This is a genomic window from Pelagirhabdus alkalitolerans (genome assembly GCF_900096905.1).
In the GTDB taxonomy this organism is placed as follows: Bacteria; Bacillota; Bacilli; order Bacillales; family Amphibacillaceae; genus Pelagirhabdus; species Pelagirhabdus alkalitolerans.
In genome coordinates, this window is the sequence record NZ_FMYI01000005.1 from 1 (window position 1) to 115,343 (window position 115,343).

Here is a 115,343-nt window from a genome sequence, read left to right on the forward strand (position 1 = left end):
TTAAGTTTATCTAAACTCGGTTCAAAAGCACTAGCTTTTGTCTTACTTCATTTCTTAACGTACTGGTTGTTTCGTTCAGTTTTCAAAGATCAATAATGGTGGGCCTAAGTGGACTCGAACCACCGACCTCACGCTTATCAGGCGTGCGCTCTAACCAGCTGAGCTATAGGCCCAAAAAATGGAGCGGGTGAAGGGAATCGAACCCTCGTCATCAGCTTGGAAGGCTGAGGTTTTACCACTAAACTACACCCGCATCAATCTATTATATAAATGGCGCGCCCGAGAGGAGTCGAACCCCTAACCTCTTGATCCGTAGTCAAACGCTCTATCCAATTGAGCTACGGGCGCTAATGAAGCGACATCTATTAATATATCATGGTGATTTTTTATTGTCAATCATTTTTTGGTGCGGTCGAGAGGACTTGAACCTCCACGGGTTATACACCCACTAGGCCCTCAACCTAGCGCGTCTGCCATTCCGCCACGACCGCAACACAATGAATAGCAATTAAATAAATGGTGAGCCATGAAGGATTCGAACCTTCGACCCTCTGATTAAAAGTCAGATGCTCTACCAACTGAGCTAATGGCTCTATCTTTAAAATACGTGTTTCAATAGAAAATCCTTCAAAACACAAGGTTTTAAAGGGTTGATATCAAAACTATAAAAGCTTTAATAAACAAAAAAATAAATGGCTGGGCTAGCTGGATTCGAACCAGCGCATGACGGTACCAAAAACCGTTGCCTTACCGCTTGGCTATAGCCCAAACATAAATGGCGGTCCGGACGGGACTCGAACCCGCGACCTCCTGCGTGACAGGCAGGCATTCTAACCAACTGAACTACCGGACCTAATTCTCAATAAAATAAATGGTGACCCGTACGGGATTCGAACCCGTGTTACCGCCGTGAAAGGGCGGTGTCTTAACCACTTGACCAACGGGCCATGTTCTATAAAAAACAATGGCGGAGAAGGAGGGATTTGAACCCTCGCGCCGCTTACACGGCCTACACCCTTAGCAGGGGCGCCTCTTCAGCCACTTGAGTACTTCTCCGTAATGGCTCCACAGGTAGGATTCGAACCTACGACCGATCGGTTAACAGCCGATTGCTCTACCACTGAGCTACTGTGGAATAATTACTGATCTCAAATCAGCGACGATTAATAATATACTATATATTCAATTAAGTGTCAACAACTTTTTGAAATTACGAAAACCTTTTTTTATTTCGGTTCTTTATGTAGAGAATAATCAAGTCTCGGATCATAAAAGTGTGTGTCGACTTAAAATAAATTATCACGAACGAACACATTCGTCAATAGTTATTCGAAAGATCATGTAATTTTCCTTTACATTTTCCGCATCGGTACTTTAATACATCCATTCGTTTTTTCCTTTTATAAATGCAGTGGCAGTTCGAGCATTCATAAACATACACCTTCTTGTTTTGTCTCTTAATAGAAGGAAGTACTTGGCAATGCCTAGGTGCCCCAGTTTCTTTTAATAAAGATTTAAATGACACATCGCCATGTTTATAACCTTTTCCTTCAATATGAAGGTGATAATGAACAAGCTCATGCTTTATAATACCTACTACTTCATCCATCCCTAATTCATTTAAGTATTTAGGATTGATTTCAATAACACGTTCATCCGGCAAGTAGCGACCGCCTGTCGTTCTTAACCTGCTATTAAATCGAGCTGTATCTAAATAAGGTTTATGAAAAAATTGTTCTGATAATTGGTTGACTAGCATTTGCAAACTTTTATCGTCCAATGTAGCATATCCCTCTCTCTATAATCTTATCCTCGTTTTTACAAATTTCTATAAAAACTCAGATAAACCCAGGACAGATCAAATTTGATTTGTCCTGGTCTCTCGTTATTTTAGCCTTCTTTAATCATCGTTAATGCAATTCGTTCTTTTTTCATATCAACTTCTTGAACCCAAACTGTCACGACATCTCCAACGGATACTACATCCATTGGGTGTTTAACAAAACGTTTGGCAAGTTTGGATATGTGTACTAAACCATCTTGTTTCACACCTATATCAACAAACACGCCGAAGTCTACAACGTTTCGAACAGTCCCTTGTAATTCTAACCCCGGCTTTAGATCTTCCATTGATAAAACATTTTTCTTTAACAATGGTTTAGGTAAATCATCGCGCGGGTCACGTTCTGGGCGTGAAAGAGATTGGATAATATCTTGTAAAGTTAACTGACCGATATCAAATTCTTCAGATACACTCCGAACTTCAAGTTCAGCTAGCGCTGTTTGTAAAGCATTTGTCCCTAAATCATCTGTTGTGCATGATACTTTTTTAAGAAGTTGTTTAACGACAGTATAACTTTCCGGGTGAATAGGCGTGCGGTCTAATGGATCCTTTCCATCTAATATGCGTAAAAAACCAATACTTTGTTCATATGTTTTTGCGCCAAGACGCGGAATTGATTTTAATTCTTTTCTTGATGTAAATTTCCCTTTTTCTTCTCGTTCTTTAACAACATTATTCGCAACTGTTTTACTCAAACCGGACACATAACCTAAAAGTGAAGCTGATGCTGTGTTCACATTTACTCCCACTTGGTTAACTGCTGTTTCAACGACAAAGGTTAACGACTCATTTAAACGTTTTTGACTAACATCGTGTTGATACTGACCAACACCAATTGATTTAGGGTCGATTTTGACAAGTTCAGCTAACGGATCTTGAACGCGTCGAGCAATCGACACGGCACTTCTTTCTTCCACTTGTAAATCTGGAAACTCTTCACGCGCTAACTTGGATGCTGAATACACACTTGCACCCGCTTCGTTAACAATTAAATATGGAGTATCGAGATTGTTCTGTTCAATAAGCTCAGAAATAAATTGTTCTGTTTCACGTGATGCTGTTCCATTACCAATCGCAATTAATTCAATACCGAAACGTTTAATAATTGACAATACTTTTTTCGTAGCACCGTCAATGTCTTTTTTTGGTGCCGTTGGATAAATCACATCAACTTCATTCATTCGACCCGTTTCATCTACGACTGCCAGTTTACACCCTGTACGAAACGCTGGGTCAATCCCTAGGGTCATTTGGCCTTTTAATGGTGGTTGCAATAATAGATTTTTTAAGTTTTCAGAAAAAATCGTGATCGCTTTGTCTTCAGCCACTTCTGTCAATTGCGTTCTAATTTCACGCTCGACAGATGGTTGGATTAATCGCTTATAGCTATCCGAGATCGTTTCTTTCAAATATTGTTGCACTTCTTCAACCGTTTTTTCCTTTATGACTTTTCGTTCAATATAAGATTGAATAGTATCAACTGGTGTTAACAGGCTTACTCTTAACACACCTTCCTTTTCCCCTCTATTCATTGCTAACACTCGGTGGCTTGCCATCGTTTTAACAGATTCTGTGTAATCGTAATACATCTCATATACATTTTTCTCATCTTTATCTTCAGATTTAGCTACCGTCATTAGTTGCCCTCGGTTATATGTTTCTTTTCTTATGTATGACCTGTAACTCGGCTCATCTGCGATCCATTCCGCGATAATATCACTAGCACCCACTAATGCATCTTCTATAGTATTGATCTCATTCTCTTCACACAGATACGCATTCGCTTCTTCTTTTAAGGAGCGGATGTTTTGGGTGAAGATGAGTTTAGCCAATGGTTCTAAACCTTTTTCTTTAGCAATGGTTGCTTTCGTTCGACGCTTTTGTTTATATGGACGATACAGATCTTCTACACGTTGTAATTTTTCTGCATTTGTTATGTCTTGCTTTAATTCAGGCGTTAACTTTCCTTGCTCATCAATTAGGCGAATGACTTCCTCTTTCCTTTGAGCAAGTTGAACGCCATACTCCCATTGATCACTAACCTCTTTGATTTGAACTTCATCTAACCCACCTGTCGCTTCTTTTCGATAGCGCGCAATAAAAGGTACTGTATTTCCATCTTCCAACAAGTCAATAACCTGTTTGACAACAGCTTTTTTTAAGGTTGTTTGTTTTGCAACTTGTTCTATAATCGTTTCTTGATTTATCATTTTATCCATTCGTACAGCCTCCTTCATATCATTTACATTTTAACAGACTCGCTCCATTTTCTCTAATACGCTTTAAAATGATGCTTATTTAACCCTTGTCACAAATAAAATAGGCCCCTTGGTTTTATCCAAAGGACCTTCCGTTTAATATTTAATAACAATCAACGTCGTATCATCATCTCGTTTTTGAACCATTTGCTCTTTAAACGCATCTGTAATATCGTCTACATGACTCTTTTTAAAGAGATCATGTGATAAATCACGTGACACGACACCATCAGAGAACAGGGCAAAAATTGTCCCTTCCTTTAATGGCTCACTTTCTTCTTTCATTTGACGAGAGTAACCACCTAAGTAACCAGATACTGGTATATTACGCGTTTTGACGGTATCGCTATTGATCATCATTAAACCAATGTTTCCAATTGAAGCATATGTATACCGTTGTGATCGATAATCCAGTTTTAACACACCTAATACAACGCCACGTTTTTTGACAAGGGCTTCATTGCTAGCTTTAACCATTTCTTTGGTCGACATATAAGGGTTTTCCTTAAACGTATCCATCACAGCTTTTGATGAAGCATGCGCCATTTCTCCACTGCCTAAACCATCGGCTAATGCGCAAATGAAAAAATCCTCATCTTCATAGTAATAATAACTATCACCGCAGTAATAGTTCCCAGCTTTCGCCTTTTGATAAACAGATACCTCGACATGTTTAGGTGTTTGCATTAGTCATTGACCCCAATACCATCAGCTTGAAGCGCTTCTCTTAATTTTAATAGCGCACGTCTTTGAATACGCGATACATGCATTTGGGAAATATCCAATAGCTCTCCCGTTTCTTTTTGACTACGGTTCTCAAAATACGTGTATTGTAAAATTTGTTGTTCACGCTCTGATAAGATCGGCAACACTTTTTCTAAGAGAAGTCTTAAGTCAGTTCGTTCAAACTCTTCATCTTGATTTCCAATTAAGTCAAGGATCGACACTGTACTGCCATCAGAATCTGCTTCGATCTTTTTATCCACAGACAATGCTTTATAGCTTTGCCCCATCTCCATTGTTTCCAAGACTTCCTCTTCAGACACTTCTAAATAGTCCGCAATATCTTTAACTGACGGAGAACGTTGTTGATCTGTTGTAAGCTGTTCAGTTGCTTTTTTTATTTTAGGGCCTAATTCTTTAATTCGACGAGGGACATGTACACTCCATGTTTTATCTCGAATAAATCGCTTAATCTCTCCAATGATGGTAGGGATCGCGAATGATTCGAATGATTTACCTAATGTCGGATCATACCGTCTAATAGCAGCCAATAATCCTAGCATCCCCACTTGAACAAGATCCTCATGAATTGAATTATTCTTCGCATACTTACGCGCGATTGAATGAACAAGGTCTTGATAGGTTAAGACGATTTTTTCTTGAATTTCTTCATCTTGTGGATTGTTCTGTAGGTGCTCTATCCATTGGTAAATCTCATCCCCACGTTTATTGTGTGGTTGAGATCTGGTCGTCATCTATGTCCACCTCATTTATTGGAAGATTTTTGGTCATGAGGACAATCACGCCATAGTCATTTCTTATTTCTACCTTGTCCATTAAAGCGTCAATTAAAAATAACCCAAAGCCTCCTTCTCGAAGGTTTTCAATTTGTTCTGATTGCTGATAAGGCCCGATACCTTCTTTAATCTCTTTAAGACTAAAGCTTCCACCATGGTCAGCTACCATCACTTCTAGGCGATCTTCATACACACCGAAACCAATCGTCACTTCACCCTCTTCAGAAGCTTCATAAGCATGTTCAGTTGCATTCGTCATTGCTTCAGATATTGCAACTTTTAAATCTTCAATATCTTCGTATGTAAATCCCATTCGATTCGCAATGCCTGAGACACTTAATCGAATCACACCTACATATTCAGGTTTGGCTGGTAGTTTCATTTCAATAAAATCAAAGCGTTCCATTTAATTCCCACCTCGTACTGTTGTATCGATCGTTATAATACTATCTAAACTTGTAATCTTAAATAAACGGTGTACACGATCTTGTAAATGGACTAATTTAAGCGAAGATGAATACTCTTTAGATGATTTCAGCGCACTAATAAATACACCAAGTCCTGTACTATCCATATAATTTACTTTCTCTAAATCTACAATGATCTCCGCACCTTCTTGTTGTGTTAACGGCAAGAGTGACTCTTTTAATATAGGTGCTGTATAGGCATCAATTTCTCCTGACAGAACAAGCTTCGTTGCCTCTTCTTGTTCTACCAACTCTACATCTAGATTGATATTCATTCGTTTATTCCCTCCACTTTGTCAATTAGTTTATGTAATTCCCTAGTCAATACAACTTAAACTTCTTTTTTAAGAATGATTAACGTGAAATCATCTTTAAGGTGAAAATCCTGTAAGCGCTCAAAGTATCGATAAACATATTCAACCGCTTCTTGAGCTGGTAAGTGTAAATAATGCTTAATCACTTCCAACACTTCATCACGTTCAATAAACCGATCACCTATTCGACATTCAGTAACACCGTCAGTTAATAAAATAATGCAATCATCTTTTTCGATTTTACTCACCGATTGCTCATAATTGACATGTTCTTGGACACCTAATACTAAACCTGATGCTTCAATTTCTTCAAACCGATCTTCTTTAGCATGATAATAAAATCCTGGTTCATGACCTGCCGAAGCATATGAGAAAGTTTCACTTTTAGGATCGTACAAGCCATAAAACATCGTAATAAACATACCTGGATCAACGTTACGTTCAACAACACGATTTAAATTCTCTAAAATAGCACTCGGTTGGCGTTGGTTTTCTGGGAAACTGTCCATTGAATATTTGATCATCGACATGGATAAAGCAGCAGGTATCCCTTTGCCTATAACGTCCGCAATCGCAACACCTAGTGTGTCGTCTGTATCGGCAACAAAGTGATAATAATCACCGCTCATGTGACTTGCCGGCACACTGATTGCTCCTATATCAATCCCTTTAATAGTTGGTTTTACGGTTGATAATAAGGTTTTCTGCATATTAGCTGCTATTGAAATTTCTGATTCTAACTCAGATTGACGCTCTCTTAAATGTTGATATTCCTGTAATGCTAGACCATATGAAATCATAGCTTCTAGTAAAAAATTAAGTGAATCATTTATTTCTCTTGGAATCATACCAGGGTATAATTCTTTTAGCGCCTCGATGTGCACATGGATAATTTCTTCTGGAGAAATATTGTGCTGTACAGACAATTTACTGAATTGCTCGGCTTGATAGAGAGCTGTTTCATCGTTAGTTAATAAATATTCTTTTAGTAGTTTACGGTAATTTTCTAAATCGAGTTCTACCGATTCCATCAGCACACCCCCACTCCATTATCTAACCCATTTTATTGCTTCGATTTCGGTTCCTTCACCATTCTCTGAACGAATGTCAAAGTAATCCATTAATCGTTTAACGCCTGGGAGTCCGGCGCCTAAACCACCGGAAGTTGAATAGCCGTCTTGCATAACTTCTCCTACATCTCGTATGCCCGGCCCTTCATCAGCCGCTACAATCTTTAAACCTTTACGGTCAAATTGATCGATAATTTCAAACTCGACCTTTCCAGTTCCTGCATACAAATAAATATTTCTAGCTAGTTCTGAGATCGCAGTCGCAATACGGGCTTGGTCTACCGTGCCAAAACCAAGTTCTTTAGCTTTTTCACGCCCGAGTTGCCTTGCTCCTACAATATCCCATTCTTGTCGTATGTTTACGCAGGGCTTTAGTTCCATCACTACCCCTCCAGTTCCTGGCGAAGTTTAACCAATCCTTGTTCTAAGTCTAGCGCTGTCTGTACATCTTGCATGTGAATACCAAGTTCAATTAACGTCATCGCTACAGCCGGTTGAATCCCTGTTAAAACAACTCGAGCACCCATTAAGTCAGACATTGTTACAACATCACCAAGAACTTTTGCAATAAAAGAGTCAATAATATCAACCGATGTTAAATCAATCACGACACCCGTTGCCCCACTCTTATAAATTTTATTTAATAAATCCTCTTGAAATTGGATTGCCGTTTGATCATCTAAATCAATTTGAATTGAAATGAGTAAATAGTTTTGTAGTTTTAGTATTGGGATGCGCATGTGCTCACTCCTTTTCTAGAGATTCCATAATATCTTCAATCATTTGATTACGATCTTCGTGTCTTACGATTTCTCGATCCGTCAATTCAAGTGCCTTTTCAAAACCTTTTCGAAGTGAAGATTTGGTTGGGAATTTACCAAGATCAATACCTAAATTCACAATTGTTTGAGCGATTTCCGGTCGAATACCGACCAAGATACAAGTCGCACCAATTAGACGCACTGCTTCAGCGGCCTGAATGATATGGTGAGCGACCATCGTATCAACGACAGGAACGCCTGTTATATCAATTAAAACGACTTCTGCATTATGTTTAATCACACCATCTAATAAGTTTTCCATAATTAACTTTGCACGTTCAGTATCAATTGTCCCAATCAGTGGCATGATCGTAATGTCTCGCATAACCGGAATCAGTGGTGCTGATAATTCTTGAAGTGCTACACGTTGAAGTGAAACGGTATGTTCCCAGCTCCCTGAGTATTCATTAACTAATTTATTAATAATCGGATCTACCCAGCTATCAACTTTATCTAAAATGCGCGAGAAATAATCGGTATCAATTTGCTCACCTTGACTTAAAATAAAATCAATCGCAACACGTCGAAACGTTTGTAATCCATCCGTTAAGTAAGACAGTGGCCAGCCTAAGTTAACTAGTCGTTCTGAGAAGTCTTCAAGTTCTTTTGTTAACCCTTCTTGGTCAAGGCTCTTAAAAATAACATTTACAAATTCACGATTAGTACTTTGAAATAACTCTTCTGATATGGAAGACGTATAATCATTTTTTCTTTTTTCAGATACAATTTCCAACCAATTTTTTATGATGACGTCACTATTCTCCATCATAATTGTATTTATACGACTCGACACCGTTATGACCACCTTTATGTAATTAAATTTTTATACAACTTTTTTCATCTCTTACATACTAATCTATCATTTATGGCGATTGAATACCAGTTATAGCTTAACTTAACAGATAAGAGGTACAAAAAAAGCACTTGTCCAGAATTCATTGACAAGCGCTCCTCTTTTTTAATGACGAACTAGATGTTCGTAAGACCTAGACTAATTTCTAATCCAGCATCAATTTTTTCCATCATGGTATCATCAAGTTGTGTAATTTTGTCCGTTAACCTTTGTTTATCGATCGTTCGAATTTGTTCAAGTAAAATAACTGAATCACGTTCGAAGCCATATTCTAAAGCTTCAATTTCTACATGGGTGGGCAATTTTGCTTTCTCAATTTGAGCTGTAATAGCTGCAACGATCACCGTTGGACTGAAGCGGTTACCAATATTATTTTGAATGACCAATACCGGGCGCACCCCTCCTTGTTCTGAGCCAACAACTGGAGAAAGATCAGCGAAATAGACTTCGCCTCTTTTTACTTTCAAGACATCACACCCCGCTCACTAAGCGCTCTAGGGTTGTTTCTGCCTCCTCTTCAGCTAAAAAAGATTCCGAAGCAATGTTTAAATTAATTTTAGCCATTTCCATGTAACCTTGTTGCATGGATTCGCGAATGTGCTTTTCCTTCTGGTTCTTCACATAAACCTTAGTTGCTTCAACGATCAACTCATTTAAATCAAGCTCATCATCACCGACCAAACCTTCTATATCCGAAAGAAGGTTTTTAGGCATTTGTACCACAACATCTTCTACGTTACTCGACAAAACAGACACCTCCACCAAAGTTACAGTCCTATAATTAATGTCCCCTCTATCATATCATTGTCAAAACCAGTTGCAAAGGAGTTTTTCGAATATTTTATAAATAGTGCCCAAATAAATGTGAGCGTTCTCTTATTTTTAACTTTCGATAAAATATCTTGGTAATCGAGTCGTTAATAAACACGCGACTTCATAATTGATTGTCCCTAAATGATTAGCTATTTCTTCCATTGTGATCTCTTCATTCCTTTGTTTGCCAATTAAACATACTTCTGTCCCTAGAGGATAATGCTGATCAAGTCGAACCATACATTGATCCATACACACACGCCCCACGATTTCCATCCGCTTTCCATTAATCAGTACATGACTACCTTGAAAACGCCTTTGAATACCATCAGCATAACCGACTGGAATCGTCCCTATCCATTCTTCTTTTTCTGTTTTATACGTTGCACCATAGCTGATCGCTTCATTCGGTTCCATTTTTTTAACGTGTGTCAAAGCTGTCGTTAATGACAAAGCTGGCTTTAGATGAAAAGGGCGATGCTCATTCAAATAATTAGAAGGATACAAGCCATACATCCCGATACCAAAACGCACACCATCGTATAAGTGACCAATATCACGCATGCCAGCAGCACTGTTTCCAACATGTGTGTATGGTCGCGTATCAAATCGTTGATCAACAATTTCTAACATAGATAAAAAGCGTTCTTGTTGAAGGTTATAATAGTCTAGTGAGTCTTCATCCGCTGTTGCAAAATGTGTATATAATCCGGTTATATGCACTTTTTCAGGATCAACTGAATCTAGAAAGGCGTTTAACTCATTCGCTGTTCTGATCCCTAACCTCCCCATACCTGTATCGAATTTAACGTGGAGCCCAACACGTCCTTCTAAGTCTAGTTGATTAAATTCATCTAGCCATTCTTTTTGAAAGACCGTCAAGGTTAAATCATACTTTAGAGCAATTGGCGCATGTTCAGCACCTACCCAGCCCATAACTAAAATTGGTGCAGTGATGCCTTGTTCTCTCAACTCGACCCCTTCTTCTAATAAAGCAACAGCTAACTGAGTCGCCCCAGAAGAAAGAGCTTTATTCGCCACTTCATAAGCACCATGACCATATCCGTCTGCTTTGACGACGGCTATCACATCAATACTTTGATTCATTTTAGATTTTAAGTTTTTTATGTTCGTTTCAATAGCATTTAAATTGACAGTAACCTTAGCATCTCGAAAATGTCGTTGGTTCATTGTTTTTCCTCCGTTATTTCTATCCGTTTATCTACTTATTATCAAAGGTTCACGGCTACCTGTCAATTAAAAGTCGAAAGCGATTTTCTATTAGGGAAAATAAAAAAAGTAGAAGCGTTAAGCTCTACTTTATTTTTGCATCGATGGTTGCATCGATTCGACGACTTGTACCATTTCGATAGGGTTAAGGGTTTCACTTGATAAATAATAATCAACGCCTGAATTTGAAAACGTCAACGATTGATCAGTTAAAACACCTTCTTGATTTTCTAAGAAAACAACATCACCTGAAGATGCCATAACATGAGAGGTGTTCGCATCAGGTTCTTTTAGCTCTTGGACTAATGTAAAATCATTGGCTCCGCTGTATCTTAACATAACACGATGACGATCTTCATCGTCAAACCATGTTTCTTCAATTAACTCAGCTCCGAGTGTATTCATTGGGTAATGGACATCAATCTCACCTAAGGACTCCTCTGCCTGATCAGAATCATGCATATCCAATGATTCATCTAGCTCTCTTTCAAAATAATCAGCTTCAAACTCAATGCCTTCACTAAATGAATTAAACGTTACATTAACCACTTCTTGATCTGTTTTATCATAAACATGTACTGATAACGGGGCTAATGTTTTTTTATCAAAATAAATATCTTGAGAAGCTAATTGATCATTTTGTTTATAGTTTGTTTGAACGGAGAACCGGAAACGGTCTTCTTCATTTTCAAACACTGCCTGCTCATCAGTTAAAACATCTTCAATTAAAGAAGCATACAAATAAGGTTGGCTAAAGTTATCTGGCCAATCACTTTGAAAACGAAATTGTTTATCAAGAGCTGGGGTTAAAACAAAGACACCCTCTTCATTTTTTAAAATCACTTGATCTTCTTCTGATTGATCGTTTTTCATAACGACTCGATAAAAATCATCAACCATATAAGATAAGTCAATATCATATACTTGTGCATTCTCGCCAGTTGATATTTCCATCATCACCTCTGCATGATAACTCCTTAACTCTTGTTGTTTTTGATCGAGGTCTTCTATTACATCTTCTTTTGTCGGTTCTTGACATGCTTGAAGCACGAACATGACAAAGCAAAGAACTATTAAAGCATACAATCGTTTCATCATTTCAACTCCTCCAAATCGACTTCAGAGAAGAGGGATGAAGACGCGCCTCACGGATTTGAACATTCACGAAAAGCTATAGGTAAATAATCAACCACATCACTAGCTAACAAATCTGTTTTTGAATGGTGATCACGAACAGATAAATCAGCAGCTCGTCCATGAAGAAAACAAGCATTGGCTAAACTCGTTAGAAGTGCTCCCCCTTGTAATACTCGTCCTAAAATAATACCAGCTAAAGCATCTCCACTACCACCCTTTGCAAGCCCAGCATTACCAGTGGTGTTAATTGTTTGATTGCCATCTGGATCAGTCACAATTGTATAAACACCTTTTAAAACAAGGTAAACACCATAGGTTTTCGCAAATTCTCTACATATTTCAAATGGACGTTTTTTAATCGATTCAATTGTTTGATTTAAAAGTTGAGCCATTTCTCCTGGATGAGGGGTTAAAACGGTTGGTGCTGATCGTTCTTTTAATTCTATTAAATACTTTTTTAAGCTAAATAAGCCATCTGCATCAATGACAATAGGCAGATTGGATGCTAATGCTGCAGAAATTAATTGATCTGTATGCTGCGTGCGACCGAGTCCCATTCCAATTAAAAGAGCATCATATTGACTGAAAGCACTCGTTAATTGTTCATGTGTATAATTAGAAGACATGATAGACGGTGAGTATGTTGCTTCTGTTATATGCTGTGCCACAATAGGCACTACGGATTCATATGTTGCAACTGTTAATAATCCTACACCTGACCTTAACGCACCTTTTGCAGCAAGCGTAACTGACCCAGGCATATCAACGGAGCCTCCAATAATAATCCCTCTACCATTACTTCCTTTGTGACTTAAACGATCGCGACCCTTTAATGTTTCGGTGACATCTTCCATTCTCCAAACGCGTGTGGGGTATTGTTTTAATTCGTTTTGAGGCAGTCCAATCTTAACAACCGTCCAATTCCCATAATAGTTAGTATAGGCTTCAATAAAAACACTCGGCTTTGGCGCTTCGATACACAAAGTCAGATCGGCTTGAACAGCACAAATTCCTTCTTCAACTTGTGAGTTAGCTGGAACACCACTTGGTAGATCGATTGATATAACTTCAGCTGTTGAGGCATTAACCTCTTCAATAATCGTCCGGTAAGGTTCCCTAAGCTCGCCCTTAAAACCAATCCCTAACATAGCATCGATGATTGTATCAGCTTGGTTAATTTGCCGAAGATGTTTATCCGGTAAATAAGATGCAATGGGAGCACCAAATGATTCGAGCATCTTCTTTTGAAGACGCGATTCATCTGACAGGGATGTATCATTGGCCACTTGAACCACACGGACTTGGTAACCTTGGTTAATCAAATGTTTCGCGATTACAAAACCATCGCCACCATTATTGCCGCCTCCAACAAGAATCAGGATCGATTGATGTTTCTTTACGCATTTGATGACTTCGTTTGTCATTGCCACACCTGCATTTTCCATTAGAACGACACCCGGGATGTGATAAACGTCGATAGCCTTTCGATCTAATTCATACATTTCTTGTGCGGTCACGCAATTCATTAAAACTCCCTCCTACCCGCGTTACACTATATGATAGAAAAATCATGTTTATGATTGTTCCAATACAACTTGTGCAACAGCATAAGATTCACTATGTGAAATAGAAACATGGGTTACGTATGTCTGATCATGACTATAATGAATTTCTGGCTGACCAGTCCCTGTTGATAATACCTCAATGTCTTTAAAGCTTACTTTACCAATTCCACTTCCAATCGCTTTACTAAACGCTTCTTTGGCCGCAAAACGTCCTGATAAAAACTCACACTTGGAACGCTGATTCTTTTTCAAAAGATAAAGTTCTTTTTCTCTTTCAGATAATAGCTTATCTACTGTCCGAGGTTGCCTTAACAGCAACGCATTAATTCGATCAATTTCAATAATATCAATACCAATTCCTTTAATCATTCGATCACCTTCTTAGCATTAGTATAGTATAATTGGGATACAAATGATATGATTTGTCAAGACGAACAAAGATACAGTATGATTTGAGTATCATCACTACAAAGGAGCTAACCTATGTTTTTTCGAAATGAATCATTTCAAGATTTTATAAAATTTTACCCTATAGTGTCTTCTATTATCGCGATACAAGTCATCGTGTGGTTATTGATGTTTTTACAAACATCGATCGGGATCACAGCCTATAATTTAGGAATTGGATCTAATTTCGCCATTAGTCAAGGGGAGTATTGGCGTTTTGTCACACCTATCTTCTTACATGATTGGCAAGGAATCGGTCACCTACTGTTTAATTCATTTGCGTTAATTTTATTCGGACCCGCTTTAGAGCATATGCTTGGAAAATTAAAATTTATTATGGTCTATCTCGGTAGTGGGATTGCGGGTAATATCTTCACTTATCTAGTGGATACAGAGCTTACTCAATTTCACCTCGGGGCATCTGGTGCGATTTACGGCTTACTCGGACTTCTCATTTATATGGTTTACTTTACACCAAAGTGGGTCGATCCAGCTAGTCGCCAGATTATCTTTGTTTTTGTCGTGATTGGATTGATTATGACATTTTTACGGCCAGGCATTAATGAAGCTGCCCATTTATTTGGATTTATTGGAGGATTTGCATTCGGGCCACTCGTTACCATGAATATGACGCCATATTATATTAGGCGATCAGTAAGAAAACCACGAAAAACTGCTGGCGGTGTCCAATTTGATCCAAATCGTTGGAACAAAAAACGTTTCCGCGTTAGTCGTAATACATCCTCAATTATATGGTGGATTATTTTAATCCTTGCCGTTTTAGGTATATTAAGCGGTATTGTATTATAAAGCAAAAAGCAAGCTCAGTTTTCAGTCTGAGCTTGCTTTTTTATGTCGTTATTCTGATTTAGAACCACGTTTATTTTGGAATTTACGATTACGACCTGATGGCTTATTACCTTTTGGATTATAATGACGTTTCTTATCATTTTTACCTCGGTAATTATTACGTTTATCATTTCTGCCTTTTCCTTTTGATGAGCGCTTCACACTCACTGGTTGAACAGATGATAAAGTAACAGGCGCTTGACGACGTTCTTTTGTCATCATTTTTAATGCTGCCGCAACTAGTGAAACAGAGTCTTGTTCATTTAACAATTCCATCGCCATTTCACGATAATCTTCTAAGTTCCCGCTTTTAACAGCTGAATTTAATTGATCTACAGCGATGCGTTGTTGACCACGACGCGCTTCATCATAACTTGGAACTTTCATACGATTCATCTTACTCTTCGTCATTTTTTCAATAGACTGTAAATGCGGCATTTCTCTTGGTGTAATAAATGAAATCGCAACACCTGTCTTACCCGCACGTCCTGTACGTCCAATTCGGTGAACATAACTTTCAGGATCTTGTGGGATATCAAAGTTATAAACGTGTGAAACGCCTGAAATATCAAGACCACGAGCAGCTACATCAGTCGCTACAAGAATTTCAATACGTCCATTTTTAAATTGCTTTAAGACACTTGTACGTTTACCTTGTGTGAGATCACCATGGATTCCTTCAGCACGGAAACCACGCGCTTGAAGTCCTTCTGTTAATTCGTCAACACGTTTTTTTGTACGACCAAATATAATCGCAAGTTCTGGAATATGAATATCTAAAAGATTTGTTAATGCATCAAACTTTTGTTTTTCTTGAAGTTCGACGAAGTTTTGATCAATGTTTGATACAGTCATCGCTTTCGATTTCACTTTTACTTCTTCAGGTGATTGCATCAACGTCTGTGCAATATTACGAATTTCTTTAGGCATTGTTGCAGAGAACAGTAAGGTTTGACGCTCTGTCGGTATCGCCTTTAAGATGTCACGAATATCATCAATAAAGCCCATATTAAGCATTTCGTCTGCTTCATCTAAAACGGCTGTATGAACTTGATCGATACGAATCGTTTTTCTTCTAATGTGGTCAAGCAAACGCCCTGGTGTTGCGACAACAATGTGAGGTCCATCTTTTAATGCTTTAATCTGACGCTCCATATGTTGTCCACCATAAACAGGTAATGTTCTAACACCTTTCATTTTACCTAATCGGTGCAATTCTTCTGATACTTGAATAGCAAGTTCCCGCGTAGGTGCTACAACGAGCCCTTGTATCTTTCTTTGTTTTTTGTCAATCTTTTCAAGCATCGGGATACCAAAAGCAGCTGTTTTACCAGTACCAGTCTGCGCTTGACCGATAACATCTTTACCTTCTAGTCCTAGTGGAATCGTCTGCTCTTGAATCGGGGTTGCTTCTTCAAACCCCATTTGGTTTAATGCTTTCATGATTGGTTCTGAAATACTTAGTGATTGAAATGTTGTCAATGTTTTCTCATACTCCTTTTTCTTTCGGTTCTCATCGTGCGCACGTTACGACACGTTAACAATCTGACCTATTATGAGCTTGTTTCGCCTCATATTCTCATCCATAAAAGTGAAGTGTTGCTTTCTATTTTTATATCGTTAGTTATTCTTTTTAATATGGATTTATCCCGCAATCATTCATACCGTTAGTATGAATCGCTTTGTAGATTTTATCATTAAATCTTTTCGTTTATCTAACTTTTTCATTTGAGTCCGTTATTAACGTGAAAAAAGCCTTCCTCCAGATACACACATGGAAGAGGCCTATTTACGAGCATTCAATGGATGTTTACATTCTAACATACCAAAGACATTTATACTAGCTAACTGGCTCATTTGTTTTCATGATAAGAAATTGAAAACGGCATCAATAACGACGTGTTGGTCATCACCTAAACAAATTAAATGTTTTGAATCTGCATAATAAATCACATCGACTGGCCCACTAATTTCTTCATCTAAATAATGAGTAGAACGATAAGGGACAAGTCCATCTTGAATCCCCTGCAACACAAGTGTCGGACAAGTAACGTCACTTAAATACTTTTTTGTCTCATTCATACATTTTATAAATTCAACATAAGAACGAACTGGAATTAAACCTTGTTTATGTTTATAATTTTGATACGTAAAGTTATCTTCAATTTCACCCATAATTCGATCTTTGATCAATTGACTAACTTCCACCGACATCTTTGAAAGGCTCAAATATTTTCGGGAAGGGGATAGCATAACAAGCCGATCCGCACCGTATTTAGCCGCAAGATACGCACTGATCATACCTCCCATGGAAAAACCAATTAAGTAAATAACATCTACTTGTTCTCTCAGTTCTGAATAGGCTTTTTCTGCAGTTTCTAACCACGCTTCATAATTAACATTATCAAGATCGAGCTCGATGCCGTGTCCTGGTAATGTTGGAATACGCATCATCCAATTTGTCTTCTTTTTTAAATGCTCGGTTAATGGCTCAATCTCATAAGGAGCGCCTGTAAAACCATGTATACACAAACAACCGATCACGTTCGCTCCTCCTAATCATTTGTTTTTTATGTTTTTTTAATCAATGACTGTATCTCTTTTACAAGTGGTGTGAATTGTTGCGCTGTTTCAGCCACTTGAGAAATCGTTTGAATCACTTTTTCAACATCGAGCTGTCCGTTATGATTTTGAAAATAGGCAGGAATCGTCTCATTGGGCTGATTCATCTCATCATACATCCACTCATTATGTGAATAGGGCGGTTTCTCTTGACTAAAATTTTTCATAAACATACACTCCTGTCTCGATCCTTTTCAAGAGTAGTGTATGAACAAAACCGTTAAACGTGATTAACGACTCATCCGATCAACCAAGTTCTTAATTTTTGATTCTTGATACCCTAAAATCGTTCGATCTTCTGTCATTACAACAGGTGTTGCAAAAATACTTAACGCTTGCAACTCTTTTAAATAAGTCCGATTTTCACTGATGTTTTTTTCTTGGTACGAAGCACCTAGTTGATTCAACAAATCGGTTACTCGATCACAGTCTCTACACTGTTCACTGATATAGACCGTTAATGTTTCCTTCGACATAAACCTCATTCCCCTTTGCATATATAATGACTGACTAAGATGTTTAATATAAATAAAAATCCATACATGTAAGCTAATACCCCTATACCCGCAACACTCACGAGTAAACATCATGTAGCATCTTTCTTTACTTTTTTATACTCTTCGTTTAAAAAATATTAAAAAAACGTCCGATTCTCTAATTGAGAACCGAACGCACGCTTATTTTAGCTCATCCGCATATTGACCTAATTTCTTCAATAATTGGATCGCTTCACTTTTTTCATTATCTGTTAATCCGGCTGTAATTTGCTCAATTTGCTTCCAATGATCCGGGAACAAGTCATTAAGTAACGCTTGTCCTTCTTCTGTGATCGAAGCGTAGGTGATCCTTCTATCCTCAGAACATTGCCTCCGACTGATGTAACCTTTTTTCTCTAACTTATCAATTACATAGGTGATACTCCCGCTTGCTAATAAAATTTTATCACCAATCTTTTGCAAAGGTTGTTCGCCCGAATGATAAAGTAGCTCTAGCACACCAAAATCTGTTGTATTCAAACCTTTTTCACGAATGTCTTGTGCAACTTGATCACTTACAGACCGATAAGCTTTAGATAAGACAACAAATAATTTTAATGATGGATCTTGTTTTTTTTCATTGTATAACTTTCTTTGTTCATCCATTATAGCGTCTCCTTTTTAATAAAGTGGATCCTGATAAATTTCTTTTTCGTAATAGTGAAGCATAATATCTGCATTAGGATCTTCTCTTTTTTCAACGAATTTAAATTTTCGCCTTTTGAATAATAGGTTAGCGTAAGTATTATCCGCAAATGTATCTGCTAATAAAAAGCGCTTCTCTTTTTGTCGCACCAATTCTTCAGCATAGTCAAGGAAATCATCAGCAATGCCCTTACCAGTGAAATGTGGATCAATCGCTAATCGTTTAATCGTTAGACCCGCTTCTAAATCTGTCCAATTAATTGTTCCATACTCTTCATGCCCTTTTTCTGCAATCGTGCAGACTCCATAGATTCCATCATTTTTTTCATATAAATAAAGCTCTTGTGACTCATAATCTGATAGGAAGTCTTCCTTTAATGGATACTGTTCATCCCATTGAAAATTACCTTGTGCATTCATTTTGCCCTTCACACGATCAATTAAAACCATGACTGCTGCTAAATCATTCTTCGTTGCTTGTCTGATCATCTAAGTTCCCTCACTTGCATGATTTATGATTCAATGACTTCTTTATATTCCATCTTTCCTAATATAAAGGCTACTAAAAGACCTAAACTAAAACCAAAGACACTCAATGCTAAGTCGTTATAACTGACTGGCAAACCGGGGTAAATAACGTAAATTGAACCTATAACTAAACCAATAACAACCCCGTAAGTTGCATACGTGTAATGCATTAAGAAATATTTAATAATTTTACTCATGGTTAAAACCCCTATGACGATCCCGATTCCAACTGTAATCAAAATATTGAAATGCCACTCATTCACAGCATGAATGATCGTTCCATAAGCACCCATAATCAAAAGAATCAACGAACCACTAATACCAGGTAAGACCATGGCCGTACTCGCAATGAATCCTGAAAAGAACAAAAACACATATGTTAAAAAATCAATTTCTGTAATAATGAACTCTTCGCTACCTTGAAAGAAACTAAGTGATGCTGCTAAAACCGCTCCGATCACTAACAAAAAGTAGTGATACCACACAAACTCATATTTTACTTCAGCTTTTTTAAATAAAAACGGTAACACACCTAAAATTAACCCTAAGAAACCAAATTGAGTAGGTCTTGGATAATGATCAAATAACCATTCGATTAAACCTGACAAAAGGATAATAGCACCTACAATCCCCACTCCTAGTGGGATCAGAAAGCCAAGTTGCTTTTTCCAACTCTTACTCATTAAATTATTAATTGATAAGATAAGTTGATCATAAATTCCTAATACAAGGGCGATCGTACCACCACTGACTCCCGGAACTATATCACTCGCCCCCATCATCATGCCTCTATATAAATTTTTCCATTCCATTCTATCTGTTCTCCTTTTACGACCTTTGTATTTATACACGTTTGCATTATACCAAAATCCACCACTACTTTATATTATTTTTTAGTTATGACATAATGATTGCTTCCCCATCTTTTTTATCAGTTACTTCTATTTTCACTTTTAAATTTATCCATTCAATTTGTCAATCTCAAAAATAAAAGTATTCTTGCTTTCTAAAGCTTATGATAAACAGTATAATATAAATAGAATAATTTATCATTGAAGATCTCAAGATCAATAAGGGGGAATGACCCATGATTAGAAATCAAATAATGCGCGCGATTACTTATGCAACAACTAAACATGACAAACAAGTAAGAAAAGTTGAAGAAACACCCTACATTGCTCATCCATATCGAGTTGCTATGTTATTGAAAGAACACGGTTGTGATAGTGATACCGTTATTGCAGGTTTACTACATGATATTGTTGAAGATACAGATGGAACATTGGATGAAATTAAAAGCCTATTCGGTGAAACTGTTACTGAATACGTCAGATTTTTAACTGAAGATCAACAAAATGAAGAGTGGGAAGCACGTAAACAAAAGAGCATTGAAACCATTAGATCAGCACCCCTTCCTGTGAAATTAATTGCCTGTGCTGACAAAATTGATAACCTCCAGTCTATGATCGATAGTGAAATGATACATGGCGAAGGGATGTGGCAAGCATTCGAACGTCAAAAATACAAACAACAATGGTATTATCAAGAAATGTATGATAGCGTAATCCAAGGAATTGATACCGACTCACATCATCCACTTATGTATTTATACAAAGGATTATTGGACAAATTTTTGGAAGCAGAAGCGACATATGATGGCAACTAACTTAACGTTGGTTGCTTTTATTTTTTCCTTTTTTTGTTAAACGCGACCATTTTTTAAGCATACTAGCGTATTCATGACTATAACAGATCATTTAGAGGTATCTAAACGCTGATTTAAATCATTAACTTATTTTAGGGTTAAATACGATTTATTAAGTACTCAACTCGTTTGAACAACACTTCAAATACCGCTATCATTATATACATCCATGTAAAACCTTAACAATTAAGGTTTAAAAAAACATGGTGGTGGTATAAAGATAAAGAAACCACTAGAGATATTACTAAAGAAAACATTCATTTGTTTTCTAAATAAATTAGGAGGGTTTTTAACTTGAAAAAACTAGTTAAAGCTTTATTGTTTGCTGCACTTGTCATGGTACTAGCAGCATGTGGAAATGGAGATAATGGTGAAGGTGAAGGTGAAAATGGCGAAGGTCGATTAGCAGAACTTCAAGAAGAAGGCACAGTAACTGTCGGTTTCGCTAACGAAGCACCCTATGCATATGAAGAAGATGGTGAACTACGAGGAGCAGCGTTCGATATCGCTAATGCTGTTTTCAATGAAATTGGCATAGACAATGTTGAAGGCGAACTTGCTGATTGGGGTCAACTTGTACCAGGCGTACAGGCTGGACAATTCGATGCTGTTACGGCAGGTATGGCAATCACACCTGATCGTGCTGAAAACGTACTGTTTGGTGAACCTGAAATGATGTATGGTGAGGGATTAGTAGCAGAAGCAGGTAACCCACACGATATTTACAGTTTCGAAGACATTGCAAACAACCCTGATATTACAGTTATCGTTATGGAAGGTGCAACAGGCGTTGATTTCTTACGTGAATCAGGTGTTGATGATGATCAAATTGAATTCGCATCAAGTATCCCTGATACTTTTGCAGCTGTTCAAGCGGGGCGTGCAGATGTAACAACAGGTACAGAAATGACAATGCGTATGGCATTTGAATCAGCAGATACAGATGACCTTGAAATTGTAGAAGATTTCGAACAACCTGATGTTGAAGGTGTACCAAGTTATGGTGCTGCTGCATTCAGCTTAGAAGATGAAGAATTACGTGACGCTTATAACGAAGCACTTCAAGAATTAAAAGAAGATGGAACCGTACAAGATCTACTTGAAGAAAACGGATTCCACCCAGAAACAAACTTCCCACCTGAGGAAGTCACAACTGATAGTGTTATCAGTGGCGAACATTATTAATTCACAAGATTAAAACTGTATATTCAGACAGAGAAAACCATCGGGTCCAGTTCCTAAACCCAGGGACTGGACTTTCTTTTTCTGTCTACTAATAATAACAAAGGAGTGAATCCAGTGGACGATATTATAAACATTAGTTCACAACTGGGGCGTGGACTCGGTATTACGATCACAATATTAATTGCTTCAGCTTTATTCGCTTATTTAATGGGTTTTATTGCTGGCTTAAGCCGTCTTTCAAAAAATGTTTTTCTTCGCAAGTTTACAGGTCTTTATATCGAAATATTCCGTGGGACATCTTTAATTGTTCAACTATTCTGGCTATATTATGCGATCCCAATGCTTTTCGGTATAGACTTAGGATCTAACTGGGTAATTGGTGTTATTGCGATCGGATTGAACTATGGCGCTTACCTTTCTGAGGTTGTACGTGGTTCTATTATTTCAGTAGCACCCGGTCAATATGAAGCCGCAACCGCGCTTAACATGTCAAGCACCCAAAGAATGCGTCTCATTATTTTCCCACAGGCAGTCCGAATGATGTTGCCAGAATTCGGAAACTATACGATTCAAATGCTAAAAGGGACAGCGCTCGTCTCACTTATTGGGCTTAACGACATTTTATATTATGGTGATATTTTAAGAAGTTCAAATCTATCTCAAGCACCTTTAATTTATATTGTTGTTTTAGGTTTTTACTTCTTATTAGCATTACCACTAATCTTTGCAACCCGAAAAGCAGAAGAGATTTCCAAGAAGGGAGTGGCTAGCTAATGAATTATTGGAGTTGGGAACGATTTTCAGACGCACTTCCTTATGTATTAAGCGGGCTAGGCACAACCGTTATGGTTACATTAAGTTCATTCTTATTTGCGCTACTTTTCGGTCTTGTTTGGACCTTTTTAAGACGTATACCAAATAGAGGATTTAATTGGACAATTACTTGGATTATGGAGTTCATTCGTTCAACGCCTCCGCTTGTTCAATTATTCTTCATTTATTATGCTTGGCCAGTCATTCCAGTAGTTGGTATGACCTTAAGCCCATTTGCTAGTGCGGTCATAGGCTTGGGCGTTCACTTCAGTACTTATATTGGTGAGATTTACCGATCAGGAATTGAAAGTGTTGGTCAAGGTCAATGGGAAGCAGCAAAAGCGCTTAACTTCTCATTAATTGATAAGTGGCGACGAATTATTTTACCACAAGCATTCCCACCAACCGTTCCGATGCTTGGGAATTACTTTATCATTATGTTTAAAGAAGTACCTTTAGCTTCAACTATTGGGGTTACAGGCATCTTACACATGGCAAACAGCTTTGGTTCACAGCACTTTAACTTAATCGAAGCATTAACTATTGTAGGTATTATCTTCTTAGCATTAAGCTATCCATCAGCTTACTTAATTAAAAAACTTGAATTAAAACTTAACAACCGATACTAATAAAGGAGTTGTAAACTATGAGTGAACCGATTGTTCAATATAAAGATGTTCATAAATCATTCGGTGATGTCAAAGTTTTAAAAGGTATAGACTTAGACATCCATCCAGCTGAAAAAGTTGCAGTGATCGGACCTAGTGGTTCTGGTAAAACAACGATTATTCGTATGTTGATGACATTAGAAGAACCAACATCTGGTGATATTATCGTCGATGGAACAAATTTATGGAAAATGGAGAAAAACGGTGCAATGGTCGATGCAAATGAAAAGCATCTTCGCCAAGTACGCGGGGATATTGGGATGGTCTTCCAACACTTTAACCTGTTTCCTCACATGACGATTTTAGAAAACTGCATGACAGCACCGATTAACGTTAAAGGTGAAGATAAAAAAGAAGTCGAACAACGTTCAATGGAAATGCTTGAACGTGTTGGGTTAGGTGATAAATTCGATAACTACCCATCTCAACTGTCAGGTGGTCAGAAACAACGTGTTGCAATGGCTCGTGCACTCGTCATGCGACCTAAGGTTATGTTATTTGATGAGGTAACATCTGCACTTGATCCTGAATTAGTTGGAGAAGTACTCGAAGTTATTCGTGATATCGCTAAAAATGATGATATGGCGATGGTTCTCGTTACACACGAGATGGATTTCGCACTCGATATTGCTGATAAAGTCCTTTTCTTAGACGAAGGAGTTATAGCAGAACAAGGATCCGCAGCTGATGTTATTGAACATTCAGAGAATCCGCGTCTTCGAGAGTTCTTAAGCCGCTTCCGTAACTAATAGACAAAGAAAGAAGACGCATTCGTTTTTAACAGCGAATGCGTCTTCTTTAATTTTTATTGGTATAATTTTGAGTAGTAATCGTCTAACATACGTTTGATCGCATAATATTCTTTCGTACTATTAATACTCGCCTCCATCATTTCGACCCATTTCTCATGGTTTTCATAATATGTTGGCAATACTTCTTCCTTGAGGACTTTGTACAATGCTTTTAAATCATGACGATCTAGTTCAGCTTCATCATCCGATTCAAAACCATCTCCAAATTGCCATCCGTTCACGCCATGCTCACATGCTTCAGGCCACCAACCATCTAGTGTTGAGAAATTTAGTACGCCATTCATAGCTGCTTTCATTCCTGACGTACCACTCGCTTCTTTAGGTCGTCTAGGATTATTGAGCCAAACATCCGATCCTCGTGTTAACATCTTACCAATGGTCATATCGTAATTCTCTAAAAAGATAACAGACTCAGGATATTGTTTCGCCATCTTCACTAATGATTTGACGATTTTCTTGCCATTATCATCAAGTGGGTGTGCTTTTCCTGAGAAAACAATTTGGATTGTTTTCGATTCTAATAGCGGCGCGATCACTTCTTCATCTGTAAAAATAAAGTCACTTCGTTTATAAGGTGCTGCCCTTCTAGAAAAGCCAATGATCATTTTGTCTTCATCCAACCTAATCCCGTTGCGATCTTCGATGAAGTCGATTAAATCACGCTTATTCTTCATATGCTCTTGCCAAAGGTCACCTTCTCCTTCAGCAGCTTTTAACATTTTCTCATCGACCCACGTTGGTCTGTGTATACAGTTTGTAATGGGGATTATTTCACTACGCCCTTCAACGTGCGACCACATATCATTAGCTGTTTCGCTATGCAACTCTGCCACAGCATTTGATTTCTTCGATAAACGAAGAGCACCTACTGTCATGTTAAACGGAGCACCACCAAGCTCAACCAGTTGTTCAACGGTCAACCCATTGTTTGCACCCATATACATAAGTCGCTCAATTGGGTGTGATTCGTTCCCTTGCAGGACAGGGGTATGCGTTGTAAAGACCGTTTCTTTTTTCGTCTCTTCCCAGGCACTTTCAAAAGATGCACCTTGATCCATTTTCTCTTTCATTAACTCAAAACCTGCAAATAGCGCATGTCCTTCATTAAAGTGATAGATATCAGTATCTATACCTAAAGCACGAAGCGCTTTCACACCCCCTATACCTAACACAATTTCTTGCGCAATCCGTTCTTCGCCGAACCATCCATACAACTGTCCTGTAATCCACGTCTCTGGGTTTTCTGGTAAATCTGTGTCTAATAAATAAAGTGGGACGTTTCCAAACTGATCAACTTTCCAAACCTTACAAACAATATCTTGTCTTCTAATTGTCACCGTAACTTTAACACCCGTATCTTCTAGAAAATCATAATCATAATTATGATAAGCATCATACGGTTTGCCCTCGTCATCAATTCGCTGATCTGTGTAACCTTGCTTCCACTTAATTCCTATACCAACCATCGGAAAATCATGATCTTTAGCGCCTTTTAAATAATCTCCCGCTAAAATCCCTAATCCTCCTGCATACGTTTTCATTTTTGTATCCAGACCGTACTCCATACAAAAATAAGCGACACGTTGCTCTTTTTTTACCATTGAAAATTCCTCCTCAGCATTAGTAGAATGAATGTTTCAGCAGGGTTTTTATATAGAATTCTCTGCTTTATATAAAAACCCTTTCATTGTCTAGTCTACTAGATTTTTCATTAAATTACCACACTTAAATGAAAACGATTGCATTATTTTCAGTAAAAAATAAGTGATACTTTTAAAATTAAGTATCACTCACAATTTAGTTCATTATTTATTTTTAGCTGCTTTTTCACGTTCGTTTTTATTTAAGATTTTTTTACGTAAACGAATCGATTCAGGTGTTACTTCACAGTATTCATCATCATCCAAGTATTCAATCGCTTCTTCTAACGACATTTGACGTGTCTTTCGGATCGTTGATGTCTGATCTTTATTAGCTGATCGCACGTTTGTTAAGTGTTTTTCTTTCGTAATATTAACAGTCAAATCATTATCACGATTATGCTCGCCAACGATCATACCAGAATACACTTCTGTTCCAGGCTCTACAAAAATAGTTCCGCGATCTTCAAGGTTCATAATACCATACGTTGAAGCTTTACCTTGTTCAAGTGCGACTAAAACACCTTGTCTACGCCCACCGACAGTGCCTTCAATTAAAGGCGCATAGCTATCAAACGTATGATTGATAATACCATAACCGCGAGTTTGTGTCATAAATTCTGTTGAATAACCAATTAAGCCACGTGAAGGGACTTTAAACTCAAGGCGAACTTGGCCATTTCCTTGATTGACCATATCAAGCATTTCACCTTTACGTTCACCTAAGGATTCCATAACTGCTCCTGTATAATCTTCTGGTACATCAATTTGAACACGTTCCATCGGCTCACATTGAACGCCGTCAATTTCTTTAATAATAACTTGCGGTTTAGAAAGCTGAAGTTCATAGCCTTCACGTCGCATGTTTTCTACTAAGATAGACAAGTGCAATTCACCGCGTCCTGATACAACCCACGCATCTGGTGAAGCTGTCTGTTCAACACGTAAACTAACATCTGTTTCTAATTGCATCATTAAACGTTCTTCAATACGTCTTGATGTGATATAGTTTCCTTCTTTTCCGGCAAATGGTGAGTTATTCACAACAAATGTCATTTGTAGTGTCGGCTCATCAATGTGTAATAAAGGTAAGGCATCAATATGATCAACTGGGCAGACGGTCTCACCTACGTTAATATCTTCTAAGCCAGCTAGGGCAATGATGTCACCTGCTTGCGCTTCATTAATCTCTACTTTTTTCAAGCCTAAAAAGCCAAACATCTTACTCACTCGGAAATTCTTCGTTTTGCCGTCTTTTTTAACAAGCGCAACTTGCTGACCCACTTTAATCGATCCTCTTGATACTCGTCCAACACCAATCCGTCCAAGATAGTCATTATAATCTAACAACGTAATTTGGAACTGAAGTGGTTCTGTACTTTGATCAACTGGAGATGGAATTTTATCCATAATAATTTTAAAGACAGATTCCATTGACTCTTCTTGTTCTTCTGGTTCATCACCAGACGTTCCATTAATCGCTGATGCATACACAACAGGGAATTCTAATTGATCGTCATCTGCACCTAGTTCGATGAATAAATCGAGCACTTCATCTACAACTTCTTGAGGTCGAGAATTGGGACGGTCAATTTTGTTTAATACAACGACAGGTGTTAACTTTTGTTCAAGCGCTTTTTTAAGCACAAAGCGCGTCTGAGGCATACAGCCTTCATAAGCATCAACAACAAGCAATACACCATCTACCATCTCTAAAATACGTTCAACTTCACCACCAAAGTCAGCGTGCCCAGGGGTGTCTAAAATATTGATACGCGTATCATTATAATTAATCGCTGTATTTTTTGCTAAAATCGTAATACCGCGCTCTTTTTCTATATCATTCGAATCCATCGCACGTTCGTCAACTTGTTCATTGTCTCTAAAGGTACCTGAATAACGAAGTAATTGATCGACTAATGTGGTTTTCCCATGATCAACGTGGGCAATAATAGCAATGTTTCGAATATCTTCTCTTAATTGCATGTTTTACATCTCCTCTTTTATAGCAAACGCTCATTAACACTGTAACTGGACTAGTATAGCATACATAGACAGGTTAAGTATATGTTTTTTTGTCAATTTTACTCGAAACCTAGATAAAAAGACCCGAGTATTCACTCGGATCTTCACTTTTTATAAGATAATGATAAATCGAGCACCACCCATTGGTGAATCTTCGACAAAAATATGACCGTTTGATTTCTCTACAATGGCTCTTGAGATCGCAAGTCCCAATCCTGTTTCTCCACCTTTACCTTTAATAAATCGTTCGAATAATTGAGGCATCAAGGACTCATCAATACCATCACCATCGTCATCAATGGTGATTTGAATCCTACCATTTTTCGGCATGACTTCAACAAAAACCTGCTTCTCGGCGTGTCGAATCGCATTTGTCACAATATTCATCATCGCTCTAAGCATTTTTTCTTGATCGACCCGAATCAAACTGTCTTCAACGACATTATGATTGAGCGCAATTTGATAATCTGTAGCAAAAGGAATTGCTCGGTCTACTGTTGATTGAACCAGTTCACTTACATAAAGTGATTCTTCTTCATAAATTGAATCGTCACTATCTAACTTAGCTAATAAAATCATCTCGTTAATAATCGTCTTCAAGCGACTGATTTCTGCTACCATGACCTCAAGTCCTCTTTCTTGGTCCTCTGATTCAAACACACCATCTCGAATCCCTTCAGCATAACCTTGAATCGTCATCAGTGGCGTTTTCAACTCATGACTTGCATTTTGGAAAAATTGCTGCTGTGATTTCATATAACGCTCAAGCTCGGTCGCCATATCTACGACACTTTTTTCGACTTCTTTAATCTCACCTGTTGCTTTTACACGTTTAATTTGATCAAATTGACGTCTCTCAATTTTTTTCAATTGATGCTTTAATTGCGTGAGTGGCGTCACTAAGCGACTCGTTAAATAATGGGTTAATGCAATGATGACTAATAAGCCAATCAAAAATACAATCATTAAGCGATTAAAGAACGTCTGTTGTACTTGTTGAATATCATCTAACGGTGTAATCAATACAAGTTCGCGGTTTAATACACCTGGAGCCATCGGCAAAATCGATACAACATAATGCGTATCATTGTCTGTCCATAAAGGCTGATCATCTTGCGTTAGATCATACATATTGACCCAATCTTCAATAACCTCAACATCAAGTGCTGTCGAGTATAACATGAGTTGACTCATTGAACGATCATAAACAAACATGTGCAAATCTTCATCCGTTAACCACTCTGATAATTGACCAGGCGCATACTCATCAAACAAAAACTGCGTTAAAATTTCGCCTTTTTCTTGCAGCTGTTCTTCTTCATTTTGAATTAAAACATTTAAGAGCAGCGAATGGATCGTAATCGCTACAATCGACATCGTAATAACAAGAAGGGTTGTAAATGCTAACGTTAATTGCGTTTGTAACTTCATGTACCGCCCTCAGCTTCTGTCCTTAATCTATAACCATAGCCCCATACCGTCTCGATTGGAACACCTTCCATTTTCTTTCTCAGTCGTTTTACCAAATCATCAACAGCTCGATCACTTCCGAAATAATCATCTCCCCATATAAGCGTCAACAATTCTTCACGTGAAAAAGCTCGGTTTTGGCTTTGAATTAAATGAAATAATAAATCATACTCTTTAGATGTCACTTCAATTTCATCATCGTCAAAGAAAACACGGCGATCATCCGGTTTTAAAATTAATGTATCGACTTGATATATATTATCTCTAGGCGTTGATTTCACTTCAATTGCTTCTACTCTTTTAAATAAACGTTTAACCCTTGCTAATAGTTCCCTAGGGCTAAATGGCTTCGTTAAATAATCATCACTACCTAATTCTAATCCTAAAATTTTATCAACCTCTTCATCTTTGGCTGAAATGATAATAATCGGAACATCACTCTCATCTCTAATTTTCTTACACAATTCATATCCATCCATGCCTGGAAGCATAATATCTAGAATCCACATATCAGGTTGGTTTAATCGCGTCTGTTGCCACGCCTCTTCTGCATTATCGACAAGTGACACAATATAGCCTTCTTTTTTTAAATACGCTGATACGATATCACGTATATTCGGATCATCCTCTACAATAAAAATATGATACGCCATTCTTTATTACCTCCTCATCCTATCTTTATTTTCTCACAAAAGCGATCAATGTTTCCACTCATTTTTCTTTCATACTTTTTATACAATTATACCGAATTAATGCCATTTTTGCGCGTTATACTTGAAGATATAAGGGTATAACAATTAATATCTCACCTGTTTATATAGAAAGGAGCGATTAACATGAATGAATTTCATGACCCATCGCAAGATGAAAAGCAAGAAGAAAACTCAAATTACGAAAGTCACAATCCCATAGAGACAAAACAAAAAAATAACCCCTGGTCGATTTGGTTAAGCGGGATTACAGGCGGAATAACCGTAGCAATTATTGGATTTCTCCTTTTATTTACAGGTTTTATTCCCCTTCACACACCAGAGCAAACAGAAGAAGATTTACAAACCGATTCAACTGATCATCAATTAATTCAAACAACAACAGGTGATGATGGTGTTTCTGAAGAAGTATTAAGCAATGTTTCCGGAGCTGTCGTTGGGGTTGCGAATATTCAAGCAACCGATCTATGGTCAGATGCTGGGGAAAGTGGTCAAGGATCTGGTGTTATTTATAAAATTGAAAATGACAGAGCTTTTGTTGTTACAAATCACCATGTCATTGAAGGAGCTAATGAAGTTGAGGTTATTTTACAAGATGAAGAACGCGTCGAAGCACAGTTACATGGTTCAGATGATTTAACCGATTTAGCTGTCTTATCGATCGATGCAGAACATGCATCAACTGTGGCCGAATTCGGTAGTTCTTCTGATTTAACTGTTGGCCAATCAGCGATTGCGATCGGTAACCCACTTGGAACTGAATTTGCCGGAACCGTGACAAAAGGTATTATTAGTGGCCTCGACCGTTCATTAGAAGTTGACCTTAGTAATGATGGTACCGCCGATTGGGTCGTTGATGTTATCCAAACAGATGCAGCGATCAACCCTGGTAATAGTGGTGGTGCGTTAATTAATAGTTCAGGAGAAGTTATTGGAATCAATTCCATGAAAATCGCATTAGGTACTGTTGAGGGCATTGGGTTTGCTATCCCAATTGATGAAGCAGAACCAGTCATTGAACAGTTGGAAACTGAAGGTAGTGTGACAAGACCATTTATGGGGATCAGCGCAATTGATTTCAGTTCCGTTCCACCCCAGCATATTGATCAAACATTGAACTTAGATCCAAATGAAATCACATCTGGTATTGTTGTAGCTGAAGTGCAACCTGATTCATCTGCTGCTGATGCTGGCCTTGCTGTGTATGATGTGATTACAGATATTGATGGTGAGCCTATTCACGACATGATGGATTTACGTCAATATTTATATAGCGAAACGGAAGTAGGCGAAACCATTACAATTACGTATTACCGTGATGGCGCACAGGAACAAACCGATGTCACATTAGAAGGTGAATAAAGTTTATTGAAAACCTTAGATTATGGCTATCAAAAAAAGACCTTTTCTCAGCTACTTTTTGAGAAAAGGTCTTTTACTTTTTATTCTATTTCTCCTAATGCATCTGTGATTACAGAAACATTATGCTCCATAAAATCAATATATGACGTTACACCTGATGCCTCATCTCCTAACGCATCCGTATATAAAGGTTCATCATAAATTGGAATACCAGCATTATCAGAGACTGTCTCCATGTAATTCGGATTCACCGTTGACTCCACAAAGACATAAGGCAGATCGCGATCTGTGAGCATATCAACAAAATCAGATATTTGTTGAGGTGTACCCTCCTCATGTGCATTCAAAGGCCAAATACCGGCTACATCAAAATCATATGCTGCACCAAAATAAACAAGAGCATTCTCACTAGTCGCTATCAGTCGATTTCCTTCAGGAACACTTTCTAATTCTTCTCTTATCCATTCATCTAGTTGATCTAGTTCAGCATGGAAATTTTCTGCGTTATCTCGGTATACCGATTCACCCTCTGGGTCAAGTTCAATTAAATGCTCAAGTGCATTATCAGCATATGTCTTTACCAATGATGGATCAAACCAAGCATGTGGATCATAGACCTCTTGATCACCTTCGAGTGTAATCGGGTCAATTCCCTCTGTTAATTCAGTGTATGGCGTGTCAGTCGCATTATCCATAAGAGAAGTTAACCACGGCTCTATACCTAATCCATTAATAAAAAGAAGGTTCGCATCCGTGACTTTTTCAAAATCACTTGGGACAGGTTCATATTCTTCAGGTTCTTCACCTATTGGAACAATATACTCTACCTCAACTCGATCGCCACCTACCTGCTCGACAATGTCAGATATAACGGATAACGTCACAACGACTTCCAAATGTTCTTCTTCATGATTAATTTCTGATTCATCCGCACCACAACCCATTAATACAAATAATATCGCTAAAAAACTTAAATTGATTAACATAAATTGTTTCTTCATACTTTTCGTTCTCCTTTATGATTAATACATCTTTAGACTTTTCCTGTTGATAAACGTCGAAACCACTGAATGGCTACACCTTGTTTCGGTGAAAAGAAAAAAACGAACGTAAATATAGCCATCGCAACAACAACGATAGAAGCACCTGTCGCTACATCATAAATATATGATAAGTACACACCAACAACTGCTGAGATAACACCAAACGTGGATGAAAGTACAAGCATAATCGGTAGTCGATCCGTCAATAAATAAGCAGTTGATGCAGGTGTTATAAGCATAGCTACCACTAAAATAACACCTACGGTATTAAGCGAAACGACTGTTACGAGTGATAATACGATCATTAAGATATAATGAATCCATTTTGTCGGTAACCCAATCGCTTTTGCCATCGTCGGGTCAAATGTACTTAATATAAGTTGTTTGTAAAAGACGAGCACCGATAAGATGACAACAATGGTAATCACAAATGTAATCCATAGATCTGTGCGCGAAACAGCCAATACATTGCCAAATAAAATATGCCAAACATCAACATTTGTACCACCTAAGGACGTTACCATTACAATACCAATTGCAAACATACCTGTAAGTAAAATACCAATCGCTGAGTCGTCTTTAATTTTACTATTCTCCGTAATGTAGCCAATCCCTAAGGCCGCTATTGTTCCAGTTAATACAGCTCCGGCAAAAAATCCTGTTGCGCCGAGTATATAGGATAACACCACACCAGGAAGAACAGCGTGTGAAATGGCTTCTCCCATTAATGCCATACCTCGTAAAATGATAAAAGTGCCCACAACACCACATAAAACACCAACTAGGACACCAGCTAAAACAGCGTTTTGTAAGAATGGATAACGGCTTAACGCATCAACAAACGTCGTCATCTGTTCTATCATCCAATCACCACCTGATTCTGATTACCCGATAGACGTGCCACATTACCATCATACGTCTCACTCACACGATCCGGTGTGAACACTTCATTAGTCTTTCCATAACCGATTAACGTGCGGTTTAACATCATTAACGTATCGAAATAAGTTTCCACTTTACTTAGATCATGATGCACGACAAAGATCGTCTTTCCTTCAGCTTTCAATTGCCGCAAAAGATGAATAATGATCTCTTCAGAAGTCACATCAATACCAGCAAATGGTTCATCTAAAAATAACACGTCACTTTCTTGAGCAAGCGCTCGCGCCAAAAACACACGTTGTTGTTGACCACCTGAAAGTTCACCAATTTGCCGCTTCCCGTAATCCTCCATACCAACTGCTCTTAGTGAATCACTCGCTTTTTCTCTATCTTTCTTACTCGGACGTTGCCACCATTTCAAATGTGGATAGCGTCCCATTACAACAACATCTTCAACCAATACGGGGAAATCAAAATCAATCATGCTGCGTTGTGGAACATAAGCAATTTGCTTTCTAACCTGGTCGACACGATTACCTAATACACGTACATTACCTTGATTAGTTGGGATCATTCCCATAATTGCTTTAATCATCGTTGACTTACCTGCCCCATTCGGACCGATAATACCGATTAATTGAGCCGTTTCAGCTTCAAATGACACATCATCTAATACAGTCTTTCCATAATAAGAAACAGATAGATGGTCAACTTCAATCGCTTGAGTCATGGTATAAAGCCTCCCTTGTTACCGCATTATATTTACTATAGACAATTAAGTTGCGTTAGTGCAACTTTTTCGTAAAAAAATTTCTATCTTACTAATAATCATTAAAGTTTCGATTAGTTAATAAAGTTTTCCCAGACCAACTTTTTCGAATAAAAAAACGATAGCTTTCGACTAATGCTATACTATGCTTCAGTATAAAAACATTCTCCTGTCTTTGTCAACATTTTTATTAAATTAAAGGATAGAATTTTAAAATTCTATCCTTTCGTTTTTTGAAAAATCGTATCAATCTCCTTTTACTAAGCTTTTTGCCGAATCATATCCACGTGCCATATCCCATCTTCTAAATAGTGCTCAGTCACTTCTTTAAAACCAAACGATCGATAAAAGGCTAATAAGTATACTTGCGCATGAACCTTTTGATAACGGTTAGGAAATTTCGATTCAACCACTTCGATCGATTGTTTGACGAGTTCAATGCCGTATCTTTTCTGACGATGTTCTGGATGAACAACAATTCGTCCAATGGATACATGGTCAGCTTCTTCACCTGTAATCAAGCGTGAATAGGCTACAATTTTCTCTCCTTCTGTCGCAAATAGATGAAGACATTCAACATCAACACCATCGACCTCAGGATAAGCACAATTTTGCTCCACAACAAACACATCGACTCTTAACTTTAAAATTGTATAGAGCTCTTGTAAATTCAATTGATTAAACGTTTTAAGATGCCATTTCATCGTCTAGTCCTCCCTTCGCTTTAAAAGCATGTCTACATGCTCGATATCGCAATCAAAATACTTCTCTGATACGCTCTCAAACCCAAACGTTCCATAAAATTTCTCTAAATAAGCTTCTGCTTGGATTTTTATACTAGGTTCATTCATTTTCTTAAACATATGTAGAATGCTTTGTTCCATTAACGCTTTTGCATAGCCATTCCCGCGTTCAGAAGATTTAACAATCACTCGCCCAATCGATGCTTCATCATAAAAGTAGCTATTAGGAATTAATCGCGCATAAGCCACAACATCATCATTTTTCATTAAAAAAATGTGATCACTGACTTGATCACACGAATCAAATTCATGATATGCAGAATCCTGCTCAACAATAAATGTATCAGATCTTAATGTCGCTATTTTATACCATTCTATTGGCAGTAATTGATCGAACGATTTAATTATCCAGTTTTCCATTGCTATCCCCCCGCCTTTCATTTTTCTATTTTAATCTGCGCAACTTCAAACGCTAAATCATCATTTCCATAAGCTTGTAATACGTCTAACAATAATTCTCTATCTATATCATCCGCTTCCTTTTTCGGAACCGTTTGATCTAATGCTTCTAACAAACGAGTTGATATCGGTTGATTAGGATAAGCCTTTTGATAAATTTCTGTTGGGTTAAGGTCATAATTCACACACCACTGCGCAAACAATAAGATCATGACATTTTCCTGTTGTTTATATTGTTCAATAATATACTGATCTTTTTCATTCATAACACGTCACACCCTTCATTTGAAAAATATATCAGCTTCGCTTCTAAATCGCAACTTAATAAGCAGATTCAATTTTTAGATAATAAACTAAAAGATTGAAAAAATACCTTGACTCACTTATAATATTGACTTGCAAGAGACTATCGTGTACCCCTACAACCGTATCTTGCAAATACGATGAATTAGGTGGTTATTAAAATGGAAAATTATCAAGTATTATTGTACTATCATTATGTGAAAATGGAGGATCCTGACGCATTCGTTAAGGAACATAAAGAACTTTGTGAATCACTGGGATTACGCGGGCGTATTCTTGTTTCACATGAAGGGATTAACGGCACAGCTTCAGGTCCAGTTGAGGCGACCGAAAAGTATATGGCAATCATGCATGACGATCCTCGCTTTAGCGATATGCCCTTCAAAGTCGATCCAGCTGATCAGCACGCTTTTAAGAAATTGAAGGTCAAACATCGTCCAGAGCTTGTCACATTACGCTTAGGTGCTGAAGACATTGATCCTAACGAAGTTACAGGGAACTACTTAGAACCAGAAGAATTCTATGAGAAGATGCAAGATGAGAATACGATTGTGATTGATGCCAGAAATGATTATGAATATGATCTCGGTCATTTCCGAGGGGCTATTCGTCCAGATATTCGTACCTTCAGAGAGTTACCTGACTGGATTGAAGAACACAAGAAAAAGTTTGAAGGCAAAGAGATTTTAACTTACTGTACAGGCGGTATTCGTTGTGAGAAATTCTCAGGTTGGTTACTTGAAAAAGGTTTTGAAAATGTTAACCAATTGCACGGAGGCATTGCAACATACGCTAAACACCCGAAAACAAAAGGACAACTGTGGGATGGTAAAATGTATGTATTCGATGAACGTATCAGCGTCCCTATCAATCAAGTTGAACATGTTGTTGTCGGTCGCGATTATTTCGATGATACACCATGTGAACGTTATGTGAATTGTGGCAACCCTGAATGCAACGAACAAATCATTTGTTCAGAAGAAAATGAACATAAATATTTACGTGGTTGCACGCACGAATGTCGAGTTCATGAGAGAAACCGTTATGTTGAAGAACACGGTTTAACAGATAAACAAGTACAAGAACGACTAGAAGCTTTAAAAGACGAATCTGTCGGAAAAGCTGTATAAATATGAAAAGATGCCAGACAATATTGAATATTGCCTGGCATCTTTCGTTTGTCCACCTACCATTGCATATACTTTGACTTTCATAGAGCAGGTTGCTATCGTTAACAAAAAGGAGGCTTTTTCATGGGCGTATACGACTTTAATGTCACAACGATCAACCAAGAAAAACAGTCATTACGCGATTACGAAGGTGATGTTCTTCTAATCGTTAACACAGCAACTAAATGTGGCCTTAAAAATCAATTTAACGGTTTACAACAGTTGCATGATACGTATAAAGATCAAGGTTTCACGGTGCTTGGTTTTCCGAGTAATCAATTTTTAAATCAAGAACCAGGAACAGATGAAGATATTAACCAAACATGCCAAATGAATTTTGGTGTTACTTTCCCTCTCTTTAGCAAAATAAATGTTAATGGAAAAAATGCACATCCTTTATTCACTTATTTAACACAAGAGGCACCTGGTGTAATGGGCGGAAAAATTAAGTGGAATTTCACTAAATTCTTAATTAATCGCCAAGGTGAGGTTGTTGAACGTTTTGCACCTAAAACCGAACCAGAAAAGATTGAAGAATTTATTAAAGAACAGCTAGAAAAAAGTTAATCTATAAAACAAAAAACAGCTAAGCAGTCATTTTCTTGTCTGATTAGCTGTTTTTATTATGCAATCTCTCTTCATTATTTACTCAAATCACGAATTAAATTCGCCATTTCAATTGCGGATACAGCAGCATCTGCACCTTTATTACCCGCTTTTGTTCCAGCTCTTTCAATCGCTTGCTCGATCGTTTCAGTTGTTAATACACCGAAAATAACAGGAACACCTGAATTTAACGATACATTCGATACACCTTTAGCCACTTCGCTACATACATAATCAAAGTGTGGAGTTGAACCGCGAATAACTGTCCCTAACGTAATAACAGCATCATATTCGTTTGAGTCTGCTAGCTTTTTCGCGACAAGTGGAATTTCAAACGCACCCGGTACCCATGTAACTGTGATATCATCTTCTTTTACACCATGTCTTTTCAATGTGCCTTCAGCACCACTTAACAATTCACTTGTAATAAAATCGTTAAAACGTCCCACCACAATTGCTACTTTTAAATTCGTTCCTACTAATTGACCTTCAATTTTTTTACTCATATTTTTTCCTCCTAGCCTTTTAATAAATGACCTAATTTAGATTTTTTTGTATTTAAATAATGTTCATTGGATTTATTGGATGGAATTTGAATCGCTTTACGTTCAACGACATCAATCCCATAAGATGTCATACCATCCATTTTCCGAGGGTTGTTTGTAAGAAGCGTTATTTTTAAAGCCCCTACATCTCTTAAGATCTGTGCGCTCACGGCATAATCTCGCAAATCATCTTCAAAACCTAGTTGGTGATTCGCTTCAACCGTGTCATAACCAATTTCCTGAAGCTTATAAGCTTTCAATTTATTAATGAGTCCAATGCCTCGACCTTCTTGACGCATATAGACAAGTACGCCTGCTTTTGCTTCTTCAATTTCTTTTAATGCTTGCTCTAACTGAGGGCCACAATCACAACGATGCGAACCAAACACATCACCCGTCAAGCATTCCGAGTGAATGCGAACAAGTGGTGCTTCTTCATTTTCAATATCACCTTTAATTAAAGCGACGTGTTCCTTTCCACTCGTCTTCTCTGTGTAGGCTGCTAATCGAAAGTCACCGTATTCAGTCGGTAGTTGGATTTCAACCTCTTTATCGATCAACTGATCGTGCTTTTTTCGATATTGAATTAAATCTTCAATCGAAATCATTTTCATTTGTTTTTCTTTAGCCAGTTGTTCAAGAGCTGGCATTCTTGCCATCGTACCATCTTCATTCATAATTTCACATATAACGCCTGCTTTCACCGATCCAGCTAAATGAGCCAAGTCAACTGCCGCCTCAGTATGTCCCGGTCTTACGAGAACACCTGCGTCCTCTGCTATTAGGGGAAATACATGACCAGGTCGCTTAAAATCCGCAGCCGTTGCATCTTCTTCTAACATCGCTAAAATGGTTTCCGAACGTTCATATGCACTAATCCCTGTATGAGCGGTATGATGATCAATACTCACTGTAAAAGCTGTACCGTGGGGGTCGGTATTTTGATCAACCATCGCCATTAGCCCTAAACGATTCGCAATAGCTTTTGAAATAGGCGTACAAATAAGTCCTCGCCCATCTGTTGCCATTTGATTAATCGCATCTGGTGTTGCATGCTCAGCAAGCATGACAAAATCGCCTTCGTTCTCACGATTTTCATCATCGACAACAATAATCATCTCACCACTTTTTAATGCCTCTATTGCTTCTTTAACTGTGTTCATTTGCTATTCGCCTCACTTTAAAAATCCAAATTGATCAAGTTTTTCTTTCGTTACATCATCACCTGATGCATCATGCGTGATCAAACGCTCGATATATTTTGCTAATAGATCAAATTCTAAATTGACAGGATCGCCAACTTCCTTACCCCCTAAAATGGTGGCTGATTGGGTTTCAGGAATCAACGAGATCATAAAAGCATCTTCTTTACGGTCAAATACCGTTAGCGATGTTCCATCGACTGTTACCGAGCCTTTATCGATAAAATAGCGACCATCTTCTGTTTCAAATGAAATAAGCATATATTTCGCATTAGCTTCTTCCCACATATCTTTAATATACCCAACTCGATCGACATGACCTGAAACAAAATGCCCACCGAAACGCGCGTTAGCTGCCATCGCTCTTTCTAAATTCACATGTTTGCCAACTTCTAATTGCTTTAATGATGTCGCTCGAAACGTTTCTGGCATCACATCAACTGTAAATCCGTTATCCGTAAAATCTGTCACTGTTAAGCAAACACCATTAACAGCAATACTGTCGCCAATCTTAACATCTGACATAATCAATTGTGCCTTAATCGATAAGACCAAACTTGTTGACTCTTGTTCAATAGCTTCAATTAAACCTTTTTCTTCAACAATACCTGTAAACATGGTAGGTTACGCCTCCTTTTTTTGTCGTGCTGTTATTTTTAAATCAGGACCTATTTTTTCAACATCTTCAAATTCAAGGTCAATCGCTTCCTTCATCCACTCAGGTGACTGACCACCAACGGCTGTTAGTGCGTCTATCCCTGTTAACATTTTCGGTGCAATATACCACTGTATTCGATGAAAGGCTTTTGCTTTTATAAAACTCGCATGAACCATGCGTCCCCCTTCAACATACAAGGATTGAATACCTCCTTCACCCAATACATCAAGGACAGCATTAATCTCAACTGTATCTGTGTTTAATTGAATGACTTCAATGTGTTCTGGAACTGTTTGAATGCGTTGTTCACTTACATGCTTCGTCGTGATTAGCCATGTTTTAGCAGCATGATCAAAAACACGTTCTGAAAAGCTAAAATCTAAATCGGTTGATAAAACAATTCGAATAGGGGACGTCCCTACAGCTGGTTCTCTAACCGTTAACTGAGGGTCATCGGCTTTTACCGTTTGACTACCCACTAAAATCGCATCATGTTTCGCACGGTCTAAGTGAACATCAATCCGTGCATCTTTTGATGTAATCCACTTACTATCTCCCGTTTTTGTCGCAATTTTACCATCTAATGTTGTCGCTGCTTTTAATGTGACAAAAGGTTTTTTATAGTGCATGTAATGAAAGAAAAAACGATTCAGTTCAAGTGCTTCGTTTTCTTTTAGACCGACTTCAACATCAATGCCTGCTTCTTCTAATATCTGAATACCTTTCCCTTGTACATTCGGATTTGGATCAACGGATGCGATGACAACACGTTTTACTTGTTTTTCGACTAACAAGCGAGCGCAGGGTGGTGTTTTACCATAATGCGCACACGGTTCTAACGTGACATAAACGGTTGAATCCACTGCGTGATCTTTTGCTTGCTCAAGCGCAATAACCTCAGCATGTGCTTCACCTGGCTTCAAGTGACTTCCCATTCCAACAATTCGTCCGTCTTTAACAACAACGGCACCAACTGATGGATTGGGACTCGTTTGACCTACGGTTGCTTTCGCTAATGACAAGGCTAATTCCATATAATCAGCTGCTTTCATAACGTCCCCTCCTTCGATCAGATTTTATTCATTAAAAAAAAGCCCCAGATACATACCTGGGGCTTTGGCTTGTTCAGTCATTAACAAACGATCCTTTCGCTAAAATACGTCAAGCAAAACGGTTCAAAAAACAAACCTTATACTTGTAGTAAGACGAAATGTTGATCGTTTTAACCATTCTTTTTCTCATCCAGACTCTAACTGTCGGTTTTGGCCTCTCACCAAATCCACCTTCGCAACGTCAGCTGCTCCGGGTCACGGACTTAAGATGATTCGATCATCTCATACCGTCGGTCGGGAATTACACCCTGCCCCAAAAGAATTTTAATTATTTAATTGATCATAGTTTAACACACTTTTTTTTCGATTGCACCTATTTACTCTTCACCTATAATACGAACTTCTCTTTCGAGTTCGACATTATACTTTTCCTTCACTTCTTTTTGAACCATTTCAATGACATCGATATAATCTTTTGCTGTAGCATGATTTTTATTAACAATGAAACCGGCATGTTTAGTCGATACTTCTGCACCACCAATACCTTTTCCTTGTAAATTCGCATCTTGAATTAATTTTCCAGCAAAATAGCCTGGCGGTCGTTTAAACACACTTCCACAAGACGGATACTCCAACGGTTGTTTTGATTCACGACGCTCGGTTAAATCATCCATTTCGTCTTTAATCATGGATTGCTCTTTTGATTTCAACTGAAAACGTGCTTCTAATACAATATATTTCCGATCAGGAATGTTGCTTGTGCGATACCCTAACGCTAACTCATCAGCCGAGAGCGTTAACCGTTCGCCTTCTTGATTCAGTACGACCGCTTCTTTCAAACAATCTTTAATTTCACCACCGTAAGCTCCTGCATTCATATACAGTGCCCCGCCAACAGTTCCTGGAATACCACAAGCAAACTCAAGTCCAGAAAGCGACTGTTCAAGCGCATAATAGGACACATCAATAATCCTAGCCCCACTACGTGCGATGACAAGATCATTTTCATGTGTTATTTCATTCAAATATTTCAGTGACATCACAATGCCACGAATACCACCGTCACGTACAATTAAATTCGATCCATTTCCAAGCAATGTAAAGTCTGTCTTAATTGTGTTTGCATATTTCACAACAGCTTGTGCTGCTTCTATAGTTGTGGGTGTAACAAAATAATCTGCCTTTCCACCCAATTGTGTATACATATGGTGTTTAAGAGGTTCATCTACAAATAGATAATCCTTTCCTACACATTCAGTTAAGGCAACTTCGATTGAATGACGTTCAGCCATTGTCCTCATCCTCTAATCTTAATTTTTAAAAATTCATCTTTGCACAAACTCAATTATAACAGGGTGAGTAAACTTATGCCATCTTCTTTCATGACTGTTTTATGTCATATTTTACATTTTTAAGACAATTAAGCACATCAATTTACACGGAATAAAGGTTATGTGAAACTAAAACTTAAGTAAACATTCAAGGAGGCGTTTTAATGAGAGTCGGAATTATTGGTGCAACAGGTAAGGCAGGGACCCTTATTGCTGAGGAGGCACAAAATAGAGGAATCGATGTCACAGCGATTATTCGTAATCAAGCCAAGTTTAAGCACCAACAAATACAAGTCTTAGAAAAAGATTTATTTAATTTAACAACAAATGATTTAGAAGGTTTCGATGTCGTCGTCAACGCTTTTAACGCTCCAGCTGGAGAAGAACATTTACATGTCACATCTCACCAACATCTAATTGATCAATTAGCTGGAACAAACACCCGATTAATTGTCGTCGGAGGTGCTGGTAGTTTATATGTTGATGAACAAAAAAAGACGCACCTTTATGAAACGCCTGATTTCCCAGATTTCATTTATCCCACAGCATCAAATATGACAAAAGCTCTAAAGTTACTCCAAGCAACACCTGATGTGAACTGGACTCACATTAGTCCAGCTATTCAGTTTGATTATGAAGGCGAAAGAACGGGTGATTATAAAGTAGGAAAAGATCACGTCATAGTAAATAGTAATGGAGATAGCTATATTAGCTATCATGATTATGCCATTGCCCTTGTTGATGAGATAGAACAGCCTAAACATAAGAATACACGCTTTACAGTTGTCGGTGTTTAGCACCAAAAAACATCCCCTTAATCACTTAATAAACAAGTGTTTAGGGGATGTTTTATTTCTAGAGAGACTAATCACCCATTAGCGCAACCATTAATGCTTTTTGAGCGTGAAGACGATTTTCCGCTTCTTGAAACACAACAGAGTGATCACCGTCAATAATATCAGCTGTCACTTCCTCACCTCTATGAGCAGGCAAGCAGTGCATAAATAAATAATCGTCTTTGGCGTGTGTTAATAATTCTTTGTTCACTTGATAATCGGCGAATAATGTTTCGCGTTTTTTTTGTTCACTTTCTTGACCCATGCTTGCCCAAACATCTGTATAGACAATATCAGCATCTTTAATCGCTTCAACTGGATCTGTCGTTACATTAATATCAACCTTTTGTTCATCAGCAATTTTTTGAGCCTTTTCTGTGATGGATTGTTTGGGTAAATACTCAGCTGGTGCTGCCGTCGCAAAATGCATCCCCATCTTAACCGCTCCTACCATAATCGAATGAGCCATATTATTCCCATCACCAATATAAGCAATTTTCAAACCTTGTAACTTTCCTTTCTCTTCTTCAATCGTTTGAAGATCAGCAAGTACTTGACATGGATGAAAATCATCCGTTAGACCATTTATAACAGGAATCGACGCATCACTGGCGAGTGCTTCAACATCAGCTTGTGAAAAGGTACGAATCATAATCCCATCTAAATAACCACTTAACACTTTTGCTGTATCAGATATTAACTCTCCCCGACCTAATTGGAGGTCATTTGAACTTAAAAATAATCCTGTTCCACCTAGCTGATAGATACCCGACTCAAACGACACACGTGTACGGGTTGATGATTTTTCAAAGATCATACCTAGCACTTTACCTTTTAGGGGCTGATAAATTTGATTCGCTTTTTGTTTTACTTTAATATCTTTTGCTAATTGTAAAAGATACGTTAATTGTTCAGGTGTATAATCAAATAACGTTAAACAATCTTTTCCTTTTAGTTCTTGACTTACATCTGCAAACATCTCTACACCTCGACTTTTGTTTGATTAATAGTTGGCATGTGTGCACGATAATCTTTCAATCGTTCAACATCATAATGTTTAGAATTTAATGCGTTCAAGTATGCAATCGTTGTTTCGAGACGACTTAAAATGACAGCACCAATTTTTAACCCTTTGGTCAACATCTCATTTGACTGATCATCTGCGACAACTGATACTTTATCGTCATCAAATAACGCTTGTTTCTCTTGTTCATTCAATGAAATAGCCTGAGTAAATCCATACGTTTTTAATTGCTCATCAGTTTCTTTAGATGTGTAAATCGGTCCATTCAGTGTGTTTAACGCATCAACCAATGCTTGATTGACATTCGATAATGAGAGATACAACCCTTTTTCTTCATGAATCGGTAAAAAGTATTCATTCTTCCATCCGAAAGCTTTTCTTAAGGCTTCTTCAACTGTATACCCTAATCCGATCGCCTCTCCTGTTGATTTCATTTCGGGAGTTAGAATCGGATCTACACCAGGTAATTTATTAGCTGAAAATACAGGCATTTTCACAGCATAAAACGGAATCTCTTGATGCAAACCAAGGTTCCATCCCTGATCCTTAAGTCGCTGCCCCATTTGTATACGTGTCGCTAAATCAATTAATTGAACGCCTGTTACTTTACTTGCGATTGGAACAGTACGAGATGCCCGCGGATTAACTTCTAGTAAATAAACCGTCTTTCGATCTTGACTAATCACAAATTGAATATTAAGCATGCCTTTAACATTCAAGGCTGATGCAATTTTTTCAGTAAAGAGTGTGATTTGGGATTTTTCTTCGTTTGTCAAATTAGGTGATGGGAAAATGGCGACACTATCACCTGAGTGAACACCCGCTTTTTCAACATGTTCAAAGATACCGGGTATAATTACATCACCACCATCACACACCGCATCAATTTCAACTTCCATTCCGGTAATAAATTGATCAATTAATAAAGGGAAAATCCGATAATGAGGGGTCTCATCCATTAAATCTTTTAAGTAAACCGCTAACTCAGACTCATTATTCACAACGACCATGCCTTGACCACCGATCACATAAGAAGGGCGCATTAAAACAGGGTAACCAATCTTCTCCGCCGTTTCTTTTGCTTGTTCAACTGAATCAACCGTATCTCCAGGAATATGTGGGATATCAAGGTCATTTAATAATTGATAAAATTGCTTTCTGTCTTCACACGCCTCAATCATACTTAAATCAGTTCCAATGACATCAACACCGGCTTTTGATAAACCATCCGCTAAGTTAATCGCTGTCTGTCCACCAAATTGAACAAGAACCCCATCTGCCTTTTCTTTTTTAACAACTTGCAGGACATCTTCTTCTGACAATGGTTCAAAATATAAATGATCAGCCGTACTATAATCGGTACTAACTGTTTCAGGGTTATTATTAATCACGACTGAATCGATCCCTTGTTCTCTTAACGACATCGCTGCGTGAACTGAACAATAATCAAATTCTACTCCTTGACCAATTCGAATAGGACCTGAACCTAAAACAACCATTCGACGTTTTCCATCCATCGCTTCAACTTCATCAAATTCATTCCAAGAACTATAAAAATAAGGCGTATCCGCTGTAAATTCGGCTGCGCACGTATCCACCATTTTATAACTAGCTTGTAAACCGAGCTCATCATAATGTTTTTCAATTTCTGCTGTCGTCACACCAAATTGTTTAGCTAAATATGAATTTGACACACTATATGTCTTTAATAATTGCCACTCATCAACCGTGATCACTGAGAAAGATTTTGACGTTATATCACGAACAATTGAAATCATCGATTCGATTTCATTTAAAAAATAGTGTGTGATACCCGTGATTTTATATAGCGATTCAACTGAATAACCTCTTTTAAATGCCTCAGCCAGTAAAAATAATCGGTTGTCGGTAACGTCAACTAATCCTTTTTCTAATTCATCATTTGTTAAAGAAGATGTCTGATTCAATTCGATCGAATCAAGACCAATTTCAAGAGAGCGAATCGCCTTATTAAGTGCAGCAGGGAAGTTTCGTGCTAGAGCCATTACTTCTCCAGTTGCTTTCATCTGTGTCCCAAGCGTACGATCCGCTTGATAGAACTTATCAAATGGCCAACGCGGGATTTTTAATGCAACATAATCAATAGATGGTTCGAAACTTGCATATGTATCCCCCGTAATTGGGTTTAACACTTCATCTAAATGATAATTAAGTGCTAATTTCGCTGCGATACGTGCAATTGGATACCCTGTCGCTTTTGAAGCAAGTGCACTCGAGCGACTAACACGAGGATTTACTTCAATAATGATATAATCATCTGTCTCTGGATGAAGAGCAAATTGCACGTTACAGCCACCAATAACACCGAGTTCTTGAATTACTTTAACGGCTGAAGTTCTTAACATTTGGTGCTGCGAATCGGTTAACGTCTGGGTGGGCGCTACGACAATACTATCACCTGTATGAACCCCCACTGGATCCAAGTTTTCCATATTACAAACGATCATACACGCATCATTCGCATCACGCATCACTTCGTATTCAACTTCTTTATAACCTTTCACACTTTGTTCAATCAACACTTGATTGATCGGGCTTTGATACAGACCATTTTTTACAATCGTTTTTAATTCTTCTTCGTCATTAGCGATCCCGCCACCAGCACCACCTAGTGTATAAGCAGGACGAACAATTAAAGGATACTTCGTCGCATTGGCAAACTTAATCGCTTCTTCAATCGATTCAACCGATAGACTATCAGCCACCGGTTCATCAATCTTTTTCATGAGTGCTTTAAATAAATCACGATCTTCACCATTTTGAATCGTTTCAAGTGGGGTTCCTAATAAGGTCACACCATAGTCACTCAAAACATTTGCTTCAGTCAATTCGGTTGCTAAATTGAGTCCTGTTTGCCCGCCTAGTGTTGGTAATAAACCATCTGGACGTTCTTTTTTTATAATATTCGTAACGGCTTCTAACGTTAAAGGCTCAAGATAAATAGCATCTGCTATATTTTCATCTGTCATGATCGTCGCTGGATTATTATTGACTAATACGACTTCAACGCCTTCTTCTTTTAGTGCTAAGCAAGCTTGGGTTCCAGCATAATCAAATTCAGCTGCTTGACCAATGACAATAGGGCCTGATCCAATAACAAGTACTTTTTTTATTGCTTGATCTTTAGGCATGCTGCTTCGCCCCTTCGTTTTCTAATTGCTTCACAAATTGATTAAATAAATAATGTGTATCCACAGGACCCGGATGTGCTTCTGGGTGGAACTGTACAGTTTGAATTAAATGGTGCTCGTGATTAAGGCCTTCAACAGATTGATCATTGACATTGACATGTGTCACATTCAACTCTGTTGCCTCAAGACCCTGGGCATCAACGACGTAACCATGATTTTGACTTGTCACCATAACCTTACCTGTCTGTAAATCTTTCACTGGATGATTGCTCCCTCTATGACCATACGGGAGACGTTTGGTATTGGCGCCAAAAGCGAGTGCCACGAGTTGATGTCCTAAACAGATCCCAAGCGAAGGATAAGATTTTGCAATTTGTTTAATCGTGTTTAATTGATGACTTAAATGTTTTGGATCACCAGGTCCATTAGAGAAGACCACACCATCAGGATCGAGAGATTGAATCGTTTCATAAGTTGTATTAAAAGGAACAATTGTCACATCACAACCATCTTGAATTAACGCATCAACAATTGACTTTTTATAACCATAGTCAATAACAACACAATGCGCCTTTGCGCTTCCTTGCTCTTGTTTGAATGACTGAATGTTTGGCGTTGATACACGTTTAACAAGCTCTGAATGAACGGTACTCATTTGTACGGTGTCGTCTTTTGAGTCCGTTATTTTCCCGTATACTTCTCCGTGTTTTCGAATGATTTTTGTTAACGCACGTGTATCAACGTCATACAAAGTCGGTAATTGCACTTTTTCAACATATTCAACTAAACTATACATAGACTTAGCATGTTGTGGATTTATACACGGTGTTGCAATGATTAATCCAGCTAAACCAGCATCAACACTCTCAGAAACTTGATCATGACAGCCATAATTTCCGATCAATGGATAGGTTAATGTCACAATTTGACCCGCATATGATGGGTCTGTTATCACTTCTTGATACCCTGTCATTGCTGTATTAAAAACAAGTTCCCCTTCTTGTTTAATCACATCACCTAGATACTTACCCTCTAACACGTCACCTGTAGATAACACTAAATACCCCTTTTTGATCTCCATGTTTCTCCTCCTCTACCGATAAGTATATTTATACTTTTTTATAAATAATTATGCATTTGGTTCAGAAAAGAAAAGCTTGGTTATACGCAAGCTTTTCTTCTTATTTGTCTAATTCTTGTTTTTTTAATTGATTCTGCTTTTCATCAATCCACGATTGACTGGTGTTAAACATTTCAGATGCCTTCATAAATTGTTCTTCTACTCGAACTTTAGCCGTTCCACCTTCAACATCTCTCGCATTGACAACAGCAGATGGAGAAAGTGCATGATAAATATCGTCTGTGATTGATTCTGAAAACTGCTGGAACTCATCTAACGTAAAATCCATTAAATATTTATCATGTTCAATTCCATATAATACAACTTGACCGACAATCGCATGGGATTCTCTAAACGGAATGTCTTTGCCAACTAAATAATCTGCTAAATCCGTTGCATTGGAATAGTCTTTAGCTACCGCTTCATACATGACATCTTGATGAACAGTCATCGTTTCAATCATCGGCGCAAACAGCTTAAGCGCACCGATTAACGTTTCCACCGTATCAAACATACCCTCTTTATCCTCTTGCATATCTTTATTGTATGCTAAAGGTAGCCCCTTTAACGTTGTCAACATGCCCGTTAAGTGACCAAACACACGACCTGTCTTCCCACGTACTAATTCCGGAATATCCGGATTCTTTTTCTGCGGCATCATACTGCTTCCTGTACAAAATGCATCATCTAGTTCAATAAAGTTAAATTCTGCACTTGAATATTGAACTAATTCTTCAGACAATCTCGATAAATGCATAATGATGAGTGACGCATCTGACAAAAATTCAACGACAAAATCCCTGTCACTAACCGAATCCAAACTGTTTTCCGTCACACCATCAAAACCTAGTCTTTCACTGACACTCTCTCGATCAATCGCAAAAGATGTTCCAGCAAGTGCCCCGGCACCCAGTGGTGAACGATTGATTCGTTTATAACTATCTGTTAAACGCTCTAGATCCCGTTGGAACATAAATACATACGCCATGAGGTGATGGGCAAATAGAACAGGTTGAGCGCGTTGTAAATGAGTGTACCCAGGCAAAATCGTATCAATGTTTTCTTTTGCTTGTTTTAAGAGTGCTTGTTGTGTGTTTAACAACAAATCTGTTAATGTGACGACAGCCTCCCGTAAATAAAGACGCATATCGAGTGCTACTTGATCGTTTCGACTTCGTCCAGTGTGTAATTTACCACCCACTGGACCTATCTGATCAATTAATAGTTTTTCAATATTCATATGAATATCTTCATTTGCTACGGTTAATTCGGCTTCTCCACTTTCAATTTGAGCCGCCACTTCTTTCAAACCTTTAACAATCTGATCTTTATCTTCTGAGTCTATGATTTCACATTCAGCTAACATATTGACATGAGCGATGCTTCCTTGTATATCAAACTTCGCTAATTTATAGTCATAACCGATTGATGAGCCATATTCATCGACAAGTTCGTTCGTCGGTTTAGTGAATCTTCCACCCCAGAGTTTCATTGTTTAACCGCTTCTTTCACATCGAACGTCGTTTTTGTGATCGATGCTTTTTTATTTTGTTGAGCTTTAGTTACGGTTTCATGAACTTGAGTTGGTAAGCCCCATAATTTGATAAAGCCTAATGCCGCTTCGTGATCAAACGCATCCCCTTCAGAGTAAGTCGCTAAATCCATATCGTATAATGAATGATTTGATTTTCTACCGACAACTTGAGCAGATCCTTTGTATAATTTAACCTTCACTTCACCTGATACAAAGCTTTGCGTTTCCTTAATGAAAGCTTGCAACGCTTCTGTTAATGGTGAATACCAAAGACCATCATAAATAGTCTGTGCTAACTTCTGTTCAATGGTTGGTTTGAACGCTGAGACTTCTCTCGGTAATGTTAAAGCTTCTAACTCTTGGTGAGCTGCAATAATCGTAAGACCCGCCGGTGCTTCATAAATCTCTCTTGACTTAATCCCTACTAAACGGTTTTCAACGTGATCAATTCTACCAACACCATGTTTACCGGCAATCTGATTTAATTCTAGAATCAATGTATCTAAGTCCATCTTTTCACCATTAATCGCAACTGGTTTTCCTTGATCGAATGTTAATTGAATCGTTTCTGGCTCATCAGGTGCATCTACAGGGTCATTCGTTAAATCAAATGCATCCTTTGGTGCTTCTGCCCAAGGATTCTCTAGGATACCGCACTCATTACTTCTTCCCCAAAGATTCTCATCAATTGAATACGGGCTTTTCTTTCCTACTGGAACTGGAATACCATGCTCTTCTGCATAAGCAAGTTCCTCATCACGTGTCATCTTCCATTCTCTAACTGGTGCAACAATTTTTAAGTTTGGGTTAAGTGCTGTAAAGGCAACATCAAAACGAACTTGATCGTTTCCTTTTCCAGTACAACCATGCGCAACAGCGACCGCGCCTTCTTTTTCAGCGATATCCACTAATACTTTTGCGATAAGCGGTCTAGAAAGAGCTGAAATTAAAGGGTATTTCCCTTCATAAAGTAAATTCGCTTGTAAAGCTGGTAAAACGTAATCTTCAGCAAATAATGCTTTAGCATCTACCGAATACGATTTTATTGCACCTACATCGATTGCTTTTTTCTTAACAAACTCTAAATCATTTCCTTCACCTACATCTAAACCAACAGCAATGACATCATAATTATATTGATCCTGTAACCACTTAATTGCTACTGAAGTATCTAATCCACCTGAATATGCTAATACGACTTTTTCTTTTGCCATTTTGACGTCCCCCTAGTTTTATAATGATATAAAAAGTATCCGTTTTTGATCTTGTGTATTATTATGCATCAAAAAGAATAAAAATTCAACCGTAAATTCAAATTTTTTTACGTTTATTAAGAATGGATGACGCACATCGGTTAAGAATACTGTAAACACACGCTTCATAGACCTTACCTTTTTTATTCATTTACTATTCGTTTCATTTTTCTATCTATTATCGTTCTATAGATCTCGTATTCTTTATACACACGATTTTATATTTATACAAAAATAAACCTTTGCTCGACAGAGAACATGATTCCCTGTTGAACAAAGGTTTGGTTTATCGTTATTCAAACACTGCACTTTTTAGTTGTTGTTTGCGGTTAAAACGTTCAAATGCTAGCACAATCAAACGATCAATCAACTCAGGATAAGTCAAACCTGTAATCTCCCATAGTTTGGGATACATACTAATTTTCGTAAAGCCCGGAATGGTATTAACCTCATTAATGATTAAATCACCATTCTCCTTCATAAAGAAATCAACACGTGCCATCCCTTCACAGTCTAAAACATTAAACACATTTAAAGCGACTTGTTGAACACGTTTAGTTTCTTCCTCACTAAGTCGAGCTGGCGCTTGTAATTTCGCGCCTGATTCATTTATATATTTAGACTCATAAGAATAGAAGTCTGTTTGAGGCAAGATTTCACCAGGCAAAGAGGCTTTCGGATCTTCATTTCCTAAAATTGCACATTCAATTTCTCGCCCGTTTACCGTCTCTTCAATTAAAAGTTTATCATCATATTGAAAAGCTTCATCAATTGCTTGATAAAATTCAGCTTCTGAATTCACTTTGTTAACTCCAACCGATGAACCTTGGTTAACAGGTTTTACAAATAGCGGCGTACTCAGTTCCTTCACAATAGTTTCATACTTAATTAAAGAGTGTTGATGCTTCTTAAACACAAACCCATTCGCGACAGATAAACCAGCATCACGTAATAATCGTTTAGCAATATCTTTATCCATACTAACGGCTGACCCTAATAAATCAACGCCTACAAACGGAAGATTCAAAGTACGTAATAAACCTTGTAAACTCCCATCTTCGCCTAATGTTCCGTGTATAACCGGGAAGATACAATCAATTTCACCTACAGGTTTATGATTTTGAAGTTCAATGATTTGGGCAGATTCTTCACCCGGAACGACTGCTATTCGCTGATTTGTCTTATTCAACTGAATACGAGCCGGGTCATCTGCATGGTTTAAAAAGTCACTTTCATCACACAAATGCCAACGCCCTGATTTATCAACACCTATTAACACAATATTATATTTTGTACGATCCATTGCTTCCACTACATTTTTTGTAGATTGCAATGAAACTTCATGTTCACTAGACTTCCCACCAAAAACAATCCCTATTGTTAATTTCTCCATTTGTTTACTCCTTTAATAAAAAATCAAGCATCTCTCTTTACGATTATACTTCTTGTTTTGGCTTACGCAATAACCCCATTAAACCACTAATCACATAAAATACGCTGCCGAATATGGCAATACCAAATTGTAAGAAGCCTACTAGTCCACCTGTCATCAACAAAAGAATCGCAGCAGGTTTCGGTTGTTTATTCCCCTTAAATAAGAAGATTCCAAACCCACCAGCTAAAACAGCAATGACACCAATCACAATGACCATAACACCGTTTGTAAAGAGTGAATCAACAAACTCTTCATATATAGGTATTTCTTCTGCAGGCATTTCCACTTGAAATTCTTCATACATTTCTGTCGCTACCTCTGGATCATTATGGATCATGATCATACTAACACCTGACACCGCTAAAAAGGCAAAAAACACCATACCTAAAACAATTAGCGCAACCTCAACTTTACGTCTTATCATGACTGACAATCTCCTCTCACTCAAATCTCTTCCCTATTTTAGCACAAATCAGAATACGATTCCTTTTTCATTCTAATGGTTAGATAAGTTTAATTCAAAAACAATACATATTATTTCCATTAAAAACCTTGAATTATCTGAAAATTAGGTATATGATAATTTACATAACTTAAGATGTTAAGAAACCTTACATGGAGGGAGCGAGTTAAATGAAAAAGATTGAAGCGATTATTCGTCCAGAGAAATTTCAAACAGTACGAGATCGATTAATGGATGAAGGCATCAGTGGTATTACAGTCACAGAGGTGGCTGGAACAGGAAAGCAAAAAGGTCAAACAGGTGTATTTAGAGGAACAAGTTTCGAAATCAAAGTTGTACCTAAGATTAAAATCGAGCTTGTGATTAATGAAGAAGCACTCGATAAAATCATTGACCTCATTATTGAAACATGTAGTACAGATCAAATTGGAGACGGTAAGATTTTTGTTTATCCAGTTGAAGACGCGATCAGAATTAGAACAAAAGAACGCGGTCAAGAAGCAGTTATTTAAAAAAAGATTATATAATTTAAAGGAGACGATCTGATATGATTAAGAAAATTGCATTATTACTTTTATTCAGTTTATTCCTAACTACCCCTGCCTTTGCCGAAACAGAACCAGCTGTTTCCCAATCAACTGTTGATATGTTGTGGGTAATGCTCGCTGCATTCTTAGTATTCTTCATGCATGCAGGCTTTGCAATGGTTGAATCAGGGTTTACACGATCAAAAAACTCATTGAACATTATTATGAAAAACTTTTTAACGATTAGTATTGGCCCTATGCTATTCTATTTAATAGGATACGGTATTATGTTCGGTGAAACGTCAGGTACTTTATTTGGATCAGACAGCTTTTTATTAAGTGGTGTTGAAGATATTGGTTTCTTTGTTTTCCAAGCTATGTTTGTTGCAACATGTGCTACTATTATTTCAGGTGCTGTTGCTGAACGAATGAAACTTGGAATGTACGTCTTAATCGTTATTGCCATGACAGGTGTTATCTACCCCGTTGTTGGGCACTGGATTTGGGCTGACGGTTGGTTAGCAGAATTAGGATTTAGTGACTTTGCTGGTTCTACAGTTGTTCACTTAACAGGTGCAGCAGGTGCACTTACCGTTGTTTTATTCTTAGGACCTAGACTCGGTAAATATACTGGCAAAAAAGTAAATGTTATTCCAGGACACAACATTCCGATGGGTGCATTGGGCGTCTTTATTCTATGGTTAGGTTGGTTCGGCTTTAACGGCGGTAGTACATTAGAAGCAGATCCAGAACTTATTCCTATGGTTATTGCAACAACTCTAATGTCTAGTGCTGCCGGTCTTATTTCAACCGCACTATATTCACAGTTACGCTTTAAACAAATTGATGCTTCACTTGCTTTAAACGGTGTGTTAGCAGGTCTAGTAGGGATCACAGCAGGTACAGCAGAGGTATCGATTGTCGGTTCGATCGTTATCGGTTTAATTTCAGGTGTTCTATTAGTTGAAGGTATTACATTCTTTGATACGAAGTTAAAAATTGATGATCCAGTAGGCGCAACAACCGTTCACGGTCTATGTGGTGTTTGGGGTACGCTTGCTGTTGGGTTATTCTCGTTAGATACAGGTTTACTATACGGATTCGGAGCTAATCAGCTACTTGTTCAGGCAATTGGTGTTCTCGCTGTTATTCTTTGGACGATGATCACAGTTGGCGGTGTTACATTTGTTCTAACACGCTTCAGCTCAATCCGCGTATCTGAAGAAGAAGAAGAAATCGGCCTTGACCTTAGTGAGCACGGATCAAGAGCTTACGAATTTAAAGACACATTAGGTGGTCGAGAAAGCATTGACTCAAAAGGTGAATTAGGCCTTGCCGATCGCTTAAACAATTTAAATGAATCCAAAGCAACTTCTTAACAAATTATTTATATCCCCCCCCAAAATGTAAATAGATAATTTGTTTAGATATTGAAAAGCGGCACACTGCTTTATGCAATGTGCCGCTCTTTTTAATTAGTCTGCTAACTTATCGGAAATAGCTTTAACATAAGGTGGTAAATCAGGCGGTCTACGACTTGAAATAATATGTCCATCTTCAATAACCGCTTCATCAACCCATTCTGCACCAGCGTTCGTCATATCATCTTTAATTCCCGGCGTACTCGTTACCTTTACACCTTGTAAGATATCAGCTGAAATTAAAACCCAGCCGGCATGACAAATTTGGCCAATCACTTTTTTCTTTTCATCAAAATGACGGGTTATGTCGATGACTTCCGGATAGCGTCTTAATTTATCAGGTGCCCATCCACCAGGCACGAGTAACGCATCATAATCTGAAGGGTCTACTTCAGATAAAGTGACATCAACATCAGCCGGAACACCATATTTACCTGTATATGTTTTAGATTCTTTAGCTACTAACGTAACCTCAGCACCATCTTCTTGAAGTCTTAAAACAGGGTACCAAAGTTCAAGATCTTCAAAATCTTCTTCCACAAATGCTAATACTTTTTTATTTGATAATCGCATAGCGACCTCCTTTATGACATTTATTAGTTGTTTAACCTATTTGTCCATTTATTAAACCTCATTCTATTTGAACTGGTTACATAATTGCTGCGCACTTTCTTTAGGGTCATCAGAAGCACTGATCTCAGAAATAACAGACACACCATCAGCCCCCGCTTCTCTTAGCGGTAACACATCTTCTAATTGAATGCCTCCAATAGCGACTAATGGAAATGAGCCAATTTCATTCTTTAACGATTTAATGCCATCAATCCCGATCGGACTTTTAGCATCATGTTTAGTCGATGTTACATGAATGGGTCCCGCTCCAATATAATCCGCACCACCGTCAATCGCAGCTTGCGCTTCTTCTTTTGTTCTTGCTGATACACCAATAAACATGTTTAAATCAGCTAGCTTTTCTTTTACATCAGCTAGCGCCTGATCATCTTGACCGATATGAAGTCCATCAGCTTTCAAAGAAATAGCTAAATCAACATCATCATTTATAATAAATGGCACGTCATATGATTTGCATAACGTTTGCATCCGCTCTGCTAATTCAAACTTTTCTCGCCCCACGACCGCACCTTTTCCTTTTTCACGAAATTGAAAGGCGGTAATACCACCTTCAAGCGCTTGTTTTAATATTCCGATTGGGTCTTTGCCAGGGACGTTCTGACTTCCTAATATAAAATAAACAGAGAGTATATCCTTCGAAAATACCATTTAACTAAGACCTCTCCTCACGTATTATTTGAAGACGTTTTTGACAATCGTCTATACCAACTTCACTCAACGCGTCAAGAAATGCGACCTGAAATGAGCCAGGTGATGTCACTGTTTGCGCCGCCACTTCTGCAGCTATCGTGTAAAAGCTAACCGCTGCTACTAATCCATCAAGCGTTGTTTCGCTCACTGATAAAAATGCTGCCACGACTGCTGTTAGCAAGCAACCCGTTCCTGTCACTTGCGTCATAAGCGGTGTTCCGTTATTTAATTCTAAACATTTCTCTTCTGTTACAATTACATCTGTTTCGCCTGTCACAATAATCGGAATATCTAATTCACGTTGTGCTTTTTTAGCAACCTCTATACGATCAATCTCCCCCGTTGCATCAACACCTCGAACCTCAGCATCGATACCGGCCAATTGACTAATTTCACCGGCATTTCCCCTTATAGCTGTTAATTGAACAGTATCGATAATGCGCTTAGCCGCTTCTGTTCGAAAATGAGTTGCACCGACACCAACAGGATCTAAAACAACGGGTGTTCCTTTTTTATTAGCCGCTTGTCCAGCTAAAATCATTGAATCAACTAACTCACCGGTTAATGTTCCTATATTTAAAACGAGAGCATTCGCATTTGAAGCCATCTCTACAACTTCCTCACGCGCATGCGCCATTACAGGTTGTGCACCTATTGCATATAAACCATTCGCTGAGAAGTTCATTACGACTTGATTCGTTATATTATGCACTAAAGGTTTTTGATCTTTAACGGCTTGAATAAGTGTTAAATTATTCATTACATATCACTTCCTTTCTGATTTGGTAACCCTTTTAACCGGTACCCCCAATGGTTGGTAGGCCCATTACCTTTTCCGATTCCCAACGGATATTGAAGTGCTGCTGAGACAAATTCTTTCGCTAATTCCACTGCCTGTTTTAATTCAGTCCCTTTGGCCAGTTCTGCAGTGATTGCAGCCGCAAACGTACACCCCGTCCCATGTGTATGGTTGGTTTCATACCGTTCACCTGAAAGTAAGACCATCTCATGTCCATCATAAAAAACATCTGTTACATCTTCACCTAAATGCCCACCTTTTACAACAGCTGAAGTCGCACCTTTTCCATCGACAATCAGACGAGCCGCTCTTTTCATATCATCAATCGTCTCAATTTTTGAATTTATTAAAATTTCCGCTTCCGGTACATTTGGCGTAACCACTTTTGCAAGGGGTAACAGTTCATCTTTCAGTACTTCTCTAGATGCTTCCTCCATCAAGGCGTCTCCGCTTGTCGCCACCATAACCGGATCAAGGATATAAGGAACAGATGGTCGGTCTTTAATATATGTCGCAATGAGTTGCATCATATCAACCGAGGAGACCATCCCCGTCTTTATTGCATCTGGTACAATATCATCAAAAACACTTTTTAATTGTTCTTCTATAAATGCAATCGGCATATGCTCCACCGCTTGAACACCCATTGTATTCTGTGCGACAGCTGATGTAATCACGCTCATTCCGAACACTTCTCTTTCTTGAAACGTTTTTAAATCAGCATGAATACCAGCACCACCTGTCGGATCCGTTCCAGCTATCGTTAATGCACTTTTTATTTGATTCATCAGAAAAACCTCCTAAAAGATATTGAAAATACAAAAAACGCCCCGACAAGCGGAGCGTTTATCTATACGAATCAATACCTTTAGATAACGACTCCACTTCCCTACGCTGGTATTAACCAAATCAGGTTCAAAGGGACCAAAGATAGCTATCTTTATCTCAGCGACTAAGTCGCGCCCCTAGTGGACATTTCTTTTCTTTCACTATATACATTTCACATTCGTATTGTCAACTTTTACAATTCTGGATTTATCGTTCCTACGCCTTCAAGTGGCCAAATCCTAAAGATCACTTCCCCGATCACCGAATCTTTTTCTATAATCCCAAAATCTCGACTATCTCGGCTAATCGGCCGATTATCACCTAAAACAAAATAAAACCCCTCCGGCACCACTTGATAACCTTGGTCACGTTCTAAATCAAAGTCACGCGTGAAGAAGCCCTCTTCGATTAACGGCGCCTCCAAATCATCTAAGTATGCTTCTTCATAGGGCGTTCCATTTATATAAAGGATATCATCAATAATTTGCACCCGGTCTCCTGGCATACCTACGACACGCTTAACATAATTGTCATTCGTATCAGGTGACATAAAGGCAATTTCATCAAATCGATTAATCGTATGAAGTTTACTAATAATAATTCGATCACCATCGCTTAAATTCGGTAACATCGAATCACCTTTTACAATTGACGGTGTCATAACAAATTCCCTTACCACCAGTACAATGACAAGTGATATAACAATTGCTTTAATCCAAGATATGATTTCATTTACCATATTGTCTAAGCCTCTTCTTTTCTATAGTATTTAAACACATCTTTAAAACCACTAAAAGATTGTCACTTTTTACTATATTATACGCTCTCCATGCAAAAAAAGCTACCTTAGACCTCCGATTGATACGTATGATATACCGTTTTTACAAATTGCTTCAATCGATCCATTTCCTCATCAATCGTAAATAATTCAATCTTCAAGTAGTCCGGGTGAACCTTTGCGCCTACTGACTTGAATGTTTCACCTATTTCGTCAATAGCACCTCCATAAATCGGATAATCGGAATCACAGGAACCAAATAAGGCAACCGGCACATTTGTTAAATCTTCCTCACTTAATTCAAATGAAAAATCTTCAGCCTCAAATGGTAAATCACCTTGCCCTGCAGTATATGTTCCAAAAAACACAAGATCGGCACCGATCAAATCATAAGCTAATATATCATCTACACCTAATTGATAAAGGCTAACATCTTGGGTGTAAGATTGCATTTCTTCTTTTATTTCCTCAGCAATTTGAGCTGTTTGACCTGTTCGAGTCGAGTAAATAATAATTGTTTTCAATGTAACGCCCCCTTTCGATCATACTAATTGAAAAGTATTCCAACCGTCAAGCTTAGCAGCATCACTGATCTGCACGTTTATAGCACGCTTTTATGACTGAGTCCATCATTTGATCGAAGTGATAATCATCAAATACAGTCATTGCAGCTTCTGTTACACCACCAGGACTTGCCACTTCATTAATTAATTCCTCCGGTTTTCTATCATCTGATCGGAGCATTTCTGCTGATCCTTTAATCATTTGAGCCACCAATTCTGTAGCTACATCTTCTGAAACGCCTGAAGTTTTCGCTTTTTCAATTAACACTTCAGCCATGCGGTGAATAAAAGCCGGAGCGCTTCCCGTAATTGGGGTTAAAAGATGCACTTGATCTTCAGTTAACGTTTGATAGCTTCCGATATTCGACAGTAGCGTTTCTATTCTTTCTTGTTGTGAATCTCCTACAAATCGACCTGGCGCATATAGGGTCATTGATTCTGCAATGGACGCTGCAGTGTTTGGCATTATCCATGCAGCTGGTGTACCTTCTGGCAACCTTTCCTCTAGATACGAGACATCTACCCCTGCTGCGACTGTCACCACAAACTGCTGATCAATTTTTGGATACATCGATTCTAATATATGATCATGCTCTTCTTTCGGTATAGCAAGTACAATTAAATCGTATTCAGATAACGACGTTCGCCAATCATTTGTCGTCTTGAGCTGATATGTATTCGCTACCTTTTCAAGTCGCTCCTTATTTGTTTTATTCGCAATTGTAATCTGTTGATCATGCGATTTTTTTAACCCTTTCACAATTGCTTGCGCCATCCGTCCTGCACCTATAATTAATACATTATTTGTCGACATCATCATTCTCCTTTTCCTTTCATTTCCCTATTTACTATACGCCCATTAAATCATTATCACAATAGTTCTGCGGCTTAAGAAGAATTATTTTACACAACAAAAAAAGGCATCCAGTTTTTATCCCGAATGCCTTTTAATGATTTATTTTGCTGTTACATTCAACTCAACATCAATATTTCCTCGTGTCGCTTTAGAGTAAGGACAGAAATCATGAGCCAAGTGTGCTAAATGTTCTGCTTCACTTTGCGAGACACCTTTAATCTCGACATTCAACACAACACCTACTTTAAACCCACCATCTTCAGGATCTTTAACTAAACTAACATCTGCTCTAAGTGTTGAGTCGATTTCTTTTTTCTCTTTACTAGCCATTAAGTTAAGGGCTCCATCAAAACAAGCCGCATATCCTGCTGCAAATAACTGCTCCGGATTCGATCCTTCTTCATCACTATTTCCAGCTGGGTCAACTAAGTTTAAATCAATTAAACCATCATCCGATTGAACGTGACCTTCACGTCCACCCTCAGCTGTTGCGTGCGATGTAAATATAATATTACTCATTCTAATGACCACTCCTTTTAATTTATTGCCTTAATATACCATTACCTTCTTGAAGTCACTTTAAACACGAATTTGTTTAAAAAATTAATTTCACATACCAAAAAAAGCACATCACCTATTGGCAATGCGCTTTACTTTATGAGATGGGGATTGTTTTTTCACGATTTAAAATAGCTTCAGCATTTTCAACGCGTTCTTGAGTTGGAGGTTCTACACCCTCAAGCGGATACTTCAAACCTAGGTTTTCCCATTTATAAACACCGAGTTTATGATAAGGTAAAACATCGATTCGCTCAACATTAGAAAGGGTCGCAATAAAATCAGATAAGCGCTGTAACAACACATCATCATCACTTCCACCAGGTATTAATACGTGACGAACCCAAATCGGAATACCTTTTTCATCTAAATAACGCGCCATATCTAAAATGTGGTCATTTGACACACCCGTTAATTCTTTATGTTTCTCAGCGTCAATTTGCTTTAAATCATAAAGGATTAAATCTGTCACATCCATCAGTTTATCTAGCGTTTCCATGAATCTAGGAGCCCGACTAAAACATCCACCCGATGAATCGATACACGTATGAATCCCTAGTTTTTTCAATTCTGTAAATAACTCTAGTAAAAAATCCGCTTGAATCAACGGCTCTCCACCACTTACTGTTACACCACCACCAGACGATTCAAAGAAAGGTTGATAACTTTTAATATCTTCAACAAGTTCTTCAACCGACATTTCCTTGCCACCTGTCATCTTCCATGTGTCTGGATTGTGACAAAATTGACATCGTAATAAACAGCCTTGAGTAAAAATGATATAACGTAAACCAGGTCCATCAACGGTACCCATCGTTTCGATTGAGTGAATGCGTCCTTTCATCGTGCTACCTCCTGTCATGATGAAGATAGGGAGAACGATGAGCTCTCCCTATCTATTAAAACTTATAAACTTTCATGGAACGTACGGTTAATAACATCAATTTGTTGTTCTCTTGTTAATTTAACAAAGTTTACAGCGTAACCAGATACTCGAATCGTCAATTGTGGATACTCTTCTGGGTGCTCCATCGCATCCATTAGTGTTTCACGATCGAATACGTTAACGTTTAAGTGGTGACCCTCTTTCTTCACATAACCGTCAAGCATTGCTGCCAAGTTTTTCTTCCGTTCTTCTTCTGATTTTCCTAACGCTTTAGGAACGATTGAGAATGTATTTGAAATACCATCTTGTGCATACTCATATGGCATTTTAGCAACAGAGCTTAATGATGCAAGTGAACCGTTTTGGTCACGGCCGTGTAACGGGTTAGCACCTGGTGCAAACGGCTCGCCAGCACGGCGACCATCAGGTGTATTACCTGTTTTCTTACCGTAAACAACATTTGATGTGATCGTAAGCAATGACTGCGTATGAACTGAGTCACGATACGTTTTGTGTTGTTTAACTTTATTCATAAATGTTTTCACTAAGTCTGAAGCAATTTCATCAACACGGTCATCATTGTTACCGTATTTAGGGAAATCTCCTTCAACTTCATAATCCACTGCGATACCATCTTCGTCACGGATCACACGAACATCAGCATATTTAATCGCGCTTAATGAGTCAGCTACTACTGAAAGACCCGCAATACCACACGCCATTGTACGGAATACTTCACGGTCATGAAGTGCCATTTCAATACGTTCGTAGCTATATTTGTCATGCATGTAATGAATAATGTTTAGTGCGTTAACATAAGTTCCTGCTAACCATTCAAGAATGGTATCGTATTTTTCCATAACTTCATCATAATCTAAATACTCAGAAGTAATAGGTGCGTAACTTGGCGCAACTTGTGCTTTTGATTTCTCATCAACACCACCGTTGATCGAATAAAGAAGTGCCTTCGCTAAGTTAACACGTGCACCGAAGAATTGCATTTGCTTACCAATTCGCATAGCAGACACACAGCACGCAATACCATAGTCATCACCATAGTATGAACGCATTAAATCGTCATTCTCGTATTGGATCGAGCTAGATTTAATCGACATGTTTGCACAATATTTCTTATAGTTCTCTGGTAACTTCTCTGACCAAAGGACTGTTAAGTTTGGCTCTGGAGCAGGACCTAAGTTATCAAGCGTGTGCAAGAAACGATATGAACTCTTTGTAACAAGTGGACGACCATCTTCAGCAATTCCTGCTAACGATTCAGTTACCCATGTTGGATCTCCACTGAACAAGTCATTATACTCAGGCGTTCTAGCGAATTTCACAAGACGCAATTTCATAACGAAGTGATCCACTAATTCTTGAGCTTCTTCTTCTGTTAAAACCCCATTTTCTAGATCGCGTTCAATATAAATATCTAAGAATGTTGACACACGACCTAAACTCATTGCAGCACCGTTTTGCTCTTTAATAGCTGCTAAATAACCTAAATATAACCACTGGAAAGCTTCTTGTGCATTTTCTGCAGGTCTTGACAAGTCAAAACCATAAATGTCACCTAATTGCTTTAATTCTTGTAGGGCACGAATTTGCTCCATGTGTTCTTCACGGTCACGAATTACATCGTCACTCATAACACCATTTCCACCAATTAAGCTTAGATCAGCTTTTTTCTCTTCAATTAATTTATCTGTTCCGTATAAAGCAACACGACGATAATCACCAATGATACGACCACGGCCATATGCATCCGGAAGACCTGTTACGATACCTGCGCGGCGCGCGTCACGGATTTCAGGTGTATAAGCGTCAAACACACCTTGATTATGTGTTTTGCGATAATCTGTGAATATCTTCTCAACTTCTTCATCTAATTTATAACCATATGATTCAGCTGAGACACTCGCCATACGGATACCGCCGAATGGTTGTAAAGAACGTTTAAATGGTACATCTGTCTGTACACCAACGATTTTTTCTTTATTTTCATCTAAATAGCCAGCACCATGTGAAGTGATTGTTGATACAATTTTCGTATCTAAGTCATAAACACCACCGCGTTCACGCTCTTCTTTTGTTAAATCCATCACTTGATCCCATAACGCTTTTGTTGCTTCAGTTGCATCTGCTAAAAAATCTTCGTTTCCTTCATATAGAGTAAAGTTTTTAATAATAAAATCACGGACATCAATTTCTTTTTGCCAGTTACCTTCACGGAAGCCATTCCAAGGGTTGCTTTTTACAACTTCGTCTGCTGTTTTCATTTCCGTAACCTCCTAGTATTTATCAATCATTGTTTATCTTACATTAAGTATAACGCTTCACAAGTGAAAAAGTAAAGTGAAAAACATCACATTTTTGAACTGTTATACTAAAAGTTCATATTTTGTTCAAATTTTAGCAGAGTAAAGTATGCGGTCAATTCTACTTCAATAAAATCGCTTCAAATATTGTTATTATCGTTATTTTTAATATTTACACTGTGCATGAACAATCAAAATCACGTACTAATTTTTTATCTGTATCACCCTGTTGCAGTTAGGTTTACCGAATAATATAATACAGAAATCCCCTCAACATTGAACCTGTCCTTCTACACACAGTGCTTATCACTTTACTTCCTTTCAATCACCAGCCATTATTAAATGAAGGAGGCGATATTAATGAAGAATTTTGTATTTCATAACCCGACCAAGCTAATTTTTGGAAAAGGAACGCTCAATCATTTAACAGAAGAAATTCCTGTGAGTACTAAACGGGTTTTACTTGTATATGGTGGAGGGAGCATTAAACGAAATGGGATTTACGATAATGTTCACCATTTATTAAGTGAAATGAATATAGATGTGTTTGAATTGTCTGGTGTCGAACCAAACCCTCGTCTTAAAACGACACAAAAAGGCATCGACATCTGTAAAAATGAATCAATCGATTTTATTTTAGCAGTTGGAGGCGGTAGTACCATCGATTGTGCCAAAGCGATTGCAGCTGGAGCTAAAACAGATCATGACATATGGGATATTGTAACGAAAAAGCATCAAGTACATGATGCCCTACCTTTTGGTACCGTCTTAACCCTAGCAGCAACAGGATCTGAGATGAATGCTGGTTCAGTTATTACAAATTGGGAAACAAACGAAAAGTATGGGTGGGGTAGCCCAGCTACTTATCCAACTTTCTCCATCCTTGATCCAACACACACGTATAGTGTGCCTTATGATCAAACGGTATATGGCATCGTTGATATTATGTCCCATGCGCTTGAACATTATTTTCACCATGAAACAAATACCCCTTTTCAAGATCGCATGGTAGAAGGACTTTTAAAAACTGTGATTGAAACAGCACCTAAGCTTTTAAATGATCTCGAAAATTATGATCACCGCGCCACGATCTTGTATTGTGGAACGATGGCTTTAAATGGCATGGTGAATATGGGATACAATGGTGACTGGGCAACACATAACCTTGAACACGCTGTATCTGCCGTGCATGACATCCCCCACGGAGGTGGCCTAGCCATTTTATTCCCAAACTGGATGCATCATGTTCTAGATGAAAACGTTGATCGATTTAAACAACTAGCTACTCGTGTCTTTGATATTGACACTGACGGTAAAACAGATCGAGAAATAGCCAAAGAGGGTATTGAAGCGTTAAGAAGTTTTTGGAATTCAATTGATGCACCCCAACGATTGGCTGACTACAATATTAATGAAGAAACTGTCGAATTAATGGCGGACAAAACCGTCAAAGCAAACTCAACATTCGGAGGATTTAAAACATTAAACCGTGACGATTCTGTTGCTATTTACAAATCGAGTTTATAATTTAAGGTGAACTATAGAATCTGAGAAAAAAGTAAATAAGTCAATGTAATAGCCGGACAAAAATAGTATGTTAACTATTTTTGTCCGGCTATTTGTTTACATATCTGATAGCAATCTGAAATGGACGAGCCTCTTATAAGAAACAGAGGCAGTTCTTTTATTTCACTGAAGGCGTATGATGGGTGGTTCGCTTGCCGTGTGCACGGCTTCAGCTAACTGAGGCAAAAAGTGAGATTCCATCAGTGAACCTTCAGCCCGTGCTTTACCCACAGGCGTCTCTCCCCCATCACACGTTAAGCTAAAAAGAACACATGCACCCAAATTGCGATAAATTTCTCTCTACAACTCGACGCAAAACCCTTTTCTTCTGAATTAGACTTTGTCTTGCTTTCATTTTGATCCTAATAAAAAAATATTGGAATACTTGTTGCACATAACTTCATTTTGTTGATTTCATTCATTTAAACAAACTCTAACCAAAAGATGATCACGCACTTTTAATCAGCGTGTGATGACAACGAGACGCCTGCGGGAAAAGCGTCAGCCGAAAATCCACTTAGAAAAGTGTATTTCTTTTCTAAGTTAGTTGAGGCTACGCCCGCGGCAAGCGAGTAGTCGGACACACACATCTTTATAGCAAACCGCTAAGCGGAATCAAAATGTTTAGATTTCTGCTGAATAGCATGAGTCTGTTTCAGATTGCGATGATCTTTTGATCAAATCGTTTGTGTTTTAAGATCATCATTTTTGTTTTGTCCCAGACTCTTTTCTTATACATAAGTAATCGACGTATTATAATTGATAATTTCGTACATGCTAACTTAATCATTCTATATACAATAGAAAGAAACACGGATCTACACATGTCATTAAAACTAAGTTCTCTGAAGAAATGATAGCTGTTACATCTTATTTTTGACACAAAATAAAACAGTCAATTATAAAAATAATGGATTGTTCTACTACTATCCAATATATAAACACCCCCTAAACCCTTGTCACAAATGCATTCATCTAAATCGCCTCAAAATGAAAACGTTTTATGTGAATAATTTCACAAACCTGTCACAATTTTAATATTTTGTAAGCGCATACAGATGATATGATGAAATCAGAAAGAACGAGGGGGGTATAAAATGATAGTAACAGAGTGGAAAGACTTTGGAACCGACGCACAATTTTATACGCAAGATGGATTCGAAAAAGAAGTTGGCGACAAGTTTGAAGCCGCATGCTTTAATGAATCCAATGAGGTACCTAATTACATTTGGACCACAAAACATGTTGTCGTTATAAAAAATAACACACGCATGATCAACGATGTATCCTTTGTTAAGATTCCTCGTCACCCAATTGAAAAAAGTTGTTAATTTTTTTGAGTTTTAATGCTCAATATTTCACATATTAATAGGAGGGACTAATTATGGTCACAAAAGCAGACAAAAAACAAAACAATCAAGAACCTACTGTAGCAGAAGCAATCAATCAATTAACTGAGCGTGCTCAAACTGCACTAAAAGGAATGAAGGAATTAAATCAAGAACAAGTCAATCATATTGTTAAAGAAATGGCACTTGCTGGATTAGATAAACATATGTATCTAGCAAAAATGGCTGTTGAAGAAACAAACCGTGGTGTTTACGAAGATAAAATCATCAAGAATATTTTTGCAACTGAGTATGTTTACCATAATGTTAAGTATGACAAAACGGTCGGTGTTATCAGCGATAACGAACATGACGGCATGGTAGAAATTGCAGAGCCAATTGGTGTTGTAGCAGGTGTTACACCCGTAACAAACCCAACTTCAACAACAATGTTTAAAGCGATTATTTCAATCAAAACAGGAAATCCAATTATTTTCGCTTTCCACCCGTCAGCTCAAAAGTGTAGTTCTGAAGCTGCAAGAATTCTTTATGAAGCAGCCGTTAAAGCTGGTGCTCCTGAGCACTGTATACAGTGGGTCGAAAAACCATCTATCGAAGCAACACAAACATTAATGAAACACGATAATGTAGCAACCATTTTAGCAACAGGCGGCCCTGGAATGGTGAAATCAGCCTATAGCTCTGGTAAACCAGCACTTGGTGTAGGTGCCGGAAACGTACCTTGCTACATTGAAAAAACAGTTGATGTTAAACGTGCTGTCAATGATTTAATCATGTCTAAAACATTCGATAACGGTATGATTTGTGCATCAGAACAAGCCATGATCGTAGACGAAGCAATTTATGATGAAGTGAAGCAAGAAATGATCGACAATAAAGTTCATTTCTTAACGCCAGCAGAAAAAGCAAAAGTTGAAAAGTTAGTCATTGATGAGGATAAATGTGCGGTTAACCCTCAAATTGTCGGTATGAAGCCTGTAAAAATCGCTGAATTAGCAGGCGTTAAAGTACCCGAAGATACGAAAATATTAGTTGCTGAATTAACTGGGGTTGGACCTGATCACCCACTTTCTCGTGAAAAATTAAGCCCTGTCCTGGCAGCATATAAGGTTAAGAACTCAGATGAAGGACTAAAACGTTCTGAAGAGATGCTTGAATTTGGTGGGCTCGGACACTCAGCTGTTATCCACTCAAACGACCAAGCGATTATTGATGCATTTGGTGCTCGTATGAAAGCTGGACGTATCATTGTAAACGCACCATCTTCTCAAGGTGCAATTGGTGACATCTATAATGCTTACATGCCTTCACTTACATTAGGTTGCGGGTCATACGGCGGAAACTCTGTATCAACAAACGTAGGAGCGGTTCACTTGATTAACGTTAAGAAGATGGCTAGAAGAAATAACAATATGCAATGGTTTAAATTACCACCAAAAGTATACTTTGAGAAAAATTCAATTCAATACTTGCAAAAAATGCCTAAAATTTCAAAAGCATTTATCGTAACAGATCCAATGATGGTTGAGTTAGGTTATGTTGATAAAATTCTTTACTACCTACGTAAGCGTGCAGATTACGTTCACTGTGAAATCTTCTCAGACGTAGAGCCAGACCCATCAAAAGATACAGTAATGCGTGGTGCAGAAGCGATGGCTAGCTTTGATCCAGATGTTATTATCTCTCTTGGTGGCGGATCAGCAATGGATGCTGCTAAAGCGATGTGGTTATTCCATGAGCACCCAGAAACAGATTTTGATGGTATTAAGCAAAAATTCTTAGATATTCGTAAGCGCGTGTACAAGTACCCTGAATTAGGTAAAAAAGCTCAATTTGTTGCGATTCCGACAACATCAGGTACAGGTTCTGAAGTCACACCGTTCACGGTTATTACAGATAAAGAACACAATGTTAAATATCCATTAGCGGACTATGAATTAACACCAGACGTTGCAATTGTTGATCCTCAGTTTGTTATGTCTGTACCGAAAACCGTAACAGCTGATACAGGAATGGATGTTTTAACACATGCTATTGAAGCTTATGTATCAAACATGGCAAATGACTATACAGATGGTTTAGCAATCAAAGCAATCCAACTTGTATTTGAATACTTGCCACAAGCATACCGTGATGGTTCAAATGAATTAGCAAGAGAAAAAATGCACAATGCATCTGCTATTGCAGGTATGGCATTTGCGAATGCATTCTTAGGTATTAACCATAGTTTAGCTCACAAGTTAGGAGCGGAATTCCATATCGCTCACGGTCGAGCAAATGCTATTTTGATGCCGCATGTCATTCGTTACAATGCTCTAAAACCGACTAAATTTGCGTCATTCCCTAAATATGAGCACTTTATCGCTGACAAACGTTACGCAGAAATTGCAGATGCGCTTAACTTACCAGCTAAAACAACAGAAGAAGGTGTCGAAAGTTTAGTTAACGCGATCTATAAACTTGGAAAAGAACTGAACATTCCAATGAGCATTAAAGATAATGGCGTTGACAAGAAAGATTTCGAAGCTAAAGTGGACTACTTGGCTGACCGTGCATTTGAAGATCAATGTACAACAGCTAACCCTAAATTACCACTTGTCACTGAACTAGCTGAAGTTTATAGAAACGCATTTAAAGGTTAATAATCAATCTCTCCCTATTTTAAATAATATATTTTTCTCCCTTCTGATTAATCAGAAGGGAGCTTTTTTTATTTCTTCCTTATATATGGACGGTCATTTTGAAAAGTTAATTCAACCTGAAGATCAAAGAATTGAGATAATAACGATTCATTTAATATGTCACATCGTTCCCCTTTTTTATAAACACTTCCTTCTTTTAAAAGAAGTACATGACTAAAAGTAGGCAATATTTCATCAATATGATGGGTAACATATAAGATAGTGGGCGCTTCAGTTAAAGTACTAATCGCTTCAACCCGATCAAGTAATGCTTCTTTGGCAATAAAATCCAATCCATTTGTCGGTTCATCTAAAATCAATAATTTAGGATCGTTCATGAGTGCCCGAGCAATCATAACTCGTTGCCTCTCCCCTTGGGATAAGGTGTAAAACGAACGATTGGCATATTCAAATGCCCCCATCACTTTTAAAAGAGACTTCGCTTTTTCTCTCATTTCATCAGTTGGTGTTTCATATAACCCGATCGAAGCTAAACCACCACTCAATACAATTTGATACGCAGAATCTTCATTAAAGAACCGATCTTGAAGCGTTTGAGAGACAAGTCCAATATCCTGACGCAACTCATCTCCTAATACATCTCGACCGAACTTACGGCCTAACACTTCAACTTCTCCTCGAGCGGGGAAATGAAAGGCACTAAGCAAATGTAACAATGCACTTTTACCTGAACCATTTAGTCCGACAATCGCCCAATGTTCACCACGTTTCACTTGCCAATCAATTGAATCTAGGATCCACTTTCCATCTCTAATTAAGCCGACATTATCTAATTTAATCACCATATCTGTTCATCCTTTTACATCATCATTTTAATTTTATTATCTCTTAAATGAATTATTTTTTCGACTATTTCGATTATCTAAGTATTTTTCTGAGCAAATCTTCCAAGAATGAGAGTATGCTAAACAATTCCATAGAAATATTAAACTTAGCTCTTTCCAGTATCAATCAACCAGTTTTTTAATGATTAATTCGGAATTATCACACATTTTCTCATTTGAGCTTATTTAAGATTCGTATTAAGCTTATAGGCGTGTCAGTTTTTTATAATTACATGAATCGGAAAGGAGCAAAAGATGCGTAAAGAATCTATTCAATACGCCTCTCCACAACTTGAAGATGGTAAGAAAATGTGGCAACTTGCAAGTCACACAACACTTGATGATAACTCTGCTTATAAATATATAATGATGTGTCAGTACTTTAAAGAAACATGTGTTGTTGCAAAAGACAATCAAAACGTTTTAGGGTTTATCACCGGATTTATTCCACCAGAAAACCCAAACACCGTTTTTGTTTGGCAAATAAGTGTTGATCCAAACCATAGTGGAAAAGGTATCGCGTCAAAGCTTTTAAAACAATTAGTTTCACAAGTGAAATCAAAAGGTGTCAACTATGTAGAAGCAACGATTACACCATCTAATAAAGCATCACAAGCTTTGTTCAAAAAACTCGCAACATCATTTGATACAGACTATCAAGTCGAATCATTTCTAACTCAAGATTTATTTCCAGATGAGACATTTGAAGAAGAATTAAAATATAGAATAGGTCCATTATATTAAAGAAAAAAATCAAGGGGGATTATAAAATGAAAAACGATATGAAAGTGTTTGACAATTTAGAATCAGAGGTGCGTAGTTACGTCAGAAGTTTCCCGACGATCTTCACAAAAACTAAAGGCTATAAGATGTGGGATCATGAAGGCAAAGAGTATATCGACTTTTTCTCTGGTGCAGGTGCCCTTAATTATGGACACAACGACGAAAAGATGAAACAAAAATTAATTGATTATATTATGAGTGACCATATCACGCATTCATTAGATATGGCATCAGATGCTAAGGCAACATTCTTAAATACTTTCCATGAAACAATCCTAAAACCAAGAAATATGGATTATAAGATGATGTTCCCTGGCCCAACAGGAACGAACACTGTAGAAAGTGCACTTAAGCTTGCTCGTAAAGCGACAGGCCGTACGGATATCATTAGCTTCACTAATGGGTTCCACGGTATGACAATTGGTGCATTATCCGTTACAGGTAACTCAATGAAACGTAAGGGTGCAGGCATACCTTTACAAAACGTTGTCACAATGCCTTATGATAACTATGTAGACGATCAAGATGCGATTGACTATATTGATCGCTTCCTAGAAGACAACGGAAGTGGCGTTGCAATTCCAGCAGCGATGATTCTTGAAACCGTTCAAGGTGAAGGTGGTATTAACGCTGCAAGCTTTGAATGGATGAGAAAAATAGAAGCACTATGTAAACGTTGGGGCATCATACTCATTGTTGATGAGGTACAAGCTGGTGTTGGACGTACAGGTTCATTCTTCAGCTTTGAACCTGCTGGTATTAAACCCGATATTATTTGTATGTCAAAATCATTAAGCGGATATGGCCTTCCGTTTGCCATGACACTTGTTCGCCCTGAAATCGATCAATTCCAACCAGGTGAACATAATGGTACATTTAGAGGAAATAACCATGCTTTCGTAACCGCAACGGCTGCGCTTGATTATTGGAAAGATTCGAAATTAGAAGAAAACATCAAAGATAAAGCTGAAAAAACACATGCATTCTTGGAGCGACTCGTTAAAGAATACCCTGAATTAAAAGGAGAAGTTCGTGGTCGCGGACTTATGGTAGGTGTTGCTTGTGATGTTGAAGGACTTTCTAACGAAATTGCCGCTAAAGCATTTGAGCACGGTTTAATTATGGAAACAGCTGGGCCAAATGATGAAGTATTCAAGCTGTTCCCAGCCTTAACAATTGATGATGAAGGCCTTGAAAAAGGATTAAATATTATTGAGAAAAGTATTCAAGACGTATTAGAGAAAAAACCAGAGTTAGCATAAATAGGGGGAGAATATTATGAAAGTTGTATCTTTAGAAGATGTATTAGGTACAGAACATGAAGTTGATGGCGGTAACTGGGTCAGCAGACGCCTCATTATGAAAAAAGATAAAATGGGTTACTCTGTGAATGATACTATTATCAAAGCAGGAACTGAAACGCATATTTGGTATAAGAATCACCTTGAGAGTGTCTATTGTATAGAAGGTGAAGGTGAAGTCGTAACATTAAGTGATAATAAAGTTTGGCCGATTTCAGCTAATCAATTATATGCACTTGATGAGAATGATGAACACTTACTTCGTGCTAAAACAGACATGCGAATGATCTGTGTGTTTAATCCACCACTAACAGGAAACGAAGTCCATGATGAAAATGGCGTTTATCCTGTTGATGATAGCGAATAATTAAAGATAAATGCTAAAAAGCATCAGCGAGTTAAAATATCGCTGATGCTTTTTTAAATTATATTTCATTAAATGTCTTCACTAACCGATTCATACCTTCTTTTATCTCATCAATTGTTGCATTTGTGAAATTCAGTCGCATCGTTGACGTCTGATTGGCTTCGACATAAAATGGTTTACCCGGAACAAAAGCTACACCATTATCGACTGCTTTTTCAAGTAAAGCAGCTGGATCGATAGAATCTGGTAACGTAAGCCAAAAGAACATACCACCTTTAGGTATTTCATAAACTAAACCTTCTAAATCTAAATCATTTAAACAGTCTTTCATCACATTCATTCGTTCGTAATAAACAGTTGTAATACGTTTAATATGTTGGTCTAAGTCATAATCATTCAACAAATGACTCAGTGCATGCTGGCTAATTGAATTCGTATGTAAATCAGCCGCTTGTTTTGCCTGTGTAACCAATTGGATTACTTCTTTAGGTCCTGTGATCCAACCCAAACGCATGGCTGGAACAACCGTTTTAGAAATAGTGCTCGTATAAACAACATACTCCCCATCATGATCGAGTGATTGAATACTATTAGGGACTTGATCTGGTTCAAATTGAATTTCTCCATATGGATCATCTTCAAAGATAACCACTTGATATTTTTTAGCTAAGGCGATTAACATTTCACGGCGCTCTTTAGACCACACTTTACCATCTGGATTTGAAAATGTCGGGACAACATACACACATTTAGGTTGATGCTGCTCTAGTTTTTCTTCTAAATCTTCTTCTACCATCCCCTGGCGATCAGATTTAACCGGTACAATGTCGACCTCATATGATTGAAAAACTTGAATCGCAGCCAAATAAGTTGGATCTTCAGTAAGCACAACATCACCTGGATTAAACATAATACGAGAAAACAAATCAATGGCCTGTTGTGAACCAGATGTAATCAACATATTATCAGGTTGCGCATGCATCCCTTTTGAATGCATGCGCTCAGCTAATTGTTGTCTTAACTTGAAAAGCCCCTCTGTTTCAGCGTATTGAAGTGCTTTGTTACCTGAATTAATCGCTTTTGAAAAAGCTTGATCGACTGCTTCTACCGGAAACAGTGCCTCATCAGGTAGACCCCCTGCAAGTGAAATAACATTCCCTTTATTAACGACTTTTAAAATTTCTCGAACAGCTGATGCATCAAAATAACGAACGCGATCAGCGAATTGATAATTCATATACATTCACCTCTACTCTAAATCTTTTTTTGTTGCGATTGGTAATTCTGGATAGCTAATCCAATCGCTATAACTTCCCGGATATAACCTGATATTTTTATACCCGAGTGCTGTTAAAGCTAAATAATTCATAGATGTTGAAACACCTGAGCCACAAGATAAAATGATCTCTTTATCAGGATCTAGCTCTTCAAAGTAGGCACTTAATTCTTCTTTTGTCTTCCATTTACCTTCATCGTTTAAAACAAATGTCCAATCAAAACATTTGGCGCCTGGAATATGCCCCGCTTTATCATAAATCGGTTCATACTCACCATTAAATCGTTCAATCGATCGTGCATCCAGTAAAATCGTATCGTCTCGATCCTTCTTTTGTTTAACTTGTTCAATATCAACTGTCATTTCTTCAATGGGTTGGGCGGCATAAGATGTGCGAGACGGTCGTTTCACAACACGTGTCGTCGGAAATCCTTTAGATATCCAAGCCTTAAAACCACCATCTAAAATGAATTTCCGTTCGTGATTATAATAGTCAAGTAACCAAAACAATCGAGCAGCAAACATCGCATCACCCTGATCATAAATCACGATTGTCGAATCTTTGGTAACACCTGCTTTACTCAATTTAGTCAATAAATCATTTTGTTCAGGGAGAGGATGATACCCTCCATGTTTTTGTCTTTCTGATGATAAATCTTTATTTAAATCAAAATACACTGCCCCCGGAATATGACTTTGTCTATAAAGTTCATACCCTTTATCAGGATTCATTAATTCAAAGCGCACATCAATGATGACAACGTCTTCCATTCGATTGTAGAGCTCATCAGCATTTATCAAAAAATCCATCAGACCACCTCCTGTTTTCTAAATTTATTTAGCCAGACGACAAATAAAATTTCCGTAATTAGAAAGATAATAGTAGAGACTAGCACTAGCATAACAACAACCGGTGATGCTGTTGCCATTGCAATAAGTGCTCCTATATAAGACAGACTAAAAAAACCAATATAGGCTCTTTGTAAAAATAAAGTTGATTGATAAAGCGTTTGATCATTCTTTTCATGACTCAAATTTAATAAAAATCTGAATATATAGTAGACCATAACGAATTTAAACAACATAGCACTATTGTGTAATATCTGTGATTGTTCAAATAAAAATGGTGCTACAATATGGAACACAGCTAAACCTATAGCTATATATTGTGCGGTCTTGGCAGAAGCATCGCGGTATTTAAATGTGTTAAGGCCGATTCCAATTAAAATAAAACCCGATACTAGAAGAATCTGTATTTGATCTGTGCCTTCAAACTCTAAAATCGTCATTAAATAGCCAATCATTAGTATAACCCAAGTTTGGTACACGTTAACTCCCTCCATTTTCAATTAACTGGTGAATAGTCGATTCTGTTAAGTGCGTACGTTGTTGAATCGGAATACGATGCTCCTCCGTTTCCTTAGAAAAGTAGAGCGGAAAATCTACCACCATCAACCTGTTAGGATTAACGTGCGTATACACTTCAAAGAATGTATCCTCTTCAAATGTTTTAGGCAGTATTTGATCTTGGTAAGCCATCAGAGGAATCCCTCGAAATAAAGAATCATCACTTAACCAATCTGGTACATTAGTAATATCAATGGATTGACCGGATTGATAAGATTCAAACAAGAACACGATATCATCTTTTAGCTCAGATGAAAAAGAGTGATCGACTTGTTGAATCGTTAATTCTTCTTCAACAGCAATAATGGATTGTTGTTGTTCATGATCTCTGTATGAATGCACGTGAAATACATGTGCATCATGTTCAGGGGCCTTTGCGATATCAATTTTTCCAATCTGCGCGGATTGAACAACACCGTCATGATAATTTATTGTCATCGATTCGATTGATAAATCGTGATCAATATCTGGTATTTGTAACTGCAATCTGTGTAAGGCATAATGTTGAAACCTTTGATCAACACTTGCGTCAATTACATTCAATTCTATACCATGATCCGTTTCAATATTTTTAATATCTCGGTCTGCATCTTTATGATCGATGTAATATAGGTCAAATTTGGTCGGATCATCTTGTGTATAAACATAATCGTAATAATGCTCTATGTATAATGGCTCCTCTAACTTAAAAGATTGTAAGTATAGGTGTGCAAATAGCGTTAATATGACTAATACCGTAACAACACTAAAAAATCGGACGCGATTCATTAAAAAAACCCCCAGACTTCGCTCATTATATCATAAGCAAAGTCTAAGAGCATTTAAAGTTATGTTAAAACTACACGATCCGTTTGTTGAAGCGCCTCAATAGATGAGACACCTAGACCAAACATCGCCATTTTCAATTCTAATTCTCTTATTTGCATAATCTCACTCACTGCTTCTGCAGACGTTGTCGCTTCTTTTAGGATAGATCTTGCAAATCCTACTTGAGATGCACCTAAAGCAATCGTCTTACATGCATCGACACCCGTGTGCATACCACCACTCGCAAAGACCGATGCTCGAGATACATTTTCTTTTACAGAAAGTAAACTTTCAACTGTTGAAATACCCCAGTCGACAAAGGCCTCGGCAGCCTGTTTTTTAATACGATCTTGACTTCTTAACTTTTCAACTTGACTCCAAGATGTACCGCCTGCTCCGGCCACATCAATAAACTGAATACCAATATTATCTAAACGTTTTGCTGTCACACCATCTATACCCCAGCCAACTTCTTTAACGCCAACAGGAACATCTAACTCTTTCACTAAGCGTTCAATCTTTGGTAATAATTGATGGAAATTCGTGTCGCCATCTGTTTGGATGATTTCTTGAATGGAGTTTAAATGGAGCACAAGTGCGTCTGCTCCCGTAATATCAATGATTTGTTTACATTCAGAGACTGTAAACCCTTCGTTTAATTGCACAGCACCTAAGTTCGCCACAACGGGGATTGTGGGTGCATATTTTCGAATTCTGAACGATTCTCTGAACGATTCATTTTCAATCAAGGCACGTGTCGATCCTAAGGCAAACACCCAACCATGCTCCTCGGCTGCTGTAGCTAAATGCTGATTAATATCACCCGCAAGTTCAGCACCACCTGTCATTGAACTAATTAAAAACGGTGTTTTAATTGGCTTACCTAAAAATGTTGTTTCGAGTGATATATTATCAAAATCAATTTCAGGCAATGCATTATGAACCAATCTTACAGCGTCTAATCCCGAACTAATGCCTTCTCCAGTTACTTGATCTGTTAAACATAGTTTAATATGTTCAGCTTTACGTTTGTTAATATCACTTGCCATCGATCTAGCTCCTTTTATTACGATTTCGTCAATTGCATTAACAACCTACTTTTTCTACGGTTCGTTACAATTGCACGTTTAGTAAAGACTTGATAGTCATTTTCATTAATAACTTCTATAATTTCACGATAGTAGCTTGCAGCTAATCGCAATGTTAACTGACTCTTTTCAGGGTATTGATCAACATGGATAAGACCTTCTGTAAACCATTGATCTGCTTTTTTCGTTAAATAATGAATCACATTTTTCAAAGCTGAATTGATGACGCCTTGTTCCCATTCCTCTTCAGTATAACCGTATTCTTTCATGATTTCGAGTGGAATGTATCGTCTGTTTAGCTTCTTATCAGCACCAATATCTCTTAATATATTAACAATTTGCATCGCTTTTCCTAACGCAATACCCGCTTCAATCATCGCTTGATTTGGATTAGGTTGTAAAACAGGAATCAACATCTCCCCAACCGAACCCGCTACACGATAGCAATAATCCTCTAGCTCTTCAAATGTATCATATTTAGTTTTTGTATAATCCAAACGCTGACCACTCATCTGAATATAATAGGGCTCCTTTGATAGATTGTATTCAGCCATTACCCATCTTAGCGATGGCCATATAAAATGACCCTCTGCCTCATCTAGATTTGTAAAGAGCTCATCAATTTCTTCCAACGTATACGGTGAATTCTCTGGCTCATCAACTGCATCATCGATCATACGACAAAAAGAATAGATCACATGAACTGCTTCACGTTTTTGTTTCGGTAAAAATTTGAATGCTTGATAAAAGCTAGATGAGCCTTTTTTCATCATTTCTTTACAGGCAAGAGCCAATTCTGGATTTAATGACATGATGTGTTACTCCCCTTTTACAATTTCATTAACTAGTAACCTAGCACCTTGCATCACAATCGGAATACCTCCCCCTGGATGAACCGATGCACCAACAGCATACAAGCCTTTAATTGATGGGTGGGTGAGCTGTGGTCGAAATGCACCGAGCTGATTGAGATGTGGCGCTGCACCAAAACTCCCTCCCCCAAACAGCCCTTCACTTTCTGCATCTCTCGGTGTACGGATTGATTTCCATTCAATATGTTCCGTTAATCCTGGAAAAGCTTCTTTCTCAATCCATTTGATTTGTTGATCGACAAATTGTTCTAGGGTATTTTGGTCACAGTCAAGTTGAGATGAGACTGGTATTAAGAGGTACAGTGTGCTTTTATTAGATTTTGCTGATTCGGGATCAATCGTTACAGGATTAAAGACATAGCACGAAGGATCCTTGGGTAGTGTATTGGAGCTTGTGACTTGCTTCATATACTGCTCAAAATCACGGGATAAGAAAAATTGATGTGTTAATGTATTAAGATAACGCTTGTTCAAACCTAAATAAACCATAACACAACCGGAAGACGGTTTTAACTTCTTTTTTACGACTTTTTCAGTTTTGATTAAGTTTTCGATTAACGGATAGTCACCATTGAATACAATACGATCATACAGTACTTCTTTTTGTCCAGACGTAATAAGGCTTTTCACTTGTTTATCTTCAACCTTGATCTCACTAATCGGTGTGTTTTTATAGATCGTCACGCCTAAATCTTCTGCTAATGCTTCTAATTTAGGAATTAACTGGTAGTAACCACCTTTAACGTACCATATGCCAAATGCATGCTCACTGTAAGAGATGAGTCCATATAACGCAGGTACTTGGTGAGGTGCTCCGCCGATGTATAACGTTTGAAGTGCATAGGCTTGCCTTAATTTCAAATGGTGAAAGTGCCGCGACAAATACCGTGTAACTGTTTGATATGAACGAGAAGAAATAACAAATTTCAAATTTTCAAACGATAAAAATTCACGCTTTAGTGAAAAGGACTGTGAAAGAAAAGCTTTTGTACCAAAGTTATAAATACGCTCCATTTCAGATAAATAACGATTGAACCCTTCTTCATCTTCTGGAAAAAGCCGTTTAATCTCTTCTGCTTGCTTTTTAGGATCTTGATGTTTTCTGTATGTTGTTCCATCAGCATAATGAATATCATACAACGGATCACAACGAATCAATTCTACATCGTCTTGATTCAATCCGCATTCAGCTAGGATCTCACGTAATAAATTTGGCAAAAGCACAATCGTTGGCCCTTGGTCAATGACATGCTCACCATCTGTTTCATAAGTCATTCGACCCCCTAAACGATCTTCTTTCTCATAAATTGTTACATCATAGCCTTTTTTACGTAATAAAATCGCACTCGTCAGTCCACCGATTCCACCACCTACAATCGCTATACTCATGACTAAATCGGCTCCTTTGTAGTGAGAGGTATCGTGCCTCGTTTTGTTTTTGACACATTATACTGCTTGTCGATTAACCGCTTCGTAATTAAAGAAGATTGGAAGATCGTTGGTAATCCGCTTCCTGGATGGGTTCCCCCACCTGCTAAAAAGACATGTTCAACATCTTGAAATTTATTATGGGGTCGAAAGGTCATCATTTGTTTTAATTCATGTGATAAATTAAATGTCGCACCTTTATAAACATGATAATCTTCTTTCCACTCACGAGGCGAAACGATCTTCTCAACTTCAATATGTTGGCGAAGATTTTCTAAACCCGGCTCTTGCTCAAGACGACTTAACACTTGCTCGCGTAATAGAGGGGTTTTCTCTTCCCAGTCAATATCAGCTTCCAGATTAGGTACTGGCACTAATATATAGAGAGCTGATTTTCCCTTTGGCGCTAAAGTTGGGTCAATCACAGATGGATTATGCACATAGATCGATGCATCCTCTGATAAATGATTACCATTTGTCACATCATTTACATTCGTTTCATAGTCATCTGCAAATAAAACCATATGATGCGGTAGATCAAGCGGTTTATCAACGCCTAAATAGAGCATAAATGTCGATAAAGACACCGATTTTTTATCAACTTTTTCACGTTTAAATGCTTTTAAATCTTTTTGATCAAATAACTCTGTCACAGCATAACCAAAGTCAGCATTCATCACAATGTCATCTGCCATTACACTTTCCCCTGAAGCTAACTGAACGCCTTTAGCTGAGCCGCCTTCTACTATGACACGATCAACAGGCTCATTAAGATAAATTTCTCCGCCATATTCTTTAATCACGGTGGCCATCGCTTCACACACTTGATTCACACCACCAATCGGATGATAGAGGCCTTGTGAGTGTTCTAAGTAAGATAAAATCGTGAATGTTCCAGGACATTCCCAAGCAGACATGCCTAAATATTTGGACTGAAAAGAAAATGCCCATTTTAAACGCTCATCATTAAAATACTTCGACAATTGACCGTAAACGGTATCAAATGCACTTAAATGAGGAATCGCTTTGAATAATTCTATTGAAAAATAATCTGACCATTTCATAAATGGTCGTTTTAATAAGTCAACGACTCGATCAAACTTCTTCGCTTCTTTTTCAAGATACAAGTCGTATCCTTTTTCATCACCAGGAAACAGTCGTGCAATTTCTTTTCGTGTTTTTTCATGATCTCGACTTGGTTTAAACTCGACATCACCAAATTTGAGTGTATAGAGCGGATCAATTTCCCTCATATCGACGTAATCATGCAAATTTCGCCCTGATTCCGAAAAAACTTCCTCTAATCGATCTGGCATCATATAAAAAGTAGGTCCTAAATCAAATTCATAATCACCCACTGTTAGCTTTGACGTTCGACCACCCACAACAGATTGCTTTTCATATACTTTCACTTGATAGCCTGATGCTTGTAACTGCATCGCTGTCGCTAAACCACCAGGGCCTGCACCTACAACAATAATTTGTTTTGCCATTTAAACCGCCTCCAAAACACTCTTTACTTGTGACATCTATCTATCTTTCATTATATAATATTTGTATAATAATTGTATAGAAATATGAGTTGATTTGGAAATCATAACGTTTATACTATAATTAGTTTAAGAGATACACTACTTTTTGAAAGACGCGTTAAATATAACGAATAAAAGAGAAGGTGACATGAATGTATGGGATCCAAAAAGTAGCTCAGCTAACAGACCTTTCACCTATTACACTGCGTGCTTGGGAACAACGATATGGTGTTATTGTGCCAGAACGAACAGATGGTGGGACAAGGATCTATTCTGATCAAGACCTAGCCGATCTACAATTTGTAATTGATCAGAAACAACAGAACCAACTTACGGTTAAACAAGCGATGGGCCTATTAAAAGAAAAAAAAGAAGCATCGTTCAAATATTCTTTAGATGATTTTGATATAACATCATTGATTAAGGAAGTTTATCACCTTCTCATCCAATACAAATCAGATGAAGCATCATCTCTAATTTATGATTTAATCCAATCGGGTGAAGAGCAAGTCATTTTTTGTGATATATTATTACCTGTTTTAAAGAAGGTTGGGGACAACTGGCAAAATGGAACGTTGACTGTTGCACAAGAACACTTTATTAGTCAGTACGTGCAACAGCAGATTGCTCAACATTTTTATCAATATCAATTATCCAATCCCCAAAGTGCAGCACTATCCATTTGCCCGCCAAATGAAATGCATCAAATCGGATTGCTTCTCTTTTCACTATTCTTAAAAAAGCAAGATATTGATGTGAAATTCATTGGTGAAAATACACCTGTTGACTCGATCGATGCAATGATTGAGGATTTATCAGTGGAGTATATTTGTTGTTCAGTGACACTATCTTCTAATCTTTCAGCTGTTATTGAGTTAATTGAAACGATCACGACTCGCTATCCAACTATTAAAATCATTATAGGGGGACAAAGCGCGACTCAATTACCAAAAAAATATCACCACCTCATTTTCCCTAATGATTATAAAGCATGGCAGACATGGTTCGACCAATGTAAAAATGCCTAGAACTAAATATAAAAATAGCCTGATCAGAATATCGTATAACGATTTTTCTAATCAGGCTATTTTTTTACATAATATAATTAATGACAAACCACATAATCCCGAAGAAAATGATTAGATACGTCGCATACTTGATAAATGCGACACCGACTTTACTTGGGTCTGTCTTTTTCTCTGTCTTTTGTACATCGACATCTTTATCTTGAACCACAGTTATCAAACTCCTTTTTAAACCTAATTGTTTAATAAGTGTTTTCCCTGTTTTATCATCGTTAAACATGTCTTTACGTGATGTGTTCTAGCTGATAGCGTTTATTTAATCGATCGATTTTTTCATCCAATTGTTTCAACCTCGCGTATGCTTGATCCTCGCTTATTTTACGATAATGATGATATCCATCTTCTTCTTCAACCTCTGTATCCGCATATTGTACTACCTTTTGAAGTGGGGTCAACTCAAGTGACCCTTGAGGTAAGTACGAGTCCGTATGCAGCAAAACCGCAAGTGCGATTTGCTTCGCTAATTTTGGGTCTTCACCTTCTCGAATTAATAACTTATGTGCACGCTCGGCCCCTTTAATCGCATGAATATCATTTTCTTTATACAATTGAAAATCCCATTTACCGTTTTGATACCATTCGTAATGGCCAATATCATGTAAAAAACCGGCTTTTGCAGCTAAATCAGGATCCACACCGACTTGTATCGCAATCTCAACAGCCCGTTCACTAACGTCAATCGCATGAGCCATTCCCGAACGGTGAACATATTTTTGAACTATATGATGATGAAATAAATCAAGTAATGTTACTTTTCGCATGCGATCTCCCCCCACTATTCATTCTTTTTATTTCATGTATTGTACCAAATATTCATTTGTTTATGAATGTTTTTTGCTAGTTTGTTTTTTTGTTCCCTACTTTTTGCATAAAAAAACATGTTATGATAAGCAATAATGCCACACAACACGTTTTATAAAAGGAGTTTTTATCATGAGAAATGAAAAAGCAGTCGTTGTTTTTAGTGGTGGACAAGATAGCACGACATGTTTATTTTGGGCTCTTAAACAATTTCAAGATGTATCCGTCGTAACCTTTGATTACAATCAACGCCACAAAAAAGAGATAGAAATTGCGACATCTATTGCCAAAGAGTTAGGCATTACTCAAAAAATAATGGATATGTCATTACTTAGCCAGTTAGCACCTAACGCTTTAACAAGAGATTCTATTGATGTTAAAGATGGTGAAGGGGGTAAATTACCTTCAACATTTGTACCAGGGCGAAACCTTTTATTCTTATCATTTGCTGGTGTGTATGCGCAACAAATTGGAGCTAAACACCTCATTACCGGTGTCTCTCAAACAGATTTCAGCGGCTACCCAGATTGTCGAAACGACTTTATTCAATCGATGAATACAACGTTAAATTTAGCTATGGATCAAACGTTCACCATTCACACACCCCTCATGTGGCTTGATAAAGCACAAACTTGGGCATTAAGTCATCAACTAGGCGTATTAGATTTTATCCGCTACAATACGCTAACTTGTTATGAAGGAATGATAGGAGAAGGTTGTCAAGTCTGCCCAGCTTGCAAACTTAGACAAGCCGGTCTCGATACTTATCTAAACAACCCAAATGACAAAGCCTATCAAACGCTTGAAGAGTCTTAGACAAAACAAAAATGAATATCTTAAAAACACGAACAATTCGATCAAATGGTCATCGCAATCTGAAATAGACTCCCTTTCTGCTCACGCGGCCTCAGCTAACTTTAGAAGCAAAACCCGCTTCTAAAGTGGATCTTCAGCTCGTGCTCTTCCCGCAAGAGTCTCGTCCATTCCAGATTGCTGTGGTATATGTAAACAAATAGCCGGACAAAAAATAGTTAAAATACTATTTTTGTCCGGCTTATTTATTGACTTATTTACTTTTGTCTCAGACTCTTTTTAAATTACCCTTCTATATCTCGTTTAAGATAGCCAATCCAACCGATCACACTTAGTCCAATTCCTATTAGGAACAGTACAATAAGGGTGATCCAATTGACTTCTTCAACAAATAACTCTGGAATATGTTGATAGGACGAAACTTTCATCAACCACTCAGGAAACTCAAGTAAGTCTCCCAGATAGATCGTAAAGAAGGAGAACAATAGATAAAACCAGGCAATGATTGATAGCTTGGGTATCCAACCATATAAGCTAATTGCAAAACCAATTAACACCCACATGGCAGGTAAATAAATTAATTGAGCTTCTACTAATGATACAAATGAAAGATCATCAACGACAATCATGCCGATACCGGCTAATGATACAACCCCGAGGGTTAGCATGATCACACTTGTCACAAAACTTAATAATGCAAATGTACTTAGCCATCTCGTTCGGCTAATGCGAGTTGCAAGGATCGGCTCACTTCGTTCTTTCTTCTCTTCAGCTTTCATCTTAAAAAAGACAGTTAAAGCTGGAATCGTTGCGACGATCGCAATTATATCTGTTAACATCGCTAAGAAATGCTCAACTAATGATCCACCGTCTTCCAAATCACCACCGACAACTTGCATAATCATTTCATTTTCACCTAGGAAAGTATCTAAATCACCTAAAACAGAACCGTAACTACTTCCGATCAACAGCATACCAATTGCCCATGCTATTAAAGAAGTCTTTAATAATTTTAACGAAAGTCCAAATGGGCCTTTTAACAAGCGACTTGCCTCGGATCTCCCAGCTCTTTGTGGTAACAATCCGGATCCTATATCACGTTTGTTTTGTAAGTGAAGTCCCCAAACAGCAAAACCGACTGCTGCTAGTATGACGACGATTAGAGGCCAGATATGGTTATCGACATAAATAGCTGAACGGTTGACTAGCCCTAAAGGCGATAGATAAGGCACCCAATGTTCAGCTGCATCCCCTACAGCACGGATCATGTAAGAAGCGGCTAATACAAGATAAGCGAGCATCATGCTCCCTCTTGCACTATCTGATAATTGTGTCGTAAAAAGCGTTACCGCACCAAAAAAGAGACCTACTACGCCTAAAGCACTCCCGTACATAAATGAACCAAACCAGTCAATCGATTCGATATTCAAACTGCCTAAGCCTATAGTCAGCACTAGCGCTAAAATTACATTCGTCACGACTAATAGTAAGATAGCTGCATTTGTTTGTGCTAAACGCCCAACTGGAAGGGCACGCATTAATTCTAACTGACCTTCTTCCTCATCCGCTCTTGTTAACCTAACAACTAACAAAATACTCATGATACCAACAGCTACACCCGTTAATACAAGCATCTGATGGGCTAACATGGAGCCAATTGTATAGTCATCCAAGCCAAATCCCTTTCCAACCATCGCAATCATAGCTGGGTTTTCCATGGTTTCGGCCATATATTGCCGGTCTGTTGCTGTTTCATACAGACCATCAAATGCAAGAGCCACAAGTACAGTTACAAGCGTGATCGAAACAATCCAAACGGGTAATTTTATTCGCTCACGTTTGCACAGGAAAAGAAACAGTTTACCTGTACGAGCATTTGCCTCTTTTGCCATTATGAGTCCTCCCCTTTATCAGGATTGTCCTCATAGTGACGCATGAATAAATCCTCTAAAGTAGGAGGTGCACTTTCAAGCTTAATAACACCAAATTCACTAACATAGCGAATCAATACATCTAATTGATCTGTGTCTACTTGGAAACGATACGTTCCATTCTCTTCGGCTAGATCATAGACGCCTGTTTGGTTCGCTAAATCAGGTATTTCTTTTTTTGTTTCCACTAATAATTGAACACGGGTTAAGTGTCTTAAATCTTTCAGTGAACCTGATTCAATAATTTCTCCGTCTCGAATAATAGCCACGCGATCACATAAACGCTCGACTTCTGATAGAATATGACTTGATAAAAGCACGCTGCACCCTCGGTCTCTCGCTTCAAAGACACACTCTTGAAATACACGTTCCATCAATGGATCCAACCCTGAGGTCGGTTCATCTAAAATATACACTTCAGCATCGGCACTAAAAGCTGCGATGAGCGCAACCTTTTGACGGTTCCCCTTTGAATAGGTTCTACATTTTTTAGAAGGATCGAAGTTAAATCGTTTCATTAATTCGTGCTTTTTCTCTTGATCCACCGTCACACCACGCATACTTAAAAAGAGATCAATCACTTCTCCACCCGTTAAGTTAGGCCATAAATTAACATCTCCTGGAACATAAGCAATCCGTTTATGAATACTGACAGCATCTTCCCAAACGTCTTGCTCAAAAATACGAGCCTCTCCAGCATCTGCTTGCAATAATCCTAGCAATATACGAATTGTTGTTGATTTCCCCGCACCATTAGGCCCAATAAATCCGTAAATTTCTCCTTTATTCACTGACAAATCCACATTTCTTAATGCCTTTACTTCTCCAAAATGCTTTTGAATACCTTTTACATCAATGACACTCATTATGATTCCCCCTTATAATAAACATGTTTTAATATTGATAAATACTCATAAAATTCTTGCCAGTAAGGTTCAAAATCAACGGATTTAATGGCTTGATGCTTTAACTTCCATTCAAATTCTTGTCGGTAGCCATCAAGTGTCCATTGAATCAATTTAAATACTTTATCTACATCGACGTCTTGTCTGAACAGGGACCGATCAATGTTTGAATATAAAATGTCTTGCCCTTTTTGTTGAAGCGCTTTATATTTTTCGAGCGTCGAATCAGGCACTTCCGTCTGATCAGAAACGATAAATGCAGCTAAAAAACTAAATAAATCTGGGTATTTTTGAAATAGCATCCATTTTTTCTTAGCTATAGATGATAAACGTTCAATAAACCCCGTCTCACTTAAATCAACTTGATCTAAAAATTCAACCTCTAATCGGTTCAATCCATAATCTAATAAATAATGATAAAGAGTCTTTTTATTGACAAAATAATAAAACAACATGCCTTTTCCAATACCTGCGGTTTCAACCATTCGATTGGTGGATGCTTGTTTAAAGCCATTTTCACTAAATTCTTTCATGCAGGCATTAATGATACGAATTTGTTTTTCTTCTGGTAAGCTAAAAAACTTCTCATTCATAATGCATCCTATTCCTCTCATATAAAAATAGACCACTTCAGTCGACTTAAATATATCACAGTCGACCAAACTGGTCAATTTATTTATTCATTATTTTCTTTCCATTAAATTGAGTCCAATACCCATGAAAATAACACCCATAAGGAAAAGAATCGATGCAGGTTCAATCATTTGAGATAATCCCGCTTCAAATATAATAGCCTGCCTTAATCCTTCAATACCATAATAAATAGGTACAAACCTCGCAAGTAGCAGCAGGAACGGTTGACTAACAAGCTCTATTGACCATAGCGCACCACCTAGCATAGCCATTGATGTCGCCACAATTGGAATAACTGCTTGTAGCTGTTGCGGGGATTGTACGACTCCCATGATGAGCATACCAAGTGCAACAATACTAAATACATAAGCAACTAACATAAACACTATCGATCCATAAGCACTACCTAATTCATATCCTAATATATAATCAAAGATGAAAAAACTAAGCCCAATCTGTAACATACCAAGTGTAAAGAAATAAGCGAGTTGCCCTTGATAGATTTTAAGCTTTGATAAAGAAGAGACAACGAGACGATCCCATGTCCCCGTTCTTTTTTCCGTTACCACATTACTTACACTAAATAGAATTGTGTACATAGAAAAGTAAAGCGTCATTCCGATAATAACGTGCGCATTATATCCCTTCTCAGCCATACCGTCTTGTTCAATGACAGAATCAATTTCGTAATCAATATAAGATACAACGTCAATCGAATCATCATCTAATGCGTTCAAACGTAACAATTGATAATAGTATCGATTCAAATATTGGTCGACAGCCATCAAGACTTGCGACTCTTGACCAACCCATAATTGATAATCATCATCTTCTAGTTGAACACCTAAACTGATTTGACTGCTTTCAATTCTTTCTTCAATGTCAGCCCTGTTAGTCGACTCAAATTGAAAATCCTCTGATTGATTCAGTTCATCAATTCGTTCCTCCACGACTTCTTCAGGTAGATCCTCACTAAAAGTGTGAACCGTGATATGTTGATCGGATTGATTACCAGCCAAAAAGAAAACAAATAACAGCGTCATACCTAAAAAACTTAAGACAAGTAGAGGCTCTCGTTTTAAACGAAGCCACTGCAATGTAAAAATAGCCCACATCACGTTAACCTCCTTTTAGGAAAGATCCAAACAGCCACGACAATCATGACAACACTCATTACCCATACACGATAGATCATTGGCAATACTTCTATGAGATCAACGCCCTGAATCCATTGCAAGTAAGCAGTCATCATCGCACCATTTGGCGTCCAATTACCTAATCGATAAATAAGTGGCGAAATTTGATCAACTGGTGTTAAGCTTCCACCGATAAACGCAAACAACGTCACAAGCCCTCCTGCAAAAACACCCGATACAGAATCATTATTGAAATGGAGCGTTAAAGCCGTTAGTACACTACTCATCGCACCTACAACTAGCGCAAAGTTCGCACTAATCCATAAAATACCTAGCCAAAATTCAATCGATGTATCCGTAAACGTATCAAAAATAACTGTTGATAGCGCAAATAAAATACTTAACTGGAGCATAACAACAATAAATGATGAAAATAACTTACTGACTAAATAGCTAACCGGGCTTTGATTCGTCAGCATTAAACGCATGAAAGCTTGAGATGTTTTTTCTTTAAAGGCAAGGCTTGCAATTGTTGATGCGACATATAACGCAAACATCGCAGCCATACCTACCGTATAATATTGAAAAGCCGAGACTGACGTTCGATTCGGTAAATGTTGAATTGAACCCAAATCGATCGATTGTTCATCCATTGAATCAACAGCTTCTTCTGTGTTTTGTGCAATCGATGCTTCTAAATTATATTGTTCAACAAATGTCGCAATAATTTGTTCAATCACATCTGAATAGATACGGTCACCATCTGAAACGGTGACATCAAGGGTTGCTGTTGTTTCCTCTTCTAAAAACAAAGCCGACAATGCATCCTGTGTAAACCCATCAGGAATACGAATCACACTCATAATCTCTTCATCCATTAGAGCGGATTCCAAATCATCAATCGATTCCGTTTCTAGAATATTGACCCAACCTTGTTCTTCAGCATCTTCTAAAACATTTTGCAAAATATAAACAGGACTAATCGAGTCTACTTCCGTCATCACTTGATCGATGACTTGATCTGGCCACTGTTGTGCAATAAGTGTCGATTCAAAAGTGTCAAGATCGGTATCTGTGTCGTGATCATCTTGTATGACGACATCAATCGGTTCAATATTAACCTCACCTGTCATTAAACCACCTAGTGCCATCCCTAAAATAGCGATCAATATAAAGGGCATCAGTATAAGGGTCATCACTTCCGCACGATCCCTAGAGATGGTCAAAAAATCTTTTTTAAATAAATTCCACATACAACCATCTCCTCCTTAATCCCTTAATTTACGTCCAGTTAAATGTAGAAATACATCTTCTAAAGTAGGGGATTTTACATGAATACCTGTAATCGTCACATTTGCTTCTTTTGCACAATCGAAAATATCACCAAAAAGTTCTGACCCTTTACTTGCTGTAAGTTGGTAACCTTTTTCAACCGGACTCACCTTTTCAATCATGGCATGTTCACTTAATTGATCAACAAAATCTGATGATTGTTTTTTAACATTAACCATAATCAATGCATCACCAGATAAAATGCTCTTCAGTTCTTCTTTAGTCCCAGATGCAATAATTTGACCATGATCCATGACATAAATACGGTCACATAGTGCTTCAACCTCTTCCATATAGTGACTCGTATAAAGAACCGTCATGTTTTCTTCACGATTCAAACGACGAACCATATCTAATATATAACGTCTGGATTGTGGGTCAATCCCTACAGTCGGCTCATCCATAATTAAAATATCAGGCTCATGAATCAAACTCACAGCAATATTAATACGACGTTTCATACCACCTGAGTAATTTTTAATCCGTTCTTTCTTACGTTCTAACAAACCTACCATATCAAGGACTTGGTCGACTTTATTCTCAAGTGCCTTCCCTTTTAATCCATAAACACGACCGAAAAATTTCATATTCTCATAAGCCGTTAACTCTTCATACAAGGCAATTTCTTGAGGCACAACACCTAAATCTTTTCGAATTTTTTCTGGTTTTTTTAAAACATCTTGCCCTTTATACAACACTTTTCCAGATGATGGCGCAAGCAACGTCGACATCATTGAGATCGTAGTTGATTTTCCGGCACCGTTTGGCCCCAATAAACCTACAGATTCTCCTGGTTGTAGATTTAAACTGACATTATCAACGGCTTGAGTCGTTTTAAAAGATTTACTTAAACCTTCTACATGTAACATATCAACACCTCATTTTTAATGATCTTTCTAACCTTAGTTTAATCTAAACAGTCTTTGTTGGACACTATCCTCAGTCATCACTTCTAACAAAAAAACATGACCTGCGTCACTTTGTGTTAAACGAGGTCATGCTTTAACGTATAGATCGCAATTTGGGTGCGATCTCGTAAGTCTAATTTATCTAATATAACCGAAATATGATTCTTCACCGTGCCCACGGACAAATAGAGTTGTTCTGCAATTTCTTTGTTTGTTAACCCTTTACCGATCCCGCACATAATCTTAATTTCTCGATCCGTTAAATCTGGATGAATCGGCTTTGACTTTGGCGTTTCATTCATTAATTTAGGAAAGACTTTTGCAGCGACTTGACTTTCAATCGTTAAACCACCGTTTAAACAGTCTTTGATCGATCGAATCAACTCTTCAGACTCCGCACTTTTTAGTAAATATCCATTGGCACCTACTTTTAAAGATTCGAGTGCGTATTCTTCATCATCAAATGTTGTTAACATCAAAATCTTACATTCAGTATTGTTATCACGGATCTGTTTAGCCGCTTCTATACCAGTCATTTCAGGCATCCGAATATCTAAAATAACTAAGTCAATTGAATCTTTTTCAGTTAGTCTAACCGCCTCTATACCATTATCTGCTTCAGCAACAACAGAAAAAGTCGGTTCTGTTTCAATCATCATTTTTAACCCTTGTCTAACGAGTAGTTGATCTTCTGCAAGTAATATGCGAATCATTTGCTCTCACCTCTTTTTAATGGAAATGTCCCAATCACATGAATCGTCTGATCCTTTTGTTCAACAACAAGCGAGCCTTTAATCATTTTCAAACGCTCTTTCATTGACCTTATCCCAAATCCTTCTTCAATTTGTGTTTCTTTATATGTATCATGTCGAATTTGAAATCTAAAATAGTGATCACCGACCAATCCAAATTCTATAACAGCATCCTTTACATCACTATGCCTCATCATATTCGTTAATGCTTCCTGAGTCGCTCGGTAAATGGCTACTGATTGATCATTGGTAAGTGATTGCTTAAACACACCTGGTTGCATATAAAAAGCAATTCTTAAATGACTCTCTGCCTCCAGTTTCCGAATCAATTGAATAATGGCTGATAAACCTTCTACATGATCTGTTTTCAGTGTTTGAACCGCTTCTCTTGTTTCATCCAAACTCTTTTGCGCTAAAGCTTTTAGTTCTTTATAGGTCTCTTTACTCGATTGATCTTGTTCATTTAAACGAGCTACTTCAAGTTGCATGAGTAATGCTGTTAACCGGTGACCAACAGAATCATGTAATTCTCGAGCAATTTGATGACGTTCATTTAATCTCGCTTTCTCACCCGTATCAGATATATGTTGTTTTACTTGTTTGTACCTGTGTAATAAATGATTATAATCATCATGAAGCGATTTATTGCTACTTAATTGAAGATGCCACATTAACAATAAAAAGCCAACAAATAGTATAAGAGCGATACTATATATCATTAACCAAGTATTGTACTGTAGAAAGAGGGTAACCATTAGCAAACTAAATTGATAAGACAAATGCCCATACACGACCGCTCCTTCAACCCGTTCTAACGTTTCTTTAGCCACAACGAATCCAATCAGCAGACCAAATCCGTTAAATGGTGCTTGATAAAACAAGCCTGTTATAAGTAACGGGAGTATCAATAAAACACTATGTAACAAATGCAGGTATCTACTGAATAAAGGGAGGGCGAAGTATAAAGCAAAAAATACCGTGGACACGGCGATTTGAAAAGACCAAGTCTCTCTAGTACCAACTTCAACATACAAAGCAAGACTCCACACCGTTATTAAATAAACGATTGTAAACCAAAATGACACCACATCTCTCACTCCTCGCTACAAATCTTCACACTCCCAATATAGCAAATTATAACTACCGAACCTAGTTTTTTTATGAAATAAAAAAATCCCCTGACCGTTTAGAGATCAGGGAATCTGTTTTATTCCTTCGTTAAGTCAAGGTGACTTCGCCTTGTGTCAATATTGCGAACTGCTTTTTCTATTTGATCGCGTTTAGCCTCCAAGAATGGTGGGAGTGATAACTTCTCACCCAACGTTTCATAAGGCTCATCTCCCATAAATCCAGGTCCATCTGTCGCCCACTCAAATAAAATTTGCGGAGCAACACGTGCATATAATGATTCAAAGAAGTGACGATTCACATAGCCAGACGTATTAAGTCCAAACTGAGGGAGATAATTAATCCATTCCTCTAACGCTTCTCTGTCTTCCACTCTAAATGCCGTATGATGAACGGTACCATAGCCTTGTCGTGCCTGATTAGAGTCTGGATCATCAATCACGATCACTTGTGCACCGTTTCCACCTTCTCCCACTTCAAACAGATAGTGGTCTGATTTTGCATCAATTTCAGTAAAGCCCATGACTTGCTCCAAGACTTTCTTAAAGAACTCTTTATTCTGAATGCGAATATGGATTGGACCTAAGCCTGTAATTGCATATTCAAGCGGGATTGGGCCTTTTTGCCATGGCGTGCCAGCTTTTACACCTTCATTCAATTCATCTGAAACAAGTTGATATTGTTGCTCATCAAAATCAATAAAGTTAATTACTTTCTTGCCAAACTGCTCGGTAATACCATCGTGCGGAACTTCTAAACGATCAAAACGTTCTACCCAATAGTTTAAAGCGTCATCACTTGGTACTCGAAATGCTGTGCGCGAAATCTCATTTGTACCGTGCTGACCTTTTGGAATACCTGGAAAATCAAAGAACGTCATATCCGTACCTGGATTTCCCTCATCATCTGCAAAGAATAAATGGTACGTTTGAATGTCATCTTGATTAACGGTCTTTTTGACTAATCGCATGCCTAATACATATGTGAAAAACTGATAATTCTCTTCTGCTGAACTCGTGATTGCTGTGACATGGTGAATACCTTTTAACGGTTGAACCATATTATTGCCTCCTTATCGGCATCGTTATTAATTATCTTTAATTCGAGATAAATATACCATAATTTTAATCATTTATGCAACTATACTGTTTGTTGAGCGCATGACTCGAAATTTCACCCTTGTTTTCTGTATAATATGGAGCAAAGGAGCGAAGATAATCATGAAATTTTTAACAAGGCAATATGATTTTTTTCACGCAAATGAGACTCGCCCACTCGAACATCGATTAAAAGCACTTGATTTATTAAAAACGGCCATTAAACGAAATGAATCAGACATTGTAGAAGCATTATCAAAAGATCTGAACAAGTCTGAGTTTGAGGCGTACACAACAGAAATTGGCATTCTTTATACTGAAATTGATTATGTTAAAAAACACTTAAAGAAGTGGATGAAACCAAAACGTGTGAAAACAGCGATCACACATATCGGTTCTGTTGGTAAAATTTATCCCGATCCTTACGGGGTTACATTAATTATCGCACCGTGGAATTATCCATTTCAGCTGGCGATCGCGCCTCTAATCGGGGCTATAGCAGGGGGGAATACAGCTGTAATTAAACCTTCTGAATTAACACCCCATACAGCGGATATTATTGAAACAATGATTGAACAGACATTCATTGATGATTTCATCGCTGTCAAACAAGGCGCAGTTGAAGAAACACAAGCACTTCTCGACCATCCATTTGATTATATCTTTTTCACTGGAAGTGTTGGCGTTGGCAAAATCGTGATGGAAAAAGCCAGTCACAATTTAACACCGATTACGTTAGAACTAGGTGGAAAAAGCCCTGCGATTGTACACGAAGATGCCTCACTAAAATTAGCAGCTAAACGTATTGCGTGGGGGAAATTCACAAATGCAGGTCAGACATGTGTTGCACCGGATTATCTCTATGTCCATGAACATGTGAAAGACACCTTCTTGACGCACTTGAAAGAAGCCATTTATGAATTGTATACCGATGATCCGATGTCGAACGCAGAATATACGCATATCGTCAATGACAAACATTTTGATCGACTGCTTCAATACTTGAATGATGGTCACGTCATTCAAGGCGGAGAATACGATCGCGACAATCGCGTGATTGAACCGACTCTCATGACAGATGTTCAACTTGACAGCGCCGTTATGGAAGATGAGATATTTGGCCCGATCCTTCCGATCCTCACTTATTCAGATATTCATACGATTGTTGACGATATTAAAAAGCATCCGAAGCCTTTAGCTTTATATCTCTTTTCAGAGACAGAGCATATTCAGTCTTATGTCATTGATAATGTACAATTTGGTGGTGGCTGTATTAACGATACCATCTTCCATTTAGCAACGCCTCATTTGCCGTTTGGTGGCGTTGGACACAGTGGAATGGGATCTTATCACGGTCAATATAGTTTTAAAGCTTTCACGCATCAAAAGAGTATCTTAAAACAAGCGACATGGTTTGATTTACCAATCCGCTATCCAAATGCCAAAAATGGTTTGAAATGGATTAAAAAATTAATGAAATAATGTTTAGTGACTTAAAAAGAAGGCGATAGATAACGAGTGGGGTGATATTATTGGCAAATGCTCTAGTTGGTATTGCACTTCTTTTTATTCTGGCGAACTTGTATTACTTTTTTACGAACAAACAATATAAACAGAGCTATTTCAGTACCGCTTTATTTCTTAAATTATTCTTCGTCTTACTAGGTGTTACGATCGGATTTACACTAATTTACTACGCGTTATCATTTGGTGACGTCATTTTAGTACATGAAGGGCACTCTGGCGAAGCAATCGATCCTAATTTCTCTGATCTCATGTACTTCAGTGGCACAACCATGTTATCTGTAGGCTATGGTGATATTGTACCTGTTGGTGCTGCCAGGTTCTTTTCATTAATTCAAGCATCTCTTGGCGTTTTGCTGCCAACAGCGTACTTTTTAAAAGCGATGGACAACTCTCAAAACTAATTGATCAAAAAAATGCCGAGCATATTTAATAATAGCTCGGCATTTTTATATTTGCTAATCGATTGTCACACCATCTTTAGCTGCATTAAATGGTAAGGGTTCAATCCCTTTATCTCTCCATAAATCATAAACGTCATCTTTTTTTACGGACTGTTTAACAAAAGCAATGCCACAGTCGCCACCACCAGCACCAGATGTTTTTCCAGCACCTGCGCCTCCAACGCCTTCAATTAAATCGGTTAAGCCTTCTGTTTCAATTGTTACATCACTTATTTCTGCTATTTGATTCAATGCTTTTCGATTTTTACGAATCCCTTCAAAAATCGAATCTATCTGTTTCTCTTTAAATCCAGACACAACCTCTTCAACCGCTTCTTGACTATCTTGCAGAAATTGTTGATAGTCAGTAGGATGGCTTTCTTTAAGCGCTTGAACACGCTCCACCATGGGGCCTGTTTGAGCTGATTTCATCGTCCAGCCGATCAAGAATTGAAGATCATCTAATTCATGTAGAGCATCAATCATAAGGTGCGGCCATTCTTTTTCAACAATTTCACCGACAGCTGCATCTGATGATAATTGTTCTTTAAGCCAATCATGGTCGAAAACACCGTAATGAACCCAACCTCCATAAGTTGCGGCTGCTACATCCGCACATGAGCCATTACCTTGCGCTTTAATATGAGCGATTGAAGCTAATTTAAAAATCAATTCACGATCGATCGCTTTGTCTCTTTTCTCAGAGCATTGTAATAAAGCACTAACAAGCCCTACTGATAGTGCAGCACTTGAACCTAGCCCATATTTTTGACCGGATTTTGAGTCTAATTCACTTGTAATTAATAAATGGATCGGGACATCATCACCGATATAGGCAAAAACCGTTTCTAAAACATGCTTGATAAAGACAAGACGTTTATCATTTTTATCAAACTTAACTTTGCCGTCTTCGAATGTCCAATGAATATCGGTTAACTTCAGCTGCGGTAAATCTAATCGATTTCCTCTAGCTGGTTGAATATCGACTGTTAAATAACGATCGATTGCAGCAACAATACCTGTTTGTCCTTTTTCTGTAATCGCATATTCTCCTGCAATCATTAACTTACCTGGTGCATGCACCATATAACGTTGAGCATTCATGAAGTTCTCTCCCATCATACGTCTAAGTAACGAATACCTGGTCCAATTTGGCATGTATATATTTGATTGACGACATCAATTTCATTTAAGGCATTTATTGTTTTTTCTTTATCTTGTGGCTGACAAACGACTTTTACATTAGGGCCTGCATCAATAGTGTAGTATGCTTCAACGCCTTGTTCTCTAAGCGATTGAACAGCTTCCATCACTCTCATAGTGGCGCTTTGCCAATACATAAATGGTGGATTGGCCCCTAAGGTTGTAGCATGCATTTTTAATGCATTTGCTTCTAACGTTTCACCGAATAACGTGAAATCTCGCTTCGTTATGGCTTGTTTAAGTGTCACCATATCTTCTCTAGCCGCTTTTAACCAGCCGTCATAAAATATTGATGTATCAACCGTACGTTTCATACCTTCTCGACTCAATACCTTCTTTGATTGTGTCGTGACTTCGACTGATAGTACGTTTAAATCCCAATCCTCTTGCTCTAAAACAGGTAACGCATAACAATCTGATCCATCTTCACGTTCACCTTTTTGCCACTCAACAAAGCCACCATAAATCGATCGGCTAGCAGAACCTGATCCTAAACGTGCCACTTGCGACAATTCACGTTTCGTTAAATCCAAACCTATTGCTTTTGTCGCCGCTGCTGCTAGTGCAGCAAAACCAGAAGCAGATGATGCAAAGCCAGCCGCCGTCGGCACATGATTAATTGAGTCAACACGCGCAAAGCGCTGATCATTTGCTAAATCGCGTACTTTATCTAAAAAGCGTGAGATTTTCTCAGTTTCTTCTTCACTTGCTTGTTCATTATTTAAATTAAAATAATCTTGTTTTAAATCGTTATCAAACGTCACCGTCGTATCTGTATAAAAATGATCTAAAGTCATCGATAAACTACTATTTGTCGGTAAAAACAATTGTTCATCTCGTTTACCCCAATACTTTATTAAGGCGATATTAGTGTGTGCGCGTGCTTTGGCTCTCAAAGTCCATCACCTCGTTTGTAATTTGACAATACCACGTTTCGCTGGCGCCCGCTGATTGAAGGGCTTTTTCAATCTCCCTAGCATTGTCTATAGAATCAGCTAAAGCGATCATACAGCCGCCTCGACCCCCACCTGTCAGTTTAGCACCTAAAGCGCCTGATGCTTGGCTGACTTCAACATAATGATCCAAGCCTGGATCACTGACACCGAGTGCTTTTAATTCAAAATGAGCTTGATTAAGCGTCTCTCCAAGCTTGATTAAATCTCCTGATTCCATGGACTCTCTTGCTTTTTTAGTTAAAGTACCTAGCGCTTCAATTCGCTTACGAGTATTTAAATGGTCTGTTTGATATAAAGCTTTAACACTATCGACTGCTGAATGGGTATCACCAATACGACCCGTGTCTGCCACGATTAAGTGGAGCGGTTGTTTGATTTTAACAATATCGACAGGTTGATCCTTCACAAACCATATTGGATGCTCACGACTCGTTGCTTCACGATCAATCCCGCTTGGGGTTCCATGAGCATGTTGCTCAGCCAAGTCAACAAAATCCATCAACGTCTCACGCTGTAATTCGACTTGAAAATACTTATACAAGCCTCTAACTAATGCGACGGCTATAGCCGCACTTGACCCTAGTCCACGTCCTATTGGAATCGTGGACTCCAAGTCGATATCGAAATCAACAGCCTTCTTTTTTAGCTTTTTACATACACCTTTAACACACGTGACAAGCCCTTGCATCTTCTCAGGCATATCTTCTAAGTCACCTTTATAAAAGCGGCTATTAAATTGAATATTTCCTGCTTTTCGCCTAATCTTAGCCATCACGCTGACAGCATCAAAAGGAAGCGCAATAGCGGGTTCATTATAAACGACCGCATGTTCACCGATCAAAATTAATTTACTATGCGCTCGGCCAATTGAACCGTCATTTACTGGTTTGACCATATGTGTGAACTCCTTTGTTGTCATCTTTAGTTCATATTATTTAATCACTAAGGTTTATTTTATTAATGAGCCCAAGTTTGATTCAATCATACTTGCGACAGATAGCTAATTATTTAACCTTAAAAAATGATACAAAACTGTATCATTTTACCGTCAAATTAATAAACCAACCGATTTTAATTATAATCTAGTTAAATTGGCATATCAACTATAAAACATGCAAAGTCTCTGGACCTGAAAAAACTCGTATTCGCAAAGATGAGCGAATACGAGCTTCTGTTGTTCTATAGATAAAGAATAGATGCATAAAAAACGGATACACAGACTATCATATCATCTTAAAAGATACCCTGAAAATTCGTTCACAAATGATCACTCTTCGTGCTGGTCAATAATGTCAAAAATCTTGGTATACGTTGCATCGGAATCATAATCATCTTCACCAACTTTTAATTCCCATGTCAATCTATTCTGATCAGCATCAAAAACAAATCCTTGCACGAGTCCAAATGATTCATTTTCATGCGTCTCATCATAAATTTGATCTTCATGAAGAAACAGATAATAAGGTTTACGTAAACCTATAAAAAACGTAGGGATCTTCATCTCATTAAATGTGTCAGTATAAGCTGGTTGAGATAACTCTTGAAATAGATCTTCATCATTAATGATCAAACCGTCCAGGTCCTCATGTTCAGAGAAATCTTCAACCTGCACGTCTTCAAACCGTACATTCGTAAATTCAGCATCTGGTTGATCCCCCAACATACCTATAACCAAGTGATCACCATCATAGTCAGTCGTTGGTTCTACTAACTCATCCAATATATCCGAGGAACAACCTGCTAATAAAATGCTTGTCAAAGTAAGTAACAAAAAAACGATCGATTTCAACATGAACACCACTTTCTTTTGATTTACGATTGAAGTACTATACGCGAATCTTCCACTACCAATTTTATCAAAATCACACAATGATTGTAAACGTTCACTATAACGAGCTAACCAATTTTCATCCTATATTTTTTATTTGAAATCAAAAACTCGTATCCGCTCTTTTTAGCGAATACGAGTTTTTATAGTTACTTTGCTTGCTTAAAACTTATAATAGATCGAATCTTTATACTCATTGACTAGCTTTTGGTTCAATTCATCACCACCATCTAAATTAGCGCTATAAAATATGGGTGGCTTGTCCATTCCATTTGCCTTCAGTTGTTTAACGGTTTCGACAACGAGTGTGTTAACAACCATAGCACCTATGACTGTAGAAGATGGGCCAACACGCATATCCAGTCCGTCTATTTCACACATCGCATCTCCTATTGCACCGTGATTGTCGATGACAATATCACAATACTGATACATGTTCTTTCCATCTGGGTGACGTGATGTGACTTGAGTTGAATATGTTAGATTGGTTAATCCAATAACCGTCACACCCATCTTTTGAGCTTCTAATGCAAGCTCAATTGTGACAGGATTTCGGCCAGATACCGAGTGAACAATTAAGACATCGCCTGACTTAAATGGTGTCTTTTTAAATAGAGCTGTCCCATAACCGACCAAACGTTCCATTTGGCTTGTATGCGTAATCGGTTCAACATCTAACGTCACACTCTCACCGAAAATCGGATTGATCGTCATTAATCCACCTGCACGATAGTACAGTTCTTGAGTTAGAATGCCTGCATGACTTGCACCGAAAGCAAAGATAGATTGTTTGTTTTCAACAGCTTCTGTTAGTGCATCAACAGCTTTTTTAATATTTTCTGTCTCTTCACGTTCGACAACATCTATTAATTCTTTTATACCTTCAAAATAATCAAACATTTAACCCAACACTCCTGAGAATAATTGTGCTAACCAGCTTGCAAGTGGACCAAAGATAGAGAAGTCGTTACCACCGAATATGAGTAACCAGTTTTGGATCGTTGTCTCATAAACAACAACAGAAATACCCATTAAACCAACCATTACAATCGCACTAACAATTGTACCAATGATCGATCCTTTAAGACCACCTTGACCTTCACCAACAATAGCTGCACCACCCATTTCAAAGAATGATGTGACAACTAAAGGAACTAATAGAACACCGAAAAGGTTTGTTGTATTTGCAATTAAGATCATGATTGTTGATGTTGTCATAGCAACAAGGAAACCAATAATAACTGCATTCGGTTTGTAATTAAATAGTATCGGAACATCGAATGCCGGTATAGCACCTGGAATGACTTTATCTGAAATACCTTGGAATGCTGGAATAATTTGATTAATTAACATGCGCACACCTTGCAACATAACAATTAACCCAGCACCAAATGTTAGACCTTGTGTAATGGCATTAAAGATGAAGTTATCTCCTTCAGCCACTATTTCAGGGGCAACAAAGTACATGATAATAAACACAACAAAGATAACAATTGAACCTGTTACTGAAATCTCACGGAAGAAAGATAGGCTCTTCGGAACATTTAATGATTCAGTCGAACGTTCCTTGTTTCCTACGCGTTTAGCAACAAAACCAGAGATAATACTCAAGATACCAGTTGGGTGACCAATTAAGAACGAGTCATCACCCGTCACATCCCAAATATATCGGCGCATAATCCACGGCATAAATGACCAATACATAGCAGATAAAATAGCCCCAAATACAATTAGACTAATACCTGATAAACCACCTTCAACACCTGCTGCTACAAATATAAATGGGAACCACCACAGCATATGACCGGTAAGGAAAATTGTTTTTACTGGCGTGACGCGTGCAATAACTAAATGCAAAATAAGACCAATAAACATGGCAAGCCCTACCTCACCACCATAATCAGCAAGGAAGGTGACATCACTCAGTGCTTCCGTTACCTCCGCTTCTTCAGCAATTGTTTCTTGGAAAGCATCATTAATCGGTGAAATCGTATCGATAATTAGATTAACACCAACGTCTAAAATGAACATACCAAATGCTGCCGTTAGGGATCCTTTTACAATATCAGCAATATTTTTACGCTGAATAATAAGACCAATTGCTGCAATTAAACCTAATAGAACAGGTGGGTTTCTTAATATATTATCCGTAAGAAAATCTAAAAATGTTTGCATCGTTATCATTCCTTTCTTCTTTATATGGGGTGATCAATTCAATTTAGATCAGATAAATTCATATTCCTTTAGGGTGTCTGCCTTAACCTAAAAAGTCATCTAATGCTTGGCCAACCTCTTCTTTGTCCATATAACGCTGAATCGGATAGACTGGTGATTTTGTAGCTGTCTTTAATTCATCACCGAGTTCTTGACTTGTAAAGACTGCATCGGCATTTGTTCCTTTTGCGGAACTTAAGTCCATATTCTCAACTTCACATTCCACCCCTCTTTCCTTAGCGGCTTTCTCGATTGACATTTTTAAAACAAGTGAAGAACCTACACCAAATCCACATACGGCTAAAAACTTATACATTTCTGTCATCTCCTTTATAATAGTTTTTTTATTTCAGCCAAATCATTGGCTAAAAATTGTTCATACGTTTCATCATTCATCAGTAATTCAGAAATCTCAGACAGTGCCTTCAAATGCGATGTATGATCTACCGCGGCTAATACTAAAAACACTTTCACTGGATTCCCTTTTAAATCGACAGGCTCATCTAAAAGTAACAATGATAGCCCTACATCATTCACTCCTTCACCTGCTTTAGCATGTGGTAAAGCAAAATAATCTTTTAAAACGATATAAGGACCATTCTTTTCAACACTATCAATCATGGCCTGTATATAACTTTCTTCTATAATCCTACTTTTTAATAGGGGATCTGCTGCAACAGCTATCGCTTCTTCCCAAGAATCGAGGCATGAAACATGTTGCATGTAGTCATCTTTTAAATATTCTTTGAGCATATACCTCTATCCTTTCTTTCTATTGATGGCGTGCTAAATAACGATAAATCGATTGATCAGATTGATTAATAAAGATACGTTCCACTTCAGACCTAGATTGCATCATGTCGTAAATACGCCCAATAATCATGCTAATATGTTCCATATCTTCTTTCGCAACACTAATCAATATAATGACATCCACCTTTTCTTTCCCCCAGGTTATTTTCTTTTCATTCACTAATATAGAAATATGCGTTTGGTTCACATATGACGGATTTCCATGTGGTATTGCAACACCCGTCTCAAAAGCCGTTGAAGACATCGCTTCACGCTGAAAAACAGAATCTAAATAGTCTGGATTGACCAATTGAGCATCTACAAGCGGTTTGGTCAAATACTTTAACGCTTCGCTCTCTGAATGAAGATGTGCCCTTTTAATCGTTAGCCTATTTTTTAATGAATGAATCAATGGATGCTCTTCATCTTGGTCATATATTCGATCAACACTGTGCGAGTTGGACTCAAATATGTCATTCATCCTTTGTACCACATCACTTAATTCACGATCTGTCGGAATAGAAGATAGTTCAATAACTGGTGGCCCTGAAATGGTTAAATCAACTGTGGAAATAATAAGGTCAACTTTACTTAAATCAACATTCGCGACTTTTTCTTCAGAAATCATTTCATAAACATGTACACTCGGTAAAAATTGCTTAATGCGTCTTTCCAATATTTCAGTGGTTAATAAGCCGCTTTGACAAATAATCAACACTTTCTTAATATCTCGTTTTCGTTCTAATGCAGATTGAAAGTGAATCATTAAAAAGCCAATTTCATCTTCTGGCATTCGGATACCTAGCTCATTTTCCATATCAACGACAACATACCAAGTTAGGTGAAACATCATGGAATATTGTTTTTTTATTTCATGAATATATGGATTGGTTAACGTAATATCGTTTCTCAACCGAAAAAGCATTGGGACAAGGTGGTGCAATAATCCTGTTTTCAACTGCTCATCTTCTGATAAATCTTCATTCATGATCTTACCAATTTTTACAATGAGTTCGTCGGCTAAATATTCAAAGTATGAATGGCCTTCTAAAACAAGGTCTTGTTTCAAACCGTTTGCGACTAAACATTGATTAAGAAATAAAATATCTTGAGTTGAAAAAACAACATCCAATGATTCTTGTATATGACTGGCAAGATCATGTGCAATATAGTAGGTATCGAGTTCTGTCACACGTTCAAAAATATAACCCGATAACCCTTCAAAATGATAATCTTGACTAACCCTGTAATAGAGTAAACTTAAATTTTCAAACAATTGAATACGATAATATTCAGCTAGCTGATATTTAGTACCGAGTTCTTCAACTGATTGTATCAATACATTGACCGCTTCGTTTGATAGGAATAGTTCATCTTTTATAAACGCGCTATAATGAATTAAACTGTAAGGGGGATTACCAAATAATTTGGAGTAACTGACGTAAAAATACTTACCCCACATTTCTTGAAGCATCCGTTCTGTTACTTCTAATTTGGTTCCTTCGTTATTAAATGAAAAGCTTGATTGACCAATGGAATAGGTTTCTCTGATGGCTTTCATATCTTTTACGATCGTTGACCTGCTAACAAAGTATTGATCAGCTAAATCTAAATAGGAAACGCGCTCTCCTTGAAGGAGACGTTTAAATATGATTTGTTGTCGATCACTCGGTTCTAAATCCAATGTTGCTTGCTTTTCAAGTGTCTGCAATAACTCTGAAACTTTGTTTGTATCTCCATTTAATTTAATACCTAAACCCGTCTTTTTTTCTAAACTTAGCCCTGTACATTTAATAATGGGAGCAAGGCTATTTAAATAGGAGTGAATGGTGCGTGTTGATACGCCTAAATGTTCACTTATTTCTGTTGCTGATAAATAATCATCCGTTCCTACCAACAGATCAATCAACTTTTGCTTGTGTTTTAATGACAACCTCTACTCGCCCCCTTTCGCTTACAATTGCAGTATAACACGATTTTGTAAGCGCTAATATTTAAGAAATCTCAACAATCGATGTTGCAACGAAGTAAACACCTAATCGTTTTTTATATAAAAAAACGATTGGGATTAAGCTTTACGCTTAATTCCAATCGTTCTTCCAACCTGTTCACATCCTACACCTGAGGGTTGCTCATGCCAGATTGCATCAATTGCTTCACGAATAGTTGGTAAAAATGGAGCAGGTCTTCCTATTGTTTGATCAATCCCCATTAACATCTGTTCACTTGTCGCTATACGTTCATCTTTTTGATTTGTCATAATGAATAAAACGTGCAATCGCTTTTTATCATAATCAATCAACTTCACTCTGACTGTTAAGGCTTCGCCCTGATGTGCTTCTTTTAAGTAGCAAAGATGGGTTTCAAGTGTATAAAGCGTATGAGATTCTGCACGAATAAAATCTTTTGTTAAGCCAATCTGTGACATTAAATCATCAACAGCTTCACTAAAGACCGCAGCATATACTGCATCATTCATATGACCATTATAATCAACTTCCTCTGGTTTAACATGTGTATGATACGTCGTTAATTTCATTATTTCACCTCTTTTTATGGCCAATAATCTTCGACTAAATCAATTAATTGGACTAAAAATGCATTCCGTTTATGTTCTAACTCAGCTACTGAACGATCACCTGCATGGGTTTCACATCCATTAATGACGCGTTCTTTTAAATCTTCCGTTAATTCTGGTGCTTCTAATTTTGTCCACGGCAATTTTAAAGCGGGGCCAAATTGTTTTAACATATGACGCATGCCTTCTTTTCCACCTGCTAAGTGAAATGTCATGAAGGGACCCATCTGTGCCCAACGTAAACCTGCACCATAAGTGATCGCTTTATCGACCTCTTCTGTCGTTGCGATGCCATCGTTCACTAAATGCAGTGCTTCACGCCACAAAGCTTCCATTAAACGATCCGCTACAAACCCTTCAATTTCTTTTTCAATAATCATAGGCTTCATATTGGCCGCTTCATATAAATCATGTGCGGCTTGCTTCATTTCTTTTGTTGTTTGTTTGCCCCCTACAATTTCAACCAGTGGTAACAAATATACTGGATTGAATGGATGAGCGACAACAAGGCGCTCTGGATGATCAAGCTTTATTTGTAGTTCGGTTGGCTTAATGCCTGAAGTGCTTGAACCGATAATCGCATCTTTTTGGGCGAATCGGTCAATTTCTTTAAGAACGTCTTGTTTTAAATCAAGGCGCTCTGGCACATTTTCTTGAATTAAGTCAGCATGTTTGACTGCATCTTCGATTGATGAAACAAACCGAATACGCTCATGAGAAGCGTCTGTGTGTAAGCCTAACGATTCAACTGACTCCCATGCCTGTTCAATCACTTCTTTTGTTCTAGCTTCTGCTCCGTCTATTGGATCATATGCCACCACATCAAAACCATTTGCTAAGAAGCGTACAATCCAGCCATTTCCAATCACACCTGTACCTATAATCGCGATTTGTTTATTATTCATGTTTGTTTCCTCCGTTTGGTTGTAATAAATTATACTGGATACGTGCTTCTTGTGGTGTCAAAACTTCTATATCATGCGCATGCAGTTGTTTAACGGCTTGATCAACTAACTGCTCATTCGATGCTAAAACACCTTTTCTCAAATAAAGATTATCTTCTAAACCGACACGCACATTCCCACCTAAAAGTGCTGTTTGGGTAACCATCGGCAATTGCTTGGCCCCTATACTAAAAGCTGAGAAATGACCATTTTCCGGAATTCGGTTTTTCATATACATCAATGTTTCCATATCAGCCTCTGCTCCCCATGGAATACCTAAACAAAATTGATACATCGGATCATTTGAGATCAATCCCTCTTTAACAAGTTGATTAGCAAAACGTAAGTGGCCTGTATCAAACACTTCTAATTCTGGTTTCACACCGCTTTTTTGAACGAGTTTAGCTTGTTCTCGTAACCAATCCGTTGGGCTCATATAAATCATCTGACCAAAGTTTGTGGTGCCACAATCTAATGTACACATTTCAGGTAATAGTTCACCGACAGGTTCATGACGTTCCTTTGGCGTTTGAATGTCCGTTCCATTTCCTCCTGCAGCGGGGGTATCAAGGCTTGGGATAAAATCACCGCCACCTCCTGATGTGATATTAATAACGGCATCCGTTTTTGAATCGCGGATACGATCGACGATTTCTCGATAATGATCAACATCATGACTGACACCTTTCGTTTTAGGGTCACGTGCATGAACATGGACGACTGTTGCCCCTGCTTTAGCTGATTCAATTGCAGATTCTGCAATTTCTTTTGGCGTTACCGGAACATTTGGATTTTTGTTCGTTGTATCTCCAGCACCTGTCACAGCTGCTGTTAACATTACTTTTTTAGTCATGTAATACCTCCTGAAAAATTAACTTTACCGACTAGACGGTTTTTCTGTTTTATACTGTACCATCCGGACGGTTTTTGTTCAAGCTTTTTTTATAAAAAAAAAAGAACACTGTTTATCAAAAACAGTGTTCACAAATGTTTTATGTGGTTATTTTGACTTTGTATACGTTTGAATCCATTCTTGCAAACGGTGATACACTTCTTCTTTTTGCTCAGGTTCAATTTGATACGTTTCAAACAATTCCGATAACCAAATCCCATCTGTTGCTAAGCGAATAATCGTTGCATCAATCGGATCAATCCCATCATTTTCAATCTGATGTTGCCACTTCTCATAGGCTTCGTGTATCGGTTTTAAGAGCGTTGGATCCACCGCTTTTGCGGCTAATAATCCAGCGTGCATTTCTTTTTTGGGATAGCCTTGGTTGAACGTGACGTTTAAAAAAGCTCGCGTCCATTTACCACGCTCCACTGGGTCCTCATTTGCCTGGGTTTCGATCTTTTCTTGATAATTTCTAGCTAGATGCTCAACCATCCCTTCGACTAATGCTTGTTTTGAAGGAAAATGATAGAGGAGTCCGCCTTTACTAATTCCAGCTTCTTTAGCGACGGATTCAAGCGTGAAATTAAAGATCCCTTTTTCTTCCACAATACGTGATGCTGCATTTAATATGTCTATTTGTCTCGATTTTTTTACCATCTTGTCAGTCCTTTACTTTATAAGTCATATACTCTACTCATAGAATATACCAAACAGACGGTACAGTTCAATTCAAATTTAAAAAACCCTCTCTGACATAAGTCAAAGAGGGTGGGGGGAGCTTTAGTTAATTGACAACTGCATCAAAACTTGATTTTGGCTTGCCTTTTTCATCGAAAAGAAATGGCCAATTTATTCTTCCCTTAACAGGAAAATCACTCAACCATGTATAACGATCTGATATACCCCAGAACGTCACACAACTAATATGTTCTTGATATTTTTTAAATAAACCAAAGAATTCTTTGTAGCGTTTAGCTTGCAAATCAAGCATTTCTTCAGTTGGTTTTAAAACATCGGTACGCTTATCTTTAAATGCGAACATTGACACATCCATCTCCGTGATATGGAGTGTCAAACCGAGTTCGCTATATCGTTTAAGCGCTGTATCGATATCATGATAGCTTGGCTCATATAAATTCCAATGCGCTTGTAACCCAATACCTGATATAGGTACATCACGTTTTATTAACCCGTCTACTAAACGATAAATTTTCCCTCTTTTATCTGGATTCGATTCGTTATAATCGTTGTAAAACAGTAATGCATCTGGGTCGGCTTCGTGCGCAAACTGAAAAGCATAATCAATAAAATCCTCACCGATAATCTCAAGCCATTTTGATGGTCTGAGTTCAACGCCTTCATCATCACTAACCGCTTCATTTACAACGTCCCACGCATAAATTCTTCCTTTATAACGTGTCATGACCGTTTTAATATGCTGTTTCATCCGATCCAAAAGCTCATCACGACTCACGTCTTCGCCTTTATCATCTTTAAAAAACCAATCTGGTGTTTGATTGTGCCATACTAATGTATGACCACGCATTTTGATATCATGATCTTCAGCAAATTTCAAAAAACGATCAGCTATTGTAAAATCATACTGGCCTGGCTCGGGATGAATTTCCTCGAACTTCATCTCATTTTCAGCTGTTATCGAATTAAACTGTGTTTTTAATAAATCAGCATCTTGATCAATCGTGTTTTGATTCACAGCAGCTCCGATCAAAAACTCATCCTTGAAATGCTCTTTTAATGCCTTCACATAAAAGCCCCTCTCATGTCATTTCCTTTAACGATAGTCTGCTAATTGATGATTAAGTGATTTCGTTTGGTGATAGACATCTTGATAAAGGTTGAATAATGCTTGATATGTTTTAACGTTCTCTTCAATTGGGGAATACGTCTTATCATAGCTAACAAAATCTTTTGCACAATCTTTTAATGTTGGGTACCATCCAGAGCCAACCGCTGCTAGAATAGCTGCACCCATACCAGGACCTTGTTCATTTGATAGTGTCACAACATCTGCGTTGAATACGTCCGCTTGAATCTGTAACCAAAGATCACTTTTAGCACCACCACCACTTGCAACAACTTTAGAGATCGTTTTACCTTTGTTGCGGAATATTTGAACCGACTCATTTAAGCTAAATGTAATCCCTTCAATTACAGCGCGAGCAAAGTCACCTCTATTATGGCTTGCATGCGCGCCAATAAAGCTTGCACGGATTGCACTATCAGGGTGCGGTGTACGCTCACCGACAATATAAGGTGTAAATAACATGCCTTTAGCACCGATTTTTGATTGCTTCGCTTCGTCAACTAGTGCTTCAAAAGAAATGTCATCCGCAAATGTATCTTTAAACCAGCTCAAGCTATAACCTGCCGCTAAGGTTACACCCATTGTATAGTAGGCACTAGAGTCACCGTGGTTAAAGTAATGCACTTGACCTTGGAAATCTTTGTCGCCTGTTGCTTCATAAGAAAGGACAACACCAGATGTTCCTGTACTGCTCAGTGTCAGACCGTCTTCTAAAATGCCAGCACCGATTGCACCACATGCATTATCAGCACCACCCGCAAATACTTGTGTCGCTGTTGTTAGTCCGGTTTCACTTGCAACATCTTCTAAAATAGTTCCTGTTTTTTCTTCAGAGCCCACTAAATTTGGACACAAGTCAAATGGAATACCCGTTTTTTCACAAACCTCTTTACTCCACTCTTTATCCGCTACATTTAGAAGAAGTGTTCCAGCTGCATCGGAGTAATCCATACTTAAATCCCCGGCTAAGCGATAACGGACATAGTCTTTTGGTAATAAGAAAACGTCTGCCTGAGCAAAAACTTCAGGTTCGTGCTTTTTAACCCATAATAATTTTGGAAGTGTGAAACCTTCTAATGCTGGGTTTTTCGTTAATTCATGTAATCGGTTTAATCCAACTAGTTCTTCGATCTCACGACACTCTGCTGTCGTACGTGTATCATTCCATAAAATCGCGCGTCTTAATGGACGTCTATCTGCATCAAGCAATACAAGACCATGCATTTGTCCTGAGAAACTTAAACCGTCGATTGTTGAACCTGCGTCTAATCGATCCGTTAATTCTTTTAGCGCTGCTTTTGTTTGTTTCACCCAATCTTCTGGATCTTGTTCACTATATCCTGGTTGGTCATGGTAAAGCGGGTAATCTTTTGATACTTCATCGACAACGTCACCTTCTTGAGAGACGAGCAATACTTTTACAGCACTTGTTCCGAGGTCAACCCCTACAACATAACGCATATTTGTGTTCCTCCCTTTTATACAAATCATGCGAATGGTGCTACACTAGCACGATTCGCATGATTGTTTTGCTTATATTAGATGTTTAATAGGTACTGATTCATTTTCGCTTTGATCTTTTCAACTTGACCTGAGCGAATTTCGATATCATCATCTTTTAGGTCAATTGCATGGTTTTCAAGCTCTGCTAGGCTTGTTTTACCTGAAACAATCTTCTGTCCAATATCAGATTTAAATGTCTTGTAACGATCATCAGCGATACCTTCAAAGAAGTTATCATCAATCATCTTCTGAGCAACACGTAAACCGATAGCAAACGCATCCATACCAGCGATATGTGCGTGGAATAGATCTTCTGTTTCAAATGATCCACGACGTACTTTCGCATCAAAGTTCAATCCACCACGGCCTAGACCGCCATTCTTAAGGATTTCATACATAGCAAGTGATGCAGAATATAGATCAGTTGGGAACTCATCTGTATCCCATCCAAGTAATAAGTCACCTTGGTTGGCATCCACTGAACCTAACATGTTGTTTTCACGTGCAACACGTAATTCATGCTCAAATGAATGACCTGCAAGTGTTGCGTGGTTTGCTTCAATGTTAAATTTGAAGTGATCTGCTAAGTCATATTTTTGTAAGAACGCTGTTGCTGTTGCAACATCAAAATCATATTGATGAGTTGTTGGCTCTTTTGGTTTCGGTTCGATTAAGAATTGAGCATCAAAGCCAATTTCTTTAGAGTAGTCAATTGCCATATGATAAAGCTTAGCAAGGTTATCTTGCTCTAGTTTCGTATCTGTGTTTAATAGTGATTCGTAACCTTCACGGCCACCCCAGAATACGTAGTTTTCACTTCCTAGACGCTTACCAACTTCTAAACCTTTTTTAACTTTCGCTGCTGCATAAGCATATACATCAGCATTAGATGATGTACCAGCACCATGAGTCCAGCGAGGATTTGTAAACATATTCGCTGTGTTCCATAATAGTTTTGTTTTGCTATCTTTCATGTAATCTTCCATCATGTCAACAATTGTATCAACATTTTGGTTTGATTCACGTAATGTGTCACCCTCAGGTGCAATATCTACATCGTGGAAACAGAAGAATGGTGCATCAATTTTGTTAAAGAATTCAAATGCAGCGTCAACGCGTGCTTTCGCTAGATCCATTCCTTTTAAGTGATCCCATGGACGGATTGCTGTACCAGCACCAAATGGATCTCCACCGTCACCTGTGAATGTGTGCCAATAAGCAACACCGAATCTCAGGATTTCTTCCATCGATTTACCACCGATTTTTTCTTCAGGGTTATAAAATTTAAATGCGTACGGGTTATCTGAATGACGTCCTTCATACTTTACTTTTGGAATTTCATTGAAATATGCCAAGCCCAAAACCTCCTAATATAGTTTCTTAAGATTTGATAATTGTATTCTATCACGTTTAACTTAGTTAGTCCATTGAATTAACTAAGTTTTTATAAATAATTTTACCGCTTTCATTATTTATTTTTACTATTTAATGAAGAAACGCGATCATACTCTTAAAAGGCAAAGTAGTTTTTAGCATTCTGATAACAAATATCTGTCATGAGTTGTCCTAACATCTGTTTATCATTTGGCACAAGTCCTTCTTCAACCCACTCTCCAACGATGTTTGCTAAAATTCGTCTGAAATATTCATGTCGTGTATAAGATAAAAAGCTTCTTGAATCTGTCAACATACCGACAAACGTTTGTAAATAACTAAAGTGCGCTAAGTCATTAATTTGCCTTTCCATACCTCGCTTTTGATCATTAAACCACCAACCAGAGCCAAATTGTACTTTACCAATACGATTACCTGTTTGGAAATTTCCAATCGTTGTTGCGATGACTTCATTATGGTTAGGGTTCAGATTATAAATAATTGTCTGTGGTAATTGATCGGTCTGGTCAATCGCATCTAACAATTGATTAAGCGGTTTTGCGATTAGAAAATCATCAATTGAATCAAAACCACTATCTTTACCAGCTTGATGATACATTCGCGTATTGTTATCACGAATCGCTCCAATATGAAGTTGCATCACCCAATCATATTCATGGAATAAATGAGCGAATTCGATGATTACAGCTGTTTGGTACTGTGTTTTCTCCACAAAACTTAATGGTATTTGTTTCTTTATTTTCACCATAATTTGATCAAATTGCGAAGTGTGAACAGGTTCAAAATTCAAGCGTTGCATACCAAAATCAGCTAATCGACATCCTGACTCGTGAAAGAAATTAACCATCTTTCTTAACAATACTTTCATTGTTTTTTCATCTGACACTTCTTGATCATAATAAATTTCAATAGCTCTTAGATTTTCGTAAAATGAATCCATATCATATTGAAGTAATGTGTCTGGTCTTAGTGTTGGCAGCACCTTTGTATCAAATTGTGTATCTTTCTCAATTTCACGATGATGACTTAACGTATCAACGGGCGCATCAGTCGTACAAATCGCTTCCACATTCGAACGTTTAATAATTGACTTCGGACGAAAGGCATGTGTTTGAAGTAGACGATTCGTCTCTTGCCAAATGTCTTTTGCAGTATCAGGACTGAGCAACTCATCTATACCGAAATAGCGTGATAACTCTAAATGCGTCCAATGATAAAGAGGGTTACCTAAGGTTTTAGGTACCACTTCTGCCCATTTCATAAATTTTTCTTCTTTTGACGCATTACCTGTAATGTAAGCTTCATCAACTCCAAAAGCACGCATTGCTCTCCACTTATAATGGTCACCTGATAACCATATATCTGTGATTGATTCAAACAGTTCGTTATCTGCGATTTCTTTTGGAGACAAGTGGCAATGATAGTCAATGATCGGTAAATCTTTGGCGTAATCATGATACAACCATTCACTCGTTTCTGACTGCAGTAAAAATTGGTCGTGTATAAAAGGTTTTGACATGGTTTTCTCCTTTCTTATCGATCAAGAATCTCACTCTCACCTAACAAATCATTTAATACAGTTTGAGTAGGTGCTCCTTCCCAATCACCGCTAAATTGGGTGGCATATGCACCCAAAGTCGTTGCTGTTTTCAAACATGTTCTAACATCATCTGTTGATAAGTTATCGAACGGGATTTTCATTAACTCATGTAATAAACCGGCTGCAAAAGCATCACCTGCTCCAACTGTGTCAATAACCTGTTCAACCTTATACGGAGGGGCGCTTATTCGTTTAGAATCAAACGAAGCAACAGCTCCTTCTGCTCCTTTTTTCACTACAATTAATCGAATACCTAAGTCATGTATCGAATCAAATAGATCCAACTCACTCATATCTGAACCGAATAAACAATCAAGCTCTTCTTCTCCCGGCAAAAAAACATCACAGTATGGCAGTAACTCAAATAACTTCTGTTTCGCCTCCTTTTCTGACCATAATTTAAATCGAATATTCGGATCGAATACGACGCGTTTTTCAAGTTCTTTAGCCCGCTTCATAACTGCCTTAGTTAGCTGAAACATTTGCTCATTTAGCGCAGGGGTAATACCTGTAACATGAACAAACTGAGTATCGTGAATCCAGTCATCACTGAAATCAGAAGGTGATAATTGACTCGCAGCTGAGTCTCGGCGGTAATAGTAAACAGCTGGATTTCTAAGTGGACGTTTTTCTTTAAAGTAAATACCAGTTGGATAGTCTGAGGTTTGTTCTACAAAGCTTGTATCTACACCTTCTCCTTTTAACGTTTTTAAAATATAATCACCAAATGGATCAGCCCCTAATTGACTGATCCATCTCACAGAATGATTAAGTCTTGCTAACGCTAAAGCGATATTAGATTCGGCTCCACCAATAGCTTTTGTGAACTGCTGGCTTGATTCAATTCCATTCTCAAATCGTGGGTAAAATAGAACCATGCTTTCACCGAAAGTAACCAATTCGGTCATGTTTAGCACTCCTTTAAGACATCTATATACTGTTTAGCTACTTCTTCAACTGATTGATAATCTCCTTGTTTAACAGCTTTTAAATTGACGAGTTGACTACCTAAACCAATCGCAGACGCACCGTTTTTAATAAACATAGCTAAATTATCTAAATCAACACCACCTGTTGCCATAACATCGACATGACCAAGCGGGCCTTTAATATTTTTAATATAAGATGCACCCATGGCACCTGCTGGGAAAATCTTGACAAATTGACAACCCCATTCATAAGCTGTTTGCACTTCTGTTGGAGTGAGTGTTCCTGGAAAAACAGGAACATGATGATCATTCGCATAATTAATGACGTCCTTAGACAGGTGTGGGGAGACGATAAATTCTGCCCCTGCATCTATAGCAGCTTTGGCATCTTTCTCATTTAAAACTGTACCCGCACCTATGTATACATCATCTTGATTAAAGTGGGTGGTCAATTGTTTAATGTCTTCAGCTGCTCCTTCTTTATCCATCGTCACTTCAATAAATTTAATCCCACCATCTACAATAGCCT

116 protein-coding genes, 10 tRNA genes and 2 riboswitches (1 of these 128 running past the window's edge) are annotated in these 115,343 nt (G+C 37.9%); of the genes, 22 read left to right on the forward strand and 104 right to left on the reverse strand.

The features are described 5' to 3' along the window. Positions 1–96: 96 nt before the first annotated feature. The 26 genes from BLR62_RS07260 to acpS form a co-directional block, all read right to left on the reverse strand. Positions 97–173 (reverse strand) — tRNA-Ile (locus BLR62_RS07260). 6 nt (positions 174–179) lie between these two features. Further along, a tRNA-Gly gene (locus BLR62_RS07265) sits at positions 180–253 on the reverse strand. Between the two features lie 18 nt (positions 254–271). Beyond that, positions 272–348 (reverse strand) — tRNA-Arg (locus BLR62_RS07270). A 56-nt stretch (positions 349–404) separates the two neighbouring features. Continuing rightward, positions 405–491, reverse strand: a tRNA-Leu gene (locus BLR62_RS07275). A gap of 26 nt (positions 492–517) precedes the next feature. Continuing rightward, a tRNA-Lys gene (locus BLR62_RS07280) sits at positions 518–593 on the reverse strand. 100 nt (positions 594–693) lie between these two features. Next, a tRNA-Gln gene (locus BLR62_RS07285) sits at positions 694–768 on the reverse strand. A gap of 8 nt (positions 769–776) precedes the next feature. After that, positions 777–853 (reverse strand) — tRNA-Asp (locus tag BLR62_RS07290). Positions 854–872: 19 nt separating this feature from the next. Continuing rightward, positions 873–947 (reverse strand) — tRNA-Glu (locus tag BLR62_RS07295). An 18-nt stretch (positions 948–965) separates the two neighbouring features. Continuing rightward, positions 966–1,056, reverse strand: a tRNA-Ser gene (locus BLR62_RS07300). A 4-nt stretch (positions 1,057–1,060) separates the two neighbouring features. Then, a tRNA-Asn gene (locus BLR62_RS07305) sits at positions 1,061–1,135 on the reverse strand. Between the two features lie 183 nt (positions 1,136–1,318). Continuing rightward, a complete protein-coding gene (locus BLR62_RS07310; protein ID WP_090795312.1) occupies positions 1,319–1,780 on the reverse strand; it encodes a SprT family protein in 462 nt (153 codons plus the stop codon). 110 nt (positions 1,781–1,890) lie between these two features. After that, positions 1,891–4,062, reverse strand: coding sequence for a Tex family protein (locus BLR62_RS07315; RefSeq protein WP_090795314.1), 2,172 nt, complete (start codon positions 4,060–4,062; stop codon positions 1,891–1,893). Positions 4,063–4,197: 135 nt separating this feature from the next. Then, a complete protein-coding gene (locus tag BLR62_RS07320) occupies positions 4,198–4,788 on the reverse strand; it encodes a SpoIIE family protein phosphatase (protein WP_090795317.1) in 591 nt (196 codons plus the stop codon). Next, positions 4,788–5,579: an RNA polymerase sigma factor SigB gene (gene sigB / locus BLR62_RS07325; protein WP_090795319.1), complete on the reverse strand. Its 792-nt coding sequence runs from the start codon at positions 5,577–5,579 to the stop codon at positions 4,788–4,790. The genes BLR62_RS07320 and sigB overlap by 1 nt, the downstream gene beginning before the upstream one ends. After that, positions 5,551–6,027 carry an anti-sigma B factor RsbW gene (gene rsbW, locus BLR62_RS07330; protein WP_090795321.1) on the reverse strand — a complete coding sequence of 159 codons (477 nt, stop codon included), beginning with the start codon at positions 6,025–6,027 and terminating at the stop codon, positions 5,551–5,553. Before rsbW ends, sigB begins: the two co-directional genes overlap by 29 nt. After that, positions 6,028–6,363 (reverse strand): STAS domain-containing protein, encoded by a 336-nt coding sequence (locus tag BLR62_RS07335; RefSeq protein ID WP_090795322.1) that lies wholly within the window; start codon positions 6,361–6,363, stop codon positions 6,028–6,030. It lies immediately after the preceding gene. 56 nt (positions 6,364–6,419) lie between these two features. Then, positions 6,420–7,433: a PP2C family protein-serine/threonine phosphatase gene (locus tag BLR62_RS07340; RefSeq protein WP_090795325.1), complete on the reverse strand. Its 1,014-nt coding sequence runs from the start codon at positions 7,431–7,433 to the stop codon at positions 6,420–6,422. 18 nt (positions 7,434–7,451) lie between these two features. After that, entirely contained in the window at positions 7,452–7,853 is a 402-nt protein-coding gene (locus BLR62_RS07345; protein ID WP_090795326.1) for an anti-sigma regulatory factor, read from the reverse strand. A gap of 2 nt (positions 7,854–7,855) precedes the next feature. Beyond that, entirely contained in the window at positions 7,856–8,212 is a 357-nt protein-coding gene (locus tag BLR62_RS07350; RefSeq protein ID WP_090795329.1) for an STAS domain-containing protein, read from the reverse strand. Between the two features lie 4 nt (positions 8,213–8,216). Next, positions 8,217–9,062 carry an RsbT co-antagonist protein RsbRA gene (locus BLR62_RS07355; protein WP_090795720.1) on the reverse strand — a complete coding sequence of 282 codons (846 nt, stop codon included), beginning with the start codon at positions 9,060–9,062 and terminating at the stop codon, positions 8,217–8,219. A 200-nt stretch (positions 9,063–9,262) separates the two neighbouring features. Continuing rightward, positions 9,263–9,613 (reverse strand): type II toxin-antitoxin system PemK/MazF family toxin, encoded by a 351-nt coding sequence (locus BLR62_RS07360; protein ID WP_090795331.1) that lies wholly within the window; start codon positions 9,611–9,613, stop codon positions 9,263–9,265. Between the two features lie 4 nt (positions 9,614–9,617). Continuing rightward, on the reverse strand, positions 9,618–9,893 hold the full coding sequence (locus BLR62_RS07365; protein ID WP_245719430.1) for an antitoxin: 276 nt from the start codon (positions 9,891–9,893) through the stop codon (positions 9,618–9,620). Positions 9,894–10,028: 135 nt separating this feature from the next. Continuing rightward, positions 10,029–11,150: an alanine racemase gene (alr, locus tag BLR62_RS07370; protein ID WP_090795333.1), complete on the reverse strand. Its 1,122-nt coding sequence runs from the start codon at positions 11,148–11,150 to the stop codon at positions 10,029–10,031. A gap of 129 nt (positions 11,151–11,279) precedes the next feature. Further along, entirely contained in the window at positions 11,280–12,287 is a 1,008-nt protein-coding gene (locus BLR62_RS07375; RefSeq protein ID WP_090795335.1) for a LolA family protein, read from the reverse strand. A 47-nt stretch (positions 12,288–12,334) separates the two neighbouring features. Further along, the gene (locus tag BLR62_RS07380; RefSeq protein ID WP_090795337.1) at positions 12,335–13,852 is read right to left on the reverse strand and encodes an NAD(P)H-hydrate dehydratase; all 1,518 of its coding nucleotides are present in this window, start codon (positions 13,850–13,852) and stop codon (positions 12,335–12,337) included. 48 nt (positions 13,853–13,900) lie between these two features. Continuing rightward, on the reverse strand, positions 13,901–14,260 hold the full coding sequence (acpS, locus tag BLR62_RS07385; protein ID WP_090795339.1) for a holo-ACP synthase: 360 nt from the start codon (positions 14,258–14,260) through the stop codon (positions 13,901–13,903). A 165-nt stretch (positions 14,261–14,425) separates the two neighbouring features. Here acpS and BLR62_RS07390 point away from each other — a divergent pair, with 165 nt between their 5' ends. After that, a complete protein-coding gene (locus BLR62_RS07390; protein WP_342706539.1) occupies positions 14,426–15,148 on the forward strand; it encodes a rhomboid family intramembrane serine protease in 723 nt (240 codons plus the stop codon). Positions 15,149–15,196: 48 nt separating this feature from the next. Here BLR62_RS07390 and cshA read toward each other — a convergent pair whose 3' ends face one another. The 7 genes from cshA to BLR62_RS07425 all read right to left on the reverse strand — a co-directional run bounded on the left by cshA (position 15,197) and on the right by BLR62_RS07425 (position 20,330). Further along, complete coding sequence (gene cshA, locus BLR62_RS07395; protein ID WP_090795344.1) at positions 15,197–16,669, reverse strand: degradosome RNA helicase CshA; 1,473 nt, start codon at positions 16,667–16,669, stop codon at positions 15,197–15,199. Between the two features lie 381 nt (positions 16,670–17,050). Further along, complete coding sequence (locus BLR62_RS07400) at positions 17,051–17,731, reverse strand: alpha/beta hydrolase (protein WP_090795345.1); 681 nt, start codon at positions 17,729–17,731, stop codon at positions 17,051–17,053. A gap of 26 nt (positions 17,732–17,757) precedes the next feature. After that, the gene (locus tag BLR62_RS07405) at positions 17,758–17,976 is read right to left on the reverse strand and encodes a YppG family protein (RefSeq protein ID WP_176759251.1); all 219 of its coding nucleotides are present in this window, start codon (positions 17,974–17,976) and stop codon (positions 17,758–17,760) included. Between the two features lie 63 nt (positions 17,977–18,039). Next, positions 18,040–18,285, reverse strand: coding sequence for a glutaredoxin family protein (locus tag BLR62_RS07410; protein ID WP_176759252.1), 246 nt, complete (start codon positions 18,283–18,285; stop codon positions 18,040–18,042). Between the two features lie 201 nt (positions 18,286–18,486). After that, positions 18,487–18,951, reverse strand: coding sequence for a MarR family winged helix-turn-helix transcriptional regulator (locus tag BLR62_RS07415; RefSeq protein WP_090795352.1), 465 nt, complete (start codon positions 18,949–18,951; stop codon positions 18,487–18,489). Between the two features lie 15 nt (positions 18,952–18,966). Continuing rightward, positions 18,967–19,479, reverse strand: a complete 513-nt coding sequence (locus BLR62_RS07420) for a GNAT family N-acetyltransferase (protein WP_090795355.1) — start codon at positions 19,477–19,479, stop codon at positions 18,967–18,969. A gap of 23 nt (positions 19,480–19,502) precedes the next feature. Further along, complete coding sequence (locus BLR62_RS07425; protein WP_090795357.1) at positions 19,503–20,330, reverse strand: DUF368 domain-containing protein; 828 nt, start codon at positions 20,328–20,330, stop codon at positions 19,503–19,505. Between the two features lie 275 nt (positions 20,331–20,605). Between BLR62_RS07425 and BLR62_RS07430 the strand changes: the two genes are divergently transcribed. The 5 genes from BLR62_RS07430 (at position 20,606) to ehuA (ending at position 24,638) form a co-directional block, all read left to right on the forward strand. Then, positions 20,606–21,184, forward strand: coding sequence for an HD domain-containing protein (locus tag BLR62_RS07430; protein ID WP_090795360.1), 579 nt, complete (start codon positions 20,606–20,608; stop codon positions 21,182–21,184). A 333-nt stretch (positions 21,185–21,517) separates the two neighbouring features. Next, the gene (gene ehuB / locus BLR62_RS07435; RefSeq protein WP_090795362.1) at positions 21,518–22,408 is read left to right on the forward strand and encodes an ectoine/hydroxyectoine ABC transporter substrate-binding protein EhuB; all 891 of its coding nucleotides are present in this window, start codon (positions 21,518–21,520) and stop codon (positions 22,406–22,408) included. 114 nt (positions 22,409–22,522) lie between these two features. Further along, positions 22,523–23,182, forward strand: coding sequence for an amino acid ABC transporter permease (locus BLR62_RS07440; protein ID WP_090795364.1), 660 nt, complete (start codon positions 22,523–22,525; stop codon positions 23,180–23,182). Continuing rightward, positions 23,182–23,850 (forward strand): ectoine/hydroxyectoine ABC transporter permease subunit EhuD, encoded by a 669-nt coding sequence (gene ehuD / locus BLR62_RS07445; RefSeq protein ID WP_090795367.1) that lies wholly within the window; start codon positions 23,182–23,184, stop codon positions 23,848–23,850. Before BLR62_RS07440 ends, ehuD begins: the two co-directional genes overlap by 1 nt. 17 nt (positions 23,851–23,867) lie before the next feature. Then, on the forward strand, positions 23,868–24,638 hold the full coding sequence (gene ehuA, locus BLR62_RS07450; RefSeq protein ID WP_090795369.1) for an ectoine/hydroxyectoine ABC transporter ATP-binding protein EhuA: 771 nt from the start codon (positions 23,868–23,870) through the stop codon (positions 24,636–24,638). A gap of 56 nt (positions 24,639–24,694) precedes the next feature. Here the strand turns inward: ehuA and glgP are convergent, their stop codons facing one another. From glgP to BLR62_RS07470, 4 genes are all read right to left on the reverse strand, one after another. Next, a complete protein-coding gene (gene glgP / locus BLR62_RS07455) occupies positions 24,695–26,302 on the reverse strand; it encodes an alpha-glucan family phosphorylase (RefSeq protein ID WP_090795372.1) in 1,608 nt (535 codons plus the stop codon). A gap of 204 nt (positions 26,303–26,506) precedes the next feature. Next, entirely contained in the window at positions 26,507–28,327 is a 1,821-nt protein-coding gene (typA, locus tag BLR62_RS07460) for a translational GTPase TypA (RefSeq protein ID WP_090795374.1), read from the reverse strand. A 150-nt stretch (positions 28,328–28,477) separates the two neighbouring features. Continuing rightward, the gene (locus BLR62_RS07465) at positions 28,478–29,797 is read right to left on the reverse strand and encodes a sensor histidine kinase (protein WP_090795376.1); all 1,320 of its coding nucleotides are present in this window, start codon (positions 29,795–29,797) and stop codon (positions 28,478–28,480) included. Beyond that, positions 29,794–30,489 (reverse strand): response regulator transcription factor, encoded by a 696-nt coding sequence (locus BLR62_RS07470; protein ID WP_090795378.1) that lies wholly within the window; start codon positions 30,487–30,489, stop codon positions 29,794–29,796. The genes BLR62_RS07465 and BLR62_RS07470 overlap by 4 nt, the downstream gene beginning before the upstream one ends. Before the next feature lie 183 nt (positions 30,490–30,672). Here BLR62_RS07470 and BLR62_RS07475 point away from each other — a divergent pair, with 183 nt between their 5' ends. Next, positions 30,673–31,908 (forward strand): S1C family serine protease, encoded by a 1,236-nt coding sequence (locus tag BLR62_RS07475; protein ID WP_090795379.1) that lies wholly within the window; start codon positions 30,673–30,675, stop codon positions 31,906–31,908. An 80-nt stretch (positions 31,909–31,988) separates the two neighbouring features. Here BLR62_RS07475 and BLR62_RS07480 read toward each other — a convergent pair whose 3' ends face one another. From BLR62_RS07480 to BLR62_RS07505, 6 genes are all read right to left on the reverse strand, one after another. Then, positions 31,989–32,909, reverse strand: coding sequence for a metal ABC transporter solute-binding protein, Zn/Mn family (locus BLR62_RS07480; RefSeq protein ID WP_090795381.1), 921 nt, complete (start codon positions 32,907–32,909; stop codon positions 31,989–31,991). A 32-nt stretch (positions 32,910–32,941) separates the two neighbouring features. Next, positions 32,942–33,814, reverse strand: a complete 873-nt coding sequence (locus BLR62_RS07485) for a metal ABC transporter permease (RefSeq protein ID WP_176759253.1) — start codon at positions 33,812–33,814, stop codon at positions 32,942–32,944. Next, complete coding sequence (locus BLR62_RS07490; RefSeq protein WP_090795382.1) at positions 33,811–34,563, reverse strand: metal ABC transporter ATP-binding protein; 753 nt, start codon at positions 34,561–34,563, stop codon at positions 33,811–33,813. Before BLR62_RS07490 ends, BLR62_RS07485 begins: the two co-directional genes overlap by 4 nt. Before the next feature lie 299 nt (positions 34,564–34,862). Next, on the reverse strand, positions 34,863–35,306 hold the full coding sequence (locus BLR62_RS07495) for a GNAT family N-acetyltransferase (protein WP_090795384.1): 444 nt from the start codon (positions 35,304–35,306) through the stop codon (positions 34,863–34,865). Positions 35,307–35,309: 3 nt separating this feature from the next. Continuing rightward, positions 35,310–35,765, reverse strand: a complete 456-nt coding sequence (locus BLR62_RS07500) for a GNAT family N-acetyltransferase (RefSeq protein WP_090795386.1) — start codon at positions 35,763–35,765, stop codon at positions 35,310–35,312. A gap of 17 nt (positions 35,766–35,782) precedes the next feature. Further along, a complete protein-coding gene (locus BLR62_RS07505; RefSeq protein ID WP_090795388.1) occupies positions 35,783–36,070 on the reverse strand; it encodes a hypothetical protein in 288 nt (95 codons plus the stop codon). A 198-nt stretch (positions 36,071–36,268) separates the two neighbouring features. Here BLR62_RS07505 and trhO point away from each other — a divergent pair, with 198 nt between their 5' ends. Beyond that, complete coding sequence (gene trhO, locus BLR62_RS07510; protein ID WP_090795390.1) at positions 36,269–37,237, forward strand: oxygen-dependent tRNA uridine(34) hydroxylase TrhO; 969 nt, start codon at positions 36,269–36,271, stop codon at positions 37,235–37,237. A gap of 123 nt (positions 37,238–37,360) precedes the next feature. Beyond that, on the forward strand, positions 37,361–37,843 hold the full coding sequence (locus BLR62_RS07515; protein ID WP_090795392.1) for a glutathione peroxidase: 483 nt from the start codon (positions 37,361–37,363) through the stop codon (positions 37,841–37,843). A 74-nt stretch (positions 37,844–37,917) separates the two neighbouring features. Here BLR62_RS07515 and ribH read toward each other — a convergent pair whose 3' ends face one another. The 5 genes from ribH to murB all read right to left on the reverse strand — a co-directional run bounded on the left by ribH (position 37,918) and on the right by murB (position 42,631). Then, on the reverse strand, positions 37,918–38,388 hold the full coding sequence (gene ribH, locus BLR62_RS07520) for a 6,7-dimethyl-8-ribityllumazine synthase (RefSeq protein WP_090795395.1): 471 nt from the start codon (positions 38,386–38,388) through the stop codon (positions 37,918–37,920). 11 nt (positions 38,389–38,399) lie between these two features. After that, on the reverse strand, positions 38,400–39,590 hold the full coding sequence (locus tag BLR62_RS07525) for a bifunctional 3,4-dihydroxy-2-butanone-4-phosphate synthase/GTP cyclohydrolase II (RefSeq protein ID WP_090795397.1): 1,191 nt from the start codon (positions 39,588–39,590) through the stop codon (positions 38,400–38,402). A gap of 12 nt (positions 39,591–39,602) precedes the next feature. Beyond that, complete coding sequence (locus tag BLR62_RS07530; RefSeq protein WP_090795399.1) at positions 39,603–40,247, reverse strand: riboflavin synthase; 645 nt, start codon at positions 40,245–40,247, stop codon at positions 39,603–39,605. Between the two features lie 6 nt (positions 40,248–40,253). Continuing rightward, a complete protein-coding gene (gene ribD / locus BLR62_RS07535; protein ID WP_090795401.1) occupies positions 40,254–41,339 on the reverse strand; it encodes a bifunctional diaminohydroxyphosphoribosylaminopyrimidine deaminase/5-amino-6-(5-phosphoribosylamino)uracil reductase RibD in 1,086 nt (361 codons plus the stop codon). A 174-nt stretch (positions 41,340–41,513) separates the two neighbouring features. Beyond that, positions 41,514–41,664, reverse strand: a riboswitch (FMN riboswitch). Between the two features lie 52 nt (positions 41,665–41,716). After that, a complete protein-coding gene (murB, locus tag BLR62_RS07540; protein ID WP_090795403.1) occupies positions 41,717–42,631 on the reverse strand; it encodes a UDP-N-acetylmuramate dehydrogenase in 915 nt (304 codons plus the stop codon). Positions 42,632–42,834: 203 nt separating this feature from the next. Here murB and BLR62_RS07545 point away from each other — a divergent pair, with 203 nt between their 5' ends. Continuing rightward, positions 42,835–43,467: an NAD(P)-dependent oxidoreductase gene (locus BLR62_RS07545; protein ID WP_090795406.1), complete on the forward strand. Its 633-nt coding sequence runs from the start codon at positions 42,835–42,837 to the stop codon at positions 43,465–43,467. A gap of 67 nt (positions 43,468–43,534) precedes the next feature. Here BLR62_RS07545 and argF read toward each other — a convergent pair whose 3' ends face one another. The 7 genes from argF to BLR62_RS07580 form a co-directional block, all read right to left on the reverse strand. Next, positions 43,535–44,485 carry an ornithine carbamoyltransferase gene (argF, locus tag BLR62_RS07550; RefSeq protein ID WP_090795408.1) on the reverse strand — a complete coding sequence of 317 codons (951 nt, stop codon included), beginning with the start codon at positions 44,483–44,485 and terminating at the stop codon, positions 43,535–43,537. A gap of 2 nt (positions 44,486–44,487) precedes the next feature. Continuing rightward, positions 44,488–47,700, reverse strand: coding sequence for a carbamoyl-phosphate synthase (glutamine-hydrolyzing) large subunit (gene carB, locus BLR62_RS07555; RefSeq protein WP_090795410.1), 3,213 nt, complete (start codon positions 47,698–47,700; stop codon positions 44,488–44,490). Then, a complete protein-coding gene (locus BLR62_RS07560; protein ID WP_090795413.1) occupies positions 47,693–48,781 on the reverse strand; it encodes a carbamoyl phosphate synthase small subunit in 1,089 nt (362 codons plus the stop codon). The genes carB and BLR62_RS07560 overlap by 8 nt, the downstream gene beginning before the upstream one ends. A 100-nt stretch (positions 48,782–48,881) precedes the next feature. Beyond that, positions 48,882–50,312, reverse strand: coding sequence for an argininosuccinate lyase (argH, locus tag BLR62_RS07565; RefSeq protein WP_090795415.1), 1,431 nt, complete (start codon positions 50,310–50,312; stop codon positions 48,882–48,884). Next, positions 50,309–51,568 (reverse strand): argininosuccinate synthase, encoded by a 1,260-nt coding sequence (locus BLR62_RS07570; protein ID WP_090795419.1) that lies wholly within the window; start codon positions 51,566–51,568, stop codon positions 50,309–50,311. Before BLR62_RS07570 ends, argH begins: the two co-directional genes overlap by 4 nt. A 331-nt stretch (positions 51,569–51,899) precedes the next feature. Continuing rightward, the gene (gene ddlA, locus BLR62_RS07575; RefSeq protein ID WP_090795420.1) at positions 51,900–53,000 is read right to left on the reverse strand and encodes a D-alanine--D-alanine ligase; all 1,101 of its coding nucleotides are present in this window, start codon (positions 52,998–53,000) and stop codon (positions 51,900–51,902) included. 43 nt (positions 53,001–53,043) lie between these two features. Further along, positions 53,044–53,466 carry a DUF4064 domain-containing protein gene (locus BLR62_RS07580; protein ID WP_090795423.1) on the reverse strand — a complete coding sequence of 141 codons (423 nt, stop codon included), beginning with the start codon at positions 53,464–53,466 and terminating at the stop codon, positions 53,044–53,046. A 209-nt stretch (positions 53,467–53,675) separates the two neighbouring features. On the opposite strand from BLR62_RS07580, the gene BLR62_RS07585 reads away from it, so the two are divergent. Together BLR62_RS07585 and BLR62_RS07590 are read left to right on the forward strand one after the other, a co-directional pair. Beyond that, positions 53,676–54,017: a P-II family nitrogen regulator gene (locus BLR62_RS07585; protein ID WP_090795426.1), complete on the forward strand. Its 342-nt coding sequence runs from the start codon at positions 53,676–53,678 to the stop codon at positions 54,015–54,017. A 35-nt stretch (positions 54,018–54,052) separates the two neighbouring features. Next, positions 54,053–55,411 carry an ammonium transporter gene (locus BLR62_RS07590; protein WP_090795428.1) on the forward strand — a complete coding sequence of 453 codons (1,359 nt, stop codon included), beginning with the start codon at positions 54,053–54,055 and terminating at the stop codon, positions 55,409–55,411. Between the two features lie 96 nt (positions 55,412–55,507). On the opposite strand, the gene BLR62_RS07595 is transcribed toward BLR62_RS07590, so the two are convergent. From BLR62_RS07595 to pflB, 10 genes are all read right to left on the reverse strand, one after another. Next, positions 55,508–56,026 (reverse strand): type 1 glutamine amidotransferase domain-containing protein, encoded by a 519-nt coding sequence (locus BLR62_RS07595; protein ID WP_090795430.1) that lies wholly within the window; start codon positions 56,024–56,026, stop codon positions 55,508–55,510. 63 nt (positions 56,027–56,089) lie between these two features. Then, positions 56,090–56,734 (reverse strand): thiamine phosphate synthase, encoded by a 645-nt coding sequence (thiE, locus tag BLR62_RS07600; RefSeq protein ID WP_090795432.1) that lies wholly within the window; start codon positions 56,732–56,734, stop codon positions 56,090–56,092. A 4-nt stretch (positions 56,735–56,738) separates the two neighbouring features. Continuing rightward, the gene (thiM, locus tag BLR62_RS07605; protein ID WP_090795435.1) at positions 56,739–57,536 is read right to left on the reverse strand and encodes a hydroxyethylthiazole kinase; all 798 of its coding nucleotides are present in this window, start codon (positions 57,534–57,536) and stop codon (positions 56,739–56,741) included. After that, on the reverse strand, positions 57,536–58,363 hold the full coding sequence (gene thiD / locus BLR62_RS07610; RefSeq protein ID WP_090795437.1) for a bifunctional hydroxymethylpyrimidine kinase/phosphomethylpyrimidine kinase: 828 nt from the start codon (positions 58,361–58,363) through the stop codon (positions 57,536–57,538). The genes thiM and thiD overlap by 1 nt, the downstream gene beginning before the upstream one ends. A gap of 81 nt (positions 58,364–58,444) precedes the next feature. Continuing rightward, positions 58,445–58,552: riboswitch (TPP riboswitch) on the reverse strand. Positions 58,553–58,596: 44 nt separating this feature from the next. Then, positions 58,597–59,142: a signal peptidase I gene (gene lepB, locus BLR62_RS07615; protein ID WP_090795439.1), complete on the reverse strand. Its 546-nt coding sequence runs from the start codon at positions 59,140–59,142 to the stop codon at positions 58,597–58,599. 107 nt (positions 59,143–59,249) lie between these two features. Beyond that, positions 59,250–59,705 (reverse strand): flavodoxin domain-containing protein, encoded by a 456-nt coding sequence (locus tag BLR62_RS07620; protein WP_090795441.1) that lies wholly within the window; start codon positions 59,703–59,705, stop codon positions 59,250–59,252. 61 nt (positions 59,706–59,766) lie between these two features. Further along, a complete protein-coding gene (proC, locus tag BLR62_RS07625) occupies positions 59,767–60,558 on the reverse strand; it encodes a pyrroline-5-carboxylate reductase (protein WP_090795443.1) in 792 nt (263 codons plus the stop codon). A gap of 141 nt (positions 60,559–60,699) precedes the next feature. Then, complete coding sequence (locus BLR62_RS07630) at positions 60,700–61,119, reverse strand: organic hydroperoxide resistance protein (protein ID WP_090795445.1); 420 nt, start codon at positions 61,117–61,119, stop codon at positions 60,700–60,702. A gap of 136 nt (positions 61,120–61,255) precedes the next feature. Continuing rightward, positions 61,256–62,002: a pyruvate formate-lyase-activating protein gene (gene pflA / locus BLR62_RS07635; protein ID WP_090795447.1), complete on the reverse strand. Its 747-nt coding sequence runs from the start codon at positions 62,000–62,002 to the stop codon at positions 61,256–61,258. A gap of 62 nt (positions 62,003–62,064) precedes the next feature. Next, complete coding sequence (gene pflB, locus BLR62_RS07640; protein ID WP_090795450.1) at positions 62,065–64,323, reverse strand: formate C-acetyltransferase; 2,259 nt, start codon at positions 64,321–64,323, stop codon at positions 62,065–62,067. A 399-nt stretch (positions 64,324–64,722) separates the two neighbouring features. Between pflB and BLR62_RS07645 the strand changes: the two genes are divergently transcribed. From BLR62_RS07645 to adhE, 3 genes are all read left to right on the forward strand, one after another. Beyond that, on the forward strand, positions 64,723–65,889 hold the full coding sequence (locus BLR62_RS07645) for an iron-containing alcohol dehydrogenase (protein WP_090795452.1): 1,167 nt from the start codon (positions 64,723–64,725) through the stop codon (positions 65,887–65,889). A 1,136-nt stretch (positions 65,890–67,025) separates the two neighbouring features. After that, a complete protein-coding gene (locus tag BLR62_RS07650) occupies positions 67,026–67,259 on the forward strand; it encodes a hypothetical protein (protein ID WP_090795454.1) in 234 nt (77 codons plus the stop codon). A 53-nt stretch (positions 67,260–67,312) separates the two neighbouring features. Beyond that, positions 67,313–69,919, forward strand: a complete 2,607-nt coding sequence (gene adhE / locus BLR62_RS07655; RefSeq protein WP_090795457.1) for a bifunctional acetaldehyde-CoA/alcohol dehydrogenase — start codon at positions 67,313–67,315, stop codon at positions 69,917–69,919. A gap of 68 nt (positions 69,920–69,987) precedes the next feature. Here the strand turns inward: adhE and BLR62_RS07660 are convergent, their stop codons facing one another. After that, a complete protein-coding gene (locus BLR62_RS07660; RefSeq protein ID WP_090795459.1) occupies positions 69,988–70,764 on the reverse strand; it encodes an ABC transporter ATP-binding protein in 777 nt (258 codons plus the stop codon). Between the two features lie 294 nt (positions 70,765–71,058). Between BLR62_RS07660 and ectA the strand changes: the two genes are divergently transcribed. Genes ectA through BLR62_RS07675 form a run of 3 tightly spaced genes read left to right on the forward strand, consistent with a single transcriptional unit; the run spans position 71,059 to position 73,254 of the window. Next, positions 71,059–71,547, forward strand: coding sequence for a diaminobutyrate acetyltransferase (gene ectA / locus BLR62_RS07665; protein ID WP_090795462.1), 489 nt, complete (start codon positions 71,059–71,061; stop codon positions 71,545–71,547). A 26-nt stretch (positions 71,548–71,573) separates the two neighbouring features. Further along, complete coding sequence (gene ectB / locus BLR62_RS07670; protein WP_090795463.1) at positions 71,574–72,848, forward strand: diaminobutyrate--2-oxoglutarate transaminase; 1,275 nt, start codon at positions 71,574–71,576, stop codon at positions 72,846–72,848. A gap of 16 nt (positions 72,849–72,864) precedes the next feature. Beyond that, the gene (locus BLR62_RS07675) at positions 72,865–73,254 is read left to right on the forward strand and encodes an ectoine synthase (protein WP_090795466.1); all 390 of its coding nucleotides are present in this window, start codon (positions 72,865–72,867) and stop codon (positions 73,252–73,254) included. A gap of 58 nt (positions 73,255–73,312) precedes the next feature. On the opposite strand, the gene BLR62_RS07680 is transcribed toward BLR62_RS07675, so the two are convergent. From BLR62_RS07680 to BLR62_RS07715, 8 genes are read right to left on the reverse strand one after another with little or no spacing between them, the layout of a single operon-like run. Next, positions 73,313–74,491 carry an aminotransferase-like domain-containing protein gene (locus tag BLR62_RS07680; protein ID WP_090795467.1) on the reverse strand — a complete coding sequence of 393 codons (1,179 nt, stop codon included), beginning with the start codon at positions 74,489–74,491 and terminating at the stop codon, positions 73,313–73,315. 12 nt (positions 74,492–74,503) lie between these two features. Continuing rightward, positions 74,504–75,340, reverse strand: coding sequence for a sulfurtransferase (locus BLR62_RS07685; RefSeq protein WP_090795469.1), 837 nt, complete (start codon positions 75,338–75,340; stop codon positions 74,504–74,506). Continuing rightward, positions 75,340–75,858 carry a hypothetical protein gene (locus BLR62_RS07690; protein ID WP_090795472.1) on the reverse strand — a complete coding sequence of 173 codons (519 nt, stop codon included), beginning with the start codon at positions 75,856–75,858 and terminating at the stop codon, positions 75,340–75,342. The genes BLR62_RS07685 and BLR62_RS07690 overlap by 1 nt, the downstream gene beginning before the upstream one ends. Before the next feature lies 1 nt (position 75,859). Further along, positions 75,860–76,705 carry a hypothetical protein gene (locus BLR62_RS07695; protein ID WP_090795474.1) on the reverse strand — a complete coding sequence of 282 codons (846 nt, stop codon included), beginning with the start codon at positions 76,703–76,705 and terminating at the stop codon, positions 75,860–75,862. Positions 76,706–76,764: 59 nt separating this feature from the next. After that, positions 76,765–77,793, reverse strand: coding sequence for a type 2 isopentenyl-diphosphate Delta-isomerase (gene fni, locus BLR62_RS07700; RefSeq protein WP_090795476.1), 1,029 nt, complete (start codon positions 77,791–77,793; stop codon positions 76,765–76,767). A gap of 17 nt (positions 77,794–77,810) precedes the next feature. Next, entirely contained in the window at positions 77,811–78,644 is an 834-nt protein-coding gene (locus BLR62_RS07705) for a phytoene/squalene synthase family protein (RefSeq protein WP_090795478.1), read from the reverse strand. A 6-nt stretch (positions 78,645–78,650) separates the two neighbouring features. Then, the gene (locus BLR62_RS07710; RefSeq protein WP_090795480.1) at positions 78,651–80,093 is read right to left on the reverse strand and encodes a phytoene desaturase family protein; all 1,443 of its coding nucleotides are present in this window, start codon (positions 80,091–80,093) and stop codon (positions 78,651–78,653) included. 2 nt (positions 80,094–80,095) lie between these two features. Further along, positions 80,096–81,625: a phytoene desaturase family protein gene (locus BLR62_RS07715; protein WP_090795482.1), complete on the reverse strand. Its 1,530-nt coding sequence runs from the start codon at positions 81,623–81,625 to the stop codon at positions 80,096–80,098. 191 nt (positions 81,626–81,816) lie between these two features. Here BLR62_RS07715 and BLR62_RS07720 point away from each other — a divergent pair, with 191 nt between their 5' ends. Next, positions 81,817–82,692, forward strand: a complete 876-nt coding sequence (locus BLR62_RS07720) for a MerR family transcriptional regulator (RefSeq protein WP_090795484.1) — start codon at positions 81,817–81,819, stop codon at positions 82,690–82,692. 64 nt (positions 82,693–82,756) lie between these two features. Here the strand turns inward: BLR62_RS07720 and BLR62_RS12470 are convergent, their stop codons facing one another. Both BLR62_RS12470 and BLR62_RS07725 read right to left on the reverse strand, forming a co-directional pair. Then, complete coding sequence (locus BLR62_RS12470; RefSeq protein ID WP_176759254.1) at positions 82,757–82,900, reverse strand: hypothetical protein; 144 nt, start codon at positions 82,898–82,900, stop codon at positions 82,757–82,759. 73 nt (positions 82,901–82,973) lie between these two features. Beyond that, positions 82,974–83,510 carry an HD domain-containing protein gene (locus BLR62_RS07725; protein WP_090795487.1) on the reverse strand — a complete coding sequence of 179 codons (537 nt, stop codon included), beginning with the start codon at positions 83,508–83,510 and terminating at the stop codon, positions 82,974–82,976. A 172-nt stretch (positions 83,511–83,682) separates the two neighbouring features. Here BLR62_RS07725 and queC point away from each other — a divergent pair, with 172 nt between their 5' ends. Further along, complete coding sequence (gene queC, locus BLR62_RS07730) at positions 83,683–84,366, forward strand: 7-cyano-7-deazaguanine synthase QueC (protein WP_090795488.1); 684 nt, start codon at positions 83,683–83,685, stop codon at positions 84,364–84,366. A gap of 281 nt (positions 84,367–84,647) precedes the next feature. Here queC and BLR62_RS07735 read toward each other — a convergent pair whose 3' ends face one another. From BLR62_RS07735 to BLR62_RS07775, 9 genes are all read right to left on the reverse strand, one after another. Further along, the gene (locus BLR62_RS07735; protein WP_090795491.1) at positions 84,648–86,255 is read right to left on the reverse strand and encodes an ABC transporter permease; all 1,608 of its coding nucleotides are present in this window, start codon (positions 86,253–86,255) and stop codon (positions 84,648–84,650) included. After that, positions 86,255–87,160, reverse strand: a complete 906-nt coding sequence (locus BLR62_RS07740; RefSeq protein ID WP_090795493.1) for an ABC transporter ATP-binding protein — start codon at positions 87,158–87,160, stop codon at positions 86,255–86,257. Before BLR62_RS07740 ends, BLR62_RS07735 begins: the two co-directional genes overlap by 1 nt. After that, the gene (locus tag BLR62_RS07745) at positions 87,160–87,792 is read right to left on the reverse strand and encodes a TetR/AcrR family transcriptional regulator (protein ID WP_090795495.1); all 633 of its coding nucleotides are present in this window, start codon (positions 87,790–87,792) and stop codon (positions 87,160–87,162) included. Before BLR62_RS07745 ends, BLR62_RS07740 begins: the two co-directional genes overlap by 1 nt. A gap of 90 nt (positions 87,793–87,882) precedes the next feature. Next, positions 87,883–88,947 carry an ABC transporter permease gene (locus tag BLR62_RS07750; RefSeq protein WP_090795499.1) on the reverse strand — a complete coding sequence of 355 codons (1,065 nt, stop codon included), beginning with the start codon at positions 88,945–88,947 and terminating at the stop codon, positions 87,883–87,885. Next, complete coding sequence (locus BLR62_RS07755) at positions 88,947–90,221, reverse strand: ABC transporter permease (protein WP_090795501.1); 1,275 nt, start codon at positions 90,219–90,221, stop codon at positions 88,947–88,949. The genes BLR62_RS07750 and BLR62_RS07755 overlap by 1 nt, the downstream gene beginning before the upstream one ends. A gap of 15 nt (positions 90,222–90,236) precedes the next feature. Further along, entirely contained in the window at positions 90,237–91,169 is a 933-nt protein-coding gene (locus BLR62_RS07760) for an ABC transporter ATP-binding protein (protein ID WP_090795502.1), read from the reverse strand. 116 nt (positions 91,170–91,285) lie between these two features. After that, on the reverse strand, positions 91,286–91,921 hold the full coding sequence (locus tag BLR62_RS07765) for a response regulator (protein ID WP_090795505.1): 636 nt from the start codon (positions 91,919–91,921) through the stop codon (positions 91,286–91,288). Beyond that, positions 91,918–93,045, reverse strand: coding sequence for a sensor histidine kinase (locus BLR62_RS07770; protein WP_143008362.1), 1,128 nt, complete (start codon positions 93,043–93,045; stop codon positions 91,918–91,920). Before BLR62_RS07770 ends, BLR62_RS07765 begins: the two co-directional genes overlap by 4 nt. Before the next feature lie 122 nt (positions 93,046–93,167). Next, complete coding sequence (locus BLR62_RS07775) at positions 93,168–94,148, reverse strand: ring-cleaving dioxygenase (RefSeq protein ID WP_090795509.1); 981 nt, start codon at positions 94,146–94,148, stop codon at positions 93,168–93,170. A 160-nt stretch (positions 94,149–94,308) separates the two neighbouring features. Between BLR62_RS07775 and BLR62_RS07780 the strand changes: the two genes are divergently transcribed. Together BLR62_RS07780 and BLR62_RS07785 are read left to right on the forward strand one after the other, a co-directional pair. Then, a complete protein-coding gene (locus tag BLR62_RS07780) occupies positions 94,309–95,667 on the forward strand; it encodes an aldehyde dehydrogenase (RefSeq protein ID WP_090795511.1) in 1,359 nt (452 codons plus the stop codon). 41 nt (positions 95,668–95,708) lie between these two features. Continuing rightward, entirely contained in the window at positions 95,709–96,113 is a 405-nt protein-coding gene (locus tag BLR62_RS07785; RefSeq protein WP_342706540.1) for a potassium channel family protein, read from the forward strand. 54 nt (positions 96,114–96,167) lie between these two features. On the opposite strand, the gene BLR62_RS07790 is transcribed toward BLR62_RS07785, so the two are convergent. The 19 genes from BLR62_RS07790 to BLR62_RS07880 form a co-directional block, all read right to left on the reverse strand. Further along, entirely contained in the window at positions 96,168–97,256 is a 1,089-nt protein-coding gene (locus BLR62_RS07790; RefSeq protein ID WP_090795515.1) for a phosphomevalonate kinase, read from the reverse strand. A gap of 14 nt (positions 97,257–97,270) precedes the next feature. Next, positions 97,271–98,251: a diphosphomevalonate decarboxylase gene (mvaD, locus tag BLR62_RS07795; RefSeq protein ID WP_090795517.1), complete on the reverse strand. Its 981-nt coding sequence runs from the start codon at positions 98,249–98,251 to the stop codon at positions 97,271–97,273. Next, positions 98,223–99,206 carry a mevalonate kinase gene (gene mvk / locus BLR62_RS07800; RefSeq protein ID WP_090795519.1) on the reverse strand — a complete coding sequence of 328 codons (984 nt, stop codon included), beginning with the start codon at positions 99,204–99,206 and terminating at the stop codon, positions 98,223–98,225. The genes mvaD and mvk overlap by 29 nt, the downstream gene beginning before the upstream one ends. A gap of 372 nt (positions 99,207–99,578) precedes the next feature. Continuing rightward, a complete protein-coding gene (locus tag BLR62_RS07805; protein WP_176759255.1) occupies positions 99,579–100,082 on the reverse strand; it encodes a hypothetical protein in 504 nt (167 codons plus the stop codon). Between the two features lie 219 nt (positions 100,083–100,301). Further along, the gene (locus tag BLR62_RS07810) at positions 100,302–101,039 is read right to left on the reverse strand and encodes a sugar isomerase domain-containing protein (RefSeq protein WP_090795525.1); all 738 of its coding nucleotides are present in this window, start codon (positions 101,037–101,039) and stop codon (positions 100,302–100,304) included. Then, positions 101,040–102,314, reverse strand: coding sequence for a PTS ascorbate transporter subunit IIC (locus BLR62_RS07815; RefSeq protein WP_090795527.1), 1,275 nt, complete (start codon positions 102,312–102,314; stop codon positions 101,040–101,042). It abuts the gene before it with no gap. A gap of 82 nt (positions 102,315–102,396) precedes the next feature. Next, positions 102,397–102,669 carry a PTS sugar transporter subunit IIB gene (locus tag BLR62_RS07820; RefSeq protein ID WP_090795530.1) on the reverse strand — a complete coding sequence of 91 codons (273 nt, stop codon included), beginning with the start codon at positions 102,667–102,669 and terminating at the stop codon, positions 102,397–102,399. Between the two features lie 14 nt (positions 102,670–102,683). Then, positions 102,684–103,106: a PTS sugar transporter subunit IIA gene (locus BLR62_RS07825; protein WP_090795531.1), complete on the reverse strand. Its 423-nt coding sequence runs from the start codon at positions 103,104–103,106 to the stop codon at positions 102,684–102,686. A gap of 19 nt (positions 103,107–103,125) precedes the next feature. Next, positions 103,126–105,078, reverse strand: a complete 1,953-nt coding sequence (locus BLR62_RS07830) for a BglG family transcription antiterminator (RefSeq protein WP_090795534.1) — start codon at positions 105,076–105,078, stop codon at positions 103,126–103,128. Positions 105,079–105,213: 135 nt separating this feature from the next. Then, on the reverse strand, positions 105,214–105,684 hold the full coding sequence (locus BLR62_RS07835) for a thioesterase family protein (protein ID WP_090795535.1): 471 nt from the start codon (positions 105,682–105,684) through the stop codon (positions 105,214–105,216). Positions 105,685–105,698: 14 nt separating this feature from the next. Beyond that, complete coding sequence (locus tag BLR62_RS07840) at positions 105,699–106,628, reverse strand: 3-hydroxyacyl-CoA dehydrogenase NAD-binding domain-containing protein (protein ID WP_090795538.1); 930 nt, start codon at positions 106,626–106,628, stop codon at positions 105,699–105,701. Further along, positions 106,621–107,520, reverse strand: a complete 900-nt coding sequence (locus tag BLR62_RS07845; protein WP_090795540.1) for a beta-keto acid cleavage family enzyme — start codon at positions 107,518–107,520, stop codon at positions 106,621–106,623. Before BLR62_RS07845 ends, BLR62_RS07840 begins: the two co-directional genes overlap by 8 nt. A gap of 147 nt (positions 107,521–107,667) precedes the next feature. Next, positions 107,668–108,219, reverse strand: a complete 552-nt coding sequence (locus tag BLR62_RS07850) for a TetR/AcrR family transcriptional regulator (protein ID WP_090795542.1) — start codon at positions 108,217–108,219, stop codon at positions 107,668–107,670. Positions 108,220–108,346: 127 nt separating this feature from the next. Next, the gene (locus BLR62_RS07855; RefSeq protein WP_090795545.1) at positions 108,347–109,327 is read right to left on the reverse strand and encodes an endo-1,4-beta-xylanase; all 981 of its coding nucleotides are present in this window, start codon (positions 109,325–109,327) and stop codon (positions 108,347–108,349) included. 27 nt (positions 109,328–109,354) lie between these two features. Then, positions 109,355–110,848: a xylulokinase gene (xylB, locus tag BLR62_RS07860; RefSeq protein ID WP_090795547.1), complete on the reverse strand. Its 1,494-nt coding sequence runs from the start codon at positions 110,846–110,848 to the stop codon at positions 109,355–109,357. A gap of 77 nt (positions 110,849–110,925) precedes the next feature. Beyond that, the gene (gene xylA, locus BLR62_RS07865; protein WP_090795548.1) at positions 110,926–112,245 is read right to left on the reverse strand and encodes a xylose isomerase; all 1,320 of its coding nucleotides are present in this window, start codon (positions 112,243–112,245) and stop codon (positions 110,926–110,928) included. A gap of 155 nt (positions 112,246–112,400) precedes the next feature. Further along, a complete protein-coding gene (gene uxaC / locus BLR62_RS07870) occupies positions 112,401–113,804 on the reverse strand; it encodes a glucuronate isomerase (protein ID WP_090795551.1) in 1,404 nt (467 codons plus the stop codon). Positions 113,805–113,818: 14 nt separating this feature from the next. Further along, positions 113,819–114,793: a sugar kinase gene (locus BLR62_RS07875; protein ID WP_090795553.1), complete on the reverse strand. Its 975-nt coding sequence runs from the start codon at positions 114,791–114,793 to the stop codon at positions 113,819–113,821. Between the two features lie 2 nt (positions 114,794–114,795). Further along, positions 114,796–115,343, reverse strand: partial view of a bifunctional 4-hydroxy-2-oxoglutarate aldolase/2-dehydro-3-deoxy-phosphogluconate aldolase gene (locus BLR62_RS07880; protein WP_090795555.1) — the 3' portion only. Its footprint extends 85 nt past the window's final position; the window shows 548 of its 633 coding nt (coding positions 86–633); the start codon falls outside the window, past its right edge; its stop codon occupies positions 114,796–114,798.

What these genes read in the sequence shown, in the direction of transcription:
- BLR62_RS07315 (WP_090795314.1), bottom strand. Translation starts at nt 4,062, where the DNA reads ATGGATAAAATGATAAATCAAGAAACGATTATAGAACAAGTTGCAAAA.
- BLR62_RS07320 (WP_090795317.1), bottom strand. Translation starts at nt 4,788, where the DNA reads ATGCAAACACCTAAACATGTCGAGGTATCTGTTTATCAAAAGGCGAAA.
- sigB (WP_090795319.1), bottom strand. Translation starts at nt 5,579, where the DNA reads ATGACGACCAGATCTCAACCACACAATAAACGTGGGGATGAGATTTAC.
- rsbW (WP_090795321.1), bottom strand. Translation starts at nt 6,027, where the DNA reads ATGGAACGCTTTGATTTTATTGAAATGAAACTACCAGCCAAACCTGAA.
- BLR62_RS07335 (WP_090795322.1), bottom strand. Translation starts at nt 6,363, where the DNA reads ATGAATATCAATCTAGATGTAGAGTTGGTAGAACAAGAAGAGGCAACG.
- BLR62_RS07340 (WP_090795325.1), bottom strand. Translation starts at nt 7,433, where the DNA reads ATGGAATCGGTAGAACTCGATTTAGAAAATTACCGTAAACTACTAAAA.
- BLR62_RS07345 (WP_090795326.1), bottom strand. Translation starts at nt 7,853, where the DNA reads ATGGAACTAAAGCCCTGCGTAAACATACGACAAGAATGGGATATTGTA.
- BLR62_RS07350 (WP_090795329.1), bottom strand. Translation starts at nt 8,212, where the DNA reads ATGCGCATCCCAATACTAAAACTACAAAACTATTTACTCATTTCAATT.
- BLR62_RS07355 (WP_090795720.1), bottom strand. Translation starts at nt 9,062, where the DNA reads ATGATGGAGAATAGTGACGTCATCATAAAAAATTGGTTGGAAATTGTA.
- alr (WP_090795333.1), bottom strand. Translation starts at nt 11,150, where the DNA reads ATGAACCAACGACATTTTCGAGATGCTAAGGTTACTGTCAATTTAAAT.
- BLR62_RS07375 (WP_090795335.1), bottom strand. Translation starts at nt 12,287, where the DNA reads ATGATGAAACGATTGTATGCTTTAATAGTTCTTTGCTTTGTCATGTTC.
- BLR62_RS07380 (WP_090795337.1), bottom strand. Translation starts at nt 13,852, where the DNA reads ATGAATTGCGTGACCGCACAAGAAATGTATGAATTAGATCGAAAGGCT.
- acpS (WP_090795339.1), bottom strand. Translation starts at nt 14,260, where the DNA reads ATGATTAAAGGAATTGGTATTGATATTATTGAAATTGATCGAATTAAT.
- BLR62_RS07405 (WP_176759251.1), bottom strand. Translation starts at nt 17,976, where the DNA reads ATGAAAAATTTTAGTCAAGAGAAACCGCCCTATTCACATAATGAGTGG.
- BLR62_RS07410 (WP_176759252.1), bottom strand. Translation starts at nt 18,285, where the DNA reads ATGTCGAAGGAAACATTAACGGTCTATATCAGTGAACAGTGTAGAGAC.
- BLR62_RS07415 (WP_090795352.1), bottom strand. Translation starts at nt 18,951, where the DNA reads ATGGATGAACAAAGAAAGTTATACAATGAAAAAAAACAAGATCCATCA.
- BLR62_RS07420 (WP_090795355.1), bottom strand. Translation starts at nt 19,479, where the DNA reads ATGATCAGACAAGCAACGAAGAATGATTTAGCAGCAGTCATGGTTTTA.
- BLR62_RS07425 (WP_090795357.1), bottom strand. Translation starts at nt 20,330, where the DNA reads ATGGAATGGAAAAATTTATATAGAGGCATGATGATGGGGGCGAGTGAT.
- BLR62_RS07430 (WP_090795360.1), top strand. Translation starts at nt 20,606, where the DNA reads ATGATTAGAAATCAAATAATGCGCGCGATTACTTATGCAACAACTAAA.
- ehuD (WP_090795367.1), top strand. Translation starts at nt 23,182, where the DNA reads ATGAATTATTGGAGTTGGGAACGATTTTCAGACGCACTTCCTTATGTA.
- ehuA (WP_090795369.1), top strand. Translation starts at nt 23,868, where the DNA reads ATGAGTGAACCGATTGTTCAATATAAAGATGTTCATAAATCATTCGGT.
- glgP (WP_090795372.1), bottom strand. Translation starts at nt 26,302, where the DNA reads ATGGTAAAAAAAGAGCAACGTGTCGCTTATTTTTGTATGGAGTACGGT.
- typA (WP_090795374.1), bottom strand. Translation starts at nt 28,327, where the DNA reads ATGCAATTAAGAGAAGATATTCGAAACATTGCTATTATTGCCCACGTT.
- BLR62_RS07465 (WP_090795376.1), bottom strand. Translation starts at nt 29,797, where the DNA reads ATGAAGTTACAAACGCAATTAACGTTAGCATTTACAACCCTTCTTGTT.
- BLR62_RS07470 (WP_090795378.1), bottom strand. Translation starts at nt 30,489, where the DNA reads ATGGCGTATCATATTTTTATTGTAGAGGATGATCCGAATATACGTGAT.
- BLR62_RS07475 (WP_090795379.1), top strand. Translation starts at nt 30,673, where the DNA reads ATGAATGAATTTCATGACCCATCGCAAGATGAAAAGCAAGAAGAAAAC.
- BLR62_RS07480 (WP_090795381.1), bottom strand. Translation starts at nt 32,909, where the DNA reads ATGAAGAAACAATTTATGTTAATCAATTTAAGTTTTTTAGCGATATTA.
- BLR62_RS07485 (WP_176759253.1), bottom strand. Translation starts at nt 33,814, where the DNA reads ATGATAGAACAGATGACGACGTTTGTTGATGCGTTAAGCCGTTATCCA.
- BLR62_RS07490 (WP_090795382.1), bottom strand. Translation starts at nt 34,563, where the DNA reads ATGACTCAAGCGATTGAAGTTGACCATCTATCTGTTTCTTATTATGGA.
- BLR62_RS07495 (WP_090795384.1), bottom strand. Translation starts at nt 35,306, where the DNA reads ATGAAATGGCATCTTAAAACGTTTAATCAATTGAATTTACAAGAGCTC.
- BLR62_RS07500 (WP_090795386.1), bottom strand. Translation starts at nt 35,765, where the DNA reads ATGGAAAACTGGATAATTAAATCGTTCGATCAATTACTGCCAATAGAA.
- BLR62_RS07505 (WP_090795388.1), bottom strand. Translation starts at nt 36,070, where the DNA reads ATGAATGAAAAAGATCAGTATATTATTGAACAATATAAACAACAGGAA.
- trhO (WP_090795390.1), top strand. Translation starts at nt 36,269, where the DNA reads ATGGAAAATTATCAAGTATTATTGTACTATCATTATGTGAAAATGGAG.
- BLR62_RS07515 (WP_090795392.1), top strand. Translation starts at nt 37,361, where the DNA reads ATGGGCGTATACGACTTTAATGTCACAACGATCAACCAAGAAAAACAG.
- ribH (WP_090795395.1), bottom strand. Translation starts at nt 38,388, where the DNA reads ATGAGTAAAAAAATTGAAGGTCAATTAGTAGGAACGAATTTAAAAGTA.
- BLR62_RS07525 (WP_090795397.1), bottom strand. Translation starts at nt 39,590, where the DNA reads ATGAACACAGTTAAAGAAGCAATAGAGGCATTAAAAAGTGGTGAGATG.
- BLR62_RS07530 (WP_090795399.1), bottom strand. Translation starts at nt 40,247, where the DNA reads ATGTTTACAGGTATTGTTGAAGAAAAAGGTTTAATTGAAGCTATTGAA.
- ribD (WP_090795401.1), bottom strand. Translation starts at nt 41,339, where the DNA reads ATGAAAGCAGCTGATTATATGGAATTAGCCTTGTCATTAGCGAAAGCA.
- murB (WP_090795403.1), bottom strand. Translation starts at nt 42,631, where the DNA reads ATGGCTGAACGTCATTCAATCGAAGTTGCCTTAACTGAATGTGTAGGA.
- BLR62_RS07545 (WP_090795406.1), top strand. Translation starts at nt 42,835, where the DNA reads ATGAGAGTCGGAATTATTGGTGCAACAGGTAAGGCAGGGACCCTTATT.
- argF (WP_090795408.1), bottom strand. Translation starts at nt 44,485, where the DNA reads ATGTTTGCAGATGTAAGTCAAGAACTAAAAGGAAAAGATTGTTTAACG.
- carB (WP_090795410.1), bottom strand. Translation starts at nt 47,700, where the DNA reads ATGCCTAAAGATCAAGCAATAAAAAAAGTACTTGTTATTGGATCAGGC.
- BLR62_RS07560 (WP_090795413.1), bottom strand. Translation starts at nt 48,781, where the DNA reads ATGGAGATCAAAAAGGGGTATTTAGTGTTATCTACAGGTGACGTGTTA.
- argH (WP_090795415.1), bottom strand. Translation starts at nt 50,312, where the DNA reads ATGAAACTCTGGGGTGGAAGATTCACTAAACCGACGAACGAACTTGTC.
- BLR62_RS07570 (WP_090795419.1), bottom strand. Translation starts at nt 51,568, where the DNA reads ATGGCAAAAGAAAAAGTCGTATTAGCATATTCAGGTGGATTAGATACT.
- ddlA (WP_090795420.1), bottom strand. Translation starts at nt 53,000, where the DNA reads ATGGAGAAATTAACAATAGGGATTGTTTTTGGTGGGAAGTCTAGTGAA.
- BLR62_RS07580 (WP_090795423.1), bottom strand. Translation starts at nt 53,466, where the DNA reads ATGATAAGACGTAAAGTTGAGGTTGCGCTAATTGTTTTAGGTATGGTG.
- BLR62_RS07585 (WP_090795426.1), top strand. Translation starts at nt 53,676, where the DNA reads ATGAAAAAGATTGAAGCGATTATTCGTCCAGAGAAATTTCAAACAGTA.
- BLR62_RS07590 (WP_090795428.1), top strand. Translation starts at nt 54,053, where the DNA reads ATGATTAAGAAAATTGCATTATTACTTTTATTCAGTTTATTCCTAACT.
- BLR62_RS07595 (WP_090795430.1), bottom strand. Translation starts at nt 56,026, where the DNA reads ATGCGATTATCAAATAAAAAAGTATTAGCATTTGTGGAAGAAGATTTT.
- thiE (WP_090795432.1), bottom strand. Translation starts at nt 56,734, where the DNA reads ATGGTATTTTCGAAGGATATACTCTCTGTTTATTTTATATTAGGAAGT.
- thiM (WP_090795435.1), bottom strand. Translation starts at nt 57,536, where the DNA reads ATGAATAATTTAACACTTATTCAAGCCGTTAAAGATCAAAAACCTTTA.
- thiD (WP_090795437.1), bottom strand. Translation starts at nt 58,363, where the DNA reads ATGAATCAAATAAAAAGTGCATTAACGATAGCTGGAACGGATCCGACA.
- lepB (WP_090795439.1), bottom strand. Translation starts at nt 59,142, where the DNA reads ATGGTAAATGAAATCATATCTTGGATTAAAGCAATTGTTATATCACTT.
- proC (WP_090795443.1), bottom strand. Translation starts at nt 60,558, where the DNA reads ATGTCGACAAATAATGTATTAATTATAGGTGCAGGACGGATGGCGCAA.
- BLR62_RS07630 (WP_090795445.1), bottom strand. Translation starts at nt 61,119, where the DNA reads ATGAGTAATATTATATTTACATCGCACGCAACAGCTGAGGGTGGACGT.
- pflA (WP_090795447.1), bottom strand. Translation starts at nt 62,002, where the DNA reads ATGAAAGGACGCATTCACTCAATCGAAACGATGGGTACCGTTGATGGA.
- pflB (WP_090795450.1), bottom strand. Translation starts at nt 64,323, where the DNA reads ATGAAAACAGCAGACGAAGTTGTAAAAAGCAACCCTTGGAATGGCTTC.
- BLR62_RS07645 (WP_090795452.1), top strand. Translation starts at nt 64,723, where the DNA reads ATGAAGAATTTTGTATTTCATAACCCGACCAAGCTAATTTTTGGAAAA.
- BLR62_RS07650 (WP_090795454.1), top strand. Translation starts at nt 67,026, where the DNA reads ATGATAGTAACAGAGTGGAAAGACTTTGGAACCGACGCACAATTTTAT.
- adhE (WP_090795457.1), top strand. Translation starts at nt 67,313, where the DNA reads ATGGTCACAAAAGCAGACAAAAAACAAAACAATCAAGAACCTACTGTA.
- BLR62_RS07660 (WP_090795459.1), bottom strand. Translation starts at nt 70,764, where the DNA reads ATGGTGATTAAATTAGATAATGTCGGCTTAATTAGAGATGGAAAGTGG.
- ectA (WP_090795462.1), top strand. Translation starts at nt 71,059, where the DNA reads ATGCGTAAAGAATCTATTCAATACGCCTCTCCACAACTTGAAGATGGT.
- ectB (WP_090795463.1), top strand. Translation starts at nt 71,574, where the DNA reads ATGAAAAACGATATGAAAGTGTTTGACAATTTAGAATCAGAGGTGCGT.
- BLR62_RS07675 (WP_090795466.1), top strand. Translation starts at nt 72,865, where the DNA reads ATGAAAGTTGTATCTTTAGAAGATGTATTAGGTACAGAACATGAAGTT.
- BLR62_RS07680 (WP_090795467.1), bottom strand. Translation starts at nt 74,491, where the DNA reads ATGAATTATCAATTCGCTGATCGCGTTCGTTATTTTGATGCATCAGCT.
- BLR62_RS07685 (WP_090795469.1), bottom strand. Translation starts at nt 75,340, where the DNA reads ATGGATTTTTTGATAAATGCTGATGAGCTCTACAATCGAATGGAAGAC.
- BLR62_RS07695 (WP_090795474.1), bottom strand. Translation starts at nt 76,705, where the DNA reads ATGAATCGCGTCCGATTTTTTAGTGTTGTTACGGTATTAGTCATATTA.
- fni (WP_090795476.1), bottom strand. Translation starts at nt 77,793, where the DNA reads ATGGCAAGTGATATTAACAAACGTAAAGCTGAACATATTAAACTATGT.
- BLR62_RS07705 (WP_090795478.1), bottom strand. Translation starts at nt 78,644, where the DNA reads ATGTCATTAAATCCAGAATTGGCTCTTGCCTGTAAAGAAATGATGAAA.
- BLR62_RS07710 (WP_090795480.1), bottom strand. Translation starts at nt 80,093, where the DNA reads ATGAGTATAGCGATTGTAGGTGGTGGAATCGGTGGACTGACGAGTGCG.
- BLR62_RS07715 (WP_090795482.1), bottom strand. Translation starts at nt 81,625, where the DNA reads ATGGCAAAACAAATTATTGTTGTAGGTGCAGGCCCTGGTGGTTTAGCG.
- BLR62_RS07720 (WP_090795484.1), top strand. Translation starts at nt 81,817, where the DNA reads ATGTATGGGATCCAAAAAGTAGCTCAGCTAACAGACCTTTCACCTATT.
- BLR62_RS07725 (WP_090795487.1), bottom strand. Translation starts at nt 83,510, where the DNA reads ATGCGAAAAGTAACATTACTTGATTTATTTCATCATCATATAGTTCAA.
- queC (WP_090795488.1), top strand. Translation starts at nt 83,683, where the DNA reads ATGAGAAATGAAAAAGCAGTCGTTGTTTTTAGTGGTGGACAAGATAGC.
- BLR62_RS07735 (WP_090795491.1), bottom strand. Translation starts at nt 86,255, where the DNA reads ATGGCAAAAGAGGCAAATGCTCGTACAGGTAAACTGTTTCTTTTCCTG.
- BLR62_RS07740 (WP_090795493.1), bottom strand. Translation starts at nt 87,160, where the DNA reads ATGAGTGTCATTGATGTAAAAGGTATTCAAAAGCATTTTGGAGAAGTA.
- BLR62_RS07745 (WP_090795495.1), bottom strand. Translation starts at nt 87,792, where the DNA reads ATGAATGAGAAGTTTTTTAGCTTACCAGAAGAAAAACAAATTCGTATC.
- BLR62_RS07750 (WP_090795499.1), bottom strand. Translation starts at nt 88,947, where the DNA reads ATGTGGGCTATTTTTACATTGCAGTGGCTTCGTTTAAAACGAGAGCCT.
- BLR62_RS07755 (WP_090795501.1), bottom strand. Translation starts at nt 90,221, where the DNA reads ATGTGGAATTTATTTAAAAAAGATTTTTTGACCATCTCTAGGGATCGT.
- BLR62_RS07760 (WP_090795502.1), bottom strand. Translation starts at nt 91,169, where the DNA reads ATGTTACATGTAGAAGGTTTAAGTAAATCTTTTAAAACGACTCAAGCC.
- BLR62_RS07765 (WP_090795505.1), bottom strand. Translation starts at nt 91,921, where the DNA reads ATGATTCGCATATTACTTGCAGAAGATCAACTACTCGTTAGACAAGGG.
- BLR62_RS07775 (WP_090795509.1), bottom strand. Translation starts at nt 94,148, where the DNA reads ATGGTTCAACCGTTAAAAGGTATTCACCATGTCACAGCAATCACGAGT.
- BLR62_RS07780 (WP_090795511.1), top strand. Translation starts at nt 94,309, where the DNA reads ATGAAATTTTTAACAAGGCAATATGATTTTTTTCACGCAAATGAGACT.
- BLR62_RS07790 (WP_090795515.1), bottom strand. Translation starts at nt 97,256, where the DNA reads ATGAATGCTCAACGTTATATGGTGCATGCACCAGGTAAGTTAATGATT.
- mvk (WP_090795519.1), bottom strand. Translation starts at nt 99,206, where the DNA reads ATGGTCAAACCAGTAAATGACGGTTCAATTGGCCGAGCGCATAGTAAA.
- BLR62_RS07810 (WP_090795525.1), bottom strand. Translation starts at nt 101,039, where the DNA reads ATGTTTGATTATTTTGAAGGTATAAAAGAATTAATAGATGTTGTCGAA.
- BLR62_RS07815 (WP_090795527.1), bottom strand. Translation starts at nt 102,314, where the DNA reads ATGCAAACATTTTTAGATTTTCTTACGGATAATATATTAAGAAACCCA.
- BLR62_RS07820 (WP_090795530.1), bottom strand. Translation starts at nt 102,669, where the DNA reads ATGTATAAGTTTTTAGCCGTATGTGGATTTGGTGTAGGTTCTTCACTT.
- BLR62_RS07825 (WP_090795531.1), bottom strand. Translation starts at nt 103,106, where the DNA reads ATGCTCAAAGAATATTTAAAAGATGACTACATGCAACATGTTTCATGC.
- BLR62_RS07835 (WP_090795535.1), bottom strand. Translation starts at nt 105,684, where the DNA reads ATGAAATTAACGACGTATCATACACATGTTAAACCAGAGGAAGTTGAT.
- BLR62_RS07840 (WP_090795538.1), bottom strand. Translation starts at nt 106,628, where the DNA reads ATGAATAATAAACAAATCGCGATTATAGGTACAGGTGTGATTGGAAAT.
- BLR62_RS07845 (WP_090795540.1), bottom strand. Translation starts at nt 107,520, where the DNA reads ATGACTAAAAAAGTAATGTTAACAGCAGCTGTGACAGGTGCTGGAGAT.
- BLR62_RS07850 (WP_090795542.1), bottom strand. Translation starts at nt 108,219, where the DNA reads ATGGTAAAAAAATCGAGACAAATAGACATATTAAATGCAGCATCACGT.
- xylB (WP_090795547.1), bottom strand. Translation starts at nt 110,848, where the DNA reads ATGCGTTATGTTGTAGGGGTTGACCTCGGAACAAGTGCTGTAAAAGTA.
- uxaC (WP_090795551.1), bottom strand. Translation starts at nt 113,804, where the DNA reads ATGTCAAAACCTTTTATACACGACCAATTTTTACTGCAGTCAGAAACG.
- BLR62_RS07875 (WP_090795553.1), bottom strand. Translation starts at nt 114,793, where the DNA reads ATGACCGAATTGGTTACTTTCGGTGAAAGCATGGTTCTATTTTACCCA.